Here is a 115,343-nt window from a genome sequence, read left to right as displayed (position 1 = left end):
TTGGCTCAATGAATCTAAGCGAACGTGGTCATTGTCATCTTTATGATGCGGGAAAATAAATGGACTAGCTGAGTTGCTTTCTCTGAGCCTTTCTAAGATAGACATCGCTGATTCAGTTAAAGGGACCAAGTGGCTACGCTTGTTTTTCGAAAGGTCCGGAGTGACAAGTAACGTTCGTTCATCCCAATTGATTGCCGTCCATTTTGATGCTGCAATCTCATAAGGTCTTTGTCCACCAGTATGAATACAAAGAAGAATAAGGCATCGCATCATTTCTGAGGATCGAACTCCTTCTATATCAAATTCAATATCATGCATAAACTGATGTAATTCCGTGAACGTTAGATAGCGCTCCCCTACTCGTTCTGCATCTTTTTGTTTTGGTATAGAAGATACTGGATTAAAGACGAGACCAAACTTAGCGTCTCTCAAGTAATTCGCAGGATCATTGTCATGTGAAAGGCCATAATTAAATGCGGCATGAAGGTAGCTTCTGACTCGATTGCTTTGTGTAGCGGCACCACGTTGTATCATGTGAGCTAATATCGTAACGATATTAGACGTCGTCACATCACAAGCCTTTGTTTCTTTGGAGATAAATGGATAAACCTCTTTCTCCAGTGACCGATAAACGTTTTGATAAGTCCGCTTCCCCTCTTTTTTCATTTGGTTTACATAACTTTGAAACAGCAACTCTAAGCTTCCCTTGCTCTCCTCCTCTCTTCGAGCTACTTCACGCTTTTTCTCTGCGTTGGCTAATTCAAATTTAGGATCGAGTCCCTGCTTTAACATTAAGCCCAGTTTATGCGCCTCTTTCCGCGCATCAACAAGACTGAGCGCCGGAAATCGCCCTAACTGAATAAAGAGACGTTTACCCTCGCGGTAGTAGCGAAAGACAAACCCTTTATTTCCACTAGCAAACACCTTCACTCCAAGACGTCCAGCGCCTTTAGTTCGGTCATCATCCCAAACGTAATACGCATTACTTTTAGGCTTTAAACCCACAATTTCTTTTTGCGTAATTGCCATAACAGTTCCTTTGTTGCGCAACTACACCCAAAGTTAAATTGGGTGTAGTTGTGGGTGTAGTTAGGAGGTCTCTTAATGACAGTTTGTGAGATATCACAAGATAAGGCAAGTCAAACAACTCACAATTTATCAATAATTTAAACACAATTTGAGATAACATGGAATTTGATAAAACAAATATTATCACGACTCATAATCGATTGGTCCGCAGTTCAAGTCTGCGAGGGGCCACCATATTTCGAAAGGCGTAGCAGGTTAATACCTACTACGCCTTTTTTGTATCTTATATCTTTGGGTACAGTTTCGGTTGCGGTAACTCGTCACTAACCTCGTAATAGCTTTTCTTCTTCCCCTCTTCTTTAACTATTATCTGGCTTTCTATACGAGCAATAGAAACAAAATGTCTGCTCGTGATTTAAACCATTGACCCTCAGACAACTTCTGATAGGATGGACATATAAACGTATGGACGTCTAAAACAAAAATGGAGCTACAATGAAAAATATTGGTCACTTAAAGAAACTAGCTTTGATTCTCACGGCAGTAGTCGGCTTAAGCGCTTGTGGAGAAAAAGATGACTCTGTCATTAAAGTGGGCGCGACAGTTGGACCACATGCACAAGTAGTCGAGGCGGTAGCGAAGGAGGCAGCAAAGCAAGGTTTGAATGTCGAAGTCATTGAGTTTTCTGACTACGTGACACCTAATGCCGCTCTTAGCGATGGTAGCATCGATATTAATAGCTATCAGCACCAGCCATTTTTAGACAACTTCAACAGTAGCCATAACGCCCAATTAGTATCAATTGGTCAGTCCATTCTTATGCGTATGGGGCTTTATTCCAATAAGTATCGCTCACTGCAAGAGCTTCCAAACAATGCACGTATAGCGCTTCCAAATGACCCTACCAACGGTGGCCGTGGTCTGTTGCTACTCGCCGATGCAGGTTTAATTGAGCTGAAACAGGGTGTTGGCCATAAAGCCGCCCTAACTGATATCACAAAAAACGCAAAATCATTTGAATTTGTCGAGGTAGATGCCGCTCAGCTACCAAGAACATTAGATGATGTGGACGCGGCTGCGATTACAATGAACTACGTAATGTCTTCTGGTTTAGATCCGAAGAAACAAAGTATCTATCTTGAAGCAAAAGACGCCCCATTAGCAGTCATGGTCATCGCCACTCGTGACGCAGACAAAAATAATGAAGCGTATAAAAAGTTCGTTTCTATTTATCAATCTCAAGCGATTCGTGATTATCTCGATCGCACTTTCAAAGGCACAATCGAAGCAGCTTTTTAATCAATAAAGCAGCGAATACTTTGCCCACGAATCAGATAGAAAAGAGGCTAATGTTTTCTCATAGCCTCTTCTTTTCATTACTCACTAAATCGACTCATTGTCGACTTTCAGCCTCTAACTTCATTGCCAAATAAGCTTGGTCAGCAGAAACCAATTCAGGACGGTTAATCAACTTCCAGAGGAAGTATGGTGGGATTAAAAATACGATGAAGTAGAGAGATTCATGGAAGAAAACATCGGCTATCGTTTGCTGATGCTCCCAAAGTGCCGTCAGTGCGAAGAGCTCTAACATCACGCCTAATACGCCAAAGACGACAGAGACAACAATCGCTAAACCCAGTAGTTCTCTAATAAAGTGCTTGTATGCCATGATACTAATTCCTTCTAGCAATAAGTCATACTAACTTACGCTCATAAGAAACAAGTGAGCTTGATTATTATCAAACTCACCTCATCACTGTTAAGAACTTAGTTTTATAAAAAAGTACTTGTATATAGCGTCAGCGAAGACTGATTTCCCTATCACAGAGCATAGATACCTCTACAAATAGAAGGTGATGGAACGACCAACTATTGACTATATGAGCGCAACTTTAATCAGATAAGTAATATTGAACCGTCGATACCACTCGTACTTTCTTAATGTAAGGCGTGTTGCTGTCTCGGTCATAAATCGAGAACTGCCCTTGAGTTGCACGTTTGATCTTACCCAGTGAACTCTGTGAGTCTTTCGCAAATTTCTCAGCCACTTCACGCGCATTCTTAGTCGCTTCTTCGATCATGTCTGGCTTCACATCATTCAGCTTAGTAAAGCTGTACTCAACACGATTTGCATAAGGATCTTGGTTAAGCAAAACGCCTTGCTTTCCTAGCTCACCTATTTCATTGATTGCCGCTCGAACAACATCAACACTCTGGCTATAAACCGTAACGGTTCGCGAGGCCAAATAACGATACTCAATGTCTTGCTCGCTCCCATATTGCTGTGCTTTTCTGTCAATGACCGCTGGGGAAGAAAGGGAAACGCTGGTTTCAGGAAGCCCTTTGGCACTTAGAAAGTCCAAAATCAAACGGGTTTGCTGGTCAATTTCATCAAACATGGCTCCCATATCATTACTCGCTAGAGTAAATTGAATCGGCCAAATCACCGTATCAGCAGGATACTCACGCTCCGACAAACCTTTTACTGTCACGACTCTTTCATAGGCTCGGTATTTCACCGCCGTCTGCTGCATAAAATAGCCAAGTATGCCAAGACCAAGTATCAAACTTAGCCCAATCCAAAGTGCTGCTTTATTGGAAACTCGTTCCATTATTTCCCCCTGATAAATATCAACTTAGCTTAATCTTTGTTCTAGATAAGATAGCCTATCTATTATTTTAAGAGGGAGACATAACGCGAGTTTTGATTCATAGCACAGTGATATACCGTTTTCTTTAGTCAATAAAGCTTCATTGGTTTGTCACCAAAGGCTCATGCTTTTGCCTCTTAACTGTCATCTGTAATTTCTACTATCCAATCAGCAACTTGTACGCTGAGGTAAATATGGATAGTTCAACCCCTTTTCGTCTCCCTCGTAAAACGCCGTTTGGCATTGGTGAAAACGTTGCTGAATGGGCAACCGGTTTAAACCAGCTTGATAAGTTCTACGCTCAACGCCCCGTTAATGCCGATACCAAAACTTTTCTCCGCTTCACGTTGGATATTTTAGGTATCGATTATCGCATTGCTCATGGTTCACTCGACTCAGTGCCTAAACAAGGTGCTACCGTCATTGTGGCGAACCACCCGCTTGGTTGTGTGGAAGGCGTCATCTTGGCCGAACTCTTGTTGATGGTACGAGACGATATCCAAATTCTAGCCAATCAATACCTGAAAACCGTACCAGAGTTAGATCAGCTCTTCATTGGTGTCGATGTGTTTGAAGGCAAAGACGCCGTCAAATCAAATATGAAGGCCCTCAGAGCGGCTAATAAACACCTCGCAAGTGGCGGCTTATTGCTTGTCTTTCCTGCCGGTGAGGTTTCCCAGTTAGTCGATGCCAAACAGCAACGCTTGGAAGACAAAGCGTGGAGTCGAAGCGTAAGTAGCCTGATCCGCAAAAACAAAGCAACGACAGTTCCAGTATTCATCAGTGGTCAGAACTCGAAACGCTTCTATATGGCAGGGAAAATCCATCCACTTTTGCGTACCCTAATGCTCGGGCGGGAGCTACTGAACAAACATGCACAAACCATCAACTTGTCTTTTGGCCAAGCGATTAAATTCAAAGAGCTCAACACACTTAACGATGATCAAGTGGTGAACTATTTGCGGCTCAACACTTACTTGCTCAATCGTGAAACCCAATCGGTGAAACCCTCTTCCTCATCAGAACGGCTCTCTCCAATAGCGGCAGGGTTACCCGTAGGCGAATTGCTTGAAGAGCTGAACAACTTACCAAAAGAATCCAAGCTGCTAACAAGTGGTGAGTTCGATGTCTACTGCACGGAGTCGCAGAATATCCCTTCCCTACTGCATGAAATTGGTCGCCTACGTGAGCTCAATTTTCGACAGGTTGGTGAAGGGACGGGACTAGCAATAGACATTGACCATTTCGATCATGATTACCTGCATCTGTTTGTGTGGGACAGAGAAAACCAATGCTTGGTGGGCGCGTATCGTTTAGGTCTGGTTGATCAACTGATTGAAAAGCGGGGTGTAGCAGGTCTTTATTCACGAACCTTGTTTAACTATGACCAACGCTTTATCGACCAAATGGGTAAATCCATCGAAATGGGGCGCTCAGTGATTGCGCAGCAATATCAAAAGAGCATGAGCGCGCTGCTGCTGCTGTGGAAAGGCATCGCAACCTTCGTGCATCAAAACCCAGATTACACTCACCTATTTGGTCCGGTAAGCATTAGCAACGACTATAGCGATACTGCACGCCAACTGTTGGCTCAATCAATGACACTGCACCACTACGACAACAATTGCGCAGAGTACGTCACACCTTCTAACCCACTTCCTGAGCACCACCGTGACTGGAACACCAGCATGCTCACTGCTCTGGGTGATTTACAGCTATTGTCACGTGTCATTGCCAGAATCGATGAAGGGAAAGGAGTGCCCGTTTTGCTGCGTCAGTACTTAAGCCTCAATGGCAAGCTGGTATGCTTCAACGTCGACCCTGCATTCAATAACGCTCTAGATGGATTGATTATGGTGGATTTGCGCGATGTTCAAGAAAAGACGTTGGCAAGGTATATGGGACGCGAGCAAGCTCATGACTACCTCGTCTATCATACTAAATAGCAACGATGATTAAGAACAGTGATTAAGTAGAGAGTTGGGAATCACAAGAAGAACCGTGTGGCGACTCTCTTTATTTACCCTTTCATCAACTAATTAGGCGTGCTCCGTGAAGTGCGCCGAAAAGACTCTTATAGATACAATCTATCGAAAGATCTAGATAGCATTTATCTCACCAATTCCGTCACAAACTTTCACAAAAAACAAAAACAGATCCAGGTCACACTTTAAATCCACCACAACTCAACACAAAACGTGACATTGATCATTACAAGTATTTAATTCGAATTTCAAAAAAAATCAAAAGTGATCAAAGTCACAAAGTATTTTGATTTTAAATTTGTCAGAAGATCGGATTGATCACTAATATTTTTATTGACAGATTTAAAAGTGGCTTTTTGTTATTAAGTTACAAGTTAATAAGTTGAACTTGGTCACTTAAAAACCGTTTCTCAGCCTAAGAAATGCGGGCGTAGATCACTAAAAACCCGTTGTCAGTTCCAATTGGAAAATGTGTGGTAAATTGATTGGGTACTAAGCAATCAAACAAACGGTTTTGGCGAACCGTTTACTACAACAAGATTCATCAGAACATCGAACGGGGAATTGTTATGATATCACCAGATGCCAAGATCAAGATACAAAATTTTGGTCGTTTTCTGTCAAACATGGTAATGCCAAACATCGGCGCGTTTATCGCGTGGGGCTTTATCACTGCTCTATTTATCCCAACGGGATGGCTACCAAACGAAACATTAGCCTCTATGGTTGGCCCAATGATTACCTACTTGCTGCCACTACTTATCGGTTACACCGGTGGTAAATTAGTTGGTGGCGATCGTGGTGCGGTAGTCGGTGCAATCACAACAATGGGTGTGATTGTAGGCACAGACATCCCAATGTTTATGGGCGCAATGATGGTCGGCCCAATGGGCGGCTGGGCTATCAAGAAATTCGATAACTACATCGATGGTAAAGTAAAAAGTGGCTTCGAGATGTTGGTTAACAACTTCTCTGCGGGCATCATCGGCATGCTATGTGCGATCCTTGCTTTCATCTTTATCGGTCCATTCGTAAAAATTCTTTCTGGTGGCTTGGCGGCAGGCGTTAACTTCCTAGTTTCTGCTCACCTACTACCACTGACTTCAATCTTCGTTGAGCCTGCGAAGATCCTTTTCCTAAACAATGCGATCAACCACGGTATTTTCTCTCCACTGGGTATCCAGCAAGCGTCTGAAACAGGTCAGTCGATCTTCTTCCTAATCGAAGCAAACCCAGGTCCTGGTCTTGGTATCCTGCTAGCTTACATGGTGTTTGGTAAAGGTACGGCTCGTCAAACGGCAGGTGGTGCATCAATCATCCACTTCTTCGGCGGTATCCACGAGATTTACTTCCCATACATCCTAATGAACCCTCGCCTAATCCTTGCGGCTATCGCAGGTGGTATGACTGGCGTATTCGTACTAACTATCTTTAACGCAGGTATCGTTTCTCCAGCATCACCAGGTTCAATCTTTGCAATCTTGTTGATGACTCAGAAAGGCTCAATCGTTGGTGTTCTGGCGTCTATCGCAGCGGCAACAGGCGTGTCATTCGCCGTAGCAGCACTGCTAATGAAGACACAAACGTCAACAGAAGAAGACGGTGATGAAGCAGCACTAGAGAAAGCAACATCACAAATGAAAGACATGAAATCTGCATCTAAAAACGATGCGGTGGTAAACAGCCAAAGCAAAGGTGACGTAGACCTAGCGACAGTACAAAGCATCATTGTCGCTTGTGATGCGGGCATGGGCTCGAGTGCAATGGGCGCGAGCATGCTACGCAAAAAGGTTCAAGACGCAGGTCTGAACATCCACGTAACCAACCTTGCCATTAACAGCTTACCAGAGAGTGCAGATATCGTGATTACTCATAAAGACTTAACGGATCGTGCACGTAAGCATGCTCCAAACGCACACCACATTTCATTGACTAACTTCCTAGACAGCGAAATGTACAACCAGCTAGTCACCAAACTACTAGCAGCACAAAACCAATCCGCAGCCAATGACGACCAAATGGTAAAAGTGTCGCTCGTGGCAGCAAACGACGACAACTTCGAGCCACAGCAAACGTCGGTGTTCCAAATCCAGCGTGAAAACATTCACCTAGGTTTGAAAGCTGCCAACAAAGAAGAAGCGATTCGCTTCGCGGGCAACAAGTTGGTCGAACTTGGCTACGCAGAACCAGAATACGTAGACGCGATGTTTGAGCGTGAAGCATTGGTTCCAACTTACCTAGGCGAATCTATCGCAGTGCCTCACGGCACGGTGGAAGCGAAAGACCGCGTGAAGAAAACCGGCATTGTAATCTGCCAATACCCATCGGGTATCCAATTTACTGAAGACGACGACGATGTTGCGAAACTGGTTATCGGCATTGCCGCTAAGAACGATGAGCACATCCAGGTGATTACCACCATTACGAACGCGCTCGATGAGCCGGAGGCAATTGAGAAGCTAACCAGCACCAACGATGTGGAAGAGATTCTAAACATCCTTGGCGGTCAACAAGCGGCTTAATTACCCCTTTAATTTGCTCCTGAGGCAAATGAGGTCAGCTGTCACCCCCTATGCGGTTGGCCTCCCCCTAGTTTCGTAAGTCAACATTTTAGACATTGGTAGGTAAGAATTATGAAAAACGCAGTTCATTTTGGCGCAGGTAACATTGGTCGTGGCTTCATCGGAAAACTCTTAGCAGATGCAGAAGTCGAGGTCACATTTGCAGACGTTGACGCTCCACTCGTCGACCAACTGAGTCACAAGCAAGAATACAAAGTAAAAGTGGTCGGTACTGAGTGCCAAATCGACACAGTAACTCACGTCACCGCGGTAAACTCAGCCAGTGAAGATGTCATTGACCGCATTGTAAAAACCGACTTGGTCACAACAGCGGTTGGCCCTAACGTACTGGACATCATTGCAAAAACCATCGCTACCGGCATTGCTAAGCGCTTTGCAGCAGGTAACGATAAGCCATTGAACATCATCGCGTGTGAAAACATGGTTCGTGGCACCACACACCTAAAAGGTGAAGTGTACAAACACTTGGATGAATCATTGCACGCGAAAGCAGACGAATTGGTTGGCTTTGTCGATTCAGCGGTAGACCGCATCGTGCCACCAGCAGAAGCAGCGAACGATGACCCACTAGAAGTGACGGTAGAGAGCTTTAGCGAATGGATTGTGGATGAGCAGCAATTCAAGGGCGAAATCCCTGACATAGCTGGCATGGAAAGAACCAACAACCTAATGGCATTCGTAGAACGCAAGCTATTCACTCTCAATACAGGCCACTGCATTACCGCTTACCTAGGTTGCTTGAAAGGCCATCGTACCATTCGTGAAGCAATTGAAGACCCAAGCATTCACGCTGAAGTAAAACAGGCGATGCAAGAGAGTGGTGAAGTGCTGATCAAACGTTACGGCTTCGACCGTGACATGCACAACGCCTACATCGAGAAGATTTTAGGACGCTTTGCCAACCCATACTTAGTGGATGAGGTGGATCGCGTAGGTCGTCAACCAATTCGAAAATTGGGTGCAAACGATAGATTAGTGAAGCCTTTACTCGGTACAATTGAGTATGGCACTGAAAATCAAACACTTTTGAAAGGCATTGCCGCTGCGTTGAAGTACACTAACGACACTGACCCACAAGCCGTAGAGCTACAAAACTCATTAAAAGAAGTGGGAGTGAAGAAGACGCTAGCGACATACACAGGTCTTGCAGAAGACAGCGATGAAGTGGCTCAAATCGAGACACTTTACAACCAACTTTGATTTACCTAGGGGAGCTTGGCTCCCCTTCTATGTCCTTCTCTGCTTGAAGAGTTGGGATAGCTAATAATTAGAAATGTATTCAGTATATGGCAGATAACATCAACGAAACCGAGATCATTGAGCGATTAAACAGCGCACCATCGGTACGAGGCTTTTTCATTGCAGCAGTCGACGTTTTTAACGATTCGATCGACGGGTTGGTGCAAAGAATCTTTCGTAAAGATAACTTCGCTGTTCAATCAGTTGTCGGTCCGCTGCTACAAGACTCTGGACCGCTGGGCGATCTGTCTGTTCGTTTGAAGTTATTGTTTGGCTTGGGAGTGCTCCCCGATGACATTTACCACGACATCGAAGACATCATCAAACTCAAAAACCAACTCAATAGTGACGCTTCAGATTACGAATTCACTGACCCGAATATTCTAGAACCAATTAAGAAACTGCACTTGGTGAAGAAAATGGGCATGGTACAACTGGAAGTCAGCGAACCAGATGACGACATCGACCTTGAGTTTTATCAGCTACAACTGCAACGTCAACAACAAATCATTAAGTCAGGGCTCTCACTTGCCATTGTCGAGATTTGCAATGAGCTCAGCAAAGACAGCCCTTTTTAATCGAAAAACTGGCACGGAAGCCTCCTCAACTCGCCCCTCTTTTTGCACATTCTTCTATACAACGTGCGTGAAAGCCATCACAGTCCATATTCCGATGTCTCTGTAACATCAGACCAATCTATCGCTAGTATTGAAACGGTATCGCATGCTTTCAATCGAAGACACTAAAACTAAGTGGGAGTTTTTCCAGAAACACCACTGGGTATCTCCAGAATTTTCCCGCACTCCCGTCCTCGAGTCGTGGGAGCGTTGCATAAAGCAATGCAGCCCTTACACCTGGTCAAAACCACATATTGCCTCTGGATTTACCTTCTCATCTCTAATGAAGCGCAACGAACATCTCATCGAATGCGCCACGACCGTACTTGAAGACACTTACGACATGCTAGGGGACGAAGACCTGGTATTGATGGTAACCGATGGCAACGGCTGTATTCTCTCTACCGTCGGGCACGACTCTATGCGACAAGAGATGCAAGCACTCGGCATAAAACAAGGCTGCTTTCTCTCCGAAGGAAAGATAGGCACAAATGCAGTCAATCTCTGTATCAATACTCATATCCCGTGTGAAGTTTTTGCTGCCGAACATTTCAATCGCCACTTGCACTCTTATGCCTCTGTAGCGGCGCCTGTTTTCGACCAATTTGGCAAATTACGCGGTACAACATGCCTTTTCAGAAAAGCGGAAAGCTATAAGAAAGAAGACTTAGTCATCATCGCGTCGAGCGCGAAAGAAGTCAGCTTGCAAATCCACATTCAGTCGGAACAAGAAAACATGAACCGCCTCACTTGTGCGCATAACGCAACGTTAGAGTGCATGGATGACGGCCTTCTGGCCTGGGATGAAGAGAGCCGTATAACCATGGTAAATCACCAGTCCGAGCGCTTGTTAAACATTGAAGCCAGTCAGGTCTTGGATAAAGAAGTCTTTTCTGTTTTGCGCTTCCCACCGAATGTCCTTACTAGTATTGAGTCAGGTGCGAGCATAAACCGTAAACTCACAACGGTAGAGGTTCGTGGCGAGTTTGTTGAAGCGATCATCACCTTGCGTCCACTCAATGACGGCACACACTTATTGTTCTTGCACCCTATCGATAAAATTCGCGAACTTGCTCAACAACAAATAGGTGGCAGTGCGCGCTATACGTTCAGCACTTTGCCTGTCATTTCACGAAAAATGAAGCATGTCATTACCGTGGCAAAACGGGCCATAAAGTCCAAATCACCGATTCTAATTACAGGTGAAGAAGGTGTAGGAAAAGCCACTCTCGCCATGGCGATTCATAACGAAAGCACCTACAAAGAAGGGCCATTCATTACGCTCAACTGTCGCTCTATCAATACAGAGCAACTGGTCAAAGAAACCCTAGGCTACGATGAAGGACAAGGCATGCCTTCAAAGTTTGAGCTCGCCCATGGCGGTACGCTCTTTTTAGAAAAGGTGGAATATCTGTCGCCCGATTTACAAGCCGTGCTACTTAAGTTGTTAAAAACTGGGCTCGTCAGCCGCAGCGACAGTTTGCGATTGATCCCCGTAGACTTTCAACTTATCACGAGCACCGCTTCAGAGATCAGCGAGTATGTCACTCAGCGCTCATTTGGTCGGCAACTTTATTATGAAATCTCCTCGAACGAGCTGCATATTCCACCACTACGAAAGCGTAAAGAAGACATTGAATTTCTCGTCCAGCAACTTATCAGCCATTATGAACGCCGCCACAATGTGACGATCTCGATAGAGCCAGTCGCACTGGAAGCGTTGATGAATTTTCGTTGGTCAGGCAACAACTCTGAATTAAGAAATCGAACTGAGCGAATTTTGCTTAACCGTAGTTCCAACTTAATCAAGCTGAACGATATTCCTGAAGACATTAAACTGAATTCTCGCCATACCGCAGAAAATACGCCAGTAATCACGTTAGAAGAAGCCGAGAGAAGAGCTATCGTTCAAGCTTGGAATCAGTGTGATGGCAAAATGCATGATATGGCGAAAGCATTGCAAATTGGCCGCACGACCTTATGGAGAAAAATTAATAAGTTTGGGCTACAGGAGCAAATGAAACTGTATTAAGCCAAGAAGTGGCGTTCCTATAACAAAAGTAAAACCGGCGTAAGCACGCCGGTATAGATGTAATAACGATACGGTTTCGATTAAACATCGACAGACAGCTGACGAATCTGCGCTTTTAGTCCCGGGAGCATACTCGAACTGGCGCTGAATTTTCGCAACCCCACGCGAAGCAATGTTTCTGTGGCATTTGGATCGCCAGCCATCTCACCACACATACTAACCGGTATGCCCGCGCGATCGCCTGCTGCACACGTGAGCTCAATGGCTTTTAGTACCGATGGTTCAAAGTAGTTCACCAATTCAGCAACAGCAGCGTTACCTCGATCGGCGGCCATAACATATTGAGTCAAATCATTGGTGCCGATAGAGAAAAAGTCGACTTCTTGAGCTAACGCATCAGCATTCAACACCGCGGCGGGTACCTCAATCATGATACCAACGGGCAAATGAGTCGCATCCAAACCGAGTTGGTTCGCTTGATGCGCCAACAACGCTTTTACTTTTCTCACCTCTTCAACCTGAGCCACCATCGGTATCATCAATTGAATATTCGGTTGCTCGTGAAAGGCTCTCAGAATGGCTCGAAGTTGAGCAGTAAACAATGGCTCATGTTGAAGGCACAACCGCACCCCTCTCAAACCTAAAAATGGATTATCTTCCGCTGGCATAGGATAAGCGGCTAAAGGCTTATCACCGCCAACATCTAGACTACGAATCGTAAGTGGCTTATCACCAAGTGCGGCAGCAACATCACGATACACTTGATATTGCGCTTCCTCAGTCGGCAACTCATCACTGTTTTGAAATAGAAACTCAGTCCGAAATAGACCAACGCCCTCAGCCCCCGATGTTAGTGCATCATCAATATCTTTCGGTCCACCAATATTGGCGAATACTGGAATATGGACACCATCACAGGTGACTGCGACTTGCTGAGCACTCGCTAGTGCACTCTGTCGGGAGTTTTGCCACTCAATTTGCTGAGCTTCTAATTCCTGCTGTACGGCATCTGAAGGAGAGAACCATAAATGCCCTCGGAAGCCATCAATAGTCACCACTTGACTAGCGCGCACAGCATCAAGGCAGCCCTGAGCTTTAACGATGGCAGGAATACCCATCGCACGAGCAAGAATCGCACTGTGAGAGGTTTTCCCTCCCTCACTCAAACAGATACCAAGCACTTTCGATTTATCAAGCCCGGCCACATCAGAAGGCATCAGGTCGCGGGCCAACAAAATACTCGGTTCCTGAATGTCGATGGCATTAGGCGTTACGCCTGTCATTTCGACCATAACTTGGCGTGCTATATCATGCACATCTGCTTCGCGTTCCCGCATGTACTGACTTTCTGCCTGGCGAAACTCTTCGGCCAACGTTTGCAGTGATTCTACCCAAGCTTGCTCGGCTATCATGCCCGTTTGAATTCGCGACTCGACCGATGCCCATAATTCTGGGTCACTGAGCATCATGCTATGAGCGGAAAATATTTCCCCTTTCGGCTGCTTCGCTTGCTCCTGCAAGTGTTGAAAAACCACGCCTATCGCACGCTTAACCCGTTCAATTTCATCTTGTTCACTTTGGAAATCACGTTCAGGCACAGCTGGCATTTCATGAGTAAAAAGGACAGCAGGAGCAGTAGCGATACCGTCATTGACTCGAATACCAACAACAGCACCTTCAATCTGATTTGAGGCCATGCCATCGAGCAGAGTATCTGAACTTTCTTCAGGTTCGATAATGCCTTGCTCAACCGCCTCTTTTTCTCCGAAGTGCTCACTAGCTAAGGCTTCAAATGCCTTGATTGCTTCACTGGATTGAGGTCCAAGTGCGCATAAGGTGATCGTCTCTTGACTACGAACGCCAAGTTTCGCAATGCTGTTTAAGCTTTTCGCGTTCACACGGCGCTCGCCTTTTTTCAACCATAATTGGCAGTCAAAAGGCGCGAGTGCACCAACAATGGCCGCAGCGGGACGAGCATGTAACCCATGCGGATTTTGCACTACCCAATCAAATGTCCGCTCTTGCTCAAAGTTCTCTGATACTGGCACTATCTCCGCGGATGTTAGTGGCTGCTCACCAAGGTGCTCTCGTTTTACGCTTAACGCATTCTGTGCCTCTTCGACTACTGTCGATAAAGGTAGTCCGGCGGCAGCAGCCACCGACGCCGCCATGGTTCCTTCAACAATAGGGGCCGAGATAAGGGTGACATTTTCCCTCACATGATCATCAATCAGGTCCAGAGCCATTTCCGTGCTAAGCAACGCGCTGCCAAGATCCATCAATACAACAACCCCTTGTTGATCTTGTACCTGCTCAATCGCTTCCATCACGGCAATAGCATCAGTTCCGATCGGGTTCTCTGGATCATCAATCCCAGCCGCAATCGCAAGCTTGGCTTTGCCTTGCGTCATTTGGGTGGCAAGTTCTGCCACCCCTTCTGCAAGGCGACGACTATGAGATACAACTACAATTCCCACCATCTTAATTACCTGCTATTGCCTGCTGTAGTGCTTTAATCATTAACAAAGAAGAGGTTGCACCGGGATCTTGGTGACCAATACTGCGTTCGCCTAAATAGCTTGCTCGCCCTTTTTTCGCCAACATTTCAATCGTGGCAACCGCACTCGTTTCTGCTAGCTCAACCATTTCATTCAGTAAGTGATCGGCGCTCATGCCATTTTCTAACGACGCCTTCACGCTAACTAAAACGGGTAACCAAACATCACACATGGTTTTATCACCCAGTTCCGCTTTACCACGAGACACCACGCCATCCACACCGCTTTTTAGTGCATCGACCAACTCTTCAAACGTTAGTTGCTCTCGGGTTCCGACAGCGGCGGCCGTGCGAATAAACAGCGTGCCATACAGCGGGCCACTTGCCCCACCAACACTAGAAAGTAAGGTCATGCCCGTATTCTTGAGAATGCTGCCGATATTTTGGTCCGCAAATTGCGGCAGTTTTTCAGCAACTTTTTTAAAGCCACGGTTCATATTGAGACCATGGTCTGCGTCACCAATATCACGATCAAGGTCGGTCAGAAAATCTTGATTCTCTTGATACGTTTTTGCACATAACTCTAGCCAGTGAACGATATGTTGTTTTTCAATTTGCATGTTTGCTCCCCCCTCTTACCACTTGATCGCGGCCGTATCGACAGGAGCATCGAACAGCTCCAACATCTCTTTATCTGCCTTCAGCAACGTAATCGAAACGCCTTCCATATCGAGTGACGTACAGAAGTTACCAACCATATTACGCACGATACGGAACCCTGCTTGCTCGCAGTTATGAGCCAGACGGCGGTACACTCCGTAAAGCTCTGAAGTTGGCGTACCACCCATACCATTCACCATCACGATGTAGTCGTGTTCAGCGGCGAAAGGCTCAATGCTGGATTCCACTTCATCCCATTCACCTTCGTCACGATTCCAAATACGCAATGTGCGCTGATAAGGTGTGTTTTCAGCAACTTCAGCAAACATTTCATCCACTAACGTATCGACATCGGTGTATTTCACTCGCTTGATACCTGGTTCACCATGGATACCAACACCAAACTCCACTTCATCATCTTCCAGAACAAAAGATGGTTTACCTGCTGCGGGTACAACACAAGCATTAAGCGCCACGCCAAATGAACGACAGTGATTATTAACGCGACGAGCCAGTGCTTCACATTGCTCCAACGAATAACCTTTGCTCGCGGCAGCCCCAACTAACTTTTCAACCAATACCGTTCCAGCTACGCCACGGCGACCAGCGGTATACAGGCTGTCTTTGACTGCAACATCGTCATCCACCAACACCGACCCAACTTTGATGCCATCGGTATGAAGCAGCTCCACAGCCGTTTCAAAGTTCAACACGTCTCCGGTGTAGTTTTTAATGATAAATAGCACGCCTTCACCAGTATTCACTTGGTTGCCACATTCGTACATTTGATCTGGCGTTGGTGAAGTAAATACCTCTCCAGGGCAGGCGCCTGTCAGCATGCCTTTACCAATAAAACCTGCGTGCAAAGGTTCATGACCACAGCCACCACCAGAAACCAGTGCCACTTGCCCCGGTGTTTCCTCGTGCCACATGTAACGAGGTTCGTAGTTCGCTTTTAGCTCTGGGCGAGATAAAGCCAGACCTTCCATTTGCTGCAATACAACATCATCAACTTGGTTAATTAACTTTTTCATCGTTCTATCTCATTCCATTTATATTTTTATGTAGGGTATGAATTCATCTTAAACAGAGAAAATGCGTGCTCAACAAAAATCAATCCGTTTCATATTGAAACAAAAACTTCGGCATTATTGTTTCAATATGAAACGAAAAACGACAAATTTTCCTGAATAGTGATCGTCGCCATAAAGCATGCTGATTCTTATTACTTCTGGCAGTCGGTTTGACACAGAGGTCATAAAAGCATGGAACAAAACCAGAGATATCCTTCACCACTTACCACACCAAACCTAATATAAACCTTATCCCTACAATGGATATTCATTGCAGTCCAAAACACACATAAAAAAGGTTAAAGGTTTGAATTATGGACAAAATTATTATCAGCCCAAGCAAATACGTCCAAGGTGAACAAGTACTTACATCTATCGCTCACTATGTGAAAACATTGGGTGAACGTCCGTTAGTAATTGCCGATGAGTTCGTGACTAACCTGGTTGGTGATGACGTCAAACAAAGTTTTGCTGACGAAAAGCTTCCACTCACTATGAACATTTTTGGTGGCGAATGTTCACGCGTTGAGATTGAACGCATCACGGACATTTGTGCCACTCAGAAACACGATGTCATTGTCGGTATTGGTGGTGGTAAAACGTTAGATACAGCAAAGGCTGTTGCGTTTTACACAAAAATTCCTGTCGTGGTGGTTCCTACGATTGCCTCGACTGATGCGCCAACCTCAGCGCTTGCGGTGATATACACACCTGAAGGTGAATTTGCAGAATATTTGATGATCCCTAAAAACCCAGACATGGTCATCATGGATACGTCAGTCATCGCCAAAGCCCCTGTTCGCTTACTTGTATCGGGGATGGGCGACGCGCTTTCCACCTACTTTGAAGCTCGTGCCAACATGACTTCTGGTAAGGCAACAATGGCTGGTGGGTTAGCGACGCGTTCAGCACAAGCGCTTGCGAAACTTTGCTATGAAACCTTGCTTGAAGATGGTGTAAAAGCAAAAGCTGCAGTAGAAAATGGTGTGAGCACCAAAGCGGTAGAAAACATTATTGAAGCCAATACATACCTTAGCGGTATCGGTTTTGAAAGCAGTGGTCTAGCGGGTGCTCACGCTATTCATAACGGCCTAACTAAGCTTGAAGAGTGTCATCATCTCTATCATGGTGAGAAAGTCGCGTTCGGCACACTAGTTCAGCTGGTACTAGAAAACGCAGCGATGGAAGAGATTAATACGGTTCTTGCATTCTGCCGCTCTGTAGGTCTACCAACCAACTTATTTGATATGGGCGTTAAAGAGCTTAACCACGCTAAGTTGCGCGAGGTCGCCGAAGCCTCAACGGCCGAGGGAGAAACCATCCACAATATGCCATTCCCAGTGACGGCAGAAAATGTCTACTCTGCAATTCTAACCGCTCACCAGTTGGGTCAATAACTCACAAACCTTAAAATGGGTTTAAATAAAAAAGCGGCACATACTCTCGCATGTGCCGCTCAGGATTTTTGCTGTTAAGCGTAATTACTCAACCGTTACCGCTTTCGCTAGGTTACGTGGTTGGTCTACGTCCGTACCTTTGATCAGTGCTACGTAGTAAGACAGCAATTGCATTGGGATGGTGTAGTAGATCGCCGCCGTGATTTCACTAACGTGAGGCATCGTGATGATCTTCATTGTTTCATCGCCTTCGAAGCCTGCGTCTGCATCTGCGAATACATACAGAAGACCGCCACGCGCACGTACTTCCTCAACGTTTGATTTTAGCTTTTCAAGTAGGTCGTTGCTTGGTGCAACCACAACAACAGGCATGTCAGCATCAATCAGCGCAAGAGGACCGTGTTTCAGTTCACCCGCCGCGTACGCTTCTGCGTGGATGTACGAGATCTCTTTCAGTTTTAGAGACGCTTCCATCGCGATTGGGTAGAACTCGCCACGGCCTAGGAACAATGTGTGGTGCTTGTCTGCAAAATCCGTTGCTAGTGCTTCAATTTCTTTCTCGAAAGAAAGTGCCGCGTTGATTTGCTTAGGAAGTGCGTGTAGCGCTTCAACAATCTCTTTTTCTTTCTCTTTGCTGATGCGACCTTGCTCTTTACCCAGTGCTGTTACCAGCATAAGTAGTGCAGAAAGCTGAGTCGTGAACGCTTTGGTTGAAGCCACACCGATTTCAACACCAGCGCGAGTCATGAACGCAAAATCTGATTCACGAACCAGAGAAGAGCCTGCTACGTTACAAATGGTCATCGCCGCCATGTAACCTTTCTCTTTTGCTAGGCGAAGTGCTGCTAACGTATCTGCAGTTTCACCAGACTGAGACAACGTAATAAGAAGGCTGTTTGGACGAGTCACAAACTTGCGGTAACGGAATTCAGACGCAATTTCTACATCACAGCTAACGCCTGCAATGTCTTCAAACCAGTAACGTGCCGTCATACCTGCGTTGTAAGACGTACCACACGCCACGATTTGTACGTGTTCTACTTTGCTTAGAATGTCTGCCGCGTGCACACCGATCGCGTCTGTCACAACAGAATCTGACGTGATACGACCTTCCATTGTGTTGATCAACGCTTTAGGTTGCTCATAGATTTCTTTTTGCATGAAGTGACGGTATTGGCCTTTATCACCTGCATCATGCTCTGCATTAGATTCAACAATTTCACGCTCAACTGGCTCACCCGTTGCATCAAACACAGTGACTTCACGGCGAGTAATTTCTGCTACGTCCCCTTCTTCTAGGTACATGAAACGGCGCGTAACGTTAAGTAATGCAAGTTGGTCAGACGCTAGGAAGTTTTCACCTACACCAAAACCGATCACGATCGGGCTGCCTGAACGTGCTACTACGATGCGAGATGGGTCTTTGCGATCCAACGCTACCGTGCCGTATGCGCCTTCAAGTTGTTTTGCTGTTTTTTGTACCGCTTCTAATAGCGTTTCTGAAGTACGAAGTTCCCACTCAACCATGTGTGCGATAACTTCTGTGTCCGTTTGCGATTCAAACACGTAGCCACGAGATTGAAGCAGCTCACGCAGCTCTTCATGGTTTTCGATGATGCCGTTATGGACCACTGCGATATCACCAGACATGTGTGGGTGAGCATTGATTTCAGAAGGTTCACCGTGCGTCGCCCAACGAGTGTGCGCAATACCAGTTCCGCCGATCACTTTTGCTTCTTCTACTGCATCAGCCAATTCTTGTACTTTACCCAAGCGACGAACGCGCGTTAGGTTTGATTCGCCATCAACAACCGCAACGCCAGCAGAGTCGTAACCGCGGTACTCTAAGCGGCGTAGACCTTCAACCAAAATTTCTGCAACATCTCGTTGTGCTACTGCACCTACGATTCCACACATGTGTTTATCTCCGTTTGTAGTTTTGTCCTTCCCTAGCCATGATTTCAAATAGAGGCAGCAAGCAAAGGCCTTTATCCAGAGGGAAGTGAAATATGAAACTGATTACATTATTAGGCGCAAATGACTTTCACGCCATGTTGTTCAATCTGTACTTTATGCTCTGCTTGGATATCTGCATCGGTCACCAACACATCAACTTGATGCCAAGCGAGCTCTAAGTTTGGGATCTTACGGCCGATTTTTTCGGACTCGATCATTACGATCACTTCACGTGACGCTTCTGCCATTACCTTACTTAAGCCAACCAATTCATTAAATGTCGTGGTTCCACGCTCGAGATCGATGCCATCCGCACCGATGAATAGTTGGTCAAAGTCGTAAGCTCGTAATACAGATTCGGCTACTTTGCCTTGAAAGGACTCTGAGTGCGTATCCCAAGTACCGCCAGTCATCAGCAGTGTCGGTTCGCTCTCTAATTCATTAAGAGCGTTAGCAACATGCAACGAGTTGGTCATGACCACTAAGCCACGTTTATCATTCAACTGTTGAATCAGCGCGGCAGTCGTGCTGCCACTGTCGATCACGATGCGATTATGATCGCGAATCAATGATGCTGCTGCTTTTGCTAAGCTTAACTTTCGAGTCGAAACATTAGCGCCCAATTCTTCGTGAATGACTTCCTTTGGGATAGCAATCGCACCGCCATAGCGGCGTAGAAGTTGGCCGTTTTTCTCTAAAGAAGCTAAATCCTTTCTAATCGTGACCTCTGAGGTTTCGAATTTCTGAGCAAGTTCATCAACGCTGACTTCTCCTAGTTCAGAAACCAAGTTAGAAATGGCGTGTCTTCTTAATTGAGTATTTCGTTTCGACATTTAAGTTTTGATTTTAAGTTTCGATGTGAAACTTATTATAGTCAAACCGAAACTTTTAAGTCCATTTATTTCGATCCAAAAAATTAATATTTCTCGATAAAACCTTGTCCTAAGACAATTCTTAAACAGTGATATTGGATTCATTCAGTGGTAGAATTCGCCACCGAAAAGAAAAAAAATTACAGAATTGAAGGCTATTTTTTTGCAACTTTCTGCATATAAAGTGGGATTAGTCACAAAAAGGTAACCAAAATCGCCGATCTTTTAGTCATAAAATGACTAAACTTGGTGAAAGACTTTCAGAATCTGAAGTTCTAATAATGAGACGAAAAATCGGTGGGTGACAGGTACTAAATGTCATCAAAAACGTCCTGACTTCAGAGTAAATAACCGACTTTCAAATTGTAACTATACTTACCGGAGAGTATCTTCCATGAAAAAGACCAAAATCGTATGTACGATTGGCCCTAAAACAGAATCTGTAGAGAAGCTAACTGAACTAGTTAACGCAGGCATGAACGTAATGCGCCTTAACTTCTCTCACGGTGACTACGAAGAACACGGCACTCGTATCGCGAACTTCCGTAAAGTAATGGAAGCTACTGGCAAACCACTAGCAATTCTTCTAGATACTAAAGGTCCAGAAATCCGCACTATCAAGCTAGAAGGCGGTAACGATGTTGATCTAGTAGCAGGTCAAGAATTCACTTTCACAACTGACACTTCAGTTGTAGGTAACAAAGATAAAGTTGCAGTAACTTACGCTGGTTTCGCAGCAGACCTAAACGTAGGTAACACTATCCTAGTAGACGACGGTCTAATCGAGATGGAAGTTATCTCTAAGACTGAAACTGAAGTTAAATGTAAAGTTCTTAACAACGGTGCACTAGGCGAAAACAAAGGTGTTAACCTTCCTGGCGTTTCTGTAAACCTACCTGCACTATCTGAAAAAGATAAGAACGACCTTAAATTTGGTTGTGAGCAAGGCGTTGACTTCGTAGCAGCTTCTTTCATCCGCAAAGCGTCTGACGTTCAAGAAATCCGTGAAGTACTTGCTGCAAACGGCGGCGAGAACATCCACATCATCTCTAAGATCGAAAACCAAGAAGGTGTTGATAACTTCGACGAGATCCTAGAGCTTTCTGACGGCATCATGGTTGCACGTGGTGACCTAGGTGTTGAAATCCCAGCTGAAGAAGTAATCTTCGCTCAGAAAATGATGATCGAGAAGTGTAACCGTGCACGTAAGATGGTTATCACTGCAACTCAAATGCTTGATTCTATGATCAACAACCCACGTCCTACTCGTGCGGAAGCAGGCGACGTTGCTAACGCGGTAATGGACGGTACTGACGCAGTAATGCTTTCTGGTGAAACGGCGAAAGGTAAATACCCTGTTGAAGCGGTAACTATCATGGCTCAAATCGCGAACCGTACTGACTCAGCGCTAAAAGCTGAACTAGGTTCTCGTCTAGACAGCCCACGCCTACGCATCACTGAAGCAGTATGTAAAGGTGCAGTAGACACAGCTGAGAAACTAGCTGCTCCACTTATCGTTGTTGCAACTGAAGGCGGTAAGTCTGCACGTTCAGTACGTAAGTACTTCCCAACTGCAAACATTCTAGCGCTAACAACTAACAAGAAAACTGCTGCACAGCTAGTTCTAACTAAAGGTGTTACTCCTGTAGTTGTTGATTCAATCGAAAGCACTGACGCATTCTACGTAGCGGGTAAAGAACTTGCTCTAGAATCAGGTCTAGGTAACAAAGGCGATATCGTTGTTATGGTTTCTGGCGCTCTAGTTGCTTCAGGTACTACGAACACAGCTTCTGTACACGTACTATAAGACTGAACTTTTAACACTTCAGTTTCTTGAGAAGGAGGGCTTATGCCCTCCTTTTTTATATGGCTTTCTTGCTCTCATAATAGGCTAATTGTATTATTCACCTCTATCAGAATTTCGTACTGTTTAATTTTATCGTCACGATTAAAGTTTCTTCTATGAGGTGTATGTGTCTAGTCCCACTCTTACCGACAAAGTATTAAGAATGCTCCGTCAGGATATTCTCGATGGCGAGCTTAAACCAGGTCAAAAACTCGTGGTTGCCGAACTCAAAGAGAAGTACAACTTAGGAGCGTCACCCATTCGAGAAGCATTGGTGCAATTATCTTGGAGCAAATACGTCAAACTCGAGCCGCAAAAAGGCTGCTGGGTTGCACCTGTATGTAAAGATGAGTTACATGACTTGTACGAAAGCCTGCAAATGGTCTCCGCATGCTTACTCAGTAAGGCAATTATGATTGGCGATGAAAAATGGGAACTGGATGTACTAACTGCTTATCACAAGTTATCCCGAGTAAAACCTGGCGAAAGCTTTTGCTGGAGGGAATGGGAAGAGCGCCAAAATCAGTTTCTTACTGCGCTGTTTGAAGGTGCTGGCTCTGTCAATATGTTTGGGTTTTTCCGCGATCTACTCACGCAAATTAAACGCTACCAATACTTCGCGATGCAGATTTTAGGCACAGGGAACCCTGGGCACTGTAATCTCGATGAGCAAGAAATACTGATGAAGGCATCGCTAGACAAAAAGAGTCAGGATGCTTTAGGTTATCTAGAGCGTTATTTGAGACAGTCAATACAGTGTATCGAAGCCGCCATCGACAACCAATGTCGCATACTGGCTAGCGAATAACGCTGAGACTAAAAAGCGGGGGTCTATCCCCGTTTTTTCGTTTTTGTAAAAGCACTAAGCAATATCATCATAACTATGACATAGCGATACGCAGTTACGCCCTGCACTTTTTGACTCATACAAAGCAATATCAGCACATTTATACGTTCTTGTACGATCAGAGGTTAAATCACTATACCCAGCACTGACAGTAATGCCTCTATCACTACGCATTTGAACCGCGACACGTAGCCTGTTCAATACAATTTCAGCCTCTTCTAGTGTTGTATGCGGCATAATCACTGCAAATTCCTCACCACCGACACGAGATACAAAGTCTGTGCTGCGGACTTCTTCTAGGAGGGTTTCTGCGACACTACAAATCACCTTGTCTCCTTCGTCGTGGCCAAGCTCGTCATTAATACGTTTAAAATGGTCAATATCAAACAACGCCAAACAAGCAGGAGGGCTATCAGGATAGCGTTCAATAATCCCCGCATATTGCGCCAATTGCTCTTCAAATTTTCGGCGGTTCCACAACCCCGTCAAGCCATCTTTTTCGCTTAGGTTTCGTAATTTTTCTTCTAACTCTTTTTGCCCAGAGATATCCACCAGCGACGTAATGTAATAACTCACTTTACCTGATTTGGTTAAATTCGCCTGAATACGCATTATTGCAGTAAAGACTTGATTAAACTTAGTTCGACAACGAATCTCCCCTTCCCATACGTGTTCACTCTTCAGTGTTTTCCAGATACTCAGGTTTGCTTCGAGATCTTCAGGTAAGAGAATTAAATGATGTGCACTCCAACCTTGGGCATGCTTGGTTGAGTAACCCATCATATTTTCAAACTCTTGATTAACCATGATGATTCTATGTGAAGCATCCGAGATCATCACCGCAGTCATACCATCAAGAGCAGCTCGAGCCAACTTCGATTCCATACTATGACGCCGATAATGCAGAGCAAGGGCTGCCGTCGGCAAAGTGAAGCCGAGCACCAAACTTAGAACAAAAAACGCTTCTTGGATTAAGTCATCAATATCCCTCTGAGCTCGGGATAATAACTGCTCATTGGTAAGATCAATAACCAGATGAAGAGGTTCGCTAGAAACAAACTGGATGGTGCGATACGCGACCAAATTCGAACCATTGTAAGCATAGCCCGAATCTTTTGAATTTAAACTACGCCAAATGTTTGGGTACATCCGGCCAAAATTAAATTGAGAGCGAGCGGGAATTATATGGCCATATAAACGAGCTGATTTAGGGCTATCAATGTAAAATCCGTCACTTTTAATCAGCTCAATATGGAAATCAAGCACTGACGAATAGTTGAGTCGAGAAGATAAATAGTCAATATCAACATTAAGGACGAGATACCCTTCGCGCTTTCCGTTAAGCGAAATAGGCATCAAAATACGCAGTGACGGGCTATAGGGATAGACTAACTCGCCATACTCTCGTTCTAAACCTATCCCCCACGAAGCGATTTCACCATCGTCTAAGTTCTTAGCGAATTGAAAGTAATCTCGCTCTGACTTATTTTGCAATTTGATCGCGGGCAACGCAGCGCCTGTTTCAATCTCATAATTAATCCTCACTTTTTCTCGACCAGAAACATCAAGAAAGCGAATTTGCTTATACAACTTTTGATTGATTGCGACCGAGATCCACATGTCTTCTAAGATGGAACGGTTCACCCGGTTAGGTTGGCGCAGATATTCATACAGACTTTGGCTGTGACCAAGTAGGTCACTGATCGTTTCGATTTGATCCTGAATATTGCTGTATTCACGGCCAGTATAGGCCAATTGATGTAACGCTTCTTGAGCGGTGTTCTCAACATTGTTTTCTAACAATGTCAGATATTTCTGATAGTAGTAAGCGGCAGTGAGTGCACTAAAAAATAGTGCTGTCGCCAATAAGGTGCCGACTCGCTTAGGTACTTTCACACGTCTAATGCCTATCATGCTTACTAAAACGACAATTATATCATTAATTGTTATTTTCTAAACAAAAAAGCCACTTAGATTAAGTGGCTTTTCTATATGCAATCAGAGAGTTAAGGTTTGAGGGCTCGCTCTCCTCGCGCAATGCCAACGACACCACTACGAGCAACTTCGACAACTTCGGTCACTTCGGATATCGCTTGAATGAAGGCATCTAGCTTTTCACTCGTACCCGCAAGTTGTACGGTGTATTGGGAAGCCGTGACATCCACGATCTGGCCACGAAAGATGTCTGCCGTCCGCTTCACTTCTGCTCGCGCAAAACCACTGGCTTTCACTTTCACCATCATCAGTTCACGCTCAATGTGCTCATACTCGGTGACTTCTTGCACTTTCAGCACATCGATCAATTTGTGTAACTGCTTCTGAATTTGTTCCAACTGCATCTCATCAGATGTCGTGGTAATGTTCATTCGCGACAGGGTTTCATCATCAGTCGGTGATACCGTCAAAGATTCAATGTTGTAACCACGTTGAGAGAACAAACCAACAACACGAGACAACGCACCCGGTTGGTTTTCCAATAGCAATGAAATAATGTGTCTCATATTAAGTTCTCTCCGTTTTGCTTAGCCACATTTTATCCATACCCTCACCTTTGATTTGCATCGGGTATACGTGTTCGGTTTCGTCTACGTTGATGTCCACAAACACCAGACGATCTTTCATATCCAACGCTTTTTGTAGCCCTTCTTCGAGCTGATCAGGCGTTTCGATACGAATACCGACGTGACCATAAGCTTCTGCAATCGCTGCAAAGTCAGGAACAGAACTCATGTAAGAATTAGAGTGACGACCTTGATAAATAATGTCTTGCCACTGTTTTACCATGCCTAAGAATCGGTTGTTCAGGTTGATGATCTTCACTGGAATGTCGTATTGCATGGCTGTAGACAATTCTTGAATGTTCATCTGAATACTGCCGTCACCAGTCACAACCACGACCTCTTCTTGTGGCATGGCAAACTTCACGCCCATACCAGCCGGAAGACCAAATCCCATGGTGCCAAGACCACCAGAGTTTATCCAACGGCGCGGCTTATTGAATGGGTAGTACAGCGCCGCAAACATCTGATGCTGGCCCACATCAGACGCCACATATGCGTCGCCATTAGTTAGCTTGTGCAGCGTTTCAATTACTTGCTGTGGCTTGATTCGTTCTGGAGACGTTTCATAAGACAAGCAGTTGCGGTCACGCCATACTTGAATGTCATCCCACCATGCAGTGATAGCATCTTGATCATTTCCACTACCTTGCTCTGCAAGCAGCCCGAGCATGGTTGTCAGCACTTTTTCCGCAGAACCTACGATCGGCAAATCCACTTTCACGTTTTTCGAGATCGATGACGGATCGATATCAATATGCATCACTTTTGCGTTTGGGCAGTACTTTTCAAGGTTGTTGGTTGTACGGTCATCAAAACGCACACCGATACCAAAAATAAGATCCGCTTCATGCATTGCCATATTAGCTTCGTAAGTGCCGTGCATACCCAACATGCCCAGTGAGTTTTTATGTGTACCCGGGAATGCCCCCAAGCCCATCAAAGTACTCACAACGGGTAGGTTCAGTTTGTCGGAAAGCTCTAAAATATGTTCATGGGCGCCAGAAATCACCGCACCACCACCGATATAAAGCACTGGTTTTTTCGCTTCTAATAGCGATTTAAGCGCTTTTTTAATCTGGCCTTTATGGCCCGAAGTTGTCGGCTTGTAAGAGCGCATTGAAAGCGTTTCTGGATATTGATAAGGCAGTTTGATTTGCGGGTTCATTACATCTTTTGGCAAATCAATCACAACTGGACCAGGTCGACCTGTAGTCGCGATATAAAACGCTTTTTTGATTGTTTCAGGAATATCTTCCGCTTTTTTTACTAAAAAGCTGTGTTTGACCACTGGGCGGGAGACACCGACGATGTCACACTCTTGGAAAGCATCATTACCAATTAGGCTATTCGGTACGTTACCCGAGATAACGATCATTGGGATAGAGTCCATATACGCTGTTGCAATACCCGTAATGGTATTGGTCGCGCCCGGCCCCGAGCACACAAGTACGACACCCGGTTTACCGGTAGCTCGAGCGTAACCATCTGCCATATGAGTTGCGGCTTGCTCATGCCTTACAAGTACGTGTTTGATTTGATCGGTTTTGGCATGCAGTGCATCGTAGATATCCAAAACAGAGCCACCTGGGTAGCCAAAGATCTGCTCTACGTGCTCTTCTATCAGAGATTGAACCACCATCTCTGCGCCTGACAACATTGCTGTCATAATTGCTCTCCTTAGCCAGTTTCCTCACCGTAAGGTCAACGGATTGGTCTGGTTTTACATAGTCTAGGTCTTATTCGTAGCCTAATCGAAATACTTCCACGTTTTCGGCTATGTCTTGCGTTCGTCATAACATCCCGCAAGGTTACCCAACAAATGTAACGTTTTATTATCAAAGGGTCTAATGAGAGATTGGTCTACTTTTTAAACAAGATACTAGTAATTAGAATGTTAGTAGGAATAGCAGCCACACATCTCCTATTTCACAGTACAACCTAAAAAATTAACGCTTAAAAAAAGAACATTATTTCATAAGCTTTTAGCTACAGGGTGCGAAATAGCGTTATTTGACGAGCAGAACAGAAAAAATCAATACAAACAAAAATCCCCAGCAATGCGCGATCACATCACTGGGGATTTTTTCATCAATATAAAATCTAAGTCAGCTTAAGTTACTTTTTATCGGACTTTTCCTTATACATTTCTTCAATTTCATCTTGGTATTTGTCATTGATGACTTTACGACGAAGTTTTTGAGTTGGCGTTAACTCACCATCATCCATAGAGAAAGCTCTTGGTAACAATTTAAACTTCTTCACTTGTTCAAACTTTGCCAACTCTTTTTGAAGATCGTTCACACGCTTCTCAAGCATTTCGACCACCTGGTGGTGCTTAATCAACTCAACGCGATCGTGATATTTGATATTCAGCTCTTTCGCGTACTCTTCTAGCGAGTCATAACAAGGCACGATAAGCGCAGAAACAAACTTACGAGTATCCGCAATGACTGCGATTTGCTCGATGAAGTGGTCTTTACCAATCGCACCTTCAATCATTTGTGGAGCGATGTATTTACCACCTGAAGTTTTCATCAACTCTTTGATACGATCGGTGATGAACAAGTTGCCATTTTCATCAATGTAACCAGCGTCGCCCGTTTTTAGGAAACCGTGCTCATCAAAGGTCTTTTCCGTCTCTTCTGGCATTTTGTAATAGCCACGCATCACCATTGGACCACGAACCAGAATCTCGTTGTTTTCGCCGATCTTAACCTGTGCGCCAGGCATCGACATACCAATAGAGTCGGGGTTAAAACATTTATCATCCCAACACGATACTGTCGCCGTGGTTTCAGTCATGCCGTAGCCCAACTTAACGTTGATACCAATCGCATGGAAGAATCGACCGATGGTTTCATCCAGCTTTGCACCACCACAAGGCATAAAGTTGATTTGCCCGCCAAGTAGCGCACGCAGTTTGCTCAGAACCAACTTATCCGCCAAAGCGTATGACTTACGCAGCAAGAGCGATGGCTGACGTTTTTCTTGATGACAAGCGGCCATTTTTGCGCCCATGTTGACTGCCCAAGTAAACATGATCTTACGATGAATCGGCGCGCGAGACACTTTCTCATGAATCGCAGAGAAGATCTTCTCATAGAAACGCGGTACGGCACACATCACGGTAGGTCGCACCTGGCTCAGTGCATCACGTACTTGCATGGTGTCTTGCAAATAGCAGTTGGTCGCCCCTTTGTACAATACATAAAAGGTCCAAGCGCGCTCAAATACGTGTGACAACGGAAGGAAACATAATGACACGTCACTTTGAGAAAGGCTCAAGCGCTGATCGTGCCCTTCCAATTGCGCCGCAATGTTTGCGTAGTCCAACATAACGCCTTTTGGCTGGCCTGTTGTACCCGAGGTGTAGATCAGCGTGAGTAGATCATCTTCTTTTGCCTGATCTAAACGCGCGTCCAATTCAACTTGATATGTAGCGTCGCCTTTGGCAACAAATGCTTGCCAAGAGATAACGAAATCATGATCGCCAAGTTCTATATCATCAGACATCGCAACAATGAGCTCTAACTGTTCGCACTGGTCGAAAATGCTCACTGCTGCATCAAATTGAGGCTGTTCACCAACAAACAGAACTTTGACGTCTGCATTGTTAATGATGTACGCCGACTGGGCGGCAGTATTGGTTGGGTAAATAGGTACTGTCACGCTGCGTAATTGCAGTGCTGCGATATCAGCGATCGTCCATTGCGGCATGTTGTTCGAGAAAATGCCGATCTTATCTTGGACTCCTAATCCCTGAGCCAAAAGTGCAAGTGATAAAGCATCAACTTGCTGACCAAATTGCGTCCACGTAATACCTTGCCACTCCTCACCCACTTTATGCTTGAGTGCAACGCGTGTACCACCGTTCGCAATTTGTTCACGAATACGTTTAACGATATGAAAATCTAACTTGGCCATTCTTTTACTTACCTTTTGGCTTACAGGCGTAAGCTAATTGAGCGAACAAGTGTACTCACGGCTTGCTAAAACGCAACTGACCAGTATCAAACTTATCACTAATAAGAGACAACTATCACTTATACGTCGCGAACGTACCTCAAATTGCTGAATGATTACTCTATTTAACTTACTGTTTCGATTGTTGATTACGAAAACAAAAAGCCCCGAGAGACAAAAATCGCTCGGGGACCAATGAATTGTAAAAATTGATGATTACCAATATGGTCTAATCGAGAAGACCAAACGTCATCTTATTTTGCGGCAACGACTTCACCACAAGTGATCATCAGTTGATCGCGTAGCCAAATGTGGCCTTTATCTTTTTCACTTGATTCATGCCAGCTTAAGAAGCCGCTGATTTCTTTGTTCGCAAATGGGAAATCAAGAATTTGCAGTTGATCGCTGTTTACCGCATTTTCCGCCATCCAACGTGGTGCAATAGTCACAAGCTCAGATTGACCCACCACGTATAGTAGGTTGCTTAAACTAGAACCTTCATACGCCGCTTGGCAATCCAGTTCACGGTACGCTTGCTCTGAGAAACTACGTTGGCCATGCACTTTCGATAACTTCGCATGCTTTTCGTTAAGCAGTTGCTCAGCCGTCACACCACCTTGAATGCGTGGGTGTGTTTTTGATGCGATAACCACTAATTCATCTTTGAAGATTTCAGTACTTGAGAAACCTTGCTCATCAAAACGAGCGTAGTCGATCACGAAATCAATTTCTTGGTAGCGCATACGCTCAGACAACAAACGGTCAAATTCTGCATCTAGGTGAAGCTGAACGTTTGGTGCTTGTTGATTCACTTTTGCCATGATCTTCGGAGCAAAACGCATGTCGCAAGGGCTGCAAATCGCAAGCTTGAATAAGCGAGTCGAAGATTCTGGTTGGAATACAGAGCTAGGAAGTTCATTACGAATCAGCTGTAGTGCTTGGCGAATAGGGCCAAACAGTTGACGTGCTCGTTGCGTAGGCTGAATACCACGGCCTTGGCGCATGAATAGCTCGTCGTTAAACATCACTTTTAAGCGTGCCACGGCGTTACTTACCGCCGGCTGAGACATGCCTAGGTTATGTGCTGCACGAGTAATATTTTGCTCTTGCATTACAGCATCAAATACAGTCAGTAGGTTTAAATCTACACCACGCAAAGTGCTTTCCATACGGTAGCTAGCAATTGCGCTCATCGCGTCTTTCTTCTCTAACATTGAGTGCGCCTCTTTTGTAATCGTCAACTTTGTTCATTAAATTCATAACGAATAGAATCCCATCTCGCACAAAAGACGGCGGCTGGATTCGAATCATTTTACGAATAGATAACCTAACTTTTTATTATATTTATCGTCCGGATACTTCCGGCTCGAACTGTACTATCAACTAATCGATTGCGGTTTCGCAACTAGATTGATATTTAATCAGTAAATTTTAGCCAATTAGGTATTTATTTGTTAAATAACAAAGACTTGATAAAAACATAAAAAACTATAAAACACGTAAAAATGCATTCTTTGAGGACGTATTTAGCAAATTGATAGGACAGGCGGTCAACACAAGCATGCATTTAGCTCAGTTATTAGTTGGAATAAGAACAACAGATGACAGCTATATCTCTGATTGAATTTTGCACTTATCAGTCAAATTATCAGCAAATACACACTGAATAGAAATGAGAGAGGAAGAATAAAAATGCAGCCTTCCAAACAGAAAGGCTGCAACAAAATCGTGTCAAAAATGGAAGGAACAATGTACTGAACAACGTACTTAAATGTTCGACACGTAACTTGGAAAATCAACCTGCTCCCACAGCTGTCTGGATAACTCTGCTTTTGAATCCCATGCACCTTGCAATACCCAATGAACAATAGCCTGAGCAACATCTGGGTATTTCACACTTTCGGCTTGTTGCTCCTTCAGCCACTGGCGTACTGCGGAAATGTCTAAGCTCTCCATCGACATCGCAAGCCCTAAATCTTCTAAGGTCGCAACATTGCTCTGCTGCTCGAATTGACCCGCGAGTGGCTTTAGTAACAATTTTTTCCCCAAAGACAAGGCTTCTGAAGGAAGCTCAAACCCACCATTAGCAATGACACCACTACAGCGATGCAAATGATGCTGGAAGTTGCTGTGGCATAAAGGGCGCAGTTCTATGTTTTCCACCTGCTCACATTCGATCACATCCGGGTGATAACAGATAAACGCTTGCTGATTAAAGTGGAACAATAAATCCGAGATATCTTCAATCGATTCGAACGGTAGATACACCAACACGAAGTCGTCGTTTTCTGCTTGGCTATCGACGGTATGCACTATCGGTGGTAACAAAGGTTGATCAAAATGATGCCAATGCAAACCAAGGTGGTGTTGAGAAGGCGCAAAGTATTCAATGACGGATTTATCTAACCAACTTGCTCCCTTTAGTGGCACCGGATAACGGAAAGCATTTTGGTGGCTGATACCAATAGAAGGCTTATTTTGTTGTCTCGCTGCCCACGCAGTCACAGGTTCGAAATCATTAATGATAAGATCGTAGGACGACAGATCGAGTTGCTTAACTTCTTTGAAAAACTGCACCAAATTGTTATTCAATGCTGTTTTCGCGTAGTTTACAGAGCCTTTTTCGGTAATAAAGGTGAAGCCTCGGCGAGTCTGGTAATCGCCAAATGCTTCCATTGAAAAGTATTTTTCCGGCGCTCGCCCAGAAAACAAAAAGTCGACCTCAACATCGTGCTCTTTAAACGCATGACTCATCGCCCTTGCGCGTGCAATATGTCCGTTTCCTGTCCCTTGAACACCGTACAAGATTTTCATCAATTAGCCTCCCAACATCGCAATCGCTAATCCACCACAAAGACTGCCAAGCAGTGCACCAATGATGACATCGGTAAAAAAGTGCACACCCAATAAGATTCGCGCGGTTCCGATTAAACTTGCCCAAAAGAATGCAGCAACGCCTAGGCTCGGATAGAAATGGTCAATCAGCGTCGCCATGACAAACGCAGCGGCAGTGTGTCCTGAAGGAAGACTGTAGCGATCAGAGGGTGTAATAAAAGCAGGAAGGAGTGCATTAAGCTCTTCAGGGCGACGACGCTTAAAACTATTTTTCAGCGTCCAATAAATTGGTAGCTCGATAGCAAAAGCAAGTAAACCCGCCAGTAAAAACCAGACTCCTTGCTCCTTATCTAAATACCAAGCTAATAAACCCAACACCAAGTAAAGATGCCCGTCACCACTGTGGGAGACTCCTTTGCTGATATTGGCGACTTGTTGATTAAAACGGTGCTTAAGACAAACACTAGAGAGCGCTAAATCAAACTTAGCAATGGTTGCAATTGGCTGTGTAATTGTCTCTATGGTTCGCATGTGACCTTTCCTTACTTTGACAACGCCTTTGTGTGAAAAGTAGGAGGTTTAGGTGACAACAGCATGACGGGAGTTTGGACAATTAATGACAAAGGCCAAATTAAGGTGTGCCCAACGATTTATCTATTGGGCATAACCATAAAAATAGAACATTAAGAAGGGTTTGATGGTTGCGGTTGAGGGGTGTCTATATACCAGACTTTTCTCTTCTTGCGGCAGGCGCGCAAAGAGCCTGTCGTCATGTCGCCATCTTTTGTAAGCTCATAGCTCAGTGAGCGGCAAGTATAGTTTCCCGACAGTTCATGCTCTATACTCGTTTGCTCCGTTTTACTCGAGTTAGGCTCTAGTAAAGGGTTAGGCTGTGTAGATAAAATGTCACGATTTATCACATTGCTGCGCGCATAATCCTTATGGACATAACCTTTTATCACTCCTTTCTGTTCAACGAGAAACCAAGGTTGATCAACTACTTTTGCTAGCACATTAAAGACTTCCCCTTTCGATAATACGCCAAGCTTTTCCCCTTCAAGACTCGGTTTGGAGCGTAGGTTTAATGTGGTCTTAGAGCGGTAAGAAACATCCATAAACTCTACTGGGTTTGAAGTATCGACACCTTCAGTGGTTGGTCGGAAAACTTCCGCTTGCTGTTTCTCACTAGGTTGAACGCGGATCTTCCACCAAGAATACGTTTCCGGATCTTTACCTTTAAACTTATTTCGGCTGTCAGACTCAAGGGCAACAAGCATCTGATTCAAGAACGATTCGCGTCCCTCATAACTCAAAAATCGATCCATTTGATCATTGATAACCATGACGCTCTGCGAGTGATCATTCATAACAACGGGGGAAGCCACTTCCACATAGGTCTGCGATTGAAACAGCTGACAACCCGACAAGCTGACCAGAGTAAATACTATGGCTGAACGTCCAAATTGTTTTGTTAACCTCATTCTTTCCCTAACCCTTATTTCTTTTACCTAGTGCAACTGCACTACTATAAATGGTCATTCAAAACTTTTGCCAAACAATTCGGACCTTTGTGTGACAAGTCGCAATCCCGATGCTTGTTTTGGTAATGAAACGTCGCAAACTTGATGAGAACTTACTTCTTCTAGCACGTTTCTATCGCATCATGTCGTTTCACTTAGTGCATCATTTTTTTCAAGCAAACGAAAAGACTCATCCGATATGAATAAAAAATCGACTTTAGGGTTGACGCGCTTCATGGAGTGCGGTACTAATTTGTTAACTTAATTTTGTGGAAAGCTTAACAACTATGTCAGCTCATTTTTCTATCCTGCTTAGCCTCCTCCTGATCGTGACCAGTTCGCGCGGGTAGGCTGTGGAAGAAAAATAACCACACCAATTTCTAAGAACCCGCATGAGAATGCGGGTTTTTTTATATCTAAATACTGGAAGTAAACGATTCACTTGCGCAAAAGTGCAGAAATCAGGAAGGAAGCAAACATGAACGATCAGGTCATTATATTCGACACCACATTGCGTGATGGCGAGCAAGCGTTGTCAGCAAGCTTGACGGTTAAAGAAAAACTGCAGATTGCCTATGCGCTGGAAAGACTCGGCGTTGATGTTATCGAAGCTGGCTTCCCAATCTCTTCACCAGGTGATTTCGAGTCTGTACAAACCATCGCAAAAAACATAAAAAACAGTCGAGTTTGTGCCCTTTCGCGTGCCGTTGCGAAAGACATTGATGCTGCCGCTGAAGCATTAAAAGTGGCTGACCAATTCCGTATTCACACGTTTTTAGCCACTTCCACCATTCACGTAGAAGACAAACTACGCCGCAGCTACGACGATGTACTAGAAATGGCAGTCAACGCCGTTAAACATGCACGTAACTACACTGATGATGTCGAGTTTTCTTGTGAAGATGCTGGTCGTACTCCAATCGACAACCTATGTCGCATGGTAGAAGCCGCCATCAATGCAGGTGCGAGTACAATCAACATTCCAGATACCGTTGGCTACACCGTACCAAGTGAGTTTGGTGGGATTATTGAAACCCTATTTAACCGCGTTCCGAACATTGATAAAGCGATCATCTCCGTTCACTGTCACGACGATTTGGGGATGTCAGTTGCCAACTCTATTGCCGCCGTTCAAGCTGGCGCACGTCAGATAGAAGGCACGATCAATGGCATTGGAGAGCGAGCGGGTAACTGTTCACTTGAAGAGATCGCAATGATCATCAAGACTCGTCAAGAGTTTTTGGGCGTTCACACTGGCATTAAGCATGATGAAATTCACCGCACCAGTAAGTTGGTTAGCCAGCTATGCAATATGCCTATTCAAAGCAACAAAGCAATTGTGGGTGCAAATGCGTTTAGCCACTCTTCAGGCATCCACCAAGATGGCATGTTGAAGAATAAGAATACCTACGAAATCATGACCCCTGAGTCTATTGGCCTAAAAAACCAAGCTCTGAACCTAACCAGCCGCAGCGGTCGCGCTGCCGTGAAGAGCCATATGGATACCATGGGTTACAACGAAGACGAGTACAACCTAGACGCGCTGTATGCGGATTTCTTGAAACTTGCTGATCGCAAAGGCCAAGTGTTCGATTACGACCTAGAAGCCCTAATGCACTTCTCGAACTTGCGTGAAGAAGATGACTTCTACAAATTGAGCTACCTAAGCGTGCAGTCTGGCAGCGTAATGGCTACCACCAGCATCAAAATGCAATGCGGTGATGAAGAAATGTGTGAAGCAGCGGTCGGTAATGGCCCAGTTGATGCGCTATACCAATGTATCTACCGCGTGACAGGCTACGACATCGTTCTGGATAAATTCGACCTAACCGCGAAAGGTGAAGGTGAAGATGGTTTGGGTCAAGCAGACATCATTGCCAACTACAAAGGTCGCAAATACCACGGTACGGGTGTTTCCACCGACATCGTTGAGGCTTCCGGCCAAGCATTATTGCACGTTATTAACAGCATTCATCGTGCAGATAAAATCGAAGAAATGAAGCAGAAAAAGATTGCGACTGTGTAATAACAACCGGGCTACACGGCTCAGGAAAGAACACGCTCGTTGAAATAATTAAGCTCAAAATTAGAAAACTTAAAGGATTAACATGACAGACAAATCGTACAAAATTGCCGTCCTACCCGGTGACGGCATTGGCCCGGAAGTAATGGCGCAGGCACATAAAGTATTGGATGCAATCGAAAAGAAACATGGTATTGCGTTTGAGCGTGACGAGCATGATGTAGGTGGTATCGCGATCGACAATCACGGTTGTCCACTTCCAGAGAGCACAATAAAAGCATGTGAAGAGTCTGATGCAGTCTTATTCGGCTCGGTTGGCGGCCCTAAGTGGGAGCACTTACCACCAAATGACCAACCTGAACGCGGTGCCCTACTGCCGCTACGTAAACACTTCCAACTGTTCTGTAACCTACGCCCAGCACAAATTCACTCAGGTCTTGAAGCTTTCTCACCGTTACGTGCAGACATCTCGGGTCGCGGCTTTGACATCGTGGTAGTCCGTGAACTGACGGGTGGTATCTACTTCGGCCAACCGAAAGGTCGTGAAGGTGAAGGCGCAACAGAGAAAGCGTTCGACACTGAGGTGTACCACCGCTTTGAGATCGAACGTATTGCAAAAATCGCTTTTGAATCTGCTCGTCTACGTCGCAAGAAAGTGTGCTCTATCGACAAAGCGAACGTTCTACAAAGCTCTATCTTATGGCGTGAAGTAGTCGAAGAAATCGCAAAAGATTACCCAGATGTCGAGTTGTCACACATGTACATTGATAACGCGACTATGCAGCTTATCAAAGACCCTGCTCAGTTCGACGTAATGCTGTGTTCAAACATCTTCGGCGACATCATTTCTGATGAATGCGCGATGATCACAGGCTCTATGGGTATGTTGCCATCAGCAAGTCTAAACGAAAGCAAATTCGGTCTGTACGAGCCAGCAGGCGGCAGTGCACCAGATATCGCAGGTAAGAACATCGCTAACCCTGTGGCACAAATCCTATCTGCTGCACTGATGCTGCGTTATAGCCTAGGTGAGGAAACAGCGGCACAAGACATCGAAACGGCAGTTTCAAAAGCACTATCAGCGGGTGAGCTAACGGGTGACCTTGCTGGTGACAACCCTGCACTTTCGACGTCTGAGATGGGCGATAAGATCGCTGAGTACATCTTAAACTCTTAATACAAAACAGATTCATAATAAATACTAAATCCTCTATCCACCAATGACTTACCTCTAAGTCATTGGTGCTAAAACAAAGCAACAAGGATAACGAGGAAAGGAAGCAAACAATGGGCAAAACATTATACGAAAAAGTCTACGACGCACACGTTGCCGTCGCAGCAGAAGGGGAAAACCCAATCTTGTACATCGACCGTCACTTGGTACATGAAGTGACGTCTCCGCAAGCATTTGACGGCTTGCGTGAAAAAGGTCGTAAAGTGCGTCAGGTCAGCAAAACTTTTGCCACCATGGACCACAACGTTTCGACAACCACCAAAGACATCAACGCATCGGGTGAGATGGCTCGTATCCAGATGGAAACGCTATCGAAAAACTGTGAAGAGTTTGGCGTTACGCTTTACGACATCAACCACAAATACCAAGGTATTGTGCATGTTATGGGCCCAGAGCTTGGTATTACCCTACCGGGCATGACCATTGTTTGTGGTGACTCACACACTGCTACACACGGTGCATTCGGCTCGCTAGCTTTTGGTATTGGTACATCTGAAGTTGAGCACGTATTAGCGACTCAAACGCTAAAACAAGCGCGCGCTAAAACGATGAAGATCGAAGTGAAAGGCAAAGTAGCTCCGGGCATTACTGCGAAAGACATTGTGCTAGCAATCATCGGTGAAACCACAGCAGCAGGCGGTACCGGTTACGTAGTTGAATTCTGTGGTGAAGCGATCACTGACCTTTCAATGGAAGGTCGTATGACCGTATGTAATATGGCGATTGAGTTAGGTGCAAAAGCCGGTTTGATTGCACCAGATGAAACCACATTCGAATACATTAAAGGCCGTAAATTCTCCCCTCAAGGTGCGGACTTTGATGCAGCAGTAGAATACTGGAAGACGTTAAAAACTGACGATGATGCTCAGTTTGATGCCGTAGTAACGCTGAACGGTGCAGACATCAAACCACAAGTCACTTGGGGCACAAACCCAGGTCAAGTAATCGCGGTAGACCAGCCGATCCCAGCACCAGAGAGCTTTGCGGACCCAGTAGAAAAAGCCTCGGCAGAAAAAGCATTGGCTTACATGGGTCTAGAAGCGGGCAAGTCATTGTCTGATTACAACGTCGATAAAGTCTTCGTTGGTTCTTGTACTAACTCACGTATCGAAGACATGCGCGCAGCCGCTGAAGTAGCGAAAGGTCGCAAAGTCGCGCCTCACGTTCAAGCGCTGATCGTTCCTGGCTCTGAGCAAGTAAAAGCGCAAGCAGAAGCGGAAGGCTTGGACGTTATCTTTAAAGAAGCGGGCTTTGAGTGGCGCCTACCAGGTTGCTCGATGTGTCTAGCAATGAACAATGACCGTTTGGGCCCACATGAACGTTGTGCGTCTACTTCAAACCGTAACTTTGAAGGCCGCCAAGGTCGTGATGGCCGTACCCACCTAGTGAGCCCTGCGATGGCAGCGGCAGCAGCAATTGCTGGTCACTTTGTAGATATTCGTGAACTAGACTAAGGAGCAAACCAATGTCAGGCTTTAAACAACACACAGGCTTAGTTGTTCCTCTAGATGCAGCGAACGTTGATACTGATGCCATCATTCCAAAGCAGTTCCTACAAAAGGTCTCCCGCCTAGGGTTTGGTAAGCACCTATTCCATGACTGGCGCTTCCTAGACGATGCTGGCGAACAGCCAAATCCAGAGTTCGTGATGAACGCACCTCGCTACCAAGGCGCGTCTATCTTGCTGGCTCGTGAAAACTTCGGCTGTGGCTCATCTCGTGAGCACGCACCGTGGGCACTAGCGGATTACGGCATCAAAGCGATGATCGCACCAAGCTTTGCCGATATTTTTTACGGCAACTCGATCAACAACCAAATGGTGCCAGTTCGTTTGACTGAACAAGAAGTGGATGAAATCTTCCAGTTTGTTGAGGCAAATGAAGGTGCAGAAGTCGAGGTCGACCTAGAAGCGAATGTCGTTCGTGCCAACGGCAAAGAATATGGTTTTGAAATCGATTCGTTCCGTCGTCATTGCTTGCTAAACGGTTTGGACAACATTGGCCTAACCCTTCAACACGAAGATAAGATTGCTGAGTACGAAGCGAATATTCCAAGCTTCTTGCGTTAAGACGCGTTAGTAAATACACAAATCAAGGGCTGGCAATTGTCGGCCCTTGATTTGTTTTGGGTGACTGATCTCATATCGCTTTGCTTACAGAATACCGAACGCCTCTGTTGAAATTCGTCATCCTGAACAGCGACGAAGGAGCGTGATTCAGGATCGACTACCAGAGCGCACTGTACAGATTCATACTGTCTTTACTCAAGAGTTTGTGGGTATTAGATTCCTGATATCGCTTATGCTCCTCGGAATGACAGCGAATAAAGGCCACTGATTACTGAAAGAAAACAAGCACTAAACTGGTCTACACTATCAACAATATCTCATTCAAAGGTATCTCTATGAAGCGTCTGTTATTGCTGTTGTGTGCTCTGGTTTCTTTCTCGACATTGTCCGCGCCTAAATCCGACTTATGGCCATATTGGAAACAATCGAATCAAGCCAACCAAACCCAAATTTCTCATCAAGAATGGCAACAACTGCTCGATACTTATTTAGTTGAACAAGGCGAGAATACCTTGTTTCGTTATAGCCAAGTCTCCTCTGTCGATAAAACTAAGCTGAAACAATACATCCAGCGTTTGGCAAAACTAGACCCTCTACAATACAACCAAGCAGAGCAATATGCCTATTGGGTAAACCTTTACAACGCCATCACGGTAGATCTTATTTTGGATAACTATCCAGTCGAATCAATCACCAAGCTAGGTGGTTTATTTAGCTTTGGTCCTTGGGGAGACGATGTGGTCGTGGTCAATGGGAAGGATCTAACTTTAAACGATATTGAACATCGAATTTTGCGTCCAATTTGGAATGACCCAAGAACGCATTACGCGGTTAACTGTGCCAGCCTAGGATGCCCTAATCTGCAATCTCAAGCATTCACTGCTGACAACACGCAAGCTCTACTGGATAGTGCCGCCAAAACATTTATCAACAGCAGCAAAGGCGTATCTATCCAAGGTAACACGGCACAGCTGTCTTCTATTTATGATTGGTTTGCAACGGACTTTGGTGGAGAAAAACAAATCTTCAAACACATCGCAAAGTACGCACCGCAATACAAAAACTTCTCTGGCAAAGTGAAATACGAATACGATTGGGACTTGAATCAAGCCAACTAAACTGGGGGATGTGAGGTCAATTAGCATTAGGGACATAATAGGCCAAAAGCTAAAGACACCGGCAACTCAAAGACTAAGACATGAAAAAAAAGGGCACTGAGTGCCCTTTTTTACATCCAAATGTTTGATAGAAAACGTCCGACTACTTAAAGCCTTTAACCTTCTTAATAAGATCGTAAGCGTTTTGAATCTCTTGAGATTTCTCTTTCGCGACGTTCATCATCTCTGGTGGTAAGCCTTTAGCCATCAATTTGTCCGGGTGATGCTCGTTCATCAGTTTACGATAAGCACGCTTAACGGTTTTACTGTCTGCATCTGAAGACACATCCAGAATTTTGTACGCGTCAGCCAGTTGATCTGCTTGTGAAGCTTGTTGCCAGCTACCACCAGAAGATTGGCCTTGATGCTGACCATGAAAACCGCCCTGGCTTTGGAAACGAAATGCGGCTTCTTGCATTTGCAAACGACGCTCTAATTGCTCAGAAGAGAAACCCAAACCACGTGCAATTTTGTGTAGTACATTTCGTTCACTCGGGTGGATTGAGCCATCTGCAAAGGCCGCCGAGATTTGCAGCTCTAAGAAAAATTGCAACAAGTCAAAGCGACCAGCTGTCGAAATTTTCACACGAACAAGAACATCTTCTAACGGAAAGTCGCTGTCTTTACCTTCACGAAACGCGTCTTGCGCTGCGCGACGCTGTTCGCCATGCAAATTCATGCGGTCCATCATGGCAGAAGCCAGTTGGATTTCCTCTTTGGTGACTTGGCCTTTCGCTTTTGCCACATGTCCCATTACCGCAAACGCCGCTTTAAAAAACTCTTCCTGGCGTTGAGCTTGACTTGGCCCTTTTCCAAAGCCGCCAGTAGAGAACCCGGCTTGACTCAAGCGACGTGCTTTATCGAATTGATGGCCAATAAATAAGCCAAAGAGTAAACCTAGCGGCCCGCCAAGTAACAAGCCAAAAAAGGCACCCAGAATTTTGCCAAAAATATGCATTATGTGTTCTCTATCAATGAATTTTTATCGACGACGGCGGTCTTATAGTGCCGGATGCAACGATTTCCTTTATGATAATGGAATTAGTTTTATTTCGGCTAGGCCATTTCGCCTGCTTATCTTTGCAGCTATTTTGTCGTCATTATGCCACAGTGAATCAATACGCTGGGATAAATGCGACTATAGTTGATTCATTTGGCTATTACGCTAGGGTACAACAAGCCCTATAGCCATCGAGTAGTAGTGACACAGGAAAGTTCAATTCAATGCAACATTTCTCCCGCACATTTTTAGCGGCCTCTATCAGCACCGCCTTGTTTGTACCCACCACTCAAGCTGAAGCGAATATCCATGATAGTGTGCAGGAAATGCCCGCCACAGATCAATGTTTGGTCGATACAAGTGGCGAGGAGGACGCTCTTAATACCCCAGTAGTGGTAGAAGCTGACACCCTGCAAGCCATCAATGGTGACAAAGCTCAGTACTCAGGTAATGTACAAGTCACCCAAGGCCAGAAGAAAATTACCGCAGATAGCGTAACGCTGCACCAACAAGACAACGTCGTGGTTGCCGAAGGCAACGTGACTTTCAATGACGGCCAAGTCAAAGCTCGATCTGATCGTGTTACTAACGACATTAATCAAGATACGTTTTCACTTGAGAACACCGATTATCAGTTCCTTTGCCAACAAGGCCGAGGCACTGCAGCCTATATCGCTCGCACAGGTCAGTCGGTTTATGAACTCGAAGATGGCTCTATCACATCGTGCCCTCAAGGCGATAATTCATGGCGATTGGTTGCGTCAGGCATCGATGTTGACCAAGATGAAGAGACAGCGACGCTGCACCATCCTCGATTTGAAGTGTTAGATGTGCCTGTTTTCTATGTGCCGTATCTAACCATGCCAATTGGAGATACGCGTAAAACGGGTTTCCTCTTCCCTTCTTTATCGTACGGTTCTAGTGATGGTATGGAAGTCGAGGTGCCATTCTATTGGAACATCGCGCCTCAATATGACATGACACTCACCACGCTCTATATGCAGCAACGTGGTACAAAACTCGATACTGACTTCCGCTACCTAACAGATGGTTGGGGAAATGGAGAAATCAAAGGCGAATACCTCAATAGTGATCGCAAATATCAGGACGAGTCTCGTTGGGGCTACCAAGTTAAACACGACGGTATCATCAATAAACAGTGGATAGTCAAAGTCGATTACTCAAAAGTGAGTGATATTGATTACTTCCTCGATCTCGACTCCGACATTGGTAACCGTGAAGATGGTCAACTGGTTCAAGAAGGACAAGTACAATATCGTTCTGACTTCTGGGATGCCTCGTTAACCGTTCGTGACTTCCAAATCTTATTGAAAGAAGAGAACCGCCCTTATCGCCTGCTTCCTCAGTTAGACTTGAACTACTACACGCCGTTGTGGGGAGACTACCTTAACTTTGACGTGAAGAGCCAAGTCAGCCGCTTCGATACGAGCGATGCTGCGCGACCAAATGCGACCCGTGTTCACATTGAACCAGGGCTTACATTACCACTCTCAAACTCATGGGCAACGTGGACAACAGAAGCGCGTGTGCTCTCTACGTATTACTCTCAAGACTTAACGGGTTTGACAGATGTAAACTTGCAAAACCAGTTGGATGATGAAGTTTCTCGTGTTATTCCTGAGTTCCGTACGCATGCGCAACTTTACTTAGAGCGAGATACAAGCTGGATCAAGGGCTACACACAAACACTGGAGCCTCAGCTGCAGTACTTGTACGTACCTGAAGAAGATCAAACCAACATCTACAACTACGATACCACCTTGCTACAAACCGACTACTACGGGCTATTCCGCAGTCGTAAGTACAGTGGCATTGATAAAATCGCCTCGGCGAACCAGTTAAGCTACGGTGCGAGTACTCGCTTCTTTGATGATGACTATAAAGAGCGTCTTAACGTTTCATTTGGTCAGATTTACTACTTCGATAAAAAGACCAAACTGAGCAACAGCCCAAATCTTCCGGATGAGACAACCAATTACTCATCATGGGCAATTGAAGCTGATTTCAACTACAACGATTACTTGTTCTATCACGGTGGAATTCAATACGATATTGATTTGAGCTCCATGCAGTTGGCAAACAGTACCTTGGAATACCAATTCAACGGCGGCTTTATTCAGGGTAACTATCGCTACGTTACGCGTGAATACATCGAAGATACGATCATTCTCGAAAACCTAGACACAATTACTCGTAAAGGTATTTCTCAAGCAGGTATTGTAGCGGCCTACGAGTTCAACCCGAACTGGTCTGCGAGTGGTCAATACTACTACGACCTCAATGAAAATGCGGACCTAGAATGGTTAGCGAGCCTACGTTACCAATCTGACTGTTGGTACATTGGCGTCACTTACTCAAACCAATTGCTTGGTTGGGAAGACCAAGCTATCGGCAGCACCGGGGCATCACCTGAATACGAAAATAACTTCAGCGTTAACTTCGGTATTCAAGGCTTTGCGACCAACCAGCGTGAAGACACTGCTGTCAAAGAACTGGATGGTTCTGACAACGCGATTAAGTACGGCCGCCCATTCTATCTGAACAATTAATCAAAATAGGCGTCTTAAATGAATAAGACGCCTATTCAAAAATACTGACGGAATTTTAAATGAAAATTTGGAAATCAATCTTATTCACGACCCTACTCTCTTGCGGAGCGGTTGCAGCACCAGTAGAGATCGATAAGGTTGCGGTCATCGTGAACGACGGTGTAGTTCTACAAAGCGACATCGAAACAGCGATGAAAACGCTGCAAGCCAACGCACGTCAAAGTGGAAAGAGCTTACCTTCTACCAGCGTATTAAAAGAACAAGTTGTTGAAAAACTTATTATTGACACGTTGCAAGGCCAAGAAGCAGACCGTATTGGTGTGCGTATTGACGACAACCGTTTAAACCAAGCGATTGCAGAGATCGCACGTAATAATGAGCAAACAGTAGAACAACTCGCCGCTTCTGTAGAAAGTGAAGGTTTAAGTTACCCAGAATTCCGCGAACAAATTCGTAAGGAAATCGCCGCATCAGAAGCCCGCAATGCACTGGTTCGTCGCCGTATTAATATCCTTCCAGCAGAGGTAGATAGCCTTGCTGAGCAACTATCACAAGAAACCAATGCGACTGTTCAATACAAAATTGGGCACATTCAACTGCGCTTCTCTGACGATAAAGAAAAATCTGCTGTAGAAGCAGAAGCTAAAGCGCTCGCGAAAAAGCTAAACGAAGGTGCAGATTTTACGGAGATGGCCTACACCTACTCTAAAGGTCCTAAAGCTTTACAAGGTGGTGATTGGGGCTGGATGCGTAAAGAAGAGATGCCAACCATCTTTGCTGATCAGATCAAGATGCAAAACAAAGGCAGCATTATTGGTCCATTCCGTAGTGGCGTTGGTTTCCACATCCTAAAAATAGAGGATGTAAAAGGCCTAGAAACGGTTGCGGTAACGGAAGTAAATGCGCGTCATATTTTGATTAAACCAACCGTGATTCTGAGCGACGAAGGGGCGAAGAAGCAACTGAATGAATTTGTACGCCGCATCAAAGCCGGTGAAGCAACGTTCGCTCAATTGGCAACACAATACAGTCAAGATCCTGGCTCGGCAGCACAAGACGGTGAACTAGGTTATCAAACACCAGATCTTTACGTGCCAGAATTCAAGCACCAAGTAGAAACTCTGCCAGTTGGCTCAATCAGCGAACCGTTCAAAACCGTTCACGGCTGGCATATCGTTGAAGTGTTGGATCGTCGCCAAGTTGACCGTACTGACTCAGCGATGAAGAACAAAGCTTACCGTATTCTATTTAACCGTAAATTTAATGAAGAAGCGGGCGCATGGATGCAAGAGCTACGCGCAAGTGCGTTTGTTGAAATCGTGGATGACAACAATGACAACTAATACAATTCGTAGAATTGTCGTAACCGCAGGGGAACCTGCGGGTATCGGCCCAGACTTAGTGCTTGCCCTATCGAAAGAAGATTGGGCGCACCAAATTGTCGTCTGTGCCGATAAGAATATGCTGACGGAGCGAGCCAAGCAGCTTGGCATCGAAGTCCAACTGTCTGATTACAATCCAGAAGAAACACCTAAAGCACAAAAATCGGGCACGCTTATCGTTGACCATATCCAAATATCGGAACCTGCGGTCGCAGGCGAGCTCAATGAAGCGAATGGCCACTATGTATTAAAAACGCTAGAAAGAGCGGCTTTAGGCTGTATGAATGATGAATTTGATGCTATTGTCACCGGCCCTGTTCATAAGGGGGTGATTAATCGCGCAGGTGTTGCATTCAGTGGTCATACTGAATTTTTCGCCGAGAAGTCACAAACGCCGCTAGTCGTAATGATGCTAGCAACGGAAGGACTACGCGTGGCTCTGGTTACAACACATATTCCTTTAGCTTATGTGTCCAAAGCAGTCACCGAAGAGCGATTAGAAAAAATCATCGATATTCTTCATAAAGACCTTGTAGAAAAGTTTGCTATCGCACAACCAAACATCTACGTTTGCGGGCTTAACCCTCATGCTGGCGAAGATGGCTGCTTAGGTCGTGAAGAGATCGAGACCATCACTCCGACACTGGAAAAAATTCGACAAGAAAAAGGTATCAACCTGATCGGCCCTCTGCCGGCTGATACCATTTTCAATGAAAAATATTTAAATGATGCTGATGCTGTTTTAGGCATGTACCATGATCAAGTATTGCCAGTATTAAAATACAAAGGCTTTGGTCGTTCAGTAAATATTACTCTTGGTCTACCTTTTATTAGAACATCGGTGGACCACGGTACTGCATTAGATCTGGCAGGGACAGGTCAAGCGGATACAGGGAGTTTCCGAACAGCGCTCACGCATGCGATAGATTTGGTAGAGAAGAAACAATGAGAAATGATGTCCATTTAGGACACAAAGCGCGTAAACGTTTTGGTCAAAACTTCCTGAACGATCCATACATTATTGATGGAATCGTATCAGCGATTAACCCAAAACCAGGTCAAAACCTGGTTGAAATCGGTCCTGGTCTTGGTGCAATCACTGAGCCGGTAGGTCGTGAAGTGGATAAGTTCACAGTTATCGAATTAGACCGCGATCTGGCAGAACGCCTACGTACTCACCCTGAACTGGCGGATAAGTTGACCATCCATGAGGGTGACGCTATGCGTTTTGACTTCACTCAATTAGTGAAGCCAAACAACAAGCTGCGCATTTTTGGTAACTTGCCATACAACATCTCTACACCATTGATGTTCCACCTTTTTGAGTTCCATAAAGACATTCAAGACATGCACTTTATGCTGCAAAAAGAAGTGGTAAACCGCTTAGCCGCCGGCCCTGGCAGCAAAGCTTACGGCCGTTTAACGGTAATGGCTCAGTACTACTGTAAAGTAGTACCGGTACTGGAAGTACCGCCAACGGCATTCGTTCCACCACCGAAAGTGGATTCTGCCGTTGTTCGTTTAGTGCCTTACGAAGAGCTGCCATGCCCGGCGAAAGATCTGCGTTTGCTCGATCGCGTTTGTCGTGAAGGCTTTAACCAACGTCGTAAAACAGTTCGTAACTGCTACAAATCGTTGTTAAGCACAGAAGTACTAGAAGAGCTAGGTGTTAATCCAAGCATGCGTCCAGAGAACCTGACGCTAGAACAATTCGTCGCAATGGCGAACTGGCTTGCGGATAACCCGCAGCACTAAGAACTCAAACAATAAGCCAAACCCTTGTAGGTTTGGCTTATTATTATTGGGATATTACGTTTCTGAGGAGTGCACATGGACGTCATTCAACCTTGCATCAAAATTCAAGTTCACACCAAATACATCGAAGAACAGTCCAACCCAGAGCTACAACGCTACGTTTTCGCTTATATCATCACCATCAAAAACCTTAGCCAACAAACCGTACAGTTAGTGAGCCGCCGCTGGCTAATCACAGACTCGAATGGCAAGCAAATGACGGTTGAAGGTGACGGAGTGGTAGGCCAGCAGCCCTTTATTCCAAGCAATGATGAATACACGTACAGTAGCGGAACCGCGTTAGAAACCCCTGTCGGCGTTATGCAAGGACACTACAAAATGCTGGATGAGAAAGGGCAAGAGTTCATCACCGAAATCGAACCATTTCGCTTGGCTGTTCCAAATGTTTTAAATTAGTAAATTGGAGATTCAGTGGCTACCTATATTGTTGGTGACATCCAAGGCTGTTTTGATGAATTGCAGCGATTACTAGAAAAAGTATCTTTCTCTGCGAAAAAAGACCAACTTTGGCTTGCTGGTGATTTGGTCGCCAGAGGGCCTAAATCACTAGAAACGTTACGCTTTGTGAAGTCACTTGGCGCAAGCGCAATCGTGGTGCTTGGTAATCACGACCTTCACCTTCTCGCAGTGGCTCACGGGATAAAAAAGGTCAAAGACAAAGATAGAACCGCACCTATTTTCACGGCCCCTGACAAAGAGGAACTACTGACATGGCTAGCTCAGCAACCTCTATTGGCCGAGCATGACGAGTTCGTGATGTGTCACGCTGGCATATCACCGCAGTGGAATCTAAAAACAGCGAGAAAGTGTGCCCGTGAAGTTGAGCGCATCATCCAAAGTGAAGAGCTGCCTTGGCTATTAAAAAACATGTACAGCAATCAACCTGATTCCTGGGATGACTCTCTACAGGGTTTGGACCGATACCGTTATATTATCAATGCTTTTACGCGGATGCGCTTTTGTTTCCCTGATGGTCGTTTGGATATGGATTGTAAATTGCCACCGCAACAAGTTTCCGGTAACGAACTTATTCCATGGTTTGAGGTGCCTAAACGTATCCACTTAAACAAAGCGGTGCTCTTTGGGCACTGGGCTGCACTGCAAGGTTATATGAACAACGAAGTCATCGGGCTAGATACTGGCTGTGTTTGGGGCGGAAGCCTAACCATGATCCGTTGGGAAGATAAGAAAATTTTTACTCAGGATGCGTTAAGTTAAACACTGAATAACAGTCGATAATCCATAGTAGGAGGAATACCTGTCACTTAACACCTCCTGTAGGGTCATTCCAACGAGCCTTAACGAGACTAGGAATCTAATATCCTCGCGCTGCGAATAGATAGAAATACCTTTGACAACAAAGTACTCGTATAGAGGCTCCTGAACCTCGCTCGTTCGTCGCTTTTCAGGATGACGGTAGGTTGGGATGACCGCTCGCTGCTATACGAACGGCATTACCCCGTTTTAATCTCGAATTACTTCTCTAACACCGTAAAACGCATGTTGTAGGCGTTCTTCTCATCGGCTTGATACATTTCTGAGTAAGTTTCCTTAAACTCATCTCCCCAATCTGGGAACTGAGTATCACCATCAATGGCCGCTTCAATGTGTGTTACATACAGTTTATTGGCCATAGGCAGACAAGATGCGTAAATCGCACCACCACCAATGATCATCACTTCTTCCACGTCACCAGCCACGTCCAAAGCTTGCTCAATCGATGTTACGGTAGTGACGCCTTCGATCTTTAGTGTCTCATCACGGCTGATAACAATATTCAAGCGACCAGGTAAAGGGCGACCAATAGACTCGTACGTTTTACGTCCCATAATAACCGGTTTACCCATGGTACAACGCTTAAACCAAGCGAAATCGGCGGGAAGATGCCAAGGCATTTGATTGTCTTTGCCAATGATGCGATTGTCGGCCATCGCGGCAATCATACTAATGATCATGTTAGGTCCTTATACAATTGGTCTGCGGCGATAGAATAACAGCCCTGGAACCGCAAGACCAACAGCTAAACCTGCAATAATAAACATGGCCTTAAGAAAGTTTTCCATACAGGTTGCGACAAGCTCGGGTGAGTAGCCAACATGATTGATTTCTACCATAGCGATCATTGCTTTGTACGCAAACACACCCGGCACCATCGGGATCAAAGCAGCCACAGTAAACACTTTTGGATGCGCGAGAAAACGGTGAGACCAGTACACACCAATCATCCCAACTAACGTCGCGGCAAAAAAGGTTGCCCACTCAATAGGAATGCCAAACTGCATCATCAAGTAGCGGCTACCATGACCAATCGCACCACCAACAGCGCAATACACTAAAGCTCTTTGTGGCACGTTAAAAACCAATGCAAATCCTACGGCGGGAATCGCCGCAAAAAACATGTCATTCAACAGGCCAAACATCAATTCAAATAAACTCATTAGATTGCCCACCCCCAAATTCCAGTTACACTCATCGCAGCAACGATCCCCAAACATGTCGCCAACGTTAGTAAACTAGCCATCACAAATCGAGCAATGCCCATATTAATGTGGCCTTTCAACATATCTGCGACAGAGTTAATGAGTGGGAAACCAGGTACAAGCATTAATACTGACGATGCCATTGCTACGGTAGGTAGATTACCGATTTGGTAAATTTCCGCCTGTGCTGAAATTAAGGTAGTCACAAAAGCGGTCGCAGCAAAGTTCAATAGAGGGTTGAAATGACGATGACCAATTTCTTGGCGAACGATCATGCCACCAGCTGAAGCTAAAAAGGTCATGATGAAGACTCCCCAATCACCACCAGCTAGATGACTGAATGCCGCACAAGACAAGCCAATCATAAACACCACCAACCAGCGGTTATAACGCTCTGGACTGATAGCGTTCAGCTTTTTCTGCGCCATGGTTGCATCGAGCAGACCACGCTCCATCATGATACAGATTCGTTGAATTTGCGTAATAACGCGCATATTGATGCCACGATCAGCGCAGCTTCGGGTGGTGGTGATGCAATGCCCATCCATTACCGTCGTCACAACCAATGCATTAGCTGATAGTGCTACCGCAACTTCATTCACCCCACAAGCTAGGCCAATACGACGCATAATATCGCTCACAAGAGTACTTTCAGCACCATGAGCAAGTAGCATTTGTCCGGCTTGGGCGACAAGACGAGAAATCGATCGTTGAGTAGATACCGCCAACTCTCTAGGCGGTATGGTTTCTAGAGTCATAAATAAGTCTAATTCCTTTTAGGGTGTTACTCATTCATACGCGCGAGGGCCAAACTAACCCTCAAAAAACACGACGTATCGGTTATTGTGCCGTAAATCACATCACCTAAATATGATTTAGATACAAAAAAAGCCGCAATAAATAATTGCGGCTTAATGAATTATAGGCAAACAGGCATTGTTTGACCGTTCTGATTAGTCACGAACGTAGACAACGTGACCGTCATCTTCTTCATCGTCCCAGTCATCCCAATCGTCGTCGTCATCTTCAGTGATAACGTCTTTACCCGCCATCGCATCTTTATGGTAATCATCCCACATGAAGTTAACTTTATCTTCTTCAGCCACTTCTTCCTCTTCGCGAGGTAGGTTATCCATAAAGTCAGCCAGTTTGTAACAAAGCTCTTTAGTACCGTTACGATTGATCGCCGAGATCTTAAAGTACTCGTCTTCCCAACCTAGTGCGTCTAAGATTTCTTGGATCTTCTCATTCGCTTCTTCTTCAGGCATTAGATCAACTTTGTTGAACACTAACCAGCGCGGCTTACTTGCCAGTTTCTCGCTGTATTGTTCTAGTTCATCAATGATCGTCAATGCATTTTGCACCGGATCGGACTGATCAATTGGCATAATATCGATCATGTGCAGCAACACTCGACAACGCTCTAAGTGCTTCAAGAATCGAATACCAAGGCCAGCGCCATCTGCTGCACCCTCGATCAAACCAGGGATGTCTGCAACAACAAAACTTTTCTCTGGTACGACACTTACGACACCCAAGCTTGGGATCAAAGTCGTGAATGGGTAATCAGCGACTTTCGGTTTTGCTGCTGATACTGCGCGGATAAAGGTTGATTTACCGGCATTAGGTAGACCAAGCATACCCACATCAGCAAGAAGCAATAGCTCAAGGCGAATTTCGCGTACTTCACCTTTTGTACCCAATGTTCTCTGACGAGGCGCGCGGTTTACTGAAGATTTGAAACGCGTGTTACCTAGACCGTGCCAACCACCTTTTGCGATCATCACTTTCTTACCGTGTTCAGCAACTTCCGCCACGATTTCATTTGTGTGGATATCCACAGCGCGCGTACCCACAGGTACACGAAGAACGATGTCTTTACCACGCTTACCTGTACAGTTACCACCGCGACCGTTTTCACCACGCTCAGCTTCGTAGAAGCGCTGGAAACGGTAATCAATCAGGGTATTTAGGTTTTCATCAGCTTGGATATAAACATCACCACCGTCACCGCCATCACCGCCATCAGGGCCACCTTTAGTGATGAATTTTTCACGCCAGAAACTGACAACGCCACTACCGCCATCACCAGCCTGAACTTTTACTACCGCTTCATCTACGAACTTCATCTTTTACTCCGACTACTTCGTGCGTGGATTAAATCTTACTATGTCATCCGACAATTTTAGCAGATGACAGATCTAAGCTCCCAGATTCAAATCGCTTAGGATCTTAGCGAGAAACTTCGATATGTCGACTGCCACAAATAAAAAACCCCGCCGATTCGGCAGGGCTTTTGAATTCAGCTTAAAGCTATTAAGTAATTTGGTTAAAAACCTAATTACTCAGCTTCGATGCTTACAAACTTACGGTTCTTAGGACCTTTCACTTCGAACTTCACTTTACCTTCAGTAAGAGCGAATAGAGTGTGGTCTTTACCGATACCTACGTTGTTACCAGCGTGGAACTTAGTACCACGTTGACGAACGATGATGTTACCTGCAAGTACAGATTCACCACCGAAACGCTTAACACCTAGACGTTTGCTTTCTGAATCGCGGCCGTTACGAGTAGAACCACCAGCTTTTTTGTGTGCCATTGTTAAACTCTCCTAATAGATTAAGCGTTGATACCAGTGATCTTCACTTCAGTGAACCACTGACGGTGACCCTGTTGCTTACGAGAGTGCTTACGACGACGGAACTTAACGATTTTAACTTTATCGCCACGACCGTGTTGTACAACTTCAGCAACAATTTTGCCGCCCTCTACAAGAGGAGCACCAACTTTGATGTCTTCGCCGTTAGCAACAAGAAGAACTTTATCAAATTCTACAGTTGCACCAGTTTCAACGTCTAATTTCTCTAAACGAAGAGTTTGACCTTCGCTTACACGGTGTTGTTTACCACCAGATTGGAAAACAGCGTACATATTTTACTCCGCTTTTTCCGCACAGCCTTTCTTGAGGGTGTGCGCTAAACTAATCATCAATAGGGCGCAGATTCTACAGAATAGATGCTCCTATGACAAGCCATATTTTGAAAAAATTGGCGAAAAGCTAATCGCCAAAGAAAAGTGCGGCAATCATGCCCTTTAGTAATGTATTAATCAACGTTTTTTAGTGTATTATTCGACAATTATATAAATCGAATAAGCCTTGCAGGGTCTAACTTCAGCCGGATATACGATGGATTTTAAAACTATCCAAGCGCTTACTGCCGATGACATGGCAAAAGTGAATGAAACAATTCAAGCCCAACTTAATTCTGATGTCTCTTTAATCAACCAGCTCGGTTTTTATATCGTGAGTGGTGGAGGCAAACGTCTAAGACCGCTTTTAGCGATACTGTCAGCCCGTGCACTTGGTTACCAAGGCAATGGTCATACAATGGCAGCTGCGTTTATTGAGTTCATCCATACAGCGACTTTGCTGCATGATGACGTGGTAGATGAATCAGACATGCGCCGTGGTAAAGCCACTGCGAATGCAGCATTTGGCAATGCGGCTAGCGTATTAGTTGGGGACTTTATCTATACACGCTCATTTCAGATGATGACAGAACTAGGATCCATGAAGATCCTTAAACTAATGAGCAATGCCGTAAACGTGATCGCCGAAGGTGAAGTACAGCAGTTGATGAACTGTAACGACCCTGACACGACAGAAGAAAGCTACATGCAAGTCATCTACTCTAAGACTGCGCGCTTATTTGAATCCGCAACTCAAATCGGTGCAATCTTAAATGATGCTCCTGAGCATGTTGAAATCGCAATGCAAAATTACGGTAAGTATCTAGGCACTGCGTTTCAGCTCATTGATGACGTCATGGATTACACTTCTGATGGCGAAGACATGGGTAAAAATGTGGGTGATGACTTGGCCGAAGGCAAGCCAACTTTACCTCTACTCCATGCTATGCGTAATACCACACCAGAAAACTCAATCATGATTCGTGAAGCGATTGAGAAAGCGAATGGCATGGATCGCTTAGAAGAAATTCTTGCGGTCATGAAAGAAGCAGGCTCTCTGGAATACACAACGCAAAAAGCTCTAGAAGAAGCAGACAAAGCAATCGCAGAACTATCAGTGTTGCCAGAGTCTGAATACAAACAAGCGCTTGTTACTCTGGCTCATGTCGCAGTACAACGCACGAAGTAATCAATAGCTACCCATAACGCAAGACTTATAGCAAAAAGGAAGAGCATGCTCTTCCTTTTTTACGTTTGATACCTAATGACGACGCCGGAGGCGCTAGTAATATCTGTCACTACCGCCATGCAGTTGTGGATCATCTTCTATTTCATCAAAGCTAACGGCGAGCTGCTGTTCAGTCCCTTGTTTGGACAACAATACCGTCTCTGCTTCATGGTCGACCACTAATATCGTACCGACGCCTTGTTGGCACTCAACAACCATGCCTTTACGGATTCGACTCGCTTCCATCATCTTCTCCTTCACTACGTGGTTTTATTCGACCATTTTTACGAAGTTGAGAAATCAAGGATCAAAAAAGCCGATCAAAATGATCGGCTTTCTTCTTATATAGGCTTTCTAGATTACTTTGCGAATTCAACACCAATGTTGATGTCGCCATTTAGTGTTTCTAGCATACCGTCTAATGCAGACTTTTCGTAATCGCTGAGTTTGCCGTAGCTTAGTACTTCTTCAACGCCTTCTTTACCCAGTTTCACAGGTTGCGCGAAGTAAGTCGCGTGTTCGCCGTCGCCTTCAACGTAAGCGCACTCAACTACGCCTTCTTCACCTTGAAGAGCACGAACCAGAGACAGACCAAAGCGACATGCAGCTTGGCCCATTGACAGTGTTGCACTACCACCACCCGCTTTCGCTTCTACAACTTCAGTACCTGCATTTTGAATACGTTTCGTTAATGCTTCTACTTCTTCAGCTGTAAACTCAACACCTTCTACTTGAGACAGTAGAGGTAAGATCGTTACGCCAGAGTGACCACCAATTACTGGCACGCGAACGTCACCTGGATCTTTGTCTTTTAGCTCAGCAACAAACGTTTCTGAACGGATAACATCCAACGTTGTTACACCAAATAGACGACGCTTATCATAAACACCCGCTTTTTTAAGAACTTCAGCAGCAATTGGCACTGTTGTATTTACAGGGTTTGTGATGATACCAACACAAGCTTTCGGACAAACAACCGCAATCTTCTCCGCTAGCGATTTAACGATACCAGCGTTTACATTAAATAGATCCGCACGATCCATACCTGGCTTACGCGCAACACCAGCAGAAATTAGCACAACATCCGCGCCTTCTAGTGCTGGAGTAGGATCTTCACCAGCGTAACCTTTGATAGAAACTGGCGTAGGGATGTGGCTAAGATCAGCGGCCACACCAGGAGTTACTGGAGCAATATCATATAGGGCTAGATCAGAACCAGCAGGAAGACGGTTCTTAAGTAGAAGGGCCAGGGCTTGACCGATGCCACCAGCGGCACCAATAACGGCTACTTTCATGTAGTTCTCCTTGAGAGTATTTCTCTTATAAACGTATTCGTAGGGTAGTTTGTAACCAACTTAAATAAAGCTATCGGAATCACAACTTGATTACAATCAATTAACGCTAGCTTTGCGACCTCGCGCAACTCGCTGTTACCGTGCTACAAATGGGGCTTGGATTATTCTTTTATTCTGTTGAAATGACAAGGAATTCAAGAAAACAGATACAGCCCTACTTCAGCGCGCTAAAGAATTCTATGTGGTATATAGTTTACAGTGACGCATCTAACATAATCCTGGGACTCTTTGGCACCGCCTGAATATATATGCGAGAATATGCAAAATTGCTGACCCGTAATAAGAGATTTGTAATGACTATGCGCAATTCAGAAAAACAAGACAACTTAGTTCGCGCCTTTAAAGCCCTGTTAAAAGAAGAAAGCTTTGGCTCACAGGGCGAGATTGTTGACGCACTCAAACAGCAAGGGTTTGAGAGTATCAACCAATCTAAAGTCTCACGTATGCTGACTAAATTTGGCGCCGTCCGTACGCGCAATGCAAAAATGGAAATGGTTTACTGTCTTCCTGCTGAGCTAGGTGTCCCAACAGTCAGCAGCTCTCTGCGTGAACTGGTACTAGACATCGATCGTAATGCAGCGTTAGTGGTAATTCACACCGGCCCAGGTGCAGCACAGTTGATTGCTCGCTTGCTTGATTCACTCGGTAAATCCGAAGGTATTCTTGGCGTTGTCGCAGGTGACGATACCATTTTCATTACGCCAACCATGGCAATTACGACTGAGCAACTCTTCAAATCAGTGTGCGAGCTGTTCGAATATACTGGTTAAGTTCTATAAAGCTTCAATCAGCTAACTCATTGTGGGTTATAAAAGAAGTCTCATTTTGTAGCCCATAATTTATGTAAATTTTTTGCTTACTCCGCTCATTATTTAACCGCCCATTTTGTGATTAACATCACGCAATTGATCTTTTTCATTTCAGTCACTAAACGTCAATTAAGTAATTGTTATAAAAAGAATTAAATCACAAATTGAATCCTATCCCCTGATACAAAATTCAGACTTATCAACTATAACATTTAACAATTGGATAATTTTCTGCCAAATTTTTGTTATGATTCGCTCGCTTTTTCAAACGATTGGATTGAAAAAGGTGCCGTTTCCAAATAGGAAACTCCAGAAGTGATTTATGGTTATTTCCGGGTAAATAATGAATATAAGGAAGGGAAATTCATGGCATTTAACAAACTTCTCAAAGTAGGCGCTATCGCTGCAGCCGTAATGGGCGCAGGCGCAGTTAACGCTCAAGAGTTTATTACCATCGGTACTGGCTCTGTGACTGGTGTTTACTACCCAACTGGTGGTGCTATCTGTAAGTTGGTAAATAAAGGTCGTAAAGACCACAACATCCGTTGTTCAGTAGAATCAACTGGTGGCTCAATTTACAACGTTAACACTATCCGTGCAGGCGAATTAGATTTTGGTATCGTGCAATCGGATTGGCAGTACCACGGCTACAACGGTACGAGCAAGTTTGAAGAACAAGGCCCGTACAAGAAGCTACGCGCAATGTTCTCTCTTCATACAGAACCTTTCAACATCATTGCGCGTGCAGATTCAGGTATTGAAAATGTTGAAGACCTGAAAGGTAAGCGCGTAAACATCGGTAACCCAGGCTCTGGTGACCGTGCAACGATGGGCGTTGTCATGGAAGCGATGGGTTGGACAAACGACAGCTTCAAATTGGCGTCTGAGCTAAAAGGCTCTGAACGCTCTCAGGCACTTTGTGATAACAAAATTGACGCCTTCATTTACATGGTCGGCCACCCGAACGGTTCAATCAAAGAAGCAACCACATCATGTGATGCGAAGCTAGTTTCAGCAACAGGCCCTAAAATCGATAAAATTGTTGCCGACAACCCATACTACGCCTTTAGCTCAGTACCGGCTGGTATGTACCGCGGTACAGACAAAGACGTAAACAGCTTTGGTGTTGCAGCAACAATGGTAACGACCTCTGATGTTTCAGACGATGTCGCTTACAACGTGGCAAAAGCTGTGTTTGAAAACTTTGATACCTTCAAACGTCTACACCCTGCATTCGCAAACTTGAAGAAAGAAGACATGGTGAAAGCTGGTCTTTCTATTCCTCTTCACCCAGGTGCAGAAAAATACTACAAAGAAATGGGTCTAATTAAGTAATTACCTCAGACTCTACATACAGGCAGGAAAGAATATTTTCTGCCTGTTTGAGCATACAGGTTGTAGCACGTTCTAACTGTATGCTTCATTCGCCAGTTTTCTTCTGAAAACTGCGAGCTCATACCCAAGAAAACTTAAACGCCGCCTAACAGAGTATCCAACAATCAACACTTTGAGTTCAGGCAGCAAAATACTCGAAAGCAAACTTCGCTCCATTCACTACACTGATAGAGGCGAAGTGTGGTTCTCGATAAAAATCAGACAGGACCATCAATAATAAGGAAAAAGTACATGGCGACGAATCAAGCTCCGTCACAAGATGTGCAAGAAATGGTGGCTCAGGCAGACACAGGTGCACGTAGCCCTTCGGGAATGCAAGGACGAATCCTTTGGTTTGTTCCTCTGTGTTGGTCACTATTTCAATTATGGTACGCATCCCCGTTACCATTTATTTTCAATTTTGGCGTACTGAACGACACGGAAGCGCGATCTATCCACCTTACTTTCGCGATCTTTTTGGCTTTCACTGCTTATCCAGCGATGAAGAATTCTCCTCGCGATCATATCCCTCTTGTTGATTGGATACTCGCGTTGGCAGGCAGCTTTTCAGCAGCCTATATATACCTTTTTTATACTGAGCTAGCAGGACGCTCAGGCGCACCGACAACAGTTGATATCGTTGTTGCTGTTATCGGTATGCTCCTCCTTTTAGAAGCAACACGCCGAGCACTTGGTCCACCATTAATGGTCGTGGCTGCTGTTTTCCTTACTTACACCTTTGCAGGCCCTTACATGCCTGACGTTATCGCGCACAAAGGGGCAAGCTTGAACAAGGCCATGTCTCACTTGTGGCTAACAACTGAAGGCGTATTTGGAGTTGCGCTAGGTGTTTCTACCTCTTTTGTCTTCTTGTTTGTATTGTTTGGAGCAATGCTGGAACGCGCTGGTGCTGGTGCTTACTTCATTAAAGTTGCCTTCTCGTTGCTTGGCCATATGAAAGGTGGCCCAGCTAAAGCGGCCGTTGTTGCATCAGGTTTATCTGGTCTGGTTTCTGGTTCTTCAATCGCAAACGTAGTAACAACTGGCACCTTTACCATTCCACTGATGAAGCGTGTTGGCTTTCCCGGCACAAAAGCGGGTGCGGTAGAGGTAGCGGCTTCAACCAATGGTCAGTTAACACCGCCAATCATGGGTGCAGCAGCATTTTTGATGGTGGAATACGTCGGTATCTCCTACGTTGAGGTGATTAAAGCTGCCCTACTTCCAGCGCTAATCTCTTATATTGCTTTAATTTACATTGTTCACCTTGAAGCATGTAAAGCAGGCATGACAGGCCTTCCTCGTCGCCACAATCCAACACTAGTACAAAGTCTGCTGTCCTTTACTGGCACAATCTTAGGATTGTGTGTGATCAGCGCATTGGTTTACTACGGAGTGGGTTGGACAAAGGACGTCTTTGGTGATGCCGCGACACCAATTGTTACCGTCGCACTATTAATCGCGTACGTTGGGTTGGTGAAAGTCTCAGCAAATCACGTGCAAGATGGCGCAATTGAGATTGATGCAGAATTAACAGAAGTACCTGATCCTGGCCCAACCGTTAAGTCAGGCTTGCACTACCTACTCCCTATCGTCGTATTGGTTTGGTGTTTGACTGTCGAACGTTTCTCACCTGGCCTTTCGGCATTCTGGGCAACGGTATTCATGATTTTCATTTTGCTGACTCAACGTCCGTTGATTGCACTGCTGTCAAAGCAAGGAGACATGCTTCAGCAAACCAAAGATGGCTTTGTCGATCTTGCCGAGAGCTTAGTTTCTGGTGCGCGCAATATGATTGGTATCGGCGTTGCAACCGCGGCAGCGGGCACCGTTGTTGGTGTTGTTACACTAACGGGTATCGGCCTAGTGATGACCGACTTCGTCGAGTTTATCTCTGGTGGCAGCATCATTCTTATGCTGCTGTTTACCGCCATCATTAGCTTGGTTCTGGGGATGGGTCTGCCAACAACGGCGAACTACATCGTGGTCTCTACGCTAATGGCGCCGGTTATTGTTACGCTCGGCGCAGCGCATGGCTTAATTATTCCGTTGATAGCGGTGCACTTGTTCGTTTTCTACTTTGGTATTTTGGCCGACGATACCCCACCTGTAGGCCTTGCGGCTTTTGCAGCAGCAGCAATTGCGAAATCAGATCCAATTCGTACTGGTATCCAAGGTTTTACTTACGATATTCGAACCGCTATTTTGCCGTTCATGTTTGTGTTCAATACCCAGCTATTGTTAATGGGGATCGACTCTTGGTGGCATTTGGCACTCACAGTCATCTCATCGATCATTGCAATGCTGATATTCTCTGCGGCAACTCAAGGGTGGTGGTTCACGCGTAACAAGTGGTGGGAAACAGTCCTATTATTAGTACTGACATTTTCGTTTTTCCGTCCAGGTTTTTGGTGGGACATGCTGTACCCAGCGAAAGTTCTTTCTCCTGGCGTTGAGGTAGCTCAAATCACGGAAACACTAAATGTAGGAGAATCATTGGAGTTACGTGTTGCCGGTGAAAACCTTGAGGGCGACTACATTGAGAAAACGGTTCGTCTTCCATTCGAAGACAGTGCGACAACAGCAGACGCACGTATTTCATCTATGGGTCTGATGCTGACCGAAAGTGACAACAAAATGATTGTCGATATGGTTGAATTTGGTAGTCCAGCAGAGTCCGCAGGTATCGACTTTGATTGGGAAATCAAGTGGGTTATCCAGGATGCAGACCGTCCGATGAAAGAGTGGGTGTTTGTACCATGCTTAATGATTTTGCTGGTGCTTGCCATGAACCAAAAACGTCGTGCTCGTAAGGAACAATTGAGCGCATAACCGATTTGGCCCCGAGGATAAAGGGGCCTTAATGAGAGACATTGAATGTACAAACAAATTCTTGTTCCGGTTGATCTAAATGACCAAGGCTTTTCAGACCGAGCGGTTGAACTAGCGGTTTGGCAGGCAAAGCAAGCAAATGCTCAAATCCATCTTCTGACGGTACTACCTGGTATTCACATGTCGATGGTTGCCACATACTTTCCGAAAGATGCTGCGGCCAAAATGAAGCAAGACGTGAAGCAGCAACTAAAAACTTTCGCTAATGAGCATATTGCTGAAGATGTGGTTTACCAAGTGCATGTTGCTGAAGGCAAGGCCTACGCGACCATTCTTGATTATGCAGAACGTTTAGGCGCTGATCTCATCATTATGCCAAGCCACAAGCGCTCTAAAATCAATAAAGTAATGCTTGGCTCTGTCGCGAGTAAGGTTGTGGAATATTCTCCAATCAATGTGATGGTCGTAAAACCGCAAGGCTAAGTAAATACAGAAACGAAAAAGGACGCTAACATTAGCGTCCTTTTTATATGAAACAAGTAAGGGTTATGCCATCACTGGGTAATCGGTATAACCTTCTGCTCCCCCCAAATAAAAGTGTTCTGGTTTCGCCTCATTAAGAGGTGCATTTTTCTTAAATCGCTCAACTAAATCTGGGTTTGCGATAAAGGGAACGCCAAATGCGACCACATCAACTTTGTTTTCTGCAATTGCTGTTGCCGCTTCTTGTGCACTGTAGCCCACGTTCGCCATTAAGTGACCTTGATAGTTTTCGCGTGCTGGCTTGAGAACATCTGCTTTTTGTACGCCTTTCAGATCCGCACGCATCACGTGCCAATAAGCAAGATCGAAAGAATTAAGTTGCTCTGCTAAGTAACGCACCAAACCAACTGGATCACTGTCTTTCATGTCATTAAATCCATTTAGCGGAGATGTACGCAGACCGACTCTTCCAGGTCCCCACACCTCAACGACTTCTTTCACTATCTCAAGTAAAAATCGAGCACGATTTTCAACCGAGCCACCGTATTCATCGGTACGTAAATTTGAACCGTCACGAAGGAAGTTATCAATAAGATAACCATTGGCGCCATGTATCTCGACCCCATCAAAGCCGGCTTTCTTGGCGTTTTCTGCACCTTGTTTAAACGCCGCAACAATGGAAGCTATCTCATCAACTTCGAGTGCTCGTGGTACCGTATATGCTTGCTTACCCGAAGGGGTATGGACTAATTCATCACGAATGGACAATGCGCTCGCCGCTACAGGTGTTTTGCCTTCATTCAAATCAGGATGACAAGCTCGTCCCGCATGCCAAATTTGCAGTACAATCTTACCGCCTCTCTCATGAACCGCATCCGTTACCTTTTTCCAAGCTACGATTTGCTCTTCGTTGTAAATGCCCGGCTCTGCCATAAAAGCAGACGTACCTTCCATCACCATGGTGCATTCAGCAATGATAAGTCCGGCACTCGCACGTTGAGCGTAGTATTCAACCATAAGGTCATTAGGAATATGGTCTGCGCCAGCACGAGCTCTCGTTAAAGGCGCCATAATAGCACGGTTATCTAATGATAATTGACCGAGTTCGATAGGAGAAAATAAGTCTACAGAGTTGGACATGTTGTTTACCTCAAATGACAATAACTTGATGGCTAAGGATGAGGTGCCAGACTATAATCAGATTAATATTGAAACAATATGGATAATTGAAAGTGATTGTTCGCAATTTAGAAACAATTGACTTTAGAACGCTTTCTATCTTTGTCACAAGCTGTCGACTACTGAGCTTAACCAAGTGCGCGCTGGAGTTAAACCTACCGAAATCTACTGTTAGTAAAGCCATAACCAAACTCGAACAACACTTTGAAGCCAAACTCCTAGAGCGCACAACCCGAAAGTTAGTGATCACCGAAGCTGGCCAAATGGTTTTAGAGCGTGCTGCAAGCTTAGTTGAGGAATTCCACTCAATTGGCCATGACGTACAGGAGATGGAACAACAGATCCAAGGCCGGCTGCGTATTTCCGCGCCACCAGCGTTGGATGCGTATATGGCGGAACACATCTTTTTGCCATTTTTAAAACAATGGCCAAAAGTACAAATTGCGTTAGAAGCATCGAACGATTTTGTTGATCTGTTTTCACACGGCTTTGATATGGCAATTAGAGTCGGTCAGATAGTTGATGATCGATTAATCGCGAAAAAATTAGGCTATACCACTCGAGTCCTGGCTGCTAGCCCTGAGTATTTAGCTGAGTTCGGCGTACCTGAAACGCCAGAAGACCTGACAAAACATAACTGTTTGAGGTATCAATATGTTTCAGAAATAGGACCTTGGACGCTGATCTCACACGATAATACCGTCAATGTTTCAATAACCAGTAACTTCTCAAGTACAACTGTAGAAGCAATATTAAAAGGCGCACTTAAAGGACTAGGCATCGCGAACTTACCTGTGCAGAACATGACGCAAGAGCTAGAAAGTGGCACCTTAGTCAGAGTGTTACCGCAATGGCACACGGTACCAATGCCTATTTATTTAGTCTATCGTCCTGGAGCAAACCGCCCACGGCGTGTACAAGCAATGATTGACCATATCATGAGCTTAAGATCTCAATTTGAATTTGGCCCTAGGCATGGTTTGTGTTGCGGAGAAGCATAACCTAGCAACTATCAGGCACTAGCATGCTGCTCGGATAAATGCCGCAAGCTTCTCACTAGCATGCTGTTCACTCAATGCAGACATATCACCCGCGGCTTCCACTTTACCATCTGCCACAAACACAAAGTGGCTGGCAATCGCTTTGGCATCGCTTAAATGGTGCGTGACCATCAATACGGTTATTCCCCGCTCTGCTGCGAGTTTTTTTACCAAGCTCAGCATCTCTTCACGCAACACCGGATCAAGCGCCGAGAACGGCTCATCCAATAGCCACATGGGATGAGGCTGAACAAAACAACGCGCTAAGGCAACACGTTGACGCTGGCCACCAGAAAGATGCTCTGGCAAACGGTCGAGGTACTCTGCAACACCAACTTGCTGCGCGGCTTGTTCAATCTGACGATTTTGGTCCACCGTAAGCTTTAGCCCTGGGTGTAAGCCCAAACCGATGTTGTCACGCACCGATAAGTGAGCAAACAAATTGTGCTCTTGGAACAACATAGAGAACGGACGCAGATAAGGCTCTTTACGCACAATGGACTCACCATCAACACAAATATCACCACGGTCAGGATGGATGAATCCTGCCACCAACGCCAGCAAGGTTGACTTCCCTGCCCCACTTGGTCCCATCAGCGACACAATCTGTCCTTGCTCAATCGTTAAGTCAAAAAGAAACAGTTCACGTTGGTAGGTGTACTGCACATCATCCAACACTAACATTACGCTCTCTCCTTCGTTTTCAATACTTTCTCAATCAAGGCAAAACAGCCCACACTCAACAACAATAAGGTCACCGATACCACCGCAGCCGCGTCCATCTGATAGCTGCCAAGCAGCTGGAATAAATACAGAGGTAAAGTGCGGAACTCTTGTCCGCCAAACAACGCAATAGCACTTAAATCGCCAATCGCAAACATAAAGCTGATCGCAAACGCATGTGCAAACGGCTTGCGTAGCGCCTGCCACTCCACCACTTTAAACCGTTGCCAGCCACGCATGCCTAAGCTGGCACATACATACTGATACTGTTGTTCAATGTGCAGCATTGGCTGCGCTAGCGTTTTGATCACGTAAGGCAAAGCCATCAAACCGTTCACCAAAATCACGACAAAAAATGCCAAGCTAAAAACATCGGTAAATGCGCGCAGTAGTAAGAATAAACCGGTGCTAATCACCAGACCTGGAGTCACCAAAATAACGGTGCCGATTAACTCAATCTGATCGGCTCGCGTGTTTTTGTACTGCAACCGCCAACGGCGACTGGTCAATAGTATGGACACCCCTGCAGCGACCGCAAGCGCGCTAGCGACACAGGCGACTTTGAGGGAGTTCAATAGCGCAGACCAAAAACGCTCATCGGTTAATACTGTCCAAACTTGTTGGTTGATGCCACTCAGTAACACCATCAATAACGGCGGTATTACCAGTAAAAAGGCACCTATGATCCAAAAGCTATCCCAAGCTTTTGACCACCCATGATCCTTCGTTAAATATTGCTGTACCGATGTGCTTCCAGCACTGATAGAAACAGGCCTTGTTAACTTCTGCACTCCAATAGCAAGCAGTCCACATAACAGCATCTGCCACAGCGCCAATAACGCCCCAGCTTGTAAATCAAAATCAAACTTAATCGCTTGGTAAATGGCCAATTCAATGGTGGTGGATTTTGGCCCGCCCCCCAACGCCATTACAGTGGCAAAACTGGTAAAGCACAACATAAACACCAACCCACAAACGTGGGGAAGCTGCTGCCTTAAACGCGGCCATTCTACCCAGCGAAACTTATCCCAATGGCTCATCCCAAGATGCGCGCAAAGCTTATGCTGCTCGGCAGGAATAGACTCCAAGGCTTGCAGAAGCAATCGTGCCGCGTAAGGTAAATTAAAGAACACATGGGCGAGTAAAATGCCGTTCAAACCGTAAATAGAGAATGGCAGTTTAGTGTCGAAACTTTGCAACCACTGCGCCAACAAACCACTGTTGCCATAAATCGCTAACAGCCCAAAAACACCAACCAAAACCGGCAAAACCAGTGTCGATGCAAACAGCTTAAGCAGTAACGATTTACCAATAAATTGGCGACGCGAAAGTGCGTGCGCTACTGGAATGGCAAAGCCAACACTGAGCAATGTGGAAAGAAACGCTTGGTAGAAACTGAACTTGGTGACATGTTGATAGTACGGGTCGCCCCATACCACAGACACATCAAGTGAAGGGGCTTGAACAATCAAAGCACCTAGGGCAGAAATAACAAAGGTCGCGATGATCATCGCGACCCCTAAACCTATTTTTGGAACAGAATTCAAAGGTAAAACCTATCTCATTCAGATGAGGATGGAAACGTCAGCTAAAACGTCAATGCGCTTTGCCATTCGCGAATCCAAGACTTACGCATTTTTGCCACTTCATCAGCACTAAAGCTCAACGACTTGCTTGGAACACTCAAAGTTTCAAAACCTTTAGGTAACTCAACGTCAGTGACTGGGTACATCCAGTTACCCGTTGGCATCGCCGATTGGAACTCATCACTTAAAATGAAACTCATAAATTGATCAGCAAGTTCTGAATTTTTTGCCCCTTTCACTTTGGCGGCTACTTCAACTTGCATGTAGTGGCCTTCAGCAAAATTCGCCGTAGCAAACTTCGAATCGTTTTCCGCAATTAAGTGGTACGCAGGTGAAGTGGTGTAAGAAAGCACTAAATCGGACTCACCATTGAGGAACATAGAATACGCCTCAGACCAACCTTTCGTGACCGTTACGGTTTTGCTCGCTAGCTTCTGCCACGCTTGCGTCACATCGTCGCCATAAATAGATTTCATCCATAGCATTAAGCCTTGGCCCGGCGTTGAAGTCCGCGGATCTTGGTAAATCACTTTCAGATCGTCGCGCGTTTCCACCAGCTCTTTCATGCTTTTCGGCGGATTAGCCAGTTTCTCTTTGTTGTACACAAACGCGAAGTAGCCGTAATCGTACGGTACAAACGTCGTGTCACTCCAACCGTTTGGTAACACTGTGTTAGCCGTATCCACATTGTGCTCGGCAAGCAGATCGGTTTTCTTCGCTTCTGCCATCAGATTGTTATCCAAACCTAATACGATGTCCGCTTTGCTATTACCGCCTTCAAGACGAAGACGATTCAGAATCGACACACCATCGTCCAACGCTACGAAGTTAACGTCACAGCCACATTTTGCTTCAAAAGCTTGCTCGATTTTAGGACCCGGCCCCCAATCTGCGGCAAAAGAGTCGTAGGTATAGATGGTTAATGTGTTTTCAGCGGCAAACGCTGAAGTAGAGGTGATTGCAGCTAGGGCAATCAGATTTAGAGTGGGTTTCACTGCTCGCTCTCCATGAGTATTTCAGAGAAATAAGTTGAGCGGCACAGGGTTTGAGGCGGCTATTAAGGACTTCCAATATCCAGACTCAATTCCTACGCCAGCATTATCTGGTTCAGGTAATACGGGTCCCTAGTTAAACACTTAGGTCTCAGCGCCCCAATGCATTGATTGACTCAATGCTAAATGGGTTTGCTCCCCGATGAGTTGGATGGATTGTAAAGGTATTTGAGTGGTTACACAATCAGCTCACGAGCGCTGGTCATAACCCCAACGAGGCACCAAACCTTGCTCAATACCTAAGTGGTCAAGAATTCTCGCCACCATAAAATCCACTAAGTCTTCAATACTCTTTGGCTGATGATAGAAGCCTGGAGCTGCTGGCATGATGGTGACGCCCATTTGCGACAGTTTGTGCATGTTCTCCAGATGTAGCGTTGAAAATGGTGTTTCGCGAACCACGAGCAACAGCTGCCCGCGCTCTTTCATTACCACATCAGCGGCCCGCTCGATCAAGTTATCTGACATACCATGCGCAATCGCTGCAACGCTTCCCGCAGAACATGGGCAAACCACCATTTGCTTTGGTGCAGCAGAACCAGACGCAACCGGCGAGAACCAGTCATCTTTACCGCAAACGGTGATGTTATTTCGATTGCAGTTCAGGTGCTCTACCAATGCTTGCTGCGCCGCTTCTGGGCCACTTGGTAGCTTAAGATTATGCTCGGTTGCCATCACAACACGAGCCGCCGAAGAAATCAGAACGTAGACATGATAATCCGCCGCAACCAAGCATTCTAAAAGACGAAGGCCGTAGGGAGCACCAGAAGCACCCGTTAATGCCAACGTGATGGCTTTTTTATGAGAGGGTTGTGTTTTGTTTTGCATATCAATCAGGCTTTTTGTTTTAACTGCTCAAGAAGTTTTCCGTGAATACCACCAAAGCCACCGTTACTCATTACCAGAATTTGGTCTCCAGGCTGAGCACGTTCGACAATTTTAGCCACAAAGTTATCTATATCGGCATCGACAAACGCTGGCTGCTTGCATTGATCAGCAATGTCTTGCACAGACCACTCGATATTATCTGGCTGGAACAAGAAGACTTCATCTGCACTGTGTAGTGACTCTGCAAGTGTATTTTTGTGTACACCACGCTTCATGGTGGCAGAACGCGGCTCTAACACAGCAAGGATGCGTTTTTCACCTACCTTGTTACGCAAACCACCGACAGTAAGTTCAATTGCCGTTGGGTGATGCGCAAAATCATCGTAAACCGTCACACCTTGTTCTTCACCTTTCAGCTCTAAACGGCGCTTGGTATTGATGAAACGCCCTAATGCTTGGCAAGCAAGATCCGGAGTGACTCCAACATGTCGTGCAGCAGCGATTGCCATCAGCGCATTATCCACATTGTGGTCACCCACCAAATTCCATTCGACGGTACCAACCTTCTCGCCTTGCAACGCAACGTCAAATTTTGAGCCATCAAGCACTAATTTGTGCGCTTGCCAGTCACCATTCTCACCAGAGAACTGTTTTTCAGTCCAGCAGCCACGCTCTAATACATCCGCTAACGCCTGATCTTTTCTCGGCGCTAAGATCAATCCATTGCCCGGTACAGTTCGCACTAAATGATGGAATTGGCGCTTGATCGCTTCTAGATCATCGAAGATATCAGCATGATCAAACTCAAGATTGTTCATGATTAAAGTGCGAGGATGGTAATGCACAAACTTAGAACGCTTATCGAAAAAAGCACTGTCATATTCGTCCGCTTCAACGACAAAAAACATACTTTCACCCAAACGAGCAGACACTCCGAAGTTACCGAGTACCCCACCGACTAAGAAACCCGGTTGATAACCACAATCTTCAAGTATCCAAGCAAGCATGCTCGACGTGGTCGTTTTCCCATGTGTACCCGATACCGCCAATACCCAACGATCATGCAGCAAAAACTCGTTGAGCCACTGCGGGCCAGAGGTGTAACGCATGTTAGTGTTGAGCACATGCTCGACACAAGGGTTGCCACGGCTCATCGCATTACCAATCACCACAAGATCTGGTTGAGGGTCGAGTTGAGACGGGTCAAAGCCTTCAATAATTTCAATACCTTGAGACTCAAGCAGTGTGCTCATTGGCGGATAAACGTTGGCATCAGAACCAGTGACTTTATGTCCTAATTGGCGCGCTAGAATCGCTGCGCCGCCCATAAATGTGCCACAGATACCCAAGATATGAATGTGCATAAACTAAACCTTGTAATGCGTTTTTTAATGCTTTCATTATCGCGATTACCGCCTGAAAAGCGAGTGACTTTAGCCTTCTTCTTGCAGTCCCTTTCACAAATATGACAAGGTTGAACACAGACTGTACAACCTCTTGCTTACTGATGAATCCCTCAAACAAGTCTACAAATAAATTGAGATCTCAAACAGTTACTTCATTACCATTAAAAAGATCTGCGACTTAAACTTACATCCAGCGCAATCGTTTAACATCCATAAAGAGATGCTCACTTGCGCACTACCCCCAATGAAATGAAAATGTAAGGATTAACCATGTCAGGACTGCGCACCCTAGGCGAGTTCATTGTCGAAAAACAAGCGGATTTCCCCCACGCTAGCGGTGATCTATCATCCCTTTTAGCCTCCATTCGTTTAGCTGCAAAAATCGTTAACCGCGAAATCAACGCAGCGGGTCTCGGTGATATCACTGGTGCTGTAGGTACGGAAAATGTCCAAGGTGAAGATCAGCAAAAGCTCGATGTTTACGCGAACGATAAGTTCAAAGCCGCGCTCGAAGCTCGTGATCAAGTGTGTGGCGTTGCCAGTGAAGAAGAAGACGAAGCAGTTGCGTTCAATAAAGAACTCAACCAAAACGCCAAATATGTAGTACTGATGGACCCACTTGATGGCTCTTCTAACATCGATGTGAACGTCTCTGTTGGTACTATCTTCTCGATTTACCGTCGTGTTTCTCCAATCGGTACTCCACCAACTGAAGAAGACTTCCTACAACCTGGTCACAAACAAGTGGCTGCGGGCTACGTAATTTACGGCTCCTCCACCATGTTGGTATACACAACTGGTAACGGCGTAAACGGCTTTACTTACGACCCATCTATCGGCAGCTTCTGTCTTTCTCATGAAAACATGATGATTCCTGATGATGGTAAGATCTACTCCATCAACGAAGGTAATTACATTCGTTTCCCTCAAGGGGTGAAGAAGTACATCAAGTACTGCCAAGAAAACGTGCCAGAAGACGGTCGCCCATACACTTCTCGCTACATTGGCTCGCTGGTTGCTGATTTCCACCGCAACCTACTGAAAGGTGGTATCTACCTTTACCCAAGCACACAAAGCCACCCACAAGGCAAGCTACGCCTGCTTTACGAATGTAACCCTATGGCATTCCTCATTGAGCAAGCTGGGGGCATTGCATCGGACGGCGTGAATCGCATTATGGACATCAAGCCTACTGAGTTGCACCAGCGTGTACCTTTCTTTGTGGGTTCGAAGAACATGGTTCGCAAAGTTGAAGAGTTCCTTGAACTGCACCGCGACGAAGAATAATTTCAGACCTTTGTCCAACGCGGCAGGTGTTTACCTGCCGCGTTTTTGTCGCTAAAGTGAAACGCGAATTTATCATCAGATGAAGCCGCTTTTGTGTGACTCATCGTTAATGAAAAGGAATATTCTAATGAGCTTAAACCATGTACCAGCAGGCAAGTCGCTGCCTGAAGATATCTATGTCGTTATCGAAATTCCTGCAAATGCAGATCCAATCAAGTACGAAGTAGATAAAGACTCTGGTGCTGTATTTGTCGACCGTTTCATGTCTGCACCAATGTTCTACCCATGCAACTATGGCTACGTGAACAATACCCTGTCTCTTGATGGCGACCCAGTCGACGTATTGGTACCAACACCATACCCACTCATGCCAGGTTCAGTCATTCGCTGCCGTCCTGTTGGCGTTTTGAAGATGACAGATGAATCGGGTGAAGATGCAAAAGTGTTTGCGGTTCCCCACTCAAAAATCTCGAAAGAGTACGAGCACATCCAAGATGTGGGCGATATCCCAGAACTACTGAAAGCGCAGATCACGCAATTCTTTGAGCGTTACAAAGAGCTTGAAGCAGGCAAATGGGTGAAAGTGGATGGTTGGGCAGATGTTGCTGCCGCCAAAGCTGAAATCCTAGAATCTTACGAGCGAGCTCAGAAAAAATAAGTATCACTGCTGATACAAAATTAAAAAGAGCTGCTCTAGGGCAGCTCTTTTGCTTTCATCTTACCTGTGTCAACTAGATAGGTGCGCCTGCTGAAGACATTCGTCCAGCGTCGTAGTCATGTTGAAAGAAGGGGTCAACATCATCACAAATGCCAAAATACGGCCGCCCGATAACACCGAGCATATAAGCACTTTGCTCACAATACTCTTGTTTGCCTTGCTGGTAACCCGCTTGATAAGCCATTATCAGTTCTGGCGTCGCATGGTTAACATCATCCAGCTTCGCAATTCGCTCCTCAGATAACTCCCGTAATCCATCTAAAGCTGACTGCTTACCAAACACTTGCCAATCGGTCACATTATTCGAAGTCGGTAGTGTTGTTTGTGCGCATGCAGCAAGAAGCAACGCCATTACTCCAATTACGAATGCTTTCATCGCGACTCCTTAGTGTTTAGCTCGTTGCTATTGATAATGTCAGTATAGCTCACACCTTTTGACACCAATCTCCGGAAGCGATTTCTTCGGTTAATTGCTCAGTATCTTGATATAAGTAGATCCAAGCTTGGCCAAAAGGCGTAGCGATGCTCTCTCGGCGATATTCCACTGGCACATCTTCTAACCTATCTAGCTCAGATAAGGTTTCATCATCAATCAGATACACTTCACCTTGAATCGAGCGTTGCCCAACAGACAACGCTGGATAAGGGCCTAAGTCATACATTGCAAATTGAGCATCCGTTTCATGTAAACCAAGAAACTGCGCCGAGCGCAAATACTGATGGTTGTACTCTCCCTTGCGTAACGTGCCGTAGACAAAAATCAAATGCTGCATAACCACTCCTTAGTCATGACTGTGTATGCTTAGGTTAAAGCACTTTAATCGAACTCAAACTGATAGAGTAGGTCAACGGCGCTATCTACACCAGATACCGCTTCTAAATACAAGTCTTGCATCAATCGGTAACGCACAGTGAACTCACCTAGGGAGTTAAAGATGCCGACACCATATTTCACCTGCAAACCAGGCAGAATATAACCACTCACCGTCACTTGCGAATCATCGCCCGACCCAGCAGTGTCCAGCTGTAAATCCTGTACGCCAAAGGCTTCACCGATTTCACCAACCACACGCCCACTCTTCGCCAAGCTTAAACCAATTAAGGTAGTAGTCATTGCATTACCACCGGCTTCACCATCAATATCTTGACCACGAAGTAGATAAGAAAGTGCATTGGCTTGGTTCATCGCGGGCTCTGAGAAAATTTCTATACTCGGATCAGATGCTGGGCCCGACACTTGTACCCCTGCAATGACATCATCTTGGGTATTGTCTGGATTACGAATCGCTTTGATAGACAAGTAAGGTTGATCTGGTGGACCATTCATCAGAATCTTACCTTCTTTAATCAATAAGTCCTGACCAAACGAACGATAAGAACCATCGACAACATTCACTTCACCAACGATGAACGGACCTTTGTCTTTTTGTGTCACGTTTAGGCTCCCTTTCAACCCACCTTTTAAGCCAAAAGCGGCAAGTTGGAAGTCATCACCAATTTTAATGTTGATGTTCGTTTCCACATCAAACGGCATCGCAGCCACATCGTCCACTGGCTGCAAGTTTTTATCGAGAATAACGGTATCACTCGATACGCCTACTGCACTTGGTGGAAGCTCTTCGACGACAATTCTTCCCCATGGCAAATTAATATCACCCTCAATTTTCGCAAGCTGAGGGGTCACATCTATTGTCATGTCAGGCTCAACTTTGATTTTTACCATTGGAGGCACATCAACATTGAGCTCTTTAGCAAATACACGCGCTTTAGTGCGCCAGTTCTGTAAGTCCTGCCAGTCGGCATCACCGGTAACGTTCAACTCACCATCCGGGGTTAAAATTCCGGCATCCAAGTCCGCTTGATGGCCTTTAAAGTTGATGACGACCTGCCCTGAGTTTATATCTATCGGTGTGACTTCACCCTGTAGCTTCATTTGGTCAATCAAGAACTGACCGTTCACCTTCGGATGCATAACTTCACCTGATATCGCTAGGTCAGTATTCATGTTTGCTTTAAACAAGCTGTACTCACCAATCAACGGTGCCAAGAAGTCCAAGTGGAACGTAGAGAGTGAAACCTTACCATCAATAGTGGGCTTTTCAGACGAGACATTCAGTAAAGAAACCTTACCAGACAAGTCACCGTTATCTTTCACATCAAATAGCCACTCGGCATCAAGCTTGTCTTTCGCTAATGCTGCTTTAAAGTTGAAGCTTTCCCAACCGACTTTAATTGGCTGTTCAAGCGCTTGTTCAACTTGGCCTTTTGGCATATTGACACTTAAGGTTACTTCAGGCTTTTTCTCTGGTGCCCATTTAGCAAAAGCCTGTGCATTAACCGAGCCTTGCAGCTTGGTTTCTGGCGGCAGGAATTGTTTGATTTGGTCAAAATCAAAATCATTGATGGCTAACTTCGCCTGGCCACTCTTACCGACACTAATGTCTTCGGTTAGACATACGCTCGACTCCGCTTGCAACCAACAATGCGCTTGAACGTTCGCGATCTGTTTGTCGATATTGACCTTCACCGCGGTCGATTTTTGCAACGCCCACGGGCCTTGTTGCGAGCTCAGCGTCAAGCGGCGCAGCGCCCCATCCCAAATCATTTCTGGTTTCTGCTGGAATGTCCCTTCAATTTCTAAACTGGTCGACACTAGGTCAGACACTACATCGAGCGTCAGTTGATGCAGTTTTTCATCCCCAGAGACTTCAAGGTCAGCACTATCAACTTTTATGTCGTCATAGGTAATGTTGTTCGCAATTAGGCTTATGTTCGCTTTTGGTGCTGGCAGAGGCTTCACATCACCCTTTAAGGTGATCGTTTCTACGTTCGCCTGTTGCTGCCAGTTTATCTGATTTAAAGCGAGATCAAGATTGATGTCTGGTTCTTTCAAGCTACCACGTAGTGCGACTTTACCTTGCATTTTACCTGCAAGGTCCGGAACACTTTTCGCAAAATCAGGGAAGTTAACCTCAACATCCATCAGAATTTGCTTATCGATCTTACCCTTTGCACTCAGTTGGTTCGGGCCATGAGAAAGCGCTAAACCCTGAGTGGTAAGTTGGATGTCTTCGCCTTTGCCGTTCTTATCAGACGCTTCAAGTTGCCCTTCAACATTCAGCGGATAACCTCGCAAAATGCCGTCAATGTCTAACTTAGGCAAACTGACTTGCCAACCGCCTTGTTCTGTTAACGACCCCGAAGTCGAAAGATTACCGCTGATATCCCCTTCGGCTTCTTTCCATTGTAAACCTGGTTGAATGTTTTTCAGGTTTAAGTCAGCTTGCCAGTTGATTGGCGCGGCCCAATTGGCCATGACTTTCCCAGAGAGTTCGCCTCCCAGGGTTTTCACTACAAGGCTTTCGAGGTCAATTTGCTCTAACGTACCTTTGCCGTTTAGTGCGACATCAACGGCGGGAATATCTTTGCCCGAAGCTTTGGTTTCTAATGCGACTTCGTAGCCATCAAGTGAGCCTTTTGCCGCCAAGCTTGGTACAGAAACCTGGTAATCGCTTTGTCCAAATAGCGGCCATTGCGCCTGTACATTTTTAATCGCGACATCAAACGGCAACTGTGTTTTAAGCGGTTGAATATCACCTTTGATCTCCGCTTGTACAAGCTCAGAAAGCGTAGCATTTAGTGACAAATCACCAACCGAACCCGAGACCGAAAGCGACAGTTTTTGTCCCTTCGCATCCGCTTGCTTCACTAACGCGTCCAATTGCGCTTTGATAGGGTAATCAGAAGAAAGCGTCACTTGTGTGCTCAACTTGCCTTCCACTTCTGGCATGTCGAGCTCTAACGTTTTGACATCAACACGTTCACCGCCTGCTCTTGCAACCAAACCAAGATGATTGACGATCACTGGCGTTTCACCCGCCAGTTTGAAATTATGAATATCAAGACGACGCGCTTCCACCATCAGCGGAATCCATACTTCGGGTAACACAATATCTTGCGGCGTAACGTCAGTTTCTTTCGGCTCCTCGGCAGCCGCTTCAGGTTCAGCCTCACTTGGTGCTAAAGCCACATTAATGTCTTTCAACGCGGTAGGTGCGATCACCAAACGATCACCCTGCATCGACAAAGCGGTCGAGAATGTTTGCCAATCAATTTGATTGCCCAGCACATTGACATTGATGTCATTAAAGCTGACTTTATTAACAAAAATTGGCACTGGCGTACTGATAGAACGCAGTGGTGGTGTTTCCTCTTGCTCCTCGCTTGCTGGCGGTAGCTCTGGCATCTTAAAGTCAAGCCCCTGCAGTCTTAACTCATCGACACAGACCTTAGGGTCAAAGAAACAGCGGAAGTTCACTGCCAATGCTAAACGCTCGACTTTGGCGTCGATATTCAAAGACTCATCGACAAAACTGACGTTATGCAGTTCGAAGCGAGGAAACAATGAACCCTGCACTTTTTCAATCTGCAATTGTGGTAGTGCTTTTTCGGCTCCCCACAAGGCAAATTTGAGGCCTGGGTGGGTAAATAAAACTGTCGCGACAATAATGATGAGCAACAGCAATAGACCAATCAAACTGAGCGACAGCCATTTGGTCCACTTAAACATCATTTTGATCATAGCTCAGGCCCCAATGAGAAGTGGATACGAAACTCTCGTTCTGGTTTTGCATCCAACCCCCATGCAAAATCAAAACTAACAGGGCCCACCGGAGACGCCCAGCGGATACCAACACCAGCACCTGATTTCCAATCTGGTGTTTCATTAAACGCATCACCAATATCGTAAAACGTTGCAGCCCACCAGTTTCCATAAACACGATATTGGTATTCTAATGTACTGCTAACAATGTATTTACCCCCCGTCAGGGCGCCACTCTCATCCACAGGTGAAATAGATTCATAGCCGTAACCACGAATATTATTGTCACCACCAGCGAAGAAACGCAGCGACGGTGATAGTTTTTCAAGTTCATCGGTAATATTCGCACCACCTTCTAAGCGGAACAAACCACGATGATTCTCTCCAATACCACGAATCCAAGAAGTCGAGCCAATTAAGCGGAGCACTCTAGTTTCAGAAAGCATAGCGGTATCACCATACTCAATAGTGATGCTTTGCTTGTCTCCCCACATTGGCATATTGCCCCCTCGAACCCTAGTCCGAGAAAATGTCGCACCTGGAAGTACGAAGTTGAATTCATCATCTTGTAAACCTTGCGTAAAGCTCTCGTACAAATGACGAACATAAACGGTATTATGCCAACCACCGTCTGCTAACCAATGACGCTCCACTGCAAGGTTAGACTCGATACTCTGCGTGTCACGGTTGTCTAGGTTTTTAAGCCCATATTGAACTTGATAATAATCGTTAGCGACATCTTCTAAAGGAATTTTGTAAGAAGCAGTCACGGTTTGCTCTGGCTTAGATAGGGATAAAGCGGTGTTGAAACTGTGTCCTCGGGAGCTCACCCAAGGTTTCTTCCACTTCAACGTTCCTCGAACGCCGACATCCGTTGAGTAACCAATACCCGTCTCGATCTGATTCTTCGAAGCAGGAGATAAAGACACTTTAATTGGCAAGTCTCGGCCATCATCAAGCCTATCCAATTCAGGCTCAACAAAAACTGAGGAAAACCACTCCGTATTTGATAGCTTCTGGTTAAACTCGCCCAGCTTCGAAACGTTGTATGGGTCCCCTTCTTTAAAAGGTTGTAGTGATGCGACACGGTCTTCCCAGATGTGGTTGCCAATAAAAGAAACGTCGCCAAAATTGAAACGTATGCCACTGCTGTAGTGCAAACGGACATTAGCTTCGTTCAGATCAGGGATAACCTCTAATCGACTTAGCGTAAACTCACCATTGAAGTAACCACGCTGAAGCGCCAAGTTACGAATGCCTGACTTAAGGGTGTCGTATTGGCCTTGATTCAAAACTTGGCCAACTTTGAGCGGAGAGCGCTCAATAAGTTTTGCAAACTCTTCATCGTCCTTGGCCTCTCCAGTGATGACCACATCCATGACTTTCACTTTCACTGGCAAGCCCGGCTTGATGAGCACAATTAACTCATCATTCGCTTCAGGAATAGAGTATGAAATTTTTGCATGATAATACCCAAGCGCGTTAAGCGCTTCAGTGATACTTTGATCTAATCTCGCTTGAAAACGCAGAGAAGTGGAGTAATCCTTCTCTGGAATAGATGATAGATACGCACTGACATTCTCTTCTAAAGCGCCATCAATGCCTTTCAAAGTCAAAGAAACATCGGCATAGGCACCATGAGAAAAGGCAAACAGGCCAACAATGGTGGGGAGAGCTTTTTTTATCATGCTTTTATGGCTGAATGAGGTTAAGTAAACGTAAATAATGATAACGCCAATTAGATTCTAAGTCTGTAATATTAATAGGTTTAACGCGGTCTATGTCATCACAGCATCAGATACAGACGAAATGAAAAAGTTCGCAAATTTAAGACACGTATTGAAGGACAAATACCATGCTCAACAAACAAACATTGATCAGTATAGAAGATGCCTTGCCAGGTAGAGATCAACCAATGCAGATTGACGATCATCATTTTGTAAATAAATCTAACCTAAAGGCGCCTCTGGCGTCACACCAACAGCAGATTTTGCTCGGAATGGGCTGTTTTTGGGGCGCTGAGCGCGTATTTTGGCAACTCGACGGCGTTGTATCTACTTCGGTCGGTTACGCTGGGGGGTACACACCCAATCCCACCTATGAAGAGGTCTGTACAGGTAAAACGGGTCATACAGAAGTCGTACGAGTCGTTTTCGATGAACGCGTCATCTCATTAGAAAAGCTACTGGCTGTTTTTTGGGAAAAACACGACCCAACTCAGGGAATGCGTCAAGGTAACGACTTAGGTACTCAATATCGTTCAGCAATTTACACTTATTCGACGGAGCAGCTCGAGAGCGCAGAGAAATCGAAACTCTTGTATCAACAAGCACTGCAAGAAGAGCAACGCGCGAACATCACCACCGAAATACAACCAGCAGGTCCGTATTACTTTGCGGAAACCTACCACCAGCAATATTTGGCGAAAAACCCTGATGGTTACTGTGGCATCGGAGGAACGGGAGTTTGCTTCCCACCAAGCCTCCAAGGATAAACCTAACTAGCAACAAAAAGAGCGACCGATATGGTCGCTCTTTTCTAAATCTAAGTGGGTACCAAGCTAACTAAGCCGATAATGATGCTATCACTTGGTTGACTTCTTTAAAGATGGTGAGCCTTTTATGATCGTTGACGTCAGGTAGTAACACTTTGCCATTGTCGAACTGAAAACAGCCAACCCCAACAATAAAAAACTGACCTTTGAACAACGTTTTAACAAAACGGGCCACTTGTAATGGTCGATATACAGCAAACTCACGTAGCATAACTCACCTCAATTCCTTTGAGAAAACACGGATTGCTTATTTTTCCTCTGCAATCTTAATGCGCAATTTGCGACGGAACTCATTTTAGCAAATTCTAAATATAACGCAAGATTACACCACTCCATACGTTAAATAAATGTTATAAACGGTCCTACAAATTTCTAAGATCTGGATATATACTGGAAGCTTCCAAACCTCGTACGGAATATAACAATATGAAAACTAAGACTCTCCTACCTCTACTACTGGCCTTAACGCCAAGCTTGACCTTTGCACACAACTTGTCAGTAGGAAAAAGCGTTCCTCCTGTCAATGTTGCCGCTTACGGCGAGATTGTTTTACAAGGCGAAGGCGTTGCATACCAACCCTGGGCAACTCAACATATGCAAGGCAAAGTTCGTGTTATTCAAGCCATCGCAGGCCGTAGCAGTTCAAAAGAGATGAATGCCCCTTTAATGTCGGCAATAACAGCGGCAAATTTTCCACAAGAAAGCTACCAGACCACGACTATCATCAACCAAGATGATGCAATTTGGGGGACAGGCTCGTTCGTGAAGTCTTCAGCTCAAGACAGCAAAAAAGAGTTTCCTTGGTCATCCATGGTTCTTGATGAAAATGGCGTAGTTGCTAATACTTGGGACCTGAAAGAAGAAAGCTCGGCCATTATTGTTCAAGACAAAACGGGCAAAGTTCTGTTTGTCAAAGAGGGCGCACTTGAGCAAGATGAGATAACAAAAGTCATTGAGCTTATTAAACAGAACATCTAGCTTCATTGAATGGCTCCTTGTTCTTGTTGTAAGGAGCTATATGAATTTGATTAGAAGCATGGGCAGTGACAACTCTGCTCTTTATAAGTGCGACACTTCCACAGAGAGTATTACCAATATTTTTCGGCACGTATGTGTGGAGTTAAATTTTTCTGCTAGCCAACAAAAGAGTGAACTTTTATTCATTATGGGTGTTATATTATAACAGTCGGTAAGAGGAGCTCAGATGTACCACCACCAGCAAAAAACACTAAGATATTGGTATCGCACTGCTTTATTTTTCAGTGTTGCGTTGCTGATCGCTTGGAACTTTGCGGTTGTACTCCATCAAGTCGATCTGACGCCCGACCATCATACCCATCATCATTGCCAATTATTTTCTGGGGTTCAGCACGGTATAGCAAAGGTACAACCAACCCTCTCTACACCGACTTTTACGCGCGCCCAGCATCATCATGTTTTTTTGCATCTCGTGTACGGCGAAGAAATTCTTGGCGCTGCTCGTGCCCCTCCTTATTTTGCTTAATTTCCAAACTATTCCACACTCAAAATTATTGAGTTCATTTCCGCACCTAGTGTGTCAGGGAACAATAACTTAGTGAAACTCGAATCTGAGCAATACCGCCTTTGGTTAATGCCAGTAAAATTAGGAAAAATACAATGTCATCAAAACACGTTTTAGCCCTTGCTATTGGCCTCACTTTATCGACAGCAGCGAATGCAAACGAATACCGCCAGCATGGTGCTCATGTGCATGGTCACGTCGAGTTTAATATCGCCCAAGATGGCAAAGATCTGTTAGTAGAGATCACAGCTCCTGGAGCTGATGTTGTGGGTTTCGAACATGCTCCAGAAAACGCGCAACAAGAGCAAGCGCTTAAACAAGCCGTCGCTACACTCGAAGACAGCAACGCATTGTTCGCTATTAACTCACAAGCTGATTGTAATGTTGAAGAAGCTTACGTGAGCCACAACCTAAGCGAAACTCATGAGGAACATGATCATAGTGAGCACGACCATGATGACCATGCACATCACGATCATGAAGGGCACGAACACCATGATCATAATGAACATCATGATAAACATGACCACCATGACGATCATGATGAGGCGCACGATCATGGCGGTCACGGTGAATTTTCGGTGCAATATCGCTTCAGTTGCGAACAAGTTAATCAGCTTAGCCAAATCCAAACCGATTGGTTTAACCAGTTCCCAACTACAGAGTCCATCAGCGTCAATATATTCACTGATACCATGCAATCAGCAATTAAATTAAGCAAAGATAACACCCAAATCGTAATCAAATAACACGAGTGGCGTGTAAGTACCTACTTACACGCCAAAGCTTTGGTGATTTAATATGACTGAAACCACACCAAATGTTGTCGAGCTAGAGGATGCCCAATTTTTCTGGCCCGGTTCAATCAACGCAACCATCCACATCCCTAAATTACACATTACACAAGGCGAGCATGTGTTTATCAAAGGTCCAAGTGGCTGCGGTAAATCGACCTTGCTCGCTTTGTTGACGGGGATTAACACATTAACTTCAGGCTCTCTATCTGTACTCGATACTGACCTTGCTAGTTTAAGTGCCAGTCAGAGAGACCGCTTTCGCGCCAATCATATTGGCTACATCTTTCAACAGTTCAATTTATTGCCGTACCTTAACGTACTTGAAAACGTATTATTGCCATGTCAGTTCAGTAAAATACGACGTGACCGTGCCCATTTAGGTGCCTCATCTCAAACGTTAAATGAACAGGCTCAGGCCCTACTAGAACGACTGCACCTGCCAAACGAGCTTCATACACGCCCTGTCTCTGAATTGAGTATTGGTCAACAACAACGTGTGGCTGCGGCTCGAGCTCTGATAGGACATCCAGAGTTAGTGATCGCTGACGAACCAACCTCAGCTTTAGACTATGACAATCGTAAAGCATTTATTGAGCTCCTTATGGAGCAAGCGAATCAAGCCAATGCCACACTGGTATTCGTTAGCCACGACCCAACACTCGAACCCTTATTCGATCGCACGCTCAATCTACCCGACATTAATCAAGTATCTAGCCTAGGAGCCATATCATGAGTGCTGTTGTAAAGCTCGCCTGGAAAAGCTTGATGAACCGCAAAGCGACGGCAATTCTAACCATCATGACCGTTGCGATTTCAGTGGTACTCCTCTTGGGCGTCGAGCGTATCCGAACTCAAGCCAAGGATAGCTTCGCTAATACAATTTCAGGCACTGACCTCATTATTGGTGGACGCTCTGGGCAAGTGAACCTATTGCTCTATTCTGTGTTTCGTATTGGTAATGCGACCAACAACATCGATTGGAAAAGCTACCAAGAGTTTGCCAATCATCGTTCAGTCGATTGGGCTATTCCAATCTCGCTTGGCGACTCGCATAAAGGCTTCCGAGTTATGGGAACCAATCACAGTTACTTTGAGCATTACAAGTTTGGAAGTAAGCAACCACTAACATTTAGCAAGGGTAGAGAATTCCATGGTTTATTTGAAACCGTGCTAGGTTCTGATGTCGCTAAACAACTTGGTTATGATATCGGTAGCGAAATCATCATTGCCCACGGCATTAGCGACGTTGGCTTTAGCCGTCATGACAATCTGCCATTTAAAGTTGTCGGTATCCTTGCACCTACAGGAACACCAGTCGACAAAACTGTCCATGTATCATTGGAAGCCATCGAAGCCATTCACGTCGGATGGGAAAGTGGTGCGCGTTTGGGCCCGACACCCAAGGCACAAGATCTCAAAAACAGAGACTTTCAGCCCAAACAAATTACCGCTATGCTCGTTGGTTTGAAATCTCGTATTCAAACTTTCGCCCTGCAAAGACAAATTAACACCTACCCCAAAGAGCCGCTCAGCGCCATTATGCCCGGCGTTGCGTTGCATGAGTTATGGGGAATGATGTCGGTTGCAGAGCAAGCCCTAATGGCAGTATCTGGTTTTGTCGTGATCGCAGGGTTGTTAGGTATGTTAAGCAGTCTATTAACTAGCCTACAGGAACGCCGCCGTGAAATGGCGATTTTGCGTGCCATGGGAGCAAGGCCTCGTCATGTTTTCTCACTCTTAATTAGTGAAGCCAGCTTGCTTACTGCTGCTGGTATTATTACTGGCGTTACTGGGCTGTATGCCATTCTTGCTATCGCGCAGCCGATCATCCAACAGCACTATGGAATACATCTCACCTTAAGCATCTTATCTACTTATGAGTGGATGCTATTAGGTTTCGTACAATGCGCTGGTATTGTGATTGGTTTCATTCCCGCACTCCGCGCCTACCGACAGTCACTGAGTGACGGAATGACAATAAGGATTTAATAAAATGTGGAAAAAAATACTCGCAAGTTGCTTGCTGGTCGTCGCATTCACAGCGCCTGTTATGGCCAGCGAAGAACCATTGAAGCTTGACTGGATTGACCTTGTTCCAGAAAAAGAGCGTAAATTGTTCGACAGTATAGGCATGCCTGCATCTGATCACAGTGGTGGCGCAGCGCAGCAGTCCAAGATTGGTAATGTTCGACCAGAACTGAACGGAAGCCAAGTTAAAATTCCGGGGTTTGTTATCCCACTTGAAGGTGATGCCGATACCGTCACCGAATTTTTATTGGTGCCATATTTTGGAGCTTGTATTCACGTGCCACCACCGCCTCCAAACCAGATCATTTACGTGAAGTTTCCGAAAGGCGCGCCTGTTCAAGAGTTGTGGGATGTCATATATGTGGTTGGAACGTTGAAAACCGAGACGATAAACCACGAACTGGCAGAAACGGCTTACGTTATTGAGGGATCAGAAATAGAAGCCTACGACGATATGTAATTTAAGTCGTCGATAAGCCTCGCTACACCTAAGGCGTCACACTGGCGCCTTTTTTAGCTTTGTGCTACACGATATAACGAGATAAATACGCTAATACGCCCACATAAATAACCAAAAGAAACGCTATCGACAGGTGCTTTTTGAGTTTACCTGCTTCTGAGAACTTCATAGCCCCTCCAAAATAACGATAACAATTTTAACAACTCATTATCATTTTGAATAGCCCTATTCGTTCAAAAACTGAGAACTCCTGTCTGGTCGCTTGGTCAGATAAGGTGTAAATTTAAACGTGCGAACCGCGCAGTTCTTGGTAGGAAAACGAATGGCAGACCCGACAAAGCAACCTGTTGTCATCGAACATCAGTCAGACAAAAAAAAAAATACGCAACAAGAAAAGAAACAAGGCTACATAAAAGACAGTGCTAGTAAGGTAAAAACCATAGCCCAAATACACGGTCTTGACGCCTTACTGCAAACCGAACCGCCAGCCAAATCTGCGTTTGAAAGAGCCCAATTGCGAGAGCAAAGACGCCAAGAACAGCGACAAAAAAACTTAGAACAGATTTTAAAATTAGCGCACAGTTCATGCCGAGATGAGACAGCGGGAGAGCCAGACCAAGATTGGTTGCATCGATTTTTTGAGATGGCTCAAGACATCCATAACAGCGCGATGCAAAAGCTATGGGCTCAAGTGATGAAGCGTGAAGTGACAAATCCGGGCTCAACGTCCATGAAAGCGTTGAAAACCCTCAAAGATATGTCACCAAAGGAAGCACAAACTCTGCAAAGAGCCGCCTCTTTAGCGTGCAGTTTTGGAGGGGATCACAGCAGAAAACTGCTGATTGGTTACAAAGCGCAAGGAGGCATATTTAGCTTCGGCAAGCGAGACGTCGCCAACAGCCTAAATATGGGAAGTTTTCAACTGCCGTATTCAAGCTTGTTGCTCTTAATTGAATTAGGGCTGCTGCACAGTGCCGAACTTGAATCTGGCGAAATTAGTATCGAGACACCGTTGGTCCTCACCTACCAAGGTAAAAACTTGTCGCTGCACGTAAACAGTAAAGGTGTCCGCCTTTTATATTACCGCTTCACACCCACAGGCAATGAGCTCTGCACCTTGCTCGGAAACAAACCACATGCCGAATACTACGAGCAAATGCTTGCACTGTTAAATCATAGATTTAGTGTCCATAGTGAAGCTAAAAGTACGGTTCATCATACTGTCTAGCCAGTTGGAGAAGCATTTGACCACCTATGATCCAAATACTTCTCCAGCCGCTCAAAGAGCTTTAGGTCACCTATGATCTAAATGATTTTTATCGGATCACACCGCGTTGTTTAAGATCGATTAAGCACAAATCCACCAGCTCATCGACACTCTTTTCTCCCGCGGGCAAATCGATTTCAGGGTTCTCTGGCGCTTGATATTCCGAATCAATACCAGTGAAATTAGGAATCTCTCCCGCACGGGCTTTACGGTATAAACCCTTAGGATCTCGACCTTCGCAAACCTCTAGAGATGCATTGACATACACTTCGATAAACTCGCCTTCTGGCAATAAATCGCGCACTAACTTCCGCTCTGCACGATGCGGTGAAATAAACGCCGACAGAACAATTAAACCCGCATCTGCCATCAACTTCGCCAGTTCACCAATGCGACGAATGTTCTCGCGACGGTCCTGTTCAGAAAAACCTAAATCGCTACACAAACCATGTCGTACATTGTCACCATCCAATAAATAGGTGTGGTAACCCAATGCTGCAAGGCGATTTTCCAACGCCCCAGCTACGGTTGATTTACCCGCTCCAGATAAACCAGTGAACCACAATACGGCAGGTTTTTGCTTCTTTAATTCAGCACGAAACTGTTTATCAACCGAATGCTGGTGCCAAACAATGTTTTCATCTTTTACCGTCGTTTCGGCAGTCATAACGTATCCTTGTAAATATCGGAATTAAAACGGGAAAAAGACCGGGATCAAAGTAAGTACTAATACAGAGTACACAATCGAAATTGGCACTCCAATTCTCACGTAGTCGGTCAATTTGTAATTTCCTACGCTGTACACCAGCAGGTTAGTTTGGTAACCATAGGGAGAGATAAAGCTCGCACTCGCGCCGAACAAAACCGCCATGATGAATGGCATCGGATCCACGCCATAACCCACCGCCATGCTATAGCCGATAGGAAAAGAAAGCGCAGCCGCGGCATTGTTTGTCACCAATTCAGTGAGTACCAATGTCATGATATAAGTCGCCACCAAGGCACCAAATACTCCCCAGCCATTAAACGCTTCAATAAACATCACTCCCATTCTTTCTGACAATCCAGAAGAGATCATCAGTTGAGCAATAGACAAAGCGGAACCGACAATCACGACGATATCGATCGGAAAACGGCGGCGCAGTTCTGAAATCTGCACAATACCAAACGCAATAAGCGCGATAAGGTACGCAGCTAGACCTTTAATAATTGGCACTAACTCTAATAGAGCGCATCCAATTACGGCTGCAAAGCCCAGTAATACAATGGAAGACTTATTGGTATCAAGCCGAGCGCTAGAGTCCAAGTCATGCACTAAGACAAACTCTTTACGATGAGCTCGGCGTTCAGACTCAAAACGCTTGCCTGGAACCAGAACTAACGTGTCCCCTGGCGCTAAGGTAATACTACCCAAGCCACCTTCTAGGCGTTCGTGGCCTCGGCGAATCGCCACAACAACGGCATCGAATCGGTCGCGGAATCGGCTCTCTTTGAGGGTTTTGTAGCAAAATGTCGCCGACGAGCTCACCACAACTTCGATAAAGTTTTGCCCATTTAAGTGCTGCTGACCAAACAACTTGAGGCCCGGAATTTCTTGCAGGGTCGCGACGCTCTCAACATCGCCACAAAATAACAGGCGGTCTTTTGCATTGAGCACAAAATCCGGTCCCACAGAAGAAACAGTAACACCATCGCGCACCACTTCTGCAAGAAACAGTTTGCGCAGAGCACGTAAATTATTCTCGCTGATCGTACGCCCAACTAGCGGTGAGCCTGGCTCAACGCGAGACTCAAGAAAGTAAGGTAAATCTTCTTGGTTTTGATCATCATAATTCGGTAGCAAGTAGCTGAGCGGGATAAGAATCAGCATCCCTCCCACCAGCACAGCCAAACCTATCATCGTAGGTGTAAAAAAGCTCAGGCTCGGTAAGCCTGCGTCTTCGACAAAGCTGTTGATGATTAAGTTAGTCGACGTACCAATCAAAGTTAACGTGCCACCAAAAATGGCGGCGTAAGACAAGGGAATAAGTAATTTCGAAGGTGCATGCTGCTGATTACGCTTAATCGCCCCAATCAATGAGACAACCACAGCGGTATTATTCGTAAATGAAGAAAGCAAGGCGGTCGACACACCGAGCTTAGCAATCACGCTGCCTAACTGACCCTCAGAGATACTTCGGCTCACCCAACTGATCAGCAGTGTTTTTTCTAGAGCACAGGATGCAAGAATCAATAGAACCAGGGTTAACAATGAAGAGTTGGTAAAATTGGATGCGATAGTGGCTGAATCCATCATCCCAGCCATGAATGCAATAAAAGCGGCACCCGCAAAGACGTAACTAGGCTTAATTTTCGTGACAAGCAAGCAAGTGATAATGCCAAGCAAAATCGCTAACACAAACCCTTGTTCCCACATAGCCTTTCCTTACCAAATAGCCCCAAAGGGCACAACAACGACTCATTTATCCATGAAACACCGACAAACGAGTAAACAGACAAAAATCAGCGCAAGCGAAAAGAACATCAGAATGCTCGGTTTTCTTGGGCTCCACCGAAGCATTCTGGTATTAGGAGAATACCTAACGACATTTCGCAATTCAGTTAGGTAGCGACGCCCCAAGTACAACAGCAGACAGAGCCTGAAATTATCGTACTTGGGTAAGCCAGTTACTTTTTCAGAAACTGGCTGACGTCTTTTGCTTCCCAGTGTGGGAAGTGTTTACGGACAAGCGCATTAAGCTCAACTTCAAACGCAGAGATGTCCGTCAAATCGCGCTCAACCACGGCGAGGCTCTCTTTAACCATGCCAGCACCAACCGTCACGTTTGTCAGACGATCGATAATGATAAAGCCACCGGTATCTGCACAGTCTTGATAATTGTCCAGCGCGACTGACTCATTAAGAGACCATTCACACAAACCAATACCATTCAATGGCAGCTCTGCCGAGCTATGAGTCGAGAGATTATTAATGTCATATTGATGACGAATCGCTTCAACATGACCTACGGTTTTCTTACCTGCGATTTTGATGTCATAGTCACGACCCGGTTGCAGGGGTTGCTCTGTCATCCACACCACATCGGCAAGCAAATGGTTTGTGGTTTCCACTTGAGCATTATCTAGAACAATTAAGTCGCCACGGCTAATATCGATCTCATCGCTTAGCGTCAGAGTGACAGCTAATCCGGCACGAGCTTCTTCGATATCACCATCAAAGGTCACAATACGAGCCACAGTTGACGTTTTACCCGATGGCAATGCTTTAATGGCATCACCGACTTTGATCGAACCAGAAGAAATGGTCCCCGCAAAACCACGGAAATCGAGGTTAGGACGATTAACGTATTGCACAGGGAAGCGGAATTCACCCGCGCCTTTTTCTTGATCCACATCGACCGTTTCAAGAAGCTCAAGCAATGATGGGCCTTTAAACCAAGTCAGGTTTTGGCCTTTATCCACCACATTGTCCCCTTCAAGCGCTGAGATCGGGATGATTTGAATATCAATATCCCCTGTCAGATTCTCAGAGAACTTCAAATACTCGTCGCGGATCTCTTCAAAGCGCTCTTGGGAGTAATCCACTAAGTCCATCTTGTTGATCGCCACAACAAAGTGCTTCAAACCCAACAGGTTGGAAATGAAAGAGTGACGACGAGTTTGATCGAGAATGCCCTTACGTGCATCAACCAGAATCACAGCTAAGTCACATGTCGATGCACCTGTAGCCATGTTACGTGTGTACTGCTCGTGTCCAGGAGTATCTGCAATGATGAATTTACGTTTCTGCGTCGAGAAATAGCGGTAAGCCACATCAATCGTGATCCCCTGCTCGCGCTCAGCTTGTAAGCCATCGACCAACAACGCAAGGTCAGGCTTTTCACCCGTGGTACCCACACGTTGGCTGTCTGAGTGCACTGCCGCTAGCTGATCTTCATAAATTTGTTTTGAGTCATGGAGTAAGCGACCGATTAATGTACTTTTACCGTCATCCACCGAGCCACAAGTCAAGAATCTAAGTAACGACTTGTACTGGTGTTGTGTTAAATAGCCTTCGATACCAAGCTCGGCTAATTGAGCTTCAACTGCACTGTTCATTATCTTTCCTTAGATCCTTTAGAAGTAACCTTGACGTTTCTTAAGCTCCATCGATCCTGACTGATCGTGGTCGATCGCTCGGCCTTGGCGCTCACTCGACGTTGCCACCAGCATCTCTTCAATAATGCCAGTTAAAGTGTTTGCTTCAGACTCGATGGCCCCGGTCAATGGATAACAACCAAGGGTACGGAAGCGCACACTCTTCTCTTCAATCACTTCACCCGGTTGAAGCTCCATACGATCATCATCAACCATGATCAGCATGCCATCGCGTTCAACAACTGGGCGTTTGTCCGCGAGGTAAAGCGGCACGATCTCGATGTTTTCTAAATAGATGTATTGCCAGATATCAAGCTCAGTCCAGTTAGACAGCGGGAATACACGAATGCTCTCACCCTTATTGACCTGGCCGTTGTACGTCTTCCATAGCTCAGGACGTTGGTTTTTAGGATCCCATGTATGGTTCTTATCGCGGAATGAATACACGCGCTCTTTCGCCCGTGATTTCTCTTCGTCGCGGCGCGCACCACCAAAGGCCGCATCAAAACCGTACTTGTTCAGCGCTTGTTTTAAGCCTTGAGTCTTCATGATGTCAGTGTGCTTAGAAGAACCATGAACAAACGGACTACAGCCCATGGCTAGACCTTCTGGATTCTTATGTACCAAAAGCTCAAAACCGTATTTGGCCGCGGTGCGATCACGAAATTCAATCATCTCGCGGAACTTCCAATCGGTGTCGACATGCAGCAATGGAAATGGAATCTTACCTGGGTAAAAAGCTTTACGCGCTAGGTGCAGCATCACTGATGAGTCTTTACCAATCGAATACATCATGACTGGGTTATCAAACTCAGCCGCAACTTCGCGGATAATATGGATACTCTCCGCTTCGAGTTGTTTAAGGTGAGTTAAACGTTGTTGGTCCATGTTTTGTATTTCCTTTTTAAGCTTGAAGGCGCATTACGTCTCTAATCTTTGGTCTGAAATTATATGGAGTTGGCAATAGCACTTTTGTTGAATTCAGTACTAGACAAAAACCAGTCTAACTTTTGAGACAGTCGCACTACCTCTCCGACAACAATCAAAGATGGCGACTGTGCTTCCTTCGATAAATCAGAGAGTTGGGAGAGTTCTCCCGTAAATACTTTTTGTTGAATCTGCGTGCCACGCTCAATAATGGCAATCGGAGTCGACGCTGAACGACCATGCTTAATGAGTTGATTCTGAATATAGTGTGATTTCATCAGCCCCATGTAGATCACTAAAGTCTGATTCCCACGCGCCAACGTGGACCAATCCATCTCATCACTTTCTTCTTTCAAGTGGCCAGTCACAAAGATGGCCGATTGCGCATAATCACGATGAGTCAGTGGAATACCAGCATAAGCGGTTGCGCCAGCTGCTGCGGTAATGCCAGGGACAACTTGAAAACGAACGCCGGCATCAGCAAGCACTTCTAACTCTTCACCACCACGACCGAATACAAACGGATCCCCACCTTTAATGCGCACTACTTTGTAGCCCTGCTTGGCAAAATCCACCAAAAGCTGATTCGTCTTCTCCTGCGGCACACTGTGATGCCCAGCTCGCTTCCCAACGCACACCAAAATCGTATCGCTTGGAATCAATGCCATGATTTCTTCAGACACCAAGTAGTCGTACAAAACCACATCAGCTTGCTGCAAGCAGTTCAGTGCTTTCACCGTCAGAAGTTCAGGATCGCCTGGTCCTGCACCTACTAAGGCGACTTCACCAGGCTGTAGCGATTGCTTTGCAAAACGAGTAACACCAGCGACTGGGTTGTCAGAAACTAACCGGGGCTTTGGTTTAGGGAAAGAAGTGACTGAATCGTTCGTTGCCATGTGCTTGCTCATCGTCCATTGATATCGTTATGCAAGCATTATGGCGGGGCGTTTATATTACCTGAAATTCTAAAATTTCATTTTTTATTCAAAAATCTGCTAAGAAGTTTTTGTTTGGTCTCATTCAAAAGCGTGAAAAAGTCGGCGGTTAATATGAATAAGGTTCAGTAAACTGATTAATGTTCACAGTTTTCTGTATCTTTATCATCGAGTTGCACCTGTATTTGATACATTACGCAGTACGATTTCCCCTTATCATTGAATTGGAGCACCAAATGAAAGTGGCAGTTCATCCTATTTCCCTCGCAGTTTTAAGTGGCATGCTAACGCTTGCTGGCCCAGCAATGGCCGATACCATCAAGCTTCGTATTATCGAAACCACCGACATTCACACCAACGTGATGGATTACGATTACTACAAAGACCAACCATCACAGCAAATCGGTTTAAGTCGCGCTGCGACAATAGTGAAACAAGCTAAGTCCGAGGCAGAAAACACGGTACTAGTAGATAACGGTGATTTAATTCAGGGCAGCCCAATGGGCGATTACATGGCAGCAAAGGGGATTAATCCCGGCGACGTGCACCCAGTCTACAAAGCGATGAACAAGCTAGACTACGATGTGGGTAATATTGGCAATCATGAGTTCAACTATGGCTTAGATTTCCTACAAACGACGTTGAAGGGGGCAAACTTCCCTTACATCAATGCAAACGTATTTGATAAACAAACCGGTGAGCATTACTTCAAGCCTTACCTCATCAAAACTCACACATTTAAAGACACAGACGGCGAAGCGCATCAAATAAAAGTGGGTTACATCGGCTTTGTACCACCACAAATTATGGTATGGGATAAGAAGAACTTAGAAGGCAAAGTCTTTGCTAAAGACATTAAGGAAACAGCAGAGAAACTGATTCCTCAAATGAAGAAAGAAGGCGCAGACGTGATTGTGGCGATTCCACACTCGGGCATTTCTACTGATCCATACAAACTAGGCGCTGAAAACTCTGTTTACTACCTCACAGAAGTTGAAGGTATTGATGCGATTGCTTTTGGCCACTCTCACGCCGTCTTCCCTGGGAAAGACTTCGCAAACCTACCTGGTGTTGATATAGATAAAGGGACCATCAATGGTGTAACGTCCGTGATGCCGGGCCGCTGGGGAAGTCACGTAGGTGTGATGGATTTGATGCTGAAAGAGAAAGACGGCAGATGGCAAGTCGTCGAAGGCCAAGCAGAAGCACGCCCTATCTTCGATAAAGTAAATAAGAAGTCATTAGCTAAAGCCGATGCAGATATTGTGAAAGCGTTAGAAGAAGATCACAAAGGCACTCGTGAATTTGTAAACCAACCAATCGGCAAAGCAAATGATGTCATGTACAGCTTCTTGGCATTAGTGCAGGACGACCCCACCATTCAAATCGTTAACCTTGCTCAGAAAGACTACGTAGAACGCTTTATTCAAGGCGACCCAGACCTTTCTGACATTCCAGTACTGAGTGCGGCAGCACCATTTAAAGTCGGCGGTCGTAAGAACGATCCGAATAACTTTACAGAAGTAGAATCCGGTCAGCTCACCTTCCGTAATGCGGCCGATCTTTACTTATATCCAAACACCTTGGTTGCGATGAAAGTGAAAGGTAAAGAAGTTCGCGAATGGCTAGAGTGCAGTGCGGGTCAATTCAACCACATCGACATCAACAATCCTAAACCGCAATCTTTGATTGATTGGGATAATTTCCGTACGTACAACTTCGATGTTATTGATGGGGTTAACTACCAAATCGACGTTACCCAACCGCCGAAGTACGATGCGGATTGTAAAGTGATTAATCCAGATTCTCAGCGTATTGTGAATCTGACGTTCAATGGTAAGCCTGTCAATCCGAAGCAAGATTTCATCATCGCAACCAATAACTACCGTGCTTATAGCAATACTTTCCCTGGTACAGGCCCAGATTTCATTGCGTTTGACGCACCAGATGAAAACCGCTCTGTCGTCGCCACTTATATTTCTCGCGTGAGTGAAGAAAAAGGAGAAGTGACACCAAGCGCTGACAACAACTGGTCTTTCGCACCGATTAAGTCCGATAACAAGCTAGATATTCGTTTCGAAACCTCCCCTAGCGATAAAGCGGCGCAGTTCATCAAAGAGAAAGGACAATACCCAATGAAACGCGTGTCAACAGACGACATTGGTTTCGCAATTTATCAAATCGATCTGAATAAATAAGGTTGATTTGACAGCAACACTAAGCGGCTCTCATGAGCCGCTTTTTTGTTATCAATAAAACCCGTTAAAATAAAGAAAACCGTTTCTGAGTTATCACATGCACAGCGATCTTTTTTCAGACTTAGTCAAACATGGCTTTTTAGAGACAGAAGCAAACCAACTTATTGAAAATGGTGAGTTGCTCGAACTGCCTACACGCCACATTCTTGATCACCAAGGGGAGTTTAGCTCACACCTTTACTTCATCATTGAGGGGTTATGCCACGCAAGCTATCTTACTGAGCACGGCAAAGAATTCAGTAAAGAATTTTATTGGGAGAAGGACTGGGTTATCGGGTTTGAGAGCATAATAAAGGACCAACCTTCGCCTTACTTATTGGAAACGCTGAGCGCTTGTCAGCTATTTTGCTTGCCAATTGAAACGTTGCATCACTGGCGAGCAGAAAAGCACGCCATTTACTTAAAGCTACTCGAAAACCAACTGGTTAATAAAGAGAACAAAGAACGCTTTATGTTGCTCTACTCTCCAGAAGAACGATATCAATTATTTTGCGCTCATTACCCAGATTTAAAGCAACGTATTACCGATAGTCAAATTGCGGCCTACCTCGGCATTACGCCAATCAGTTTGAGCCGAATCAAAGCGCGCTTAACCAAAGATCACACTCTCAAATAAACTCAAAAAAGAAAAAAGCTCTTCAAACGAAGAGCTTTTTCTCTGCTATTTGAGCTATTTAAGAATTCGCGCCCGGAATTGGCGCCCTTTCATCTTGCCGTTACTAATGGTCTGTAGAGCCTTTTTAGCCACAGACTTTTCGACGGCAACATAAGCGCGTACAGGGAACAGGTGAATCTTTCCGACTTGAGAGCCTGGAATACCATTTTTTCCTGTCAAACAACCTAAAATATCACCCGGTCGTACTTTCTGTTTCTTACCGCCATCAATGTTAATCGTCACCATCTTCGCTTGGTATGGCTGCTGATTTGATTTGGCAGGCAATGTTGCTGGTACCACGTCCATCTCTAGGTATTCTTCAATACGAGCTACACGTAAACCGTCTTTCTCACCAAAAAAGCTGAACGCTAAACCTTTACTACCCGCACGACCTGTACGACCAATACGGTGCACATGAACCTCAGGATCGCGCGATAGCTCAAAGTTAAAGACAGCATCAAGATTATCAACGTCCAAACCACGCGCCGCAACGTCTGTTGCAACAAGGATAGACACACTCTTGTTAGCAAACTGCACCAATGCTTGGTCGCGTTCACGCTGCTCTAAGTCCCCATGGATATCGATAACGCTGAATCCTTTGTGATGCAACTCATCTGCGACACTTTGAACTTCTTTTTTGGTATTACAAAAAACCACCGCGGACTCTGGTTGGTGAGTCAGCAGCAAATTCGCCAATGCTTCATCACGTGCTTCCGAGCCTTCAACTTTATAGAAGTACTGCGCAATGCTTGAGGTATCATGCGTCGATTCCACCTTAATCACTTCCGGTGTCTGCATTATACGCTGCGCAATTTGCTCAATTTTCTCTGGAAAAGTAGCACTGAAAAGTAGAGTTTGGCGCTGCTTTGGCGCTGCATCGATGATTGCATCTAATGCGTCTTGGAAACCCATGTCCAACATGCGATCAGCTTCATCTAGCACCAAGGTATTCAGTTCGCTAAGATCAATTCGGCCTTTTTCAAGGTGATCCAAAATACGACCAGGAGTACCAACTAGGATATGCGCACCATGCTCTAACGAACCAATTTGTGGCCCCATTGGCATCCCACCGCAGAGAGTAAGCACTTTAATATTATGAATGCCGCGACCTAAAGTACGAATTTCCTTCGCTACTTGATCTGCAAGCTCACGTGTTGGACACAATACTAATGACTGGACACGAAAGCGTTTGACGTTGAGGTTCGATAAAACCCCTAAACCAAATGCAGCGGTTTTACCTGAGCCCGTTTTACCCTGCCCGATGACATCACGATGTTTTAGGATTGCAGGCAAGCTCAAAGCTTGAATTGGCGTCATGTGGGTATAGTTCAGGGAATCAAGTGTGGCGAGTAACGCTGGGTTAAGCCCAACTTGATCGAATGTTTGTTTGCTCACGGGGATATCCTCAGGTGAGATGGAAAGAGGGCACATTATCACCAGATTTGGTGGGAAAACCAGTGCTAATTAACCTTTGTTAATGAGTATGAGCTCAAAACAAAGTAAAGTCAGTCACTCTATTCTCATTACGGATAACAACATGCTCACTTGGATTACTTTGCCCTTTGCTCAGCTAACAACCACGCAGCTGTATGAAATGATGAAATTGCGTGTGGATGTATTCGTTGTTGAACAAACCTGCCCTTACCCTGAACTTGATGGTAAGGACACGCTGGAAGGCATTTATCATCTAATAGGCTATCACGGTGATGAACTGGTTGCTTGCGCAAGATTACTGCCCGCAGGCACTACGTATGACAATGTGAGTATTGGTCGAGTGGTGACAAAGCAGACCGCGCGAGGCGGTGGCTTAGGTCATAAGTTATTGGACAAGGCCTTGGCACAATGCGAAACATTATGGCCAGGACAGACAATAGATATAGGTGCTCAAGAACACCTCATCCAGTTTTATGCTAGTCATGGATTCAAGGTTATCTCAGAGTGCTATCTTGAAGATGGTATCCCTCATGTGGATATGCGGAAAGAATCCGTAGCGCTATAAGCTTCAACTCGATTGGTTACTATGAAAACTAATCGCTATGAAAAACTGACTAAAAAGACGCGATATCTTCGCGTCTTTTCATTTGAAGCGTTTACTTGTTACGTCCAAAGGTCCCATCCGATAAACGGAAAAACATAACGGACCGCCCGCTTTTTTCCAGCTGTAGCATATCTAACTCGCCTTCGTCACTAAGCTTAAAGCGAATCAATTGTCCCTGCTTTATTTGGCTTAGCGGCTTATCACTGCCTTCTATTTTGACCAGAGCGCTAAGATCCGCCATAGAGAGCTGATTACTTCTGAAAACCTGCGCTAATGTATCACCATTTTTAACCGTGTACTCTTTCCAGTCTTCAGATTTCGGTCCAGAGTTCTGAGAGGTTCGCTGCTGGCTTAAACTCTGCGCGTTCAGCTCAATCGCTACGCGTTGATGATCGACCTCAGTCTGCTCAACTGGCTGGTCTGTTTTATTCGGCAAAGGAATAACAAGGAGTACCAGAATCAATGGAACTAAGACCATCAAAGCACGCTGATGAAATTTAGGCAGGCGCAACCAAAACTGCTTAACAGGCTGTATACGCTCCAACCATTGCTCTTTGTTGAACGGCTGCTTCCAGTCGATAGCAGCGAATTTTTGTTTAACCAACTCGACATAGTCGACTTGCTGCTTTTTCTTTCTGCGACGATTCATTGTAATGAGTCCCTTAATACTTCTACGGCCAGTATAAAAATACCGACGCGGAGAGTATATGTTTTTCACCAAACTAAAATGGAATTGGGATTAAATTAGCAGAAATTTCACTTGGAGTAAGAGATAAGTCACAACCTGGCCGCCTCAATTAAGCATTCAGTCGCAATCATTTAAACCTAAGCTCGAAACTGATATCCTGTTACCTTTATCACTCCTAATAAGAGCGACATTCATGTCTGAAATTAAATTTGAAACTGCAGAACAAAAAGCAAGCTACGGCATTGGTCTGCAAATGGGTCAGCAACTTGCAGGCTCTGGTCTTGAAGGTCTTAGCGTTGATGCTATCGCAGCGGGTATTGCAACAGCACTAACTGGTGACATGCCATCAATCGAAATTGATGAAATCAACAAAGCACTACAAGAACTTCACACTCGTGCAGAAACAGCTCGCCAAGAAGCAGCAAAAATTGCGGCAGCAGAAGGCGAAGCGTTCCTAAAAGACAACGCTCTACGACCTGAAGTTAACGTTCTAGACTCTGGTCTTCAGTACGAAATCATTTCTGAAGGTACTGGTGCAGTTCCTACAGCAGAAAGCTCAGTTCGCGTTCACTACCACGGTGAGCTAACTGACGGTACTGTATTCGATAGCTCTGTATCTCGCGGTCAACCTGCTGAATTCCCTGTTACAGGTGTGATCAAAGGTTGGGTAGAGGCACTACAACTAATGCCTGTTGGCTCTAAGTGGAAGCTATACGTACCACAAGATCTTGCGTACGGTGAGCGTGGCGCTGGTGCGGCTATCCCTCCATTTGCAGCTTTAGTTTTCGAAGTAGAACTATTAGATATTATCTAATTGAAACCATTTTCAATTATGATTAAATAAAACGGCGCACTAGCGCCGTTTTTTTGTCTAAACTGAATAGACTTTCTCACCTCTGAACCTTTCACTCTGATAGCCTTTAAAAATAAAATCACTTTTAAAAAACGCTCAACCTTTGGAGGTACTATGCGTAAAACACTCCTAACTCTAGCACTCCTATCAATCAACATTGGTAGTGCGCACGCATTCTTAGATTCAGTCACTCAAAAAAGTAAAGAAAGTGGTCTGATGGACATGGTCGGCAGCAGCTTGAACACCGAGTCATCTCCATTAACAGACATGCTAACTAGCCAATTACCAGTATCCACTGAGCAAGCAGCCGGAGGCAGTGGTGCGCTACTCGCTTTGGCTCAAAGCCAGCTTTCGCAAGAAAATAGTAGTGAATTACAGTCTTTGATTCCTGGACTTTCAAACTTGCAAGGAGCACAAAGCTTACTAGGAAATATTGAGAATATCAGTGCAGTAAAAAGTGCATTCGATACGTTAGGTTTAGACCCATCTATGATCAGTCAGTTTGCTCCAGTAATCTTGGATTACTTGAACAAGCAAGGCGCTAGCGAAGGGCTTCTAAGTTCGTTGGGCGGGTTGTGGAATACTAGTAAATAAGCGTAAGTGATAATCACTTTTTAAATTGCCAGTCTGCATGGGTTGAAATAAATGCAGGCTGGATATAAAGGTTTACAGAATTACAGATACAAAAAAGCCGAGCTAATGCTCGGCTTTCTCGTTCTTACGAACTGATTACTCAGCAGCTTCTTCAGCAGCTGGGCGATCTACAAGCTCAATGTAAGCCATTGGAGCTTTATCACCAGCACGGAAGCCAGCTTTTAGGATACGAGTGTAACCGCCCTGACGAGCAGCAAAACGTGGACCTAGTTCGTTAAATAGTTTTGCAACTACTTCGTTGTCACGAGTACGTGCAAATGCTAGACGACGGTTAGCAACACTGTCAGTCTTAGCTAGTGTAATCAAAGGCTCAACTACGCGACGTAGCTCTTTTGCTTTTGGCAAAGTAGTCTTGATAACTTCATGACGTACTAGAGAGCTAGCCATGTTGCTGAACATCGCTTTGCGATGTGAGCTGTTGCGGTTGAGTTGACGACCACTCTTACGATGGCGCATGACCTAATCCTTCTAACTAGTATCGATTAATCTTCAGCGATTGATGCAGGTGGCCAGTTTTCTAGGCGCATGCCCAGAGACAGACCACGTGACGCAAGTACGTCTTTAATCTCAGTAAGAGATTTTTTACCAAGGTTAGGCGTTTTAAGTAGCTCAACCTCAGTACGTTGTACTAGATCACCGATGTAGTGAATCGCTTCTGCTTTCAGACAGTTAGCAGAGCGAACTGTTAGTTCAAGATCGTCTACAGGACGCAGTAGGATCGGATCGAATTCTGGCTTCTCTTCCTTCTCCTCAGGAACTCGTACATCACGAAGATCTACGAATGCATCCAATTGTTCAGCTAGGATTGTAGCTGCACGACGGATTGCTTCCTCAGGTTCTAGAGTACCGTTTGTTTCCATATCGATAACAAGCTTGTCTAGATCAGTACGCTGTTCTACACGAGCTGCTTCTACAGCGTAGGCAATTTTGTCTACTGGGCTGTAAGTAGCATCTACTAGTAGGCGACCGATAGGACGCTCGTCTTCTTCGTTATGGATACGCGCAGAAGCTGGAACATAACCACGACCACGTTCAACTTTGATACGCATTGCGATCTCAGCGTTGTCATCCGTCAGGTGACAAATTACGTGTTCAGGGTTAGCGATCTCTACATCACCATCATGGGTGATGTCACCTGCAACCACAGGGCCCGAGCCTGATTTGTTCAAAGTAATGAACACTTCATCTTTGCCTTCGGCAACGCGCACAGCCAAACCTTTAAGGTTTAGAAGAATTTCAAGAATATCTTCTTGAACGCCTTCTTTCGTGCTGTACTCATGAAGTACGCCTTCAATTTCTACTTCTGTTACAGCACAACCTGGCATAGAAGATAGAAGGATGCGGCGAAGTGCATTACCCAGAGTATGACCAAAGCCACGCTCTAATGGCTCAAGAGTTACTTTTGCGTGAGTCGAGCTGATTTGTTCGATGTCAACTAGACGTGGCTTAAGAAATTCTGTTACAGAACCCTGCATTGTGTCCTCTCTTTAGTTTAAACCTTACTTAGAGTAAAGCTCGACGATCAATTGTTCGTTGATGTCAGCTGATAGATCAGAACGCTCAGGCATACGCTTGAATGTACCTTCCATCTTGCCACCATCTACTTCAATCCAAGTTGGTTTTTCACGTTGTTCAGCAACTTCTAGAGCTGCTTTGATACGAGCTTGCTGTTTAGCTTTCTCGCGAATAGAAACAACGTCATTAGCCGCTACTTTGAAAGAAGGAACGTTTACAACTTTACCGTTTACTAGGATAGCTTTGTGGCTAACTAGCTGACGTGCTTCTGCGCGAGTTGCGCCAAAGCCCATGCGGTAAACTACGTTATCAAGACGACCTTCAAGAAGCTGAAGTAGGTTTTCACCAGTGTTGCCTTTTAGGCGAGCAGCTTCTTTGTAGTAGTTACGGAATTGTTTTTCTAGAACGCCGTACATACGACGTACTTTTTGCTTCTCACGAAGCTGAACGCCATACTCAGATAGACGACCGCGACGAGCGCCGTGTACACCTGGTGCGTTATCAATTTTACACTTGGTATCGATCGCGCGAACACCAGACTTAAGGAATAAGTCAGTGCCTTCACGACGGCTAAGCTTCAGCTTAGGACCCAAATATCTTGCCATGATTCTTCTCCAATTGTCCTAGAAACGTTATACGCGACGTTTCTTAGGTGGACGACAACCGTTATGAGGGATTGGTGTAGCATCAACGATGTTTGTGATGCGGAAACCAGCGGCGTTTAGTGCACGAACAGTAGATTCGCGACCTGGACCAGGACCCTTAACCATAACTTCCAAGTTCTTTAGGCCGTATTCTTTAGCCATTTCAGCACAACGCTCAGCAGCAACCTGTGCAGCGAACGGAGTAGACTTACGAGAACCACGGAAACCAGAACCACCTGCAGTAGCCCATGCAAGAGCGTTACCTTGACGGTCAGTAATGGTTACGATTGTGTTATTGAAAGAAGCATGGATGTGCGCAACGCCATCTGCAACTTGCTTGCGTACGCGCTTACGAGCGCGAGTTGGTTGTTTAGCCATTGTACTCTACCTTCCCGATTATTTCTTGATCGGCTTACGCGGACCCTTACGGGTGCGAGCGTTGGTTTTAGTACGCTGTCCACGTAGTGGTAGACTGCGACGATGACGAAGACCACGGTAACAGCCAAGGTCCATAAGACGCTTGATGTTCATAGATACTTCACGACGTAGATCACCTTCTACAGTGTACTTAGCTACACCATCACGCAGTTGATCGATCTGCTCTTCAGTTAGTTCACTGATCTTAACATTTTCAGCAATACCCACTTCAGCTAGGATAGCTTGAGAGCGAGTTTTACCGATGCCGTAGATCGCTGTTAGAGCGATTACTGCATGTTTCTGATCAGGAATGTTAATGCCTGCTATACGGGCCATTATTCACTCCTAAGTGTTTCTATAAAAGAATTAGCCGCAGCAAAGCCCGTTATGGATACGCTGCGGAATACTACTTCTTTTGCACGCAAAAGGTAGGCCGAGGAATATACTCGACCCAACCTTCATTTTCAAGTAAAAATTTCTGCTAATTAGCCTTGGCGCTGTTTGTGCTTTGGCTCACTGCAAATCACGCGAACGACACCGTTACGCTTGATTACTTTACAGTTACGGCAGATTTTTTTAACGGAAGCACGAACTTTCATTGCTAAACTCCGTAAATGAAACTGAGTCTACCGCCGGATTAACGGCCGTAGCCTTTCAGATTCGCTTTCTTCAACACAGAATCATACTGTTGAGACATCAGATGAGTCTGTACCTGTGCCATAAAGTCCATAATTACAACAACTACGATTAGTAGCGATGTACCGCCGAAGTAGAAACGTACGTTCCACGCGACCATCATGAACTCGGGAATCAGACAGATAAAGGTAATGTACAGTGCACCAGCAAGGGTTAAACGTGTCATTACTTTATCAATGTATTTCGCTGTCTGCTCACCTGGGCGGATACCGGGTACGAATGCACCAGACTTCTTCAAGTTATCTGCTGTTTCACGCGGGTTGAAAACCAACGCCGTGTAGAAGAAACAGAAGAAGATAATTGCTGCTGCATAAAGCATTACATACAACGGTTGACCAGGGCTAAGAGCCAAAGACACGTCAGTTAACCAACCGAACGCGCTGCTCTCACCGTTTTGACCAAACCACTGAGCCAATGTTCCTGGGAACAAGATAATACTTGATGCAAAAATCGCTGGAATTACACCTGCCATGTTAATTTTAAGAGGCAAGTGCGAGCTTTGCGCAGCAAACACTTTACGACCCTGTTGACGTTTCGCATAGTTAACGACGATTCGGCGTTGACCACGTTCCATGAAAACAACGAAGTAAATTACTGCAAAAGCTAATACCGCGATTAGCAACAGAAGAAGTACATGCAATTCACCTTGACGCGCTTGCTCGATTGTTTGACCGATTGCAGAAGGCAATCCAGCAACAATACCTGCAAAAATCAGTATCGAAATACCGTTACCAATTCCGCGCTCTGTAATTTGTTCACCTAACCACATCAAGAACATGGTACCGGTTACTAAACTTACGGTAGCAATTAGCGTAAACATGGTTTGGTTGATAACAACCAGATTGTCGACCATGTTTGGTAGGCCAGTTGCAATACCTATAGCTTGGAAGGTTGCAAGTACAAGCGTGCCGTAGCGTGTGTATTGGCTTATCTTACGACGGCCTGCTTCACCCTCTTTTTTGAGTTCAGCTAACGCTGGATGAACTACAGTTAGCAATTGGACAACAATAGATGCCGAAATATACGGCATGATGCCCAATGCTAATATAGATGCACGCTCAAGAGCACCACCGGAGAACATGTTAAACATTTCAACGATGGTACCTTTTTGCTGTTCGAACAAATCGGCAAGTACAGCAGCGTCAATACCAGGAATCGGCACAAAAGAGCCGGCTCGGAATACTAAAAGTGCACCAATTACGAATAACAAGCGCGACTTTAGTTCACTTAAGCCGCTCTGAGCACTACGAAAATCTTGTCCTGGTTTCTTAGCCATCTGTACCTCGTTCCTCGAGATTATTCCTCGATTTTACCGCCTGCAGCTTCGATTGCAGCTTTAGCGCCTTTAGTCACACGTAGACCTTTAACAGTCACTGCTTTGTTGATTTCACCAGAAAGAACAACTTTTACAAATTCGATGTTCTTAGTGATGATGTTAGCAGCTTTAAGACTGTTTAGATCAACTACGTCACCAGAAACTTTCGCTAGCTCAGCTAGACGAACTTCAGCAGACACTAGGCTCTTACGAGAAGTGAAACCGAATTTTGGTAGACGTTGTTTCAGAGGCATCTGACCGCCTTCGAAACCTGGACGAACACTGCCGCCAGAACGTGATTTTTGACCTTTGTGACCACGGCCACCAGTTTTACCTAGGCCTGAACCGATACCACGACCTACTCGCTTCGCAGAAGTTTTCGCGCCAGCAGCCGGTGCTAGAGTATTCAAACGCATTCTGATTACTCCTCAACTTTAACCATGTAGTAAACCTTGTTGATCATACCGCGAATACACGGAGTATCTTCAAGTTCTACTGTGTGGTTGATTTTACGAAGACCTAGACCGCGCAAAGTAGCTTTGTGCTTTGGCAGACGACCAATTGAGCTTTTAGTTTGAGTTACTTTAATAGTTGCCATGGTGTTCTTACTCCGAAATAGATTCAACAGTTAGACCACGTTTAGCAGCAACCATTTCTGGTGACTTCATGCTACCTAGTGCATCGATCGTTGCACGAACGATGTTGATAGGGTTCGTAGAACCGTACGCTTTAGATAGTACGTTGTGTACACCAGCAACTTCTAGTACTGCACGCATCGCACCACCTGCGATAACACCAGTACCTTCTGCAGCAGGCTGCATGTAAACTTTAGAGCCCGAATGGCGACCTTTCACTGGGTGGTGAAGAGTGCCTTCGTTTAGAGCGATCGTAGTCATGTTACGACGCGCTTTTTCCATTGCTTTTTGAATCGCTGCAGGTACTTCACGAGCTTTGCCGTAACCGAAACCTACACGACCGTTACCGTCACCAACTACTGTTAGTGCAGTGAAGCTCATGATTCGACCACCTTTAACCGTTTTAGAAACACGGTTAACTGCGATTAGCTTTTCTTGCAAATCATTCGCTTGAACTTGTTGTTCTTTAGCCATCTTCCAACCCTACCTTAGAATTTCAGACCAGCTTCGCGAGCAGATTCTGCTAGCGCCGCTACTCGACCGTGGTATTGGAAACCAGAACGATCAAATGCAACTGCAGTTACGCCCTTCTCTAGAGCGCGCTCAGCAATAGCTTTACCCACTGCTTTAGCTGCATCAACGTTACCAGTGTATTTCACTTGCTCACGGATCGCTTTTTCTACAGTAGAAGCTGCTGCGATAACCTCAGAGCCGTTAGCCGCGATAACCTGTGCGTACACGTGACGAGGAGTACGGTGTACAACTAGGCGAGTCGCACCCAGTTCTGCAATCTTACGACGTGCACGTGTAGCACGACGGATGCGAGATGCTTTCTTATCCATAGTGTTACCTTACTTCTTCTTAGCTTCTTTAGTACGCACATTTTCATCTGCGTAACGAACACCTTTGCCTTTGTATGGCTCAGGCTCACGGTAAGAACGAATGTCAGCCGCAACTTGACCAACTAGTTGCTTGTCAGCACCAGTGATCACGATTTCAGTTTGGCTTGGACATTCAGCTTTAATACCCGCTGGCAACTCGTGCTCAACTGGGTGTGAGAAGCCTAGTGTTAGACCTACAGCGTTGCCTTTGATAGCAGCACGGTAACCTACACCTTTAAGAGTTAGCTTCTTAGTAAAGCCTTCAGTAACACCAACAACCATGTTGTTAACTAGAGCGCGAGCAGTACCTGCTTGAGCCCATGCGTTAGCAACACCTTCTTTAGGACCGAAAGTCAGGTTATTTTCTTCCTGAGCGATTACAACTGCGTTGTTAAGAACGCGAGTTAGTTCGCCTTTCGCACCTTTTACAGTGATTTCTTGGCCGTTTAGTTTCACCTCTACGCCAGCTGGAATAGCGACAGGTGCTTTTGCAACACGAGACATAGTCTACTCCTTATTAAGCTACGTAAGCGATGATTTCACCACCAAGACCTGCTTTACGTGCAGCGCGGTCTGACATAAGACCCTTGGAAGTAGAAACGATAGCAATACCAAGACCACCCATTACAGAAGGAAGTTCATCTTTCTTCTTGTAAACACGTAGACCTGGACGAGAAACACGTTTAAGTTGCTCGATTACTGGTTTAGCTTGGAAGTACTTAAGTGTAACTTCTAGCTCAGGTTTTGCTTCGCCTTCAACAGCGAAGTCAACGATGTAACCTTCAGCTTTTAGTAGTGCAGCAATTGCAACTTTAAGCTTTGAAGAAGGCATTTTTACAGCAACTTTGTTTGCTGCCTGACCGTTACGAACGCGGGTCAGCATATCCGAAATCGGATCTTGCATGCTCATATGATTTACTCCAAATGATTAAGTGGCAATTACCAGCTAGCCTTACGAAGACCCGGAATCTCGCCTTTCATGCAAGCTTCACGAACCTTAATACGGCTTAGACCGAACTTACGTAGGTAACCGTGTGGACGACCAGTTTGGTTGCAACGGTTGCGCTGACGTGATGCACTTGAATCACGTGGAAGAGATTGCAGTGTAAGAACCGCGTTCCAACGATCTTCTTCAGATGCGTTTACATCGCTGATGATAGCTTTTAGCGCTGCACGCTTTTCAGCGAACTTAGCTACTAGCTTCGCACGTTTTGCTTCACGTGCTTTCATTGAATTTTTAGCCATAACAGTAACCCTTCACCTTACTTACGGAATGGGAAGTTAAAGGCAGCCAGCAGAGCACGGCCTTCCTCATCAGTACCAGCAGACGTCGTAATAGTGATGTCTAGACCGCGTACTCGATCAACTTTATCAAAGTCGATTTCCGGGAAGATGATTTGCTCGCGAACGCCCATGCTGTAGTTACCGCGACCGTCAAAAGACTTAGCGCTAACACCACGGAAGTCACGTACACGTGGAAGAGCGATGTTAATTAAACGCTCAAGAAAATCCCACATACGTTCGCCACGCAAGGTTACTTTACAACCGATAGGGTAGCCTTCACGGATTTTGAAACCTGCAACAGATTTGCGCGCTTTTGTGATAAGTGGCTTTTGACCAGAGATCGTTGCCATATCAGACGCTGCATTTTCTAGCAGTTTCTTATCGTTGATTGCTTCACCAACACCCATGTTTAGGGTGATTTTCTCGATTCTAGGGACTTGCATGACGCTTGTGTAACCGAACTGTTTGGTCAGTTCAGCGACTACAGACGACTTGTAGTAATCATGCAGTTTCGCCATAGTAGAACTCCAAATTACTTCTATTAGTTAGAAACGGTTTCGCCGTTAGACTTGAAGAAACGAACTTTTTTGCCGTCTTCAAAACGGAAACCGATACGGTCAGCTTTACCAGTAGCTGCGTTAAAGATAGCCACGTTAGAAACGTCGATAGCTGCTTCTTGCTCTACGATACCGCCTTGGATACCCATAGCTGGAACAGGTTTCTGATGTTTCTTAACTAGGTTGATACCTTCAACGATAACTTTACCAGTTGCTAGAACCTTAGTTACTTTACCTTTCTTGCCTTTGTCTTTACCAGCAAGAACGATTACTTCGTCATTACGACGGATTTTAGCTGCCATTTCTACGTGCTCCTTACAGAACTTCTGGAGCCAGTGAAACGATCTTCATGAACTTATCGCCACGAAGTTCGCGTGTCACAGGACCAAAGATACGTGTACCGATTGGTTGCTCAGTATTGTCGTTTAGCAATACGCAAGCATTTCGGTCGAAGCGAATGACAGAACCGTCAGGACGACGTACGCCTTTACGGGTGCGCACTACCACCGCCTTCAGAACATCACCTTTTTTAACTTTACCGCGAGGGATTGCTTCCTTCACAGTAACTTTGATGACGTCACCGATATGTGCATAACGGCGGTGAGAGCCACCCAGAACCTTAATACACATTACGCTGCGTGCGCCTGAGTTATCAGCTGCGTCCAGCATACTTTGCATTTGGATCATGTTAGTGCTCCGCTAAATATTAATAACTAGACCCATCACGGGTCGGGCTGCCTCTTTAAAAGGGACGCGAATTGTACCACCCTTTTTTGTGATTGGGTAGTCAAAAAATAAACGGCTCCAAAAATATTTTGGAGCCGCTTTAGTTTCATAGAATTAACGAGATTAAATCTTCGCCTTTTCTAGAACTTTTACCAAAGTCCAAGACTTAGTCTTAGACAGTGGACGACACTCTGCGATTTCAACTGTGTCGCCTAGGCCACACTCGTTGTTCTCGTCATGTGCGTGTACTTTAGTCGTACGTTTTACGTATTTACCGTAGATTGGGTGTTTTACGAAACGTTCGATAGCAACAGTGATAGACTTGTCCATCTTGTCGCTAACAACACGACCTTGTTGAGTACGTTTTACTTCGCTCATTATGCGCCTGCCTTCTCAGTCAAAACAGTTTTCACACGTGCGATATCACGGCGTACAGCTTTCAGAGTATGAGTTTGCTGTAGTTGACCAGTCGCAGCTTGCATGCGCAAGTTGAACTGTTCGCGTAGCAAATTCATTAGCTCAGCGTTAAGCTCTTCAACGCTTTTCTCGCGTAGATCTTGTGCTTTCATCACATCACCTGCTTAGTTACAAATGTAGTTTTGAAAGGCAGTTTACGTGCCGCAAGACGGAACGCTTCACGTGCCAATTCTTCAGGTACACCACCCATTTCGTACATAACCTTACCAGGTTGGATTTGGGCTACCCAGTACTCAACGTTACCTTTACCCTTACCTTGACGAACTTCAAGTGGTTTTTCTGTGATTGGTTTGTCTGGGAACACACGGATCCAGATTTTACCTTGACGCTTAACGTGACGTGTCATTGCACGACGTGCCGCTTCGATTTGACGAGCAGTTAGACGACCACGGCCAACAGCTTTAAGACCGAATTCGCCGAAGCTTACATCAGTACCTTTAGCTAGACCACGGTTACGACCAGTCTGAACCTTACGGAACTTAGTACGTTTAGGTTGTAGCATCTGTCGACTCCTTACTTACGGCCTTTACGCTGCTTCTTAGGCTTGTCGCCTTTAGGCTCTACAGCGTTAGCTGCTGGCATACCACCTAGGATTTCACCTTTGAAGATCCAAGTTTTAATGCCGATCACACCGTATTGAGTGTGAGCCGAAGAAGTTGCGTAATCAATGTCAGCACGTAGAGTGTGTAGAGGCACACGGCCTTCACGGTACCACTCTGAACGTGCGATTTCAGCGCCGCCTAGACGACCGCTTACTTCCACTTTGATACCTTTAGCGCCTAGGCGCATAGCGTTTTGTACTGCGCGCTTCATAGCACGACGGAACATAACACGACGCTCTAGCTGAGACGCGATGCTGTCACCAACAAGTTGCGCATCTAGTTCAGGCTTACGTACTTCAGCGATGTTAATTTGCGCTGGTACACCTGCAATTTTAGCTACAGCTGCGCGTAGCTTCTCAACGTCTTCACCTTTCTTACCGATAACAACGCCTGGACGAGCAGTGTGAATAGTCACACGGATGCTCTTAGCAGGACGCTCGATAACGATACGTGATAGAGACGCTTTTTTCAGTTCACTTGTAAGGAACTGACGTACCTTGAAGTCGCCGTCTAGGTTGTCAGCGAAATCTTTGGTGTTAGCAAACCATGTAGCATTCCAAGGCTTAACGATGCCTAGACGAATACCATTTGGATGTACTTTTTGACCCATTGCTTACTCTCCTAGTCTCTAGCGATCTGCTACAACAACAGTGATGTGGCTTGAACGCTTCAAGATACGATCCGCACGACCTTTAGCACGAGGCATAATACGCTTCATGGTTGGGCCTTCATCTACAAAGATTTTTGCGACATTCAGATCGTCAATATCTGCACCTTCGTTGTGCTCCGCGTTAGCGATAGCAGACTCTAGAACTTTCTTAACTAGTGCAGCAGCTTTTTTGTTGCTGAACGTTAGGATTTCTAGAGCTTGGTCAACAGATTTACCACGGATTAGATCCGCAACTAAGCGAGCTTTCTGAGGCGAAATGCGAGCAAAGTTATGTTTAGCAATTGCTTCCATTATCTACTCCTTAGCGCTTCTTAGCTTTCTTATCCGCAGCGTGACCGCGGTAAGTACGTGTTGGTGCGAATTCACCCAGTTTGTGACCGATCATTTCATCAGTTACAAATACTGGTACGTGCTGACGACCATTATGGACAGCGATGGTCAAACCGATCATCGTAGGGATGATCATTGAACGACGGGACCAAGTCTTAATAGGCTTTTTGTCTCCGCTTTCCACCGCTTTCTCTACCTTCTTCAGCAAGTGTAGGTCAATAAAAGGACCTTTCTTGAGAGAACGTGGCATGGCGATTCCTCTTTATATAGATTACTTGTTACGACGACGTACGATGTACTTGTCAGTGCGTTTGTTCTTACGAGTCTTGAAGCCTTTAGTAGGCATACCCCAAGGAGATACTGGGTGACGACCACCAGAAGTACGACCTTCACCACCACCATGTGGGTGGTCAATCGGGTTCATTACAACACCACGAACCGTTGGACGGATACCGCGATGACGTGATGCACCTGCTTTACCAAGTTCACGTAGCATGTGCTCAGAGTTACCAACTTCACCGATTGTTGCACGGCCTTCAGAAAGAACTTTGCGCATCTCGCCAGAACGTAGACGGATAGTTACGTACGCACCGTCGCGAGCAACGATTTGAGCGTAAGCACCAGCCGAACGAGCTAGCTGACCACCTTTACCAGGCTTAAGTTCAACGTTATGTACTGTTGAACCTACTGGGATATTACGCATTGGTAGAGTGTTACCAGCTTTGATTGGTGCATCAACACCAGACTGAATAACATCACCAGCTACAACACCTTTAGGTGCTAGGATGTAGCGACGCTCACCGTCTTTGTAAAGAACTAGAGCAATGTTTGCGCTACGGTTTGGATCGTATTCAAGACGCTCAACTGTCGCTGGAATACCATCTTTAGTACGTTTGAAGTCAACTACACGGTAGTGGTGCTTGTGACCACCGCCGATGTGACGTACTGTGATACGACCCTTGTTGTTACGACCACCGTTCTTAGAGTTTTTCTCTAGAAGAGGTGCGTATGGCTTGCCCTTGTGTAGGTCAGCGTTAACAACTTTAACAACGTGACGACGACCAGGGGAAGTCGGCTTACATTTAACAATAGCCATTTTTAACTACTCCTGTTATTCCGCGCCGCCAACGAAGTCAAGATCTTGACCTTCTTTCAAAGTAACGTACGCTTTCTTAACGTCGCTGCGGCGACCTTGGCGTAGACCTTGACGTTTGGTCTTACCCTTAGTGATAAGAGTATTTACAGACTTAACTTCAACTTCAAATAGCTTTTCTACAGCTGCTTTGATCTCTTTTTTAGTCGCATCTTTAGCTACTTTGAAAACGATAGTGTTCGCTTTCTCAGCTGCCATAGTTGCTTTTTCAGAGATGTGCGGTGCACGTAGAACTTTTAGGATACGCTCTTCAGTGATCATGCTAGCATTTCCTCTACTTGCTTAACTGCTTCTGCAGTCATTACAACTTTGTCAAACGCGATTAGAGATACTGGATCGATACCAGCAACATCACGTGCGTCAACTTTGTATAGGTTACGAGCAGCTAGGAATAGATTCTCATCTACTTCGCTAGTCACGATTAGAGCGTCAGTTAGCTCAAGCTCTTTGAGCTTAGCAACTAGCTCTTTAGTCTTTGGTGCTTCAACTGAGAAGTTATCAACAACGATTAGACGCTCTTGACGAACAAGCTCAGAAAGAATGCTCTTCATAGCACCACGGTACATTTTTTTGTTTACTTTTTGGCTGTGATCTTGTGGTTTCGCAGCAAAAGTAACACCACCTGTACGCCAGATTGGGCTACGGATTGTACCAGCACGCGCACGGCCAGTACCTTTTTGACGCCATGGCTTAGCGCCACCGCCAGAAACTTCTGAACGTGTTTTTTGAGCACGAGTACCTTGACGAGCACCTGCTGCGTACGCAACAACTACTTGGTGTACAAGAGCTTCGTTAAACTCACGTCCGAAAGTAGTTTCGGAAACAGTTAGTGCATCGGCACCTTTAACCATTAGTTCCATTACTTACTCCTGAGACGTTATGCTTTAACAGCTGGTTTAACGATCACGTTGCCGCCAGTTGCGCCTGGGACTGCACCTTTAATAAGAAGCAGGTTGCGCTCAGCGTCAACACGTACGATCTCTAGGTTTTGAGTCGTTACACGCTCAGCACCCATGTGACCTGCCATTTTCTTGCCTTTAAATACGCGACCTGGAGTCTGACATTGACCGATAGAACCAGGAGCACGGTGAGACAATGAGTTACCGTGAGTCATATCTTGAGTACGGAAGTTCCAACGCTTAACAGCGCCTTGGAAACCTTTACCCTTAGATGTACCAGTAACGTCTACTTTCTTAGTTTCGTTGAATAGTTCAACAGTTAGTTCTGAACCAACTTCGAACTCTTCGCCGTTTTCTAAACGGAATTCCCAAAGACCGCGACCAGCTTCAACGCCAGCTTTAGCAAAGTGACCTGCTTCAGCTTTGTTTACACGGTTAGCTTTCTTAGAACCAGCTGTAACCTGGATTGCTGCGTAGCCGTCAGTTTCAAGAGTTTTCACTTGAGAAACACGGTTAGCTTCAACCTCAACAACTGTTACTGGGATAGAAACGCCTTCTTCAGTAAATACGCGGGTCATGCCCACTTTACGACCGATTAGACCAATCATACTTCTAATCTCCCTTAACCTAGGCTAATTTGAACGTCAACGCCCGCAGCAAGGTCTAGACGCATTAGAGCATCAACAGTCTTGTCTGTTGGCTCAACGATGTCGATTAGACGCTTGTGAGTACGGATTTCGTACTGGTCACGTGCTTTCTTGTTAACGTGTGGAGAGATAAGAACTGTGAAACGCTCTTTACGAGTTGGCAGTGGGATTGGACCACGAACCTGTGCGCCAGTGCGCTTAGCTGTTTCAACGATTTCCGCTGTAGAAGCATCGATTAGTTTGTAATCGAAAGCTTTTAGGCGGATACGGATACGTTGGTTCTGCATGAGACAGAGCTCCAAATTTAATAAATTACACAAACAATATCGCCACTCAAACTCGTCAAGACGAGAGAATGCCGATTGATTTATGTGAAACCGTAGCATCCAAGATTAGGACGCATTGTCAGTTAATTTTCGATTAACTATCCCTATATGCCAAAGTCACCTTTGAGGATAGTTTTTCCGAAGAAAAGATAGCTAATTGTATTAACCGCGAACATAAGCTGAGTATACATTACCTCGCAAATCCTTAGATTTGCTCGCTCCTCACTGCTCATTGGTTCACAACTGGCTTAACCAGTGCGCTGCATTATACAGATCACACTTTAGGTTGCAAGCGCTGAGTGAAAAATAATCGGGAATATTCCAAACCCCATACATTCCTCTTCGCTTGGTAGCCATTAAAACAAAAAGGACGCCGAAGCGTCCTTTTCTAAACTGTAATCGTAATAGCGGCTGCTATTATTTCTTACCGCTTGATAGTGCACCGAAACGCTTGTTGAAGCGATCAACACGGCCGCCTGTATCAACGATACGTTGCTTACCAGTGTAGAATGGGTGACACTTGTCACATACGTCTAGGTGGATAGACTCTTTACCTAGAGTAGAGTTGAACTCAAAAGAGTTGCCGCAAGAACAAGTCGCTTTTACTGCTTTGTATTCTGGGTGGATACCAGCTTTCATGGGATAACCTCAATAGTAGGCCGTGTCGCTATACGAATCTAAGCCGCACACCACACGCAATTAATAATAAAATGGGATACCGCATCAACTAATTGCCGAAGCCATATCTCAAGGCGCGATATAGTAAAGAATCACATTGCTCGGATCAACACATTTGGCAACTTTTTCGCCACTTTTTTAGCCAGACTAATCATAGAGGCACGATTCACGCTGAATCGCATAGCTTTACTCGAATTTCCATACCGATTTTAATAGACTCTCATTTCCTTTCCCTCTTTTTAATAGCTAAGAATTTATGCGTCCAACCATTGCTAGAGTGGCATTACCCGTTCCGCTCGACAAACAATTTGATTACGCCATTCCGGGGCACCTGTTTCCGATCATTGGTGGACGCGTTTCCGTGCCTTTTGGACGCCAAACCTTAGTCGGCATCGTCACCGCAATGGTTAATCACTCGGACTTTCCCAAAGATCAACTCAAGCCAATCAAAGCAGTTCTTGATTCTCAGCCGATATGGTCTGAAAAGCTTTATTCGTTGCTGACTTGGTGCAGCCAGTTCTACCAATACCCACTTGGAGATACGCTACACAATGCGATGCCAGCAGCTCTACGTAAAGGAAAGCCTGCAGATTTTGCGACGCTACAAGAGTGGCAAATTACCGAATCCGGTAAAGACAAGCTGATGCAAGGGCTTGATCGTCGAGCGGTCAAACAACAGAAGGTCTTGCAAATGTTGGTTAACGGCGCTTTGCCTCACCAGGAATTTGTCGACCAAGAGATAGCCTCAACAGTACTAAAGTCTTTAGAAGAGAAAGGCTGGATTGAACGTATCGAGAAGAAGCCTGTAATCACCCCGTGGGGACAGCACGTTGAATGCGACGTCGAAAAGCCAAAGCTCAACCACGAACAAGCGCTGGCTATTGCGAGTGTAAATAGCCAAACAGGTTTTGCCTCCTATTTATTAGAAGGCGTCACGGGCTCAGGTAAGACAGAAGTGTACCTCAACCTTATCAAGCCAGTTTTAGAGCAAGGGAAACAAGCCTTGGTTTTAGTACCAGAGATTGGCTTAACGCCCCAAACCATCAACCGCTTTAAACGCCGTTTTAATGTGCCAGTTGACGTCATCCACTCCGGGTTAAACGAGACGGAGCGTCTGAATGCGTGGCTTTCTGCACGCGACAAAGCGGCCGGAATCATTATCGGCACACGCTCAGCCCTACTCGCGCCTTTTGCTGATCTCGGGATTATCATTGTGGACGAGGAACATGACACCTCTTACAAACAGCAAGATAGCTTGCGTTATCATGCACGCGATGTTGCTGTAATGCGCGCTCATAAAGAACAAGTTCCGATTGTTCTGGGCTCAGCCACACCTGCACTGGAGACATTGCACAATGCCTTGTCAGGCAAGTATCACCATTTAACACTAACCCAACGAGCTGGCTCTGCCGTACCAACCACCAATAAAGTGTTAGATGTAAAAGGTCAGTATTTAGAAAGTGGCTTATCTGCCCAACTGATTGCCGAAATGCGCAAGCATTTAAAAGCTGGCAATCAAGTAATGTTGTTTCTTAACCGCCGAGGCTTTTCGCCCGCTTTGATGTGCCATGAATGCGGTTGGATTGCAGAATGTAAACGCTGTGATGCGTACTATACGTTCCACCATTACAGCAACGAAATACGCTGCCATCACTGCGGCTCACAACAACCGGTAATTCATCAATGTCAGGGGTGTGGTTCAACTCAATTGGTTACCGTCGGCGTAGGAACGGAACAACTCGAACAACAATTGGCTCAGTTATTTCCAGAATACAAAGCCATTCGCATCGACAGAGACAGCACACGTCGCAAAGGTAGTTTGGAAGATGCCCTTGAATCGATTCGTAAAGGTGAACATCAAATTCTGATTGGCACCCAAATGCTGGCTAAGGGGCACCATTTTCCAAATGTAACGCTCGTTGCTCTTTTGGATGTTGATGGCTCTCTTTATAGTAGTGACTTCCGCGCTTCCGAGCGACTAGCGCAGTTGTTTATTCAAGTCGCAGGTCGTGCCGGCCGCGCAAGTAAACCTGGCGAGGTTATCCTACAAACCCACCATCCTGAGCACAGCTTGCTGCAGGCCCTGCTTCAAAAAGACTATCGCCACTTTGCTATGACAGCTCTGGAAGAACGCAAACTGGCTCAGCTTCCGCCTTATAGTTTCTTGACTCTGTTTAAAGCAGAGGCGAACCAAAGTGAGATAGTTGAAGACTTCCTGCGTCAAGTTCGCTTTACGTTAGAGTCACACCCTCTGTTCGATGATTCCTGCATGGTGTTAGGCCCTACTCCTTCACCTTTGGCCAAGCGGGCTGGTAAATACCGTTGGCAACTATTACTGCAAACTCAGCATCGTTCATTGATGCAAAAGTTATTAACCAGTGCCAAACCTGCTATTGAGTTGTTGCCAAACGCTAAGAAAGTACGCTGGAATTTAGACATAGAACCACAAGATCTCAGCTAGCAAACGTTTAACTATGTAATGAATTACCATTTAATGTGACCAGAATCACACCAAGATTACAATTTTTGTTAAACAGACCGTAACTTTCACTTTAGAAATGAATAGACTATCCAAATTAGAAAAGTCTAAAGTGACTTGTTTGCACAGGCTTAGATTAAAACAATGACTATTCCCACAAATTGATATCGCGGTGAAGAATCCATTTTCCCACTCGTTAACACGAACTGAGCGAAGAGCAAATACAGCTCTAACTCGGTTTGATTACTCTGATTTCAAACCGGAATAACGTCATCTTGGCAAAAAATAAATGAGAGGTTAAAAACTATGGCGACAATGAAGGATGTTGCCCAGCTTGCGGGAGTGTCTACGGCTACGGTATCTCGAGCCTTAATGAATCCAGAGAAAGTCTCTTCTTCTACAAGAAAGAGAGTAGAAGATGCCGTACTTGAAGCGGGTTATTCTCCAAACTCATTAGCGCGTAACTTACGTAGAAACGAATCAAAAACCATTGTTACTATCGTTCCCGACATCTGTGATCCTTATTTTTCTGAAATTATTCGCGGTATTGAAGATGCAGCCATGGAACATGGCTATCTAGTCCTGCTGGGCGATAGCGGACAACAGAAGAAACGCGAAAGCTCTTTCGTTAACCTCGTATTTACTAAGCAGGCAGATGGAATGCTACTGCTTGGTACAGATCTACCATTCGATGTCAGTAAGCCAGAGCAAAAGAACTTACCTCCGATGGTAATGGCGTGTGAATTTGCGCCAGAGCTCGAGCTTCCGACAGTACATATTGATAACCTGACCTCAGCATTTGAAGCAGTGAATTACCTGACCCAATTAGGTCATAAACGCATTGCTCAAATCTCTGGACCAGACACAGCAATATTGTGTCAGTTCCGCCAGCAAGGCTACCAACAAGCCCTGCGCCGTGCCGGCATCAATAAAGATCCACAATATAGTGTCATTACTGAGTTCTCTTTTGATGGCGGAGCAAAAGCCGTTCGTAAACTGCTCGAATTGCCAGAACCACCAACGGCTATTTTCTGTCACTGTGACACAATGGCCATCGGCGCAATTCAAGAAGCGAAAAAGCTTGGCTTACGAGTACCGCAAGATCTCTCTGTTGTGGGCTTTGATGACATTAACTTCGCTCAGTACTGCGATCCACCGTTGACCACCATCTCTCAACCTCGCTATGAGATTGGTCGACAAGCGATGCTAATGATGCTCGAGATGTTAAAAGGCCACGACGTGCATTCAGGCTCG

115 protein-coding genes and 1 riboswitch (2 of these 116 cut by a window edge) are annotated in these 115,343 nt (G+C 45.3%); of the genes, 43 read left to right on the top strand and 72 right to left on the bottom strand.

Translation table 11 applies throughout. The features are described 5' to 3' along the window. A protein-coding gene (locus MTF70_RS13985) for a site-specific integrase (protein ID WP_017633489.1) crosses the window boundary here: on the bottom strand, window positions 1-1,029 show its 5' portion. Its footprint begins 267 nt before the window's first position; 1,029 of the gene's 1,296 nt are visible here — the first part of the coding sequence; it begins with the start codon at window positions 1,027-1,029; the stop codon falls past the left edge of the window. Between the two features lie 495 nt (window positions 1,030-1,524). Between MTF70_RS13985 and MTF70_RS13980 the strand changes: the two genes are divergently transcribed. Further along, window positions 1,525-2,328 carry a MetQ/NlpA family ABC transporter substrate-binding protein gene (locus MTF70_RS13980; RefSeq protein WP_054576655.1) on the top strand — a complete coding sequence of 268 codons (804 nt, stop codon included), beginning with the start codon at window positions 1,525-1,527 and terminating at the stop codon, window positions 2,326-2,328. Window positions 2,329-2,422: 94 nt separating this feature from the next. Here MTF70_RS13980 and MTF70_RS13975 read toward each other — a convergent pair whose 3' ends face one another. Together MTF70_RS13975 and MTF70_RS13970 are read right to left on the bottom strand one after the other, a co-directional pair. After that, window positions 2,423-2,698 (bottom strand): hypothetical protein, encoded by a 276-nt coding sequence (locus MTF70_RS13975; RefSeq protein ID WP_005383040.1) that lies wholly within the window; start codon window positions 2,696-2,698, stop codon window positions 2,423-2,425. A gap of 223 nt (window positions 2,699-2,921) precedes the next feature. Then, window positions 2,922-3,641: an SIMPL domain-containing protein gene (locus MTF70_RS13970; RefSeq protein ID WP_005379714.1), complete on the bottom strand. Its 720-nt coding sequence runs from the start codon at window positions 3,639-3,641 to the stop codon at window positions 2,922-2,924. Window positions 3,642-3,874: 233 nt separating this feature from the next. Between MTF70_RS13970 and MTF70_RS13965 the strand changes: the two genes are divergently transcribed. The 5 genes from MTF70_RS13965 to dhaR all read left to right on the top strand — a co-directional run bounded on the left by MTF70_RS13965 (window position 3,875) and on the right by dhaR (window position 12,135). After that, complete coding sequence (locus MTF70_RS13965) at window positions 3,875-5,626, top strand: GNAT family N-acyltransferase (RefSeq protein WP_205461425.1); 1,752 nt, start codon at window positions 3,875-3,877, stop codon at window positions 5,624-5,626. Window positions 5,627-6,234: 608 nt separating this feature from the next. Beyond that, complete coding sequence (locus MTF70_RS13960; RefSeq protein ID WP_005379710.1) at window positions 6,235-8,187, top strand: PTS mannitol transporter subunit IICBA; 1,953 nt, start codon at window positions 6,235-6,237, stop codon at window positions 8,185-8,187. 111 nt (window positions 8,188-8,298) lie between these two features. Next, a complete protein-coding gene (locus tag MTF70_RS13955) occupies window positions 8,299-9,447 on the top strand; it encodes a mannitol-1-phosphate 5-dehydrogenase (protein WP_005379709.1) in 1,149 nt (382 codons plus the stop codon). 86 nt (window positions 9,448-9,533) lie between these two features. Continuing rightward, window positions 9,534-10,064 carry an MltR family transcriptional regulator gene (locus tag MTF70_RS13950; RefSeq protein WP_025768381.1) on the top strand — a complete coding sequence of 177 codons (531 nt, stop codon included), beginning with the start codon at window positions 9,534-9,536 and terminating at the stop codon, window positions 10,062-10,064. A gap of 145 nt (window positions 10,065-10,209) precedes the next feature. Beyond that, entirely contained in the window at window positions 10,210-12,135 is a 1,926-nt protein-coding gene (dhaR, locus tag MTF70_RS13945) for a dihydroxyacetone kinase operon transcriptional regulator DhaR (RefSeq protein WP_025768380.1), read from the top strand. Between the two features lie 80 nt (window positions 12,136-12,215). Here dhaR and ptsP read toward each other — a convergent pair whose 3' ends face one another. From ptsP to dhaK, 3 genes are read right to left on the bottom strand one after another with little or no spacing between them, the layout of a single operon-like run. Continuing rightward, window positions 12,216-14,615 carry a phosphoenolpyruvate--protein phosphotransferase gene (gene ptsP, locus MTF70_RS13940; protein WP_205461427.1) on the bottom strand — a complete coding sequence of 800 codons (2,400 nt, stop codon included), beginning with the start codon at window positions 14,613-14,615 and terminating at the stop codon, window positions 12,216-12,218. 1 nt (window position 14,616) lies between these two features. Continuing rightward, the gene (gene dhaL, locus MTF70_RS13935; RefSeq protein ID WP_053304323.1) at window positions 14,617-15,252 is read right to left on the bottom strand and encodes a dihydroxyacetone kinase subunit DhaL; all 636 of its coding nucleotides are present in this window, start codon (window positions 15,250-15,252) and stop codon (window positions 14,617-14,619) included. Window positions 15,253-15,267: 15 nt separating this feature from the next. Further along, window positions 15,268-16,326, bottom strand: a complete 1,059-nt coding sequence (gene dhaK, locus MTF70_RS13930) for a dihydroxyacetone kinase subunit DhaK (protein WP_005379704.1) — start codon at window positions 16,324-16,326, stop codon at window positions 15,268-15,270. 353 nt (window positions 16,327-16,679) lie between these two features. Here dhaK and MTF70_RS13925 point away from each other — a divergent pair, with 353 nt between their 5' ends. Next, window positions 16,680-17,762 carry a glycerol dehydrogenase gene (locus MTF70_RS13925; RefSeq protein WP_005379703.1) on the top strand — a complete coding sequence of 361 codons (1,083 nt, stop codon included), beginning with the start codon at window positions 16,680-16,682 and terminating at the stop codon, window positions 17,760-17,762. 84 nt (window positions 17,763-17,846) lie between these two features. Here MTF70_RS13925 and glmS read toward each other — a convergent pair whose 3' ends face one another. Beyond that, entirely contained in the window at window positions 17,847-19,679 is a 1,833-nt protein-coding gene (gene glmS, locus MTF70_RS13920) for a glutamine--fructose-6-phosphate transaminase (isomerizing) (RefSeq protein ID WP_005379702.1), read from the bottom strand. Window positions 19,680-19,789: 110 nt separating this feature from the next. After that, complete coding sequence (locus tag MTF70_RS13915; RefSeq protein ID WP_005379701.1) at window positions 19,790-20,551, bottom strand: DeoR family transcriptional regulator; 762 nt, start codon at window positions 20,549-20,551, stop codon at window positions 19,790-19,792. A 433-nt stretch (window positions 20,552-20,984) separates the two neighbouring features. On the opposite strand from MTF70_RS13915, the gene pykF reads away from it, so the two are divergent. Beyond that, window positions 20,985-22,397 carry a pyruvate kinase PykF gene (gene pykF, locus MTF70_RS13910; protein WP_005392243.1) on the top strand — a complete coding sequence of 471 codons (1,413 nt, stop codon included), beginning with the start codon at window positions 20,985-20,987 and terminating at the stop codon, window positions 22,395-22,397. A gap of 160 nt (window positions 22,398-22,557) precedes the next feature. Then, window positions 22,558-23,244, top strand: coding sequence for a GntR family transcriptional regulator (locus tag MTF70_RS13905; RefSeq protein WP_081008270.1), 687 nt, complete (start codon window positions 22,558-22,560; stop codon window positions 23,242-23,244). A gap of 54 nt (window positions 23,245-23,298) precedes the next feature. Here MTF70_RS13905 and MTF70_RS13900 read toward each other — a convergent pair whose 3' ends face one another. The 8 genes from MTF70_RS13900 to MTF70_RS13865 all read right to left on the bottom strand — a co-directional run bounded on the left by MTF70_RS13900 (window position 23,299) and on the right by MTF70_RS13865 (window position 34,123). Then, a complete protein-coding gene (locus MTF70_RS13900; RefSeq protein WP_005379698.1) occupies window positions 23,299-25,179 on the bottom strand; it encodes a diguanylate cyclase in 1,881 nt (626 codons plus the stop codon). A 110-nt stretch (window positions 25,180-25,289) separates the two neighbouring features. Next, on the bottom strand, window positions 25,290-25,784 hold the full coding sequence (gene ilvN, locus MTF70_RS13895; protein WP_005379697.1) for an acetolactate synthase small subunit: 495 nt from the start codon (window positions 25,782-25,784) through the stop codon (window positions 25,290-25,292). A gap of 1 nt (window position 25,785) precedes the next feature. Further along, on the bottom strand, window positions 25,786-27,510 hold the full coding sequence (locus MTF70_RS13890; RefSeq protein WP_005379695.1) for an acetolactate synthase 3 large subunit: 1,725 nt from the start codon (window positions 27,508-27,510) through the stop codon (window positions 25,786-25,788). Between the two features lie 449 nt (window positions 27,511-27,959). Further along, window positions 27,960-29,768: a long-chain fatty acid--CoA ligase gene (locus tag MTF70_RS13885; protein ID WP_005379694.1), complete on the bottom strand. Its 1,809-nt coding sequence runs from the start codon at window positions 29,766-29,768 to the stop codon at window positions 27,960-27,962. Window positions 29,769-30,061: 293 nt separating this feature from the next. Next, the gene (gene calR / locus MTF70_RS13880; protein WP_005379693.1) at window positions 30,062-31,021 is read right to left on the bottom strand and encodes a LysR family transcriptional regulator CalR; all 960 of its coding nucleotides are present in this window, start codon (window positions 31,019-31,021) and stop codon (window positions 30,062-30,064) included. Window positions 31,022-31,574: 553 nt separating this feature from the next. Further along, complete coding sequence (locus MTF70_RS13875) at window positions 31,575-32,621, bottom strand: MJ1255/VC2487 family glycosyltransferase (RefSeq protein WP_005379691.1); 1,047 nt, start codon at window positions 32,619-32,621, stop codon at window positions 31,575-31,577. A gap of 3 nt (window positions 32,622-32,624) precedes the next feature. Beyond that, window positions 32,625-33,173, bottom strand: coding sequence for a phosphatase PAP2 family protein (locus MTF70_RS13870; RefSeq protein WP_033906038.1), 549 nt, complete (start codon window positions 33,171-33,173; stop codon window positions 32,625-32,627). Window positions 33,174-33,325: 152 nt separating this feature from the next. Continuing rightward, complete coding sequence (locus MTF70_RS13865) at window positions 33,326-34,123, bottom strand: SH3 domain-containing protein (RefSeq protein ID WP_205461429.1); 798 nt, start codon at window positions 34,121-34,123, stop codon at window positions 33,326-33,328. Between the two features lie 517 nt (window positions 34,124-34,640). Between MTF70_RS13865 and leuA the strand changes: the two genes are divergently transcribed. The 5 genes from leuA to MTF70_RS13840 all read left to right on the top strand — a co-directional run bounded on the left by leuA (window position 34,641) and on the right by MTF70_RS13840 (window position 40,605). Further along, window positions 34,641-36,188: a 2-isopropylmalate synthase gene (gene leuA / locus MTF70_RS13860; RefSeq protein WP_005379685.1), complete on the top strand. Its 1,548-nt coding sequence runs from the start codon at window positions 34,641-34,643 to the stop codon at window positions 36,186-36,188. A gap of 82 nt (window positions 36,189-36,270) precedes the next feature. After that, window positions 36,271-37,362 carry a 3-isopropylmalate dehydrogenase gene (gene leuB / locus MTF70_RS13855; protein ID WP_005383068.1) on the top strand — a complete coding sequence of 364 codons (1,092 nt, stop codon included), beginning with the start codon at window positions 36,271-36,273 and terminating at the stop codon, window positions 37,360-37,362. Between the two features lie 110 nt (window positions 37,363-37,472). Further along, complete coding sequence (gene leuC / locus MTF70_RS13850; RefSeq protein ID WP_025768372.1) at window positions 37,473-38,873, top strand: 3-isopropylmalate dehydratase large subunit; 1,401 nt, start codon at window positions 37,473-37,475, stop codon at window positions 38,871-38,873. An 11-nt stretch (window positions 38,874-38,884) separates the two neighbouring features. After that, window positions 38,885-39,487, top strand: coding sequence for a 3-isopropylmalate dehydratase small subunit (leuD, locus tag MTF70_RS13845; RefSeq protein WP_005383071.1), 603 nt, complete (start codon window positions 38,885-38,887; stop codon window positions 39,485-39,487). Window positions 39,488-39,822: 335 nt separating this feature from the next. Further along, the gene (locus MTF70_RS13840; RefSeq protein WP_005383074.1) at window positions 39,823-40,605 is read left to right on the top strand and encodes a DUF547 domain-containing protein; all 783 of its coding nucleotides are present in this window, start codon (window positions 39,823-39,825) and stop codon (window positions 40,603-40,605) included. Between the two features lie 142 nt (window positions 40,606-40,747). On the opposite strand, the gene djlA is transcribed toward MTF70_RS13840, so the two are convergent. After that, window positions 40,748-41,602: a co-chaperone DjlA gene (djlA, locus tag MTF70_RS13835; RefSeq protein WP_005383076.1), complete on the bottom strand. Its 855-nt coding sequence runs from the start codon at window positions 41,600-41,602 to the stop codon at window positions 40,748-40,750. Between the two features lie 266 nt (window positions 41,603-41,868). Between djlA and lptD the strand changes: the two genes are divergently transcribed. From lptD to apaH, 6 genes are all read left to right on the top strand, one after another. After that, a complete protein-coding gene (gene lptD / locus MTF70_RS13830) occupies window positions 41,869-44,214 on the top strand; it encodes an LPS assembly protein LptD (RefSeq protein ID WP_005379673.1) in 2,346 nt (781 codons plus the stop codon). A gap of 59 nt (window positions 44,215-44,273) precedes the next feature. Next, window positions 44,274-45,557, top strand: coding sequence for a peptidylprolyl isomerase SurA (gene surA / locus MTF70_RS13825; RefSeq protein WP_053306855.1), 1,284 nt, complete (start codon window positions 44,274-44,276; stop codon window positions 45,555-45,557). After that, entirely contained in the window at window positions 45,547-46,545 is a 999-nt protein-coding gene (gene pdxA, locus MTF70_RS13820; RefSeq protein WP_053306854.1) for a 4-hydroxythreonine-4-phosphate dehydrogenase PdxA, read from the top strand. Before surA ends, pdxA begins: the two co-directional genes overlap by 11 nt. Then, window positions 46,542-47,351, top strand: a complete 810-nt coding sequence (rsmA, locus tag MTF70_RS13815; RefSeq protein ID WP_005379669.1) for a 16S rRNA (adenine(1518)-N(6)/adenine(1519)-N(6))-dimethyltransferase RsmA — start codon at window positions 46,542-46,544, stop codon at window positions 47,349-47,351. The genes pdxA and rsmA overlap by 4 nt, the downstream gene beginning before the upstream one ends. 75 nt (window positions 47,352-47,426) lie before the next feature. Beyond that, entirely contained in the window at window positions 47,427-47,807 is a 381-nt protein-coding gene (apaG, locus tag MTF70_RS13810) for a Co2+/Mg2+ efflux protein ApaG (protein WP_005379668.1), read from the top strand. A 15-nt stretch (window positions 47,808-47,822) separates the two neighbouring features. Beyond that, window positions 47,823-48,629, top strand: a complete 807-nt coding sequence (gene apaH / locus MTF70_RS13805; protein WP_053306853.1) for a bis(5'-nucleosyl)-tetraphosphatase (symmetrical) ApaH — start codon at window positions 47,823-47,825, stop codon at window positions 48,627-48,629. A gap of 257 nt (window positions 48,630-48,886) precedes the next feature. Here apaH and folA read toward each other — a convergent pair whose 3' ends face one another. From folA to rplU, 6 genes are all read right to left on the bottom strand, one after another. Beyond that, window positions 48,887-49,366 (bottom strand): type 3 dihydrofolate reductase, encoded by a 480-nt coding sequence (gene folA, locus MTF70_RS13800; RefSeq protein ID WP_025768369.1) that lies wholly within the window; start codon window positions 49,364-49,366, stop codon window positions 48,887-48,889. Window positions 49,367-49,375: 9 nt separating this feature from the next. Then, window positions 49,376-49,849, bottom strand: coding sequence for a threonine/serine exporter family protein (locus MTF70_RS13795; protein WP_053306852.1), 474 nt, complete (start codon window positions 49,847-49,849; stop codon window positions 49,376-49,378). After that, window positions 49,849-50,649 carry a threonine/serine exporter family protein gene (locus tag MTF70_RS13790; RefSeq protein ID WP_005383089.1) on the bottom strand — a complete coding sequence of 267 codons (801 nt, stop codon included), beginning with the start codon at window positions 50,647-50,649 and terminating at the stop codon, window positions 49,849-49,851. Before MTF70_RS13790 ends, MTF70_RS13795 begins: the two co-directional genes overlap by 1 nt. A 195-nt stretch (window positions 50,650-50,844) precedes the next feature. After that, entirely contained in the window at window positions 50,845-52,020 is a 1,176-nt protein-coding gene (gene cgtA / locus MTF70_RS13785; protein WP_005383091.1) for an Obg family GTPase CgtA, read from the bottom strand. A 212-nt stretch (window positions 52,021-52,232) separates the two neighbouring features. Then, entirely contained in the window at window positions 52,233-52,490 is a 258-nt protein-coding gene (gene rpmA, locus MTF70_RS13780) for a 50S ribosomal protein L27 (RefSeq protein ID WP_005383095.1), read from the bottom strand. Between the two features lie 20 nt (window positions 52,491-52,510). Further along, window positions 52,511-52,822: a 50S ribosomal protein L21 gene (gene rplU / locus MTF70_RS13775; protein WP_005383096.1), complete on the bottom strand. Its 312-nt coding sequence runs from the start codon at window positions 52,820-52,822 to the stop codon at window positions 52,511-52,513. A 256-nt stretch (window positions 52,823-53,078) separates the two neighbouring features. Here rplU and ispB point away from each other — a divergent pair, with 256 nt between their 5' ends. Then, window positions 53,079-54,050 (top strand): octaprenyl diphosphate synthase, encoded by a 972-nt coding sequence (gene ispB, locus MTF70_RS13770; RefSeq protein WP_025768368.1) that lies wholly within the window; start codon window positions 53,079-53,081, stop codon window positions 54,048-54,050. Between the two features lie 93 nt (window positions 54,051-54,143). Here ispB and MTF70_RS13765 read toward each other — a convergent pair whose 3' ends face one another. Both MTF70_RS13765 and mdh read right to left on the bottom strand, forming a co-directional pair. Further along, window positions 54,144-54,335: a hypothetical protein gene (locus tag MTF70_RS13765; RefSeq protein ID WP_005379661.1), complete on the bottom strand. Its 192-nt coding sequence runs from the start codon at window positions 54,333-54,335 to the stop codon at window positions 54,144-54,146. Between the two features lie 113 nt (window positions 54,336-54,448). Next, window positions 54,449-55,384 (bottom strand): malate dehydrogenase, encoded by a 936-nt coding sequence (gene mdh / locus MTF70_RS13760; protein WP_005379660.1) that lies wholly within the window; start codon window positions 55,382-55,384, stop codon window positions 54,449-54,451. Window positions 55,385-55,743: 359 nt separating this feature from the next. Between mdh and argR the strand changes: the two genes are divergently transcribed. From argR to MTF70_RS13740, 4 genes are all read left to right on the top strand, one after another. Then, complete coding sequence (argR, locus tag MTF70_RS13755) at window positions 55,744-56,214, top strand: transcriptional regulator ArgR (RefSeq protein ID WP_005379659.1); 471 nt, start codon at window positions 55,744-55,746, stop codon at window positions 56,212-56,214. A 405-nt stretch (window positions 56,215-56,619) separates the two neighbouring features. Further along, a complete protein-coding gene (locus tag MTF70_RS13750; RefSeq protein ID WP_005379657.1) occupies window positions 56,620-57,588 on the top strand; it encodes a TAXI family TRAP transporter solute-binding subunit in 969 nt (322 codons plus the stop codon). Between the two features lie 291 nt (window positions 57,589-57,879). Next, a complete protein-coding gene (locus tag MTF70_RS13745) occupies window positions 57,880-60,459 on the top strand; it encodes a TRAP transporter permease (RefSeq protein ID WP_017820274.1) in 2,580 nt (859 codons plus the stop codon). 45 nt (window positions 60,460-60,504) lie between these two features. Then, entirely contained in the window at window positions 60,505-60,942 is a 438-nt protein-coding gene (locus tag MTF70_RS13740; RefSeq protein WP_005379654.1) for a universal stress protein, read from the top strand. 63 nt (window positions 60,943-61,005) lie between these two features. On the opposite strand, the gene MTF70_RS13735 is transcribed toward MTF70_RS13740, so the two are convergent. Beyond that, window positions 61,006-62,082, bottom strand: a complete 1,077-nt coding sequence (locus tag MTF70_RS13735) for an alkene reductase (RefSeq protein ID WP_053306851.1) — start codon at window positions 62,080-62,082, stop codon at window positions 61,006-61,008. A 92-nt stretch (window positions 62,083-62,174) separates the two neighbouring features. Between MTF70_RS13735 and MTF70_RS13730 the strand changes: the two genes are divergently transcribed. Further along, on the top strand, window positions 62,175-63,122 hold the full coding sequence (locus MTF70_RS13730; RefSeq protein WP_005379650.1) for a LysR family transcriptional regulator: 948 nt from the start codon (window positions 62,175-62,177) through the stop codon (window positions 63,120-63,122). A gap of 18 nt (window positions 63,123-63,140) precedes the next feature. Here MTF70_RS13730 and thiQ read toward each other — a convergent pair whose 3' ends face one another. The 5 genes from thiQ to mpl form a co-directional block, all read right to left on the bottom strand. Continuing rightward, window positions 63,141-63,845, bottom strand: a complete 705-nt coding sequence (thiQ, locus tag MTF70_RS13725) for a thiamine ABC transporter ATP-binding protein (protein WP_053306850.1) — start codon at window positions 63,843-63,845, stop codon at window positions 63,141-63,143. Beyond that, window positions 63,845-65,431: a thiamine/thiamine pyrophosphate ABC transporter permease ThiP gene (gene thiP, locus MTF70_RS13720; RefSeq protein ID WP_017820277.1), complete on the bottom strand. Its 1,587-nt coding sequence runs from the start codon at window positions 65,429-65,431 to the stop codon at window positions 63,845-63,847. Before thiP ends, thiQ begins: the two co-directional genes overlap by 1 nt. A 41-nt stretch (window positions 65,432-65,472) precedes the next feature. Further along, window positions 65,473-66,465 carry a thiamine ABC transporter substrate binding subunit gene (thiB, locus tag MTF70_RS13715; RefSeq protein WP_005379642.1) on the bottom strand — a complete coding sequence of 331 codons (993 nt, stop codon included), beginning with the start codon at window positions 66,463-66,465 and terminating at the stop codon, window positions 65,473-65,475. Between the two features lie 72 nt (window positions 66,466-66,537). Beyond that, a riboswitch (TPP riboswitch) is annotated at window positions 66,538-66,674 on the bottom strand. Between the two features lie 37 nt (window positions 66,675-66,711). Beyond that, a complete protein-coding gene (locus tag MTF70_RS13710; RefSeq protein ID WP_005379640.1) occupies window positions 66,712-67,350 on the bottom strand; it encodes a flavin prenyltransferase UbiX in 639 nt (212 codons plus the stop codon). 5 nt (window positions 67,351-67,355) lie between these two features. After that, window positions 67,356-68,714 (bottom strand): UDP-N-acetylmuramate:L-alanyl-gamma-D-glutamyl-meso-diaminopimelate ligase, encoded by a 1,359-nt coding sequence (gene mpl, locus MTF70_RS13705; protein ID WP_170893665.1) that lies wholly within the window; start codon window positions 68,712-68,714, stop codon window positions 67,356-67,358. A gap of 312 nt (window positions 68,715-69,026) precedes the next feature. Between mpl and fbp the strand changes: the two genes are divergently transcribed. Together fbp and ppa are read left to right on the top strand one after the other, a co-directional pair. Further along, window positions 69,027-70,043: a class 1 fructose-bisphosphatase gene (fbp, locus tag MTF70_RS13700; RefSeq protein ID WP_005383114.1), complete on the top strand. Its 1,017-nt coding sequence runs from the start codon at window positions 69,027-69,029 to the stop codon at window positions 70,041-70,043. A 127-nt stretch (window positions 70,044-70,170) separates the two neighbouring features. Continuing rightward, window positions 70,171-70,701, top strand: coding sequence for an inorganic diphosphatase (gene ppa / locus MTF70_RS13695; protein WP_054574250.1), 531 nt, complete (start codon window positions 70,171-70,173; stop codon window positions 70,699-70,701). Between the two features lie 73 nt (window positions 70,702-70,774). Here ppa and MTF70_RS13690 read toward each other — a convergent pair whose 3' ends face one another. Genes MTF70_RS13690 through MTF70_RS13675 form a run of 4 tightly spaced genes read right to left on the bottom strand, consistent with a single transcriptional unit; the run spans window position 70,775 to window position 77,052 of the window. Further along, window positions 70,775-71,137 carry a DUF2799 domain-containing protein gene (locus MTF70_RS13690; protein WP_017633454.1) on the bottom strand — a complete coding sequence of 121 codons (363 nt, stop codon included), beginning with the start codon at window positions 71,135-71,137 and terminating at the stop codon, window positions 70,775-70,777. Between the two features lie 49 nt (window positions 71,138-71,186). Next, complete coding sequence (locus tag MTF70_RS13685; protein WP_205461431.1) at window positions 71,187-71,534, bottom strand: gamma-glutamylcyclotransferase; 348 nt, start codon at window positions 71,532-71,534, stop codon at window positions 71,187-71,189. Between the two features lie 44 nt (window positions 71,535-71,578). Beyond that, window positions 71,579-75,343 carry a translocation/assembly module TamB domain-containing protein gene (locus MTF70_RS13680; RefSeq protein ID WP_205461433.1) on the bottom strand — a complete coding sequence of 1,255 codons (3,765 nt, stop codon included), beginning with the start codon at window positions 75,341-75,343 and terminating at the stop codon, window positions 71,579-71,581. Then, complete coding sequence (locus MTF70_RS13675; RefSeq protein WP_005379622.1) at window positions 75,340-77,052, bottom strand: autotransporter assembly complex family protein; 1,713 nt, start codon at window positions 77,050-77,052, stop codon at window positions 75,340-75,342. Before MTF70_RS13675 ends, MTF70_RS13680 begins: the two co-directional genes overlap by 4 nt. A gap of 167 nt (window positions 77,053-77,219) precedes the next feature. Here MTF70_RS13675 and msrA point away from each other — a divergent pair, with 167 nt between their 5' ends. Further along, window positions 77,220-77,858, top strand: a complete 639-nt coding sequence (gene msrA / locus MTF70_RS13670) for a peptide-methionine (S)-S-oxide reductase MsrA (protein ID WP_005379620.1) — start codon at window positions 77,220-77,222, stop codon at window positions 77,856-77,858. A 70-nt stretch (window positions 77,859-77,928) separates the two neighbouring features. On the opposite strand, the gene MTF70_RS13665 is transcribed toward msrA, so the two are convergent. Then, window positions 77,929-78,129, bottom strand: coding sequence for a DUF1107 domain-containing protein (locus MTF70_RS13665; RefSeq protein ID WP_005379612.1), 201 nt, complete (start codon window positions 78,127-78,129; stop codon window positions 77,929-77,931). A gap of 215 nt (window positions 78,130-78,344) precedes the next feature. Here MTF70_RS13665 and MTF70_RS13660 point away from each other — a divergent pair, with 215 nt between their 5' ends. The 7 genes from MTF70_RS13660 (at window position 78,345) to MTF70_RS13630 (ending at window position 83,974) form a co-directional block, all read left to right on the top strand. Then, complete coding sequence (locus tag MTF70_RS13660) at window positions 78,345-78,896, top strand: YtfJ family protein (protein WP_005383122.1); 552 nt, start codon at window positions 78,345-78,347, stop codon at window positions 78,894-78,896. 226 nt (window positions 78,897-79,122) lie between these two features. Next, complete coding sequence (locus MTF70_RS13655; protein WP_158173620.1) at window positions 79,123-79,422, top strand: DUF2607 family protein; 300 nt, start codon at window positions 79,123-79,125, stop codon at window positions 79,420-79,422. A gap of 134 nt (window positions 79,423-79,556) precedes the next feature. Continuing rightward, entirely contained in the window at window positions 79,557-80,210 is a 654-nt protein-coding gene (locus tag MTF70_RS13650) for a DUF2796 domain-containing protein (RefSeq protein WP_017820285.1), read from the top strand. Window positions 80,211-80,262: 52 nt separating this feature from the next. Then, window positions 80,263-80,991 carry an ABC transporter ATP-binding protein gene (locus MTF70_RS13645; RefSeq protein ID WP_017820286.1) on the top strand — a complete coding sequence of 243 codons (729 nt, stop codon included), beginning with the start codon at window positions 80,263-80,265 and terminating at the stop codon, window positions 80,989-80,991. Further along, a complete protein-coding gene (locus MTF70_RS13640; protein ID WP_017820287.1) occupies window positions 80,988-82,247 on the top strand; it encodes an ABC transporter permease in 1,260 nt (419 codons plus the stop codon). Before MTF70_RS13645 ends, MTF70_RS13640 begins: the two co-directional genes overlap by 4 nt. Window positions 82,248-82,251: 4 nt before the next feature. Next, the gene (locus tag MTF70_RS13635) at window positions 82,252-82,746 is read left to right on the top strand and encodes a DUF3299 domain-containing protein (protein WP_005379600.1); all 495 of its coding nucleotides are present in this window, start codon (window positions 82,252-82,254) and stop codon (window positions 82,744-82,746) included. 322 nt (window positions 82,747-83,068) lie between these two features. After that, entirely contained in the window at window positions 83,069-83,974 is a 906-nt protein-coding gene (locus MTF70_RS13630) for a TIGR03899 family protein (protein ID WP_248394050.1), read from the top strand. An 88-nt stretch (window positions 83,975-84,062) separates the two neighbouring features. Here the strand turns inward: MTF70_RS13630 and cysC are convergent, their stop codons facing one another. From cysC to cobA, 5 genes are all read right to left on the bottom strand, one after another. Continuing rightward, window positions 84,063-84,680 carry an adenylyl-sulfate kinase gene (gene cysC, locus MTF70_RS13625; protein WP_005379598.1) on the bottom strand — a complete coding sequence of 206 codons (618 nt, stop codon included), beginning with the start codon at window positions 84,678-84,680 and terminating at the stop codon, window positions 84,063-84,065. A gap of 24 nt (window positions 84,681-84,704) precedes the next feature. After that, window positions 84,705-86,429 carry an SLC13 family permease gene (locus tag MTF70_RS13620; RefSeq protein ID WP_005379596.1) on the bottom strand — a complete coding sequence of 575 codons (1,725 nt, stop codon included), beginning with the start codon at window positions 86,427-86,429 and terminating at the stop codon, window positions 84,705-84,707. A 251-nt stretch (window positions 86,430-86,680) separates the two neighbouring features. Further along, a complete protein-coding gene (cysN, locus tag MTF70_RS13615; protein WP_017633444.1) occupies window positions 86,681-88,111 on the bottom strand; it encodes a sulfate adenylyltransferase subunit CysN in 1,431 nt (476 codons plus the stop codon). 18 nt (window positions 88,112-88,129) lie between these two features. After that, window positions 88,130-89,038, bottom strand: coding sequence for a sulfate adenylyltransferase subunit CysD (gene cysD / locus MTF70_RS13610; protein ID WP_005379592.1), 909 nt, complete (start codon window positions 89,036-89,038; stop codon window positions 88,130-88,132). 59 nt (window positions 89,039-89,097) lie between these two features. Next, on the bottom strand, window positions 89,098-89,973 hold the full coding sequence (cobA, locus tag MTF70_RS13605) for a uroporphyrinogen-III C-methyltransferase (RefSeq protein WP_031780800.1): 876 nt from the start codon (window positions 89,971-89,973) through the stop codon (window positions 89,098-89,100). A 275-nt stretch (window positions 89,974-90,248) separates the two neighbouring features. On the opposite strand from cobA, the gene cpdB reads away from it, so the two are divergent. Both cpdB and MTF70_RS13595 read left to right on the top strand, forming a co-directional pair. Beyond that, on the top strand, window positions 90,249-92,210 hold the full coding sequence (cpdB, locus tag MTF70_RS13600) for a 2',3'-cyclic-nucleotide 2'-phosphodiesterase (protein WP_193837531.1): 1,962 nt from the start codon (window positions 90,249-90,251) through the stop codon (window positions 92,208-92,210). A 97-nt stretch (window positions 92,211-92,307) separates the two neighbouring features. Then, entirely contained in the window at window positions 92,308-92,886 is a 579-nt protein-coding gene (locus MTF70_RS13595; RefSeq protein ID WP_161441116.1) for a Crp/Fnr family transcriptional regulator, read from the top strand. Between the two features lie 54 nt (window positions 92,887-92,940). Here MTF70_RS13595 and dbpA read toward each other — a convergent pair whose 3' ends face one another. Continuing rightward, entirely contained in the window at window positions 92,941-94,320 is a 1,380-nt protein-coding gene (gene dbpA / locus MTF70_RS13590; RefSeq protein ID WP_005379583.1) for an ATP-dependent RNA helicase DbpA, read from the bottom strand. 142 nt (window positions 94,321-94,462) lie between these two features. Between dbpA and MTF70_RS13585 the strand changes: the two genes are divergently transcribed. Further along, complete coding sequence (locus MTF70_RS13585) at window positions 94,463-94,924, top strand: GNAT family N-acetyltransferase (RefSeq protein ID WP_025768352.1); 462 nt, start codon at window positions 94,463-94,465, stop codon at window positions 94,922-94,924. A 91-nt stretch (window positions 94,925-95,015) separates the two neighbouring features. Here the strand turns inward: MTF70_RS13585 and MTF70_RS13580 are convergent, their stop codons facing one another. Beyond that, window positions 95,016-95,612 (bottom strand): LysM-like peptidoglycan-binding domain-containing protein, encoded by a 597-nt coding sequence (locus tag MTF70_RS13580; protein ID WP_017820296.1) that lies wholly within the window; start codon window positions 95,610-95,612, stop codon window positions 95,016-95,018. Window positions 95,613-95,844: 232 nt separating this feature from the next. On the opposite strand from MTF70_RS13580, the gene MTF70_RS13575 reads away from it, so the two are divergent. Together MTF70_RS13575 and MTF70_RS13570 are read left to right on the top strand one after the other, a co-directional pair. Then, complete coding sequence (locus MTF70_RS13575) at window positions 95,845-96,465, top strand: FKBP-type peptidyl-prolyl cis-trans isomerase (RefSeq protein WP_005383137.1); 621 nt, start codon at window positions 95,845-95,847, stop codon at window positions 96,463-96,465. A gap of 153 nt (window positions 96,466-96,618) precedes the next feature. Next, window positions 96,619-97,098, top strand: coding sequence for a DUF2780 domain-containing protein (locus tag MTF70_RS13570; RefSeq protein ID WP_017820297.1), 480 nt, complete (start codon window positions 96,619-96,621; stop codon window positions 97,096-97,098). Window positions 97,099-97,233: 135 nt separating this feature from the next. Here the strand turns inward: MTF70_RS13570 and rplQ are convergent, their stop codons facing one another. The 29 genes from rplQ to rpmE form a co-directional block, all read right to left on the bottom strand. After that, on the bottom strand, window positions 97,234-97,614 hold the full coding sequence (rplQ, locus tag MTF70_RS13565) for a 50S ribosomal protein L17 (RefSeq protein ID WP_005383141.1): 381 nt from the start codon (window positions 97,612-97,614) through the stop codon (window positions 97,234-97,236). A 26-nt stretch (window positions 97,615-97,640) separates the two neighbouring features. Further along, window positions 97,641-98,633, bottom strand: a complete 993-nt coding sequence (gene rpoA, locus MTF70_RS13560; RefSeq protein WP_005383143.1) for a DNA-directed RNA polymerase subunit alpha — start codon at window positions 98,631-98,633, stop codon at window positions 97,641-97,643. Between the two features lie 24 nt (window positions 98,634-98,657). Then, entirely contained in the window at window positions 98,658-99,278 is a 621-nt protein-coding gene (gene rpsD / locus MTF70_RS13555; RefSeq protein ID WP_005383146.1) for a 30S ribosomal protein S4, read from the bottom strand. A 27-nt stretch (window positions 99,279-99,305) separates the two neighbouring features. Then, on the bottom strand, window positions 99,306-99,695 hold the full coding sequence (gene rpsK / locus MTF70_RS13550; protein ID WP_001118870.1) for a 30S ribosomal protein S11: 390 nt from the start codon (window positions 99,693-99,695) through the stop codon (window positions 99,306-99,308). Window positions 99,696-99,713: 18 nt separating this feature from the next. After that, window positions 99,714-100,070: a 30S ribosomal protein S13 gene (gene rpsM, locus MTF70_RS13545; protein ID WP_005383154.1), complete on the bottom strand. Its 357-nt coding sequence runs from the start codon at window positions 100,068-100,070 to the stop codon at window positions 99,714-99,716. A 149-nt stretch (window positions 100,071-100,219) separates the two neighbouring features. Next, window positions 100,220-100,333, bottom strand: coding sequence for a 50S ribosomal protein L36 (gene rpmJ / locus MTF70_RS13540; protein WP_000868186.1), 114 nt, complete (start codon window positions 100,331-100,333; stop codon window positions 100,220-100,222). A gap of 38 nt (window positions 100,334-100,371) precedes the next feature. Beyond that, the gene (secY, locus tag MTF70_RS13535) at window positions 100,372-101,706 is read right to left on the bottom strand and encodes a preprotein translocase subunit SecY (RefSeq protein WP_005379562.1); all 1,335 of its coding nucleotides are present in this window, start codon (window positions 101,704-101,706) and stop codon (window positions 100,372-100,374) included. Window positions 101,707-101,726: 20 nt separating this feature from the next. Then, window positions 101,727-102,161, bottom strand: coding sequence for a 50S ribosomal protein L15 (rplO, locus tag MTF70_RS13530; protein ID WP_005383155.1), 435 nt, complete (start codon window positions 102,159-102,161; stop codon window positions 101,727-101,729). 5 nt (window positions 102,162-102,166) lie between these two features. Then, window positions 102,167-102,343, bottom strand: coding sequence for a 50S ribosomal protein L30 (gene rpmD / locus MTF70_RS13525; protein ID WP_005379565.1), 177 nt, complete (start codon window positions 102,341-102,343; stop codon window positions 102,167-102,169). 7 nt (window positions 102,344-102,350) lie between these two features. Then, window positions 102,351-102,854, bottom strand: a complete 504-nt coding sequence (gene rpsE, locus MTF70_RS13520) for a 30S ribosomal protein S5 (protein WP_004745894.1) — start codon at window positions 102,852-102,854, stop codon at window positions 102,351-102,353. A 14-nt stretch (window positions 102,855-102,868) separates the two neighbouring features. Continuing rightward, complete coding sequence (gene rplR, locus MTF70_RS13515; RefSeq protein ID WP_005379568.1) at window positions 102,869-103,222, bottom strand: 50S ribosomal protein L18; 354 nt, start codon at window positions 103,220-103,222, stop codon at window positions 102,869-102,871. A 9-nt stretch (window positions 103,223-103,231) separates the two neighbouring features. Next, a complete protein-coding gene (rplF, locus tag MTF70_RS13510) occupies window positions 103,232-103,765 on the bottom strand; it encodes a 50S ribosomal protein L6 (RefSeq protein WP_005379570.1) in 534 nt (177 codons plus the stop codon). Between the two features lie 13 nt (window positions 103,766-103,778). Then, window positions 103,779-104,171 carry a 30S ribosomal protein S8 gene (rpsH, locus tag MTF70_RS13505; protein ID WP_005379572.1) on the bottom strand — a complete coding sequence of 131 codons (393 nt, stop codon included), beginning with the start codon at window positions 104,169-104,171 and terminating at the stop codon, window positions 103,779-103,781. Between the two features lie 29 nt (window positions 104,172-104,200). Beyond that, on the bottom strand, window positions 104,201-104,506 hold the full coding sequence (rpsN, locus tag MTF70_RS13500; protein ID WP_004410442.1) for a 30S ribosomal protein S14: 306 nt from the start codon (window positions 104,504-104,506) through the stop codon (window positions 104,201-104,203). Window positions 104,507-104,523: 17 nt separating this feature from the next. Beyond that, window positions 104,524-105,063 carry a 50S ribosomal protein L5 gene (gene rplE / locus MTF70_RS13495; protein WP_005379573.1) on the bottom strand — a complete coding sequence of 180 codons (540 nt, stop codon included), beginning with the start codon at window positions 105,061-105,063 and terminating at the stop codon, window positions 104,524-104,526. Window positions 105,064-105,086: 23 nt separating this feature from the next. Then, entirely contained in the window at window positions 105,087-105,404 is a 318-nt protein-coding gene (gene rplX / locus MTF70_RS13490; RefSeq protein WP_005379574.1) for a 50S ribosomal protein L24, read from the bottom strand. 13 nt (window positions 105,405-105,417) lie between these two features. After that, complete coding sequence (gene rplN, locus MTF70_RS13485; protein WP_004410450.1) at window positions 105,418-105,789, bottom strand: 50S ribosomal protein L14; 372 nt, start codon at window positions 105,787-105,789, stop codon at window positions 105,418-105,420. Window positions 105,790-105,951: 162 nt separating this feature from the next. Further along, window positions 105,952-106,206: a 30S ribosomal protein S17 gene (gene rpsQ, locus MTF70_RS13480; protein WP_005379575.1), complete on the bottom strand. Its 255-nt coding sequence runs from the start codon at window positions 106,204-106,206 to the stop codon at window positions 105,952-105,954. Continuing rightward, window positions 106,206-106,397 carry a 50S ribosomal protein L29 gene (rpmC, locus tag MTF70_RS13475; RefSeq protein ID WP_005379576.1) on the bottom strand — a complete coding sequence of 64 codons (192 nt, stop codon included), beginning with the start codon at window positions 106,395-106,397 and terminating at the stop codon, window positions 106,206-106,208. The genes rpsQ and rpmC overlap by 1 nt, the downstream gene beginning before the upstream one ends. Further along, window positions 106,397-106,807 (bottom strand): 50S ribosomal protein L16, encoded by a 411-nt coding sequence (gene rplP / locus MTF70_RS13470; RefSeq protein ID WP_005379577.1) that lies wholly within the window; start codon window positions 106,805-106,807, stop codon window positions 106,397-106,399. The genes rpmC and rplP overlap by 1 nt, the downstream gene beginning before the upstream one ends. 11 nt (window positions 106,808-106,818) lie before the next feature. Continuing rightward, the gene (gene rpsC, locus MTF70_RS13465; protein WP_005383161.1) at window positions 106,819-107,517 is read right to left on the bottom strand and encodes a 30S ribosomal protein S3; all 699 of its coding nucleotides are present in this window, start codon (window positions 107,515-107,517) and stop codon (window positions 106,819-106,821) included. 18 nt (window positions 107,518-107,535) lie between these two features. Further along, window positions 107,536-107,868 (bottom strand): 50S ribosomal protein L22, encoded by a 333-nt coding sequence (rplV, locus tag MTF70_RS13460; RefSeq protein WP_005383164.1) that lies wholly within the window; start codon window positions 107,866-107,868, stop codon window positions 107,536-107,538. A gap of 10 nt (window positions 107,869-107,878) precedes the next feature. Continuing rightward, the gene (gene rpsS, locus MTF70_RS13455; protein WP_004394525.1) at window positions 107,879-108,157 is read right to left on the bottom strand and encodes a 30S ribosomal protein S19; all 279 of its coding nucleotides are present in this window, start codon (window positions 108,155-108,157) and stop codon (window positions 107,879-107,881) included. Between the two features lie 21 nt (window positions 108,158-108,178). Continuing rightward, the gene (gene rplB / locus MTF70_RS13450; RefSeq protein WP_005383168.1) at window positions 108,179-109,003 is read right to left on the bottom strand and encodes a 50S ribosomal protein L2; all 825 of its coding nucleotides are present in this window, start codon (window positions 109,001-109,003) and stop codon (window positions 108,179-108,181) included. A gap of 15 nt (window positions 109,004-109,018) precedes the next feature. Next, a complete protein-coding gene (gene rplW, locus MTF70_RS13445) occupies window positions 109,019-109,321 on the bottom strand; it encodes a 50S ribosomal protein L23 (protein ID WP_004398471.1) in 303 nt (100 codons plus the stop codon). Beyond that, complete coding sequence (gene rplD / locus MTF70_RS13440) at window positions 109,318-109,920, bottom strand: 50S ribosomal protein L4 (protein WP_005379556.1); 603 nt, start codon at window positions 109,918-109,920, stop codon at window positions 109,318-109,320. Before rplD ends, rplW begins: the two co-directional genes overlap by 4 nt. Window positions 109,921-109,937: 17 nt before the next feature. Further along, a complete protein-coding gene (gene rplC, locus MTF70_RS13435) occupies window positions 109,938-110,567 on the bottom strand; it encodes a 50S ribosomal protein L3 (RefSeq protein ID WP_005379555.1) in 630 nt (209 codons plus the stop codon). A 14-nt stretch (window positions 110,568-110,581) separates the two neighbouring features. After that, window positions 110,582-110,893: a 30S ribosomal protein S10 gene (rpsJ, locus tag MTF70_RS13430; protein WP_004410492.1), complete on the bottom strand. Its 312-nt coding sequence runs from the start codon at window positions 110,891-110,893 to the stop codon at window positions 110,582-110,584. A gap of 456 nt (window positions 110,894-111,349) precedes the next feature. Next, window positions 111,350-111,571 carry a 50S ribosomal protein L31 gene (gene rpmE / locus MTF70_RS13425; RefSeq protein ID WP_005379546.1) on the bottom strand — a complete coding sequence of 74 codons (222 nt, stop codon included), beginning with the start codon at window positions 111,569-111,571 and terminating at the stop codon, window positions 111,350-111,352. 295 nt (window positions 111,572-111,866) lie between these two features. On the opposite strand from rpmE, the gene priA reads away from it, so the two are divergent. Next, window positions 111,867-114,071, top strand: coding sequence for a primosomal protein N' (priA, locus tag MTF70_RS13420; RefSeq protein WP_054579274.1), 2,205 nt, complete (start codon window positions 111,867-111,869; stop codon window positions 114,069-114,071). 303 nt (window positions 114,072-114,374) lie between these two features. Further along, a protein-coding gene (gene cytR / locus MTF70_RS13415; protein ID WP_254901949.1) for a DNA-binding transcriptional regulator CytR crosses the window boundary here: on the top strand, window positions 114,375-115,343 show its 5' portion. 60 nt of this gene lie beyond the right edge of the window; the window shows 969 of its 1,029 coding nt (coding positions 1-969); the start codon lies at window positions 114,375-114,377; its stop codon lies off the right edge, out of view.

This window comes from Vibrio sp. 2CM40D, assembly GCF_023161825.1.
GTDB lineage: Bacteria > Pseudomonadota > Gammaproteobacteria > Enterobacterales > Vibrionaceae > Vibrio > Vibrio alginolyticus.
Note: the sequence above shows the minus strand (reverse complement) of the source record. Positions and strands in the feature narration are given on the sequence as shown.

What these genes read in the sequence shown, in the direction of transcription:
- MTF70_RS13980 (WP_054576655.1), top strand. Translation starts at nt 1,525, where the DNA reads ATGAAAAATATTGGTCACTTAAAGAAACTAGCTTTGATTCTCACGGCA.
- MTF70_RS13975 (WP_005383040.1), bottom strand. Translation starts at nt 2,698, where the DNA reads ATGGCATACAAGCACTTTATTAGAGAACTACTGGGTTTAGCGATTGTT.
- MTF70_RS13970 (WP_005379714.1), bottom strand. Translation starts at nt 3,641, where the DNA reads ATGGAACGAGTTTCCAATAAAGCAGCACTTTGGATTGGGCTAAGTTTG.
- MTF70_RS13965 (WP_205461425.1), top strand. Translation starts at nt 3,875, where the DNA reads ATGGATAGTTCAACCCCTTTTCGTCTCCCTCGTAAAACGCCGTTTGGC.
- MTF70_RS13960 (WP_005379710.1), top strand. Translation starts at nt 6,235, where the DNA reads ATGATATCACCAGATGCCAAGATCAAGATACAAAATTTTGGTCGTTTT.
- MTF70_RS13955 (WP_005379709.1), top strand. Translation starts at nt 8,299, where the DNA reads ATGAAAAACGCAGTTCATTTTGGCGCAGGTAACATTGGTCGTGGCTTC.
- MTF70_RS13950 (WP_025768381.1), top strand. Translation starts at nt 9,534, where the DNA reads ATGGCAGATAACATCAACGAAACCGAGATCATTGAGCGATTAAACAGC.
- dhaR (WP_025768380.1), top strand. Translation starts at nt 10,210, where the DNA reads ATGCTTTCAATCGAAGACACTAAAACTAAGTGGGAGTTTTTCCAGAAA.
- ptsP (WP_205461427.1), bottom strand. Translation starts at nt 14,615, where the DNA reads ATGGTGGGAATTGTAGTTGTATCTCATAGTCGTCGCCTTGCAGAAGGG.
- dhaL (WP_053304323.1), bottom strand. Translation starts at nt 15,252, where the DNA reads ATGCAAATTGAAAAACAACATATCGTTCACTGGCTAGAGTTATGTGCA.
- dhaK (WP_005379704.1), bottom strand. Translation starts at nt 16,326, where the DNA reads ATGAAAAAGTTAATTAACCAAGTTGATGATGTTGTATTGCAGCAAATG.
- MTF70_RS13925 (WP_005379703.1), top strand. Translation starts at nt 16,680, where the DNA reads ATGGACAAAATTATTATCAGCCCAAGCAAATACGTCCAAGGTGAACAA.
- glmS (WP_005379702.1), bottom strand. Translation starts at nt 19,679, where the DNA reads ATGTGTGGAATCGTAGGTGCAGTAGCACAACGAGATGTTGCAGAAATT.
- MTF70_RS13915 (WP_005379701.1), bottom strand. Translation starts at nt 20,551, where the DNA reads ATGTCGAAACGAAATACTCAATTAAGAAGACACGCCATTTCTAACTTG.
- pykF (WP_005392243.1), top strand. Translation starts at nt 20,985, where the DNA reads ATGAAAAAGACCAAAATCGTATGTACGATTGGCCCTAAAACAGAATCT.
- ilvN (WP_005379697.1), bottom strand. Translation starts at nt 25,784, where the DNA reads ATGAGACACATTATTTCATTGCTATTGGAAAACCAACCGGGTGCGTTG.
- MTF70_RS13890 (WP_005379695.1), bottom strand. Translation starts at nt 27,510, where the DNA reads ATGACAGCAATGTTGTCAGGCGCAGAGATGGTGGTTCAATCTCTGATA.
- MTF70_RS13885 (WP_005379694.1), bottom strand. Translation starts at nt 29,768, where the DNA reads ATGGCCAAGTTAGATTTTCATATCGTTAAACGTATTCGTGAACAAATT.
- calR (WP_005379693.1), bottom strand. Translation starts at nt 31,021, where the DNA reads ATGTTAGAGAAGAAAGACGCGATGAGCGCAATTGCTAGCTACCGTATG.
- MTF70_RS13875 (WP_005379691.1), bottom strand. Translation starts at nt 32,621, where the DNA reads ATGAAAATCTTGTACGGTGTTCAAGGGACAGGAAACGGACATATTGCA.
- MTF70_RS13870 (WP_033906038.1), bottom strand. Translation starts at nt 33,173, where the DNA reads ATGCGAACCATAGAGACAATTACACAGCCAATTGCAACCATTGCTAAG.
- MTF70_RS13865 (WP_205461429.1), bottom strand. Translation starts at nt 34,123, where the DNA reads ATGAGGTTAACAAAACAATTTGGACGTTCAGCCATAGTATTTACTCTG.
- leuA (WP_005379685.1), top strand. Translation starts at nt 34,641, where the DNA reads ATGAACGATCAGGTCATTATATTCGACACCACATTGCGTGATGGCGAG.
- leuB (WP_005383068.1), top strand. Translation starts at nt 36,271, where the DNA reads ATGACAGACAAATCGTACAAAATTGCCGTCCTACCCGGTGACGGCATT.
- leuC (WP_025768372.1), top strand. Translation starts at nt 37,473, where the DNA reads ATGGGCAAAACATTATACGAAAAAGTCTACGACGCACACGTTGCCGTC.
- leuD (WP_005383071.1), top strand. Translation starts at nt 38,885, where the DNA reads ATGTCAGGCTTTAAACAACACACAGGCTTAGTTGTTCCTCTAGATGCA.
- MTF70_RS13840 (WP_005383074.1), top strand. Translation starts at nt 39,823, where the DNA reads ATGAAGCGTCTGTTATTGCTGTTGTGTGCTCTGGTTTCTTTCTCGACA.
- djlA (WP_005383076.1), bottom strand. Translation starts at nt 41,602, where the DNA reads ATGCATATTTTTGGCAAAATTCTGGGTGCCTTTTTTGGCTTGTTACTT.
- lptD (WP_005379673.1), top strand. Translation starts at nt 41,869, where the DNA reads ATGCAACATTTCTCCCGCACATTTTTAGCGGCCTCTATCAGCACCGCC.
- surA (WP_053306855.1), top strand. Translation starts at nt 44,274, where the DNA reads ATGAAAATTTGGAAATCAATCTTATTCACGACCCTACTCTCTTGCGGA.
- pdxA (WP_053306854.1), top strand. Translation starts at nt 45,547, where the DNA reads ATGACAACTAATACAATTCGTAGAATTGTCGTAACCGCAGGGGAACCT.
- rsmA (WP_005379669.1), top strand. Translation starts at nt 46,542, where the DNA reads ATGAGAAATGATGTCCATTTAGGACACAAAGCGCGTAAACGTTTTGGT.
- apaG (WP_005379668.1), top strand. Translation starts at nt 47,427, where the DNA reads ATGGACGTCATTCAACCTTGCATCAAAATTCAAGTTCACACCAAATAC.
- folA (WP_025768369.1), bottom strand. Translation starts at nt 49,366, where the DNA reads ATGATCATTAGTATGATTGCCGCGATGGCCGACAATCGCATCATTGGC.
- MTF70_RS13795 (WP_053306852.1), bottom strand. Translation starts at nt 49,849, where the DNA reads ATGAGTTTATTTGAATTGATGTTTGGCCTGTTGAATGACATGTTTTTT.
- MTF70_RS13790 (WP_005383089.1), bottom strand. Translation starts at nt 50,649, where the DNA reads ATGACTCTAGAAACCATACCGCCTAGAGAGTTGGCGGTATCTACTCAA.
- cgtA (WP_005383091.1), bottom strand. Translation starts at nt 52,020, where the DNA reads ATGAAGTTCGTAGATGAAGCGGTAGTAAAAGTTCAGGCTGGTGATGGC.
- rpmA (WP_005383095.1), bottom strand. Translation starts at nt 52,490, where the DNA reads ATGGCACACAAAAAAGCTGGTGGTTCTACTCGTAACGGCCGCGATTCA.
- rplU (WP_005383096.1), bottom strand. Translation starts at nt 52,822, where the DNA reads ATGTACGCTGTTTTCCAATCTGGTGGTAAACAACACCGTGTAAGCGAA.
- ispB (WP_025768368.1), top strand. Translation starts at nt 53,079, where the DNA reads ATGGATTTTAAAACTATCCAAGCGCTTACTGCCGATGACATGGCAAAA.
- MTF70_RS13765 (WP_005379661.1), bottom strand. Translation starts at nt 54,335, where the DNA reads ATGGAAGCGAGTCGAATCCGTAAAGGCATGGTTGTTGAGTGCCAACAA.
- mdh (WP_005379660.1), bottom strand. Translation starts at nt 55,384, where the DNA reads ATGAAAGTAGCCGTTATTGGTGCCGCTGGTGGCATCGGTCAAGCCCTG.
- argR (WP_005379659.1), top strand. Translation starts at nt 55,744, where the DNA reads ATGCGCAATTCAGAAAAACAAGACAACTTAGTTCGCGCCTTTAAAGCC.
- MTF70_RS13750 (WP_005379657.1), top strand. Translation starts at nt 56,620, where the DNA reads ATGGCATTTAACAAACTTCTCAAAGTAGGCGCTATCGCTGCAGCCGTA.
- MTF70_RS13745 (WP_017820274.1), top strand. Translation starts at nt 57,880, where the DNA reads ATGGCGACGAATCAAGCTCCGTCACAAGATGTGCAAGAAATGGTGGCT.
- MTF70_RS13740 (WP_005379654.1), top strand. Translation starts at nt 60,505, where the DNA reads ATGTACAAACAAATTCTTGTTCCGGTTGATCTAAATGACCAAGGCTTT.
- MTF70_RS13735 (WP_053306851.1), bottom strand. Translation starts at nt 62,082, where the DNA reads ATGTCCAACTCTGTAGACTTATTTTCTCCTATCGAACTCGGTCAATTA.
- thiQ (WP_053306850.1), bottom strand. Translation starts at nt 63,845, where the DNA reads ATGTTAGTGTTGGATGATGTGCAGTACACCTACCAACGTGAACTGTTT.
- MTF70_RS13710 (WP_005379640.1), bottom strand. Translation starts at nt 67,350, where the DNA reads ATGCAAAACAAAACACAACCCTCTCATAAAAAAGCCATCACGTTGGCA.
- mpl (WP_170893665.1), bottom strand. Translation starts at nt 68,714, where the DNA reads ATGCACATTCATATCTTGGGTATCTGTGGCACATTTATGGGCGGCGCA.
- fbp (WP_005383114.1), top strand. Translation starts at nt 69,027, where the DNA reads ATGTCAGGACTGCGCACCCTAGGCGAGTTCATTGTCGAAAAACAAGCG.
- ppa (WP_054574250.1), top strand. Translation starts at nt 70,171, where the DNA reads ATGAGCTTAAACCATGTACCAGCAGGCAAGTCGCTGCCTGAAGATATC.
- MTF70_RS13690 (WP_017633454.1), bottom strand. Translation starts at nt 71,137, where the DNA reads ATGAAAGCATTCGTAATTGGAGTAATGGCGTTGCTTCTTGCTGCATGC.
- MTF70_RS13685 (WP_205461431.1), bottom strand. Translation starts at nt 71,534, where the DNA reads ATGCAGCATTTGATTTTTGTCTACGGCACGTTACGCAAGGGAGAGTAC.
- MTF70_RS13680 (WP_205461433.1), bottom strand. Translation starts at nt 75,343, where the DNA reads ATGATCAAAATGATGTTTAAGTGGACCAAATGGCTGTCGCTCAGTTTG.
- MTF70_RS13675 (WP_005379622.1), bottom strand. Translation starts at nt 77,052, where the DNA reads ATGATAAAAAAAGCTCTCCCCACCATTGTTGGCCTGTTTGCCTTTTCT.
- msrA (WP_005379620.1), top strand. Translation starts at nt 77,220, where the DNA reads ATGCTCAACAAACAAACATTGATCAGTATAGAAGATGCCTTGCCAGGT.
- MTF70_RS13665 (WP_005379612.1), bottom strand. Translation starts at nt 78,129, where the DNA reads ATGCTACGTGAGTTTGCTGTATATCGACCATTACAAGTGGCCCGTTTT.
- MTF70_RS13660 (WP_005383122.1), top strand. Translation starts at nt 78,345, where the DNA reads ATGAAAACTAAGACTCTCCTACCTCTACTACTGGCCTTAACGCCAAGC.
- MTF70_RS13655 (WP_158173620.1), top strand. Translation starts at nt 79,123, where the DNA reads ATGTACCACCACCAGCAAAAAACACTAAGATATTGGTATCGCACTGCT.
- MTF70_RS13650 (WP_017820285.1), top strand. Translation starts at nt 79,557, where the DNA reads ATGTCATCAAAACACGTTTTAGCCCTTGCTATTGGCCTCACTTTATCG.
- MTF70_RS13645 (WP_017820286.1), top strand. Translation starts at nt 80,263, where the DNA reads ATGACTGAAACCACACCAAATGTTGTCGAGCTAGAGGATGCCCAATTT.
- MTF70_RS13640 (WP_017820287.1), top strand. Translation starts at nt 80,988, where the DNA reads ATGAGTGCTGTTGTAAAGCTCGCCTGGAAAAGCTTGATGAACCGCAAA.
- MTF70_RS13635 (WP_005379600.1), top strand. Translation starts at nt 82,252, where the DNA reads ATGTGGAAAAAAATACTCGCAAGTTGCTTGCTGGTCGTCGCATTCACA.
- MTF70_RS13630 (WP_248394050.1), top strand. Translation starts at nt 83,069, where the DNA reads ATGGCAGACCCGACAAAGCAACCTGTTGTCATCGAACATCAGTCAGAC.
- cysC (WP_005379598.1), bottom strand. Translation starts at nt 84,680, where the DNA reads ATGACTGCCGAAACGACGGTAAAAGATGAAAACATTGTTTGGCACCAG.
- MTF70_RS13620 (WP_005379596.1), bottom strand. Translation starts at nt 86,429, where the DNA reads ATGTGGGAACAAGGGTTTGTGTTAGCGATTTTGCTTGGCATTATCACT.
- cysN (WP_017633444.1), bottom strand. Translation starts at nt 88,111, where the DNA reads ATGAACAGTGCAGTTGAAGCTCAATTAGCCGAGCTTGGTATCGAAGGC.
- cysD (WP_005379592.1), bottom strand. Translation starts at nt 89,038, where the DNA reads ATGGACCAACAACGTTTAACTCACCTTAAACAACTCGAAGCGGAGAGT.
- cobA (WP_031780800.1), bottom strand. Translation starts at nt 89,973, where the DNA reads ATGGCAACGAACGATTCAGTCACTTCTTTCCCTAAACCAAAGCCCCGG.
- cpdB (WP_193837531.1), top strand. Translation starts at nt 90,249, where the DNA reads ATGAAAGTGGCAGTTCATCCTATTTCCCTCGCAGTTTTAAGTGGCATG.
- MTF70_RS13595 (WP_161441116.1), top strand. Translation starts at nt 92,308, where the DNA reads ATGCACAGCGATCTTTTTTCAGACTTAGTCAAACATGGCTTTTTAGAG.
- MTF70_RS13585 (WP_025768352.1), top strand. Translation starts at nt 94,463, where the DNA reads ATGCTCACTTGGATTACTTTGCCCTTTGCTCAGCTAACAACCACGCAG.
- MTF70_RS13580 (WP_017820296.1), bottom strand. Translation starts at nt 95,612, where the DNA reads ATGAATCGTCGCAGAAAGAAAAAGCAGCAAGTCGACTATGTCGAGTTG.
- MTF70_RS13575 (WP_005383137.1), top strand. Translation starts at nt 95,845, where the DNA reads ATGTCTGAAATTAAATTTGAAACTGCAGAACAAAAAGCAAGCTACGGC.
- MTF70_RS13570 (WP_017820297.1), top strand. Translation starts at nt 96,619, where the DNA reads ATGCGTAAAACACTCCTAACTCTAGCACTCCTATCAATCAACATTGGT.
- rplQ (WP_005383141.1), bottom strand. Translation starts at nt 97,614, where the DNA reads ATGCGCCATCGTAAGAGTGGTCGTCAACTCAACCGCAACAGCTCACAT.
- rpoA (WP_005383143.1), bottom strand. Translation starts at nt 98,633, where the DNA reads ATGCAGGGTTCTGTAACAGAATTTCTTAAGCCACGTCTAGTTGACATC.
- rpsD (WP_005383146.1), bottom strand. Translation starts at nt 99,278, where the DNA reads ATGGCAAGATATTTGGGTCCTAAGCTGAAGCTTAGCCGTCGTGAAGGC.
- rpsK (WP_001118870.1), bottom strand. Translation starts at nt 99,695, where the DNA reads ATGGCTAAACAACCAACTCGCGCTCGTAAGCGCGTACGCAAGCAAGTT.
- rpsM (WP_005383154.1), bottom strand. Translation starts at nt 100,070, where the DNA reads ATGGCCCGTATAGCAGGCATTAACATTCCTGATCAGAAACATGCAGTA.
- rpmJ (WP_000868186.1), bottom strand. Translation starts at nt 100,333, where the DNA reads ATGAAAGTTCGTGCTTCCGTTAAAAAAATCTGCCGTAACTGTAAAGTA.
- secY (WP_005379562.1), bottom strand. Translation starts at nt 101,706, where the DNA reads ATGGCTAAGAAACCAGGACAAGATTTTCGTAGTGCTCAGAGCGGCTTA.
- rplO (WP_005383155.1), bottom strand. Translation starts at nt 102,161, where the DNA reads ATGCGTTTGAATACTCTAGCACCGGCTGCTGGCGCGAAAACTTCTGCG.
- rpmD (WP_005379565.1), bottom strand. Translation starts at nt 102,343, where the DNA reads ATGGCAACTATTAAAGTAACTCAAACTAAAAGCTCAATTGGTCGTCTG.
- rpsE (WP_004745894.1), bottom strand. Translation starts at nt 102,854, where the DNA reads ATGGCTAAAGAACAACAAGTTCAAGCGAATGATTTGCAAGAAAAGCTA.
- rplR (WP_005379568.1), bottom strand. Translation starts at nt 103,222, where the DNA reads ATGGATAAGAAAGCATCTCGCATCCGTCGTGCTACACGTGCACGTCGT.
- rplF (WP_005379570.1), bottom strand. Translation starts at nt 103,765, where the DNA reads ATGTCTCGTGTTGCAAAAGCACCTGTCGCTATTCCAGCTGGCGTAGAG.
- rpsH (WP_005379572.1), bottom strand. Translation starts at nt 104,171, where the DNA reads ATGAGCATGCAAGATCCGATTTCGGATATGCTGACCCGCGTTCGTAAC.
- rpsN (WP_004410442.1), bottom strand. Translation starts at nt 104,506, where the DNA reads ATGGCTAAAAATTCAATGAAAGCACGTGAAGCAAAACGTGCGAAGCTA.
- rplE (WP_005379573.1), bottom strand. Translation starts at nt 105,063, where the DNA reads ATGGCGAAACTGCATGATTACTACAAGTCGTCTGTAGTCGCTGAACTG.
- rplX (WP_005379574.1), bottom strand. Translation starts at nt 105,404, where the DNA reads ATGGCAGCTAAAATCCGTCGTAATGACGAAGTAATCGTTCTTGCTGGT.
- rplN (WP_004410450.1), bottom strand. Translation starts at nt 105,789, where the DNA reads ATGATCCAAATGCAAAGTATGCTGGACGCAGCTGATAACTCAGGCGCA.
- rpsQ (WP_005379575.1), bottom strand. Translation starts at nt 106,206, where the DNA reads ATGAGCGAAGTAAAACGTACTCAACAAGGTCGTGTTGTTAGCGACAAG.
- rpmC (WP_005379576.1), bottom strand. Translation starts at nt 106,397, where the DNA reads ATGAAAGCACAAGATCTACGCGAGAAAAGCGTTGAAGAGCTTAACGCT.
- rplP (WP_005379577.1), bottom strand. Translation starts at nt 106,807, where the DNA reads ATGCTACAACCTAAACGTACTAAGTTCCGTAAGGTTCAGACTGGTCGT.
- rpsC (WP_005383161.1), bottom strand. Translation starts at nt 107,517, where the DNA reads ATGGGTCAAAAAGTACATCCAAATGGTATTCGTCTAGGCATCGTTAAG.
- rplV (WP_005383164.1), bottom strand. Translation starts at nt 107,868, where the DNA reads ATGGAAGCAATTGCTAAACATAACTTTGCTCGCATTTCGCCTCAGAAA.
- rpsS (WP_004394525.1), bottom strand. Translation starts at nt 108,157, where the DNA reads ATGCCACGTTCTCTCAAGAAAGGTCCTTTTATTGACCTACACTTGCTG.
- rplB (WP_005383168.1), bottom strand. Translation starts at nt 109,003, where the DNA reads ATGGCTATTGTTAAATGTAAGCCGACTTCCCCTGGTCGTCGTCACGTT.
- rplW (WP_004398471.1), bottom strand. Translation starts at nt 109,321, where the DNA reads ATGATCACTGAAGAGCGTATCCTAAAAGTTCTACGTGCACCGCACATC.
- rplD (WP_005379556.1), bottom strand. Translation starts at nt 109,920, where the DNA reads ATGGAACTAATGGTTAAAGGTGCCGATGCACTAACTGTTTCCGAAACT.
- rplC (WP_005379555.1), bottom strand. Translation starts at nt 110,567, where the DNA reads ATGATTGGTCTAATCGGTCGTAAAGTGGGCATGACCCGCGTATTTACT.
- rpsJ (WP_004410492.1), bottom strand. Translation starts at nt 110,893, where the DNA reads ATGCAGAACCAACGTATCCGTATCCGCCTAAAAGCTTTCGATTACAAA.
- rpmE (WP_005379546.1), bottom strand. Translation starts at nt 111,571, where the DNA reads ATGAAAGCTGGTATCCACCCAGAATACAAAGCAGTAAAAGCGACTTGT.
- priA (WP_054579274.1), top strand. Translation starts at nt 111,867, where the DNA reads ATGCGTCCAACCATTGCTAGAGTGGCATTACCCGTTCCGCTCGACAAA.